This window comes from Christensenella minuta (assembly GCF_003628755.1).
Lineage (GTDB): Bacteria > Bacillota > Clostridia > Christensenellales > Christensenellaceae > Christensenella > Christensenella minuta.
Map to the genome: position 1 here is coordinate 2819735 of NZ_CP029256.1, position 115343 is coordinate 2935077.

General features: G+C 49.8%; 109 protein-coding genes, 2 tRNA genes and 3 pseudogenes (2 of these 114 running past the window's edge). 69 read left to right on the plus strand and 45 right to left on the minus strand.

Annotated features, from left to right (window positions below; all coding sequences use genetic code 11):
* Window positions 1–306: the end of a transcription termination factor Rho gene (rho, locus tag B1H56_RS13615; protein WP_082771206.1), read on the plus strand. It extends 1296 nt beyond the left edge of the window; the window shows 306 of its 1602 coding nt (coding positions 1297–1602); the start codon falls outside the window, past its left edge; the stop codon is at window positions 304–306.
* 63 nt (window positions 307–369) lie between these two features.
* Here rho and B1H56_RS13620 read toward each other — a convergent pair whose 3' ends face one another.
* The gene (locus B1H56_RS13620; protein ID WP_242866609.1) at window positions 370–1014 is read right to left on the minus strand and encodes an SGNH/GDSL hydrolase family protein; all 645 of its coding nucleotides are present in this window, start codon (window positions 1012–1014) and stop codon (window positions 370–372) included.
* Between the two features lie 211 nt (window positions 1015–1225).
* Between B1H56_RS13620 and B1H56_RS13625 the strand changes: the two genes are divergently transcribed.
* Window positions 1226–2722, plus strand: a complete 1497-nt coding sequence (locus B1H56_RS13625; protein ID WP_066522780.1) for a sensor histidine kinase — start codon at window positions 1226–1228, stop codon at window positions 2720–2722.
* On the plus strand, window positions 2719–3393 hold the full coding sequence (locus tag B1H56_RS13630; protein WP_066522782.1) for a response regulator transcription factor: 675 nt from the start codon (window positions 2719–2721) through the stop codon (window positions 3391–3393). The genes B1H56_RS13625 and B1H56_RS13630 overlap by 4 nt, the downstream gene beginning before the upstream one ends.
* Here the strand turns inward: B1H56_RS13630 and B1H56_RS13635 are convergent.
* Window positions 3375–4247, minus strand: a complete 873-nt coding sequence (locus B1H56_RS13635) for a putative RNA methyltransferase (protein ID WP_066522784.1) — start codon at window positions 4245–4247, stop codon at window positions 3375–3377. The genes B1H56_RS13630 and B1H56_RS13635 overlap by 19 nt on opposite strands.
* Before the next feature lie 409 nt (window positions 4248–4656).
* Here B1H56_RS13635 and B1H56_RS13645 point away from each other — a divergent pair, with 409 nt between their 5' ends.
* From B1H56_RS13645 to B1H56_RS13655, 3 genes are all read left to right on the plus strand, one after another.
* The gene (locus B1H56_RS13645; protein WP_066522787.1) at window positions 4657–5280 is read left to right on the plus strand and encodes a DedA family protein; all 624 of its coding nucleotides are present in this window, start codon (window positions 4657–4659) and stop codon (window positions 5278–5280) included.
* A 158-nt stretch (window positions 5281–5438) separates the two neighbouring features.
* Window positions 5439–5984, plus strand: coding sequence for a helix-turn-helix domain-containing protein (locus B1H56_RS13650; protein ID WP_066522789.1), 546 nt, complete (start codon window positions 5439–5441; stop codon window positions 5982–5984).
* Between the two features lie 10 nt (window positions 5985–5994).
* A complete protein-coding gene (locus B1H56_RS13655) occupies window positions 5995–7650 on the plus strand; it encodes an AMP-binding protein (protein ID WP_066522791.1) in 1656 nt (551 codons plus the stop codon).
* Window positions 7651–7850: 200 nt separating this feature from the next.
* Here the strand turns inward: B1H56_RS13655 and B1H56_RS13660 are convergent, their stop codons facing one another.
* Window positions 7851–8393 (minus strand): hypothetical protein, encoded by a 543-nt coding sequence (locus tag B1H56_RS13660; protein ID WP_066522793.1) that lies wholly within the window; start codon window positions 8391–8393, stop codon window positions 7851–7853.
* A 110-nt stretch (window positions 8394–8503) separates the two neighbouring features.
* Between B1H56_RS13660 and thpR the strand changes: the two genes are divergently transcribed.
* The 8 genes from thpR to B1H56_RS13695 all read left to right on the plus strand — a co-directional run bounded on the left by thpR (window position 8504) and on the right by B1H56_RS13695 (window position 14718).
* Window positions 8504–9049 (plus strand): RNA 2',3'-cyclic phosphodiesterase, encoded by a 546-nt coding sequence (gene thpR, locus B1H56_RS13665; RefSeq protein ID WP_066522796.1) that lies wholly within the window; start codon window positions 8504–8506, stop codon window positions 9047–9049.
* Window positions 9050–9126: 77 nt separating this feature from the next.
* Complete coding sequence (locus B1H56_RS13670; protein WP_330383219.1) at window positions 9127–10857, plus strand: ABC transporter ATP-binding protein; 1731 nt, start codon at window positions 9127–9129, stop codon at window positions 10855–10857.
* Complete coding sequence (locus tag B1H56_RS13675; protein ID WP_066522800.1) at window positions 10857–11240, plus strand: (deoxy)nucleoside triphosphate pyrophosphohydrolase; 384 nt, start codon at window positions 10857–10859, stop codon at window positions 11238–11240. Before B1H56_RS13670 ends, B1H56_RS13675 begins: the two co-directional genes overlap by 1 nt.
* The gene (locus B1H56_RS13680) at window positions 11240–12409 is read left to right on the plus strand and encodes a MalY/PatB family protein (RefSeq protein ID WP_066522801.1); all 1170 of its coding nucleotides are present in this window, start codon (window positions 11240–11242) and stop codon (window positions 12407–12409) included. Before B1H56_RS13675 ends, B1H56_RS13680 begins: the two co-directional genes overlap by 1 nt.
* A gap of 203 nt (window positions 12410–12612) precedes the next feature.
* Window positions 12613–12741 carry a hypothetical protein gene (locus B1H56_RS15030; RefSeq protein ID WP_258106973.1) on the plus strand — a complete coding sequence of 43 codons (129 nt, stop codon included), beginning with the start codon at window positions 12613–12615 and terminating at the stop codon, window positions 12739–12741.
* A 314-nt stretch (window positions 12742–13055) separates the two neighbouring features.
* On the plus strand, window positions 13056–13463 hold the full coding sequence (locus B1H56_RS13685; protein ID WP_066522883.1) for an Asp23/Gls24 family envelope stress response protein: 408 nt from the start codon (window positions 13056–13058) through the stop codon (window positions 13461–13463).
* 238 nt (window positions 13464–13701) lie between these two features.
* Window positions 13702–14262, plus strand: coding sequence for a DUF3793 family protein (locus B1H56_RS13690; protein WP_066522802.1), 561 nt, complete (start codon window positions 13702–13704; stop codon window positions 14260–14262).
* 24 nt (window positions 14263–14286) lie between these two features.
* Window positions 14287–14718, plus strand: a complete 432-nt coding sequence (locus B1H56_RS13695; protein ID WP_066522803.1) for a flavodoxin — start codon at window positions 14287–14289, stop codon at window positions 14716–14718.
* A gap of 68 nt (window positions 14719–14786) precedes the next feature.
* On the opposite strand, the gene B1H56_RS13700 is transcribed toward B1H56_RS13695, so the two are convergent.
* From B1H56_RS13700 to B1H56_RS13710, 3 genes are all read right to left on the minus strand, one after another.
* On the minus strand, window positions 14787–16388 hold the full coding sequence (locus B1H56_RS13700; protein ID WP_066522808.1) for a DUF6034 family protein: 1602 nt from the start codon (window positions 16386–16388) through the stop codon (window positions 14787–14789).
* Between the two features lie 69 nt (window positions 16389–16457).
* Complete coding sequence (locus B1H56_RS13705) at window positions 16458–17861, minus strand: HAMP domain-containing sensor histidine kinase (protein ID WP_066522810.1); 1404 nt, start codon at window positions 17859–17861, stop codon at window positions 16458–16460.
* Window positions 17862–17864: 3 nt separating this feature from the next.
* Complete coding sequence (locus B1H56_RS13710) at window positions 17865–18509, minus strand: response regulator transcription factor (RefSeq protein WP_066522884.1); 645 nt, start codon at window positions 18507–18509, stop codon at window positions 17865–17867.
* Between the two features lie 411 nt (window positions 18510–18920).
* Here B1H56_RS13710 and B1H56_RS13715 point away from each other — a divergent pair, with 411 nt between their 5' ends.
* Window positions 18921–20264 (plus strand): MATE family efflux transporter, encoded by a 1344-nt coding sequence (locus B1H56_RS13715; RefSeq protein ID WP_066522811.1) that lies wholly within the window; start codon window positions 18921–18923, stop codon window positions 20262–20264.
* A 304-nt stretch (window positions 20265–20568) separates the two neighbouring features.
* Here the strand turns inward: B1H56_RS13715 and B1H56_RS13720 are convergent, their stop codons facing one another.
* The 10 genes from B1H56_RS13720 to B1H56_RS13765 all read right to left on the minus strand — a co-directional run bounded on the left by B1H56_RS13720 (window position 20569) and on the right by B1H56_RS13765 (window position 29903).
* Window positions 20569–21102 carry a ferredoxin domain-containing protein gene (locus tag B1H56_RS13720; RefSeq protein ID WP_066522812.1) on the minus strand — a complete coding sequence of 178 codons (534 nt, stop codon included), beginning with the start codon at window positions 21100–21102 and terminating at the stop codon, window positions 20569–20571.
* A gap of 13 nt (window positions 21103–21115) precedes the next feature.
* A complete protein-coding gene (locus B1H56_RS13725) occupies window positions 21116–21526 on the minus strand; it encodes a MarR family winged helix-turn-helix transcriptional regulator (protein WP_066522813.1) in 411 nt (136 codons plus the stop codon).
* Entirely contained in the window at window positions 21519–21722 is a 204-nt protein-coding gene (locus B1H56_RS13730; protein ID WP_066522814.1) for a hypothetical protein, read from the minus strand. The genes B1H56_RS13725 and B1H56_RS13730 overlap by 8 nt, the downstream gene beginning before the upstream one ends.
* Window positions 21723–21785: 63 nt before the next feature.
* Entirely contained in the window at window positions 21786–22430 is a 645-nt protein-coding gene (locus B1H56_RS13735) for a pentapeptide repeat-containing protein (protein ID WP_066651301.1), read from the minus strand.
* A 359-nt stretch (window positions 22431–22789) separates the two neighbouring features.
* Window positions 22790–23044, minus strand: coding sequence for a CPF_0552 family protein (locus B1H56_RS13740; protein ID WP_066522818.1), 255 nt, complete (start codon window positions 23042–23044; stop codon window positions 22790–22792).
* A 100-nt stretch (window positions 23045–23144) separates the two neighbouring features.
* A complete protein-coding gene (locus B1H56_RS13745; RefSeq protein ID WP_066522820.1) occupies window positions 23145–23411 on the minus strand; it encodes a hypothetical protein in 267 nt (88 codons plus the stop codon).
* Between the two features lie 262 nt (window positions 23412–23673).
* Window positions 23674–26139: an alpha-ketoacid dehydrogenase subunit alpha/beta gene (locus B1H56_RS13750; protein ID WP_066522822.1), complete on the minus strand. Its 2466-nt coding sequence runs from the start codon at window positions 26137–26139 to the stop codon at window positions 23674–23676.
* 23 nt (window positions 26140–26162) lie between these two features.
* Window positions 26163–27527, minus strand: a complete 1365-nt coding sequence (gene lpdA, locus B1H56_RS13755) for a dihydrolipoyl dehydrogenase (protein ID WP_066522824.1) — start codon at window positions 27525–27527, stop codon at window positions 26163–26165.
* Between the two features lie 13 nt (window positions 27528–27540).
* Window positions 27541–28782, minus strand: a complete 1242-nt coding sequence (locus B1H56_RS13760; RefSeq protein ID WP_066522826.1) for a dihydrolipoamide acetyltransferase family protein — start codon at window positions 28780–28782, stop codon at window positions 27541–27543.
* Between the two features lie 155 nt (window positions 28783–28937).
* Entirely contained in the window at window positions 28938–29903 is a 966-nt protein-coding gene (locus tag B1H56_RS13765; protein WP_066522828.1) for a sugar-binding transcriptional regulator, read from the minus strand.
* Window positions 29904–30334: 431 nt separating this feature from the next.
* On the opposite strand from B1H56_RS13765, the gene B1H56_RS13770 reads away from it, so the two are divergent.
* From B1H56_RS13770 to rpe, 8 genes are all read left to right on the plus strand, one after another.
* Window positions 30335–31387 (plus strand): LacI family DNA-binding transcriptional regulator, encoded by a 1053-nt coding sequence (locus B1H56_RS13770; protein WP_207667492.1) that lies wholly within the window; start codon window positions 30335–30337, stop codon window positions 31385–31387.
* A 245-nt stretch (window positions 31388–31632) separates the two neighbouring features.
* Window positions 31633–32868, plus strand: a complete 1236-nt coding sequence (locus B1H56_RS13775; protein WP_066522830.1) for an anhydro-N-acetylmuramic acid kinase — start codon at window positions 31633–31635, stop codon at window positions 32866–32868.
* A 38-nt stretch (window positions 32869–32906) separates the two neighbouring features.
* Complete coding sequence (locus tag B1H56_RS13780; RefSeq protein WP_066522832.1) at window positions 32907–33965, plus strand: sugar ABC transporter substrate-binding protein; 1059 nt, start codon at window positions 32907–32909, stop codon at window positions 33963–33965.
* A 116-nt stretch (window positions 33966–34081) separates the two neighbouring features.
* Complete coding sequence (locus B1H56_RS13785) at window positions 34082–35575, plus strand: sugar ABC transporter ATP-binding protein (RefSeq protein ID WP_066522833.1); 1494 nt, start codon at window positions 34082–34084, stop codon at window positions 35573–35575.
* 1 nt (window position 35576) lies between these two features.
* The gene (locus tag B1H56_RS13790; RefSeq protein WP_066740108.1) at window positions 35577–36551 is read left to right on the plus strand and encodes an ABC transporter permease; all 975 of its coding nucleotides are present in this window, start codon (window positions 35577–35579) and stop codon (window positions 36549–36551) included.
* Window positions 36552–36594: 43 nt separating this feature from the next.
* On the plus strand, window positions 36595–37575 hold the full coding sequence (locus B1H56_RS13795; RefSeq protein ID WP_066522835.1) for a type I phosphomannose isomerase catalytic subunit: 981 nt from the start codon (window positions 36595–36597) through the stop codon (window positions 37573–37575).
* Complete coding sequence (locus tag B1H56_RS13800; RefSeq protein WP_066522837.1) at window positions 37572–38834, plus strand: MFS transporter; 1263 nt, start codon at window positions 37572–37574, stop codon at window positions 38832–38834. The genes B1H56_RS13795 and B1H56_RS13800 overlap by 4 nt, the downstream gene beginning before the upstream one ends.
* A complete protein-coding gene (gene rpe / locus B1H56_RS13805) occupies window positions 38797–39462 on the plus strand; it encodes a ribulose-phosphate 3-epimerase (RefSeq protein WP_066740105.1) in 666 nt (221 codons plus the stop codon). Before B1H56_RS13800 ends, rpe begins: the two co-directional genes overlap by 38 nt.
* A 146-nt stretch (window positions 39463–39608) precedes the next feature.
* Here rpe and B1H56_RS13810 read toward each other — a convergent pair whose 3' ends face one another.
* The 9 genes from B1H56_RS13810 to B1H56_RS13850 all read right to left on the minus strand — a co-directional run bounded on the left by B1H56_RS13810 (window position 39609) and on the right by B1H56_RS13850 (window position 49942).
* Window positions 39609–40388 carry an enoyl-CoA hydratase/isomerase family protein gene (locus tag B1H56_RS13810; protein ID WP_066522841.1) on the minus strand — a complete coding sequence of 260 codons (780 nt, stop codon included), beginning with the start codon at window positions 40386–40388 and terminating at the stop codon, window positions 39609–39611.
* Window positions 40389–40400: 12 nt separating this feature from the next.
* Complete coding sequence (locus B1H56_RS13815; protein WP_066522842.1) at window positions 40401–41252, minus strand: 3-hydroxyacyl-CoA dehydrogenase family protein; 852 nt, start codon at window positions 41250–41252, stop codon at window positions 40401–40403.
* Between the two features lie 15 nt (window positions 41253–41267).
* Window positions 41268–42455 (minus strand): thiolase family protein, encoded by a 1188-nt coding sequence (locus B1H56_RS13820; RefSeq protein ID WP_308660727.1) that lies wholly within the window; start codon window positions 42453–42455, stop codon window positions 41268–41270.
* A complete protein-coding gene (locus tag B1H56_RS13825) occupies window positions 42445–43914 on the minus strand; it encodes a 4-hydroxyphenylacetate 3-hydroxylase family protein (RefSeq protein ID WP_066522843.1) in 1470 nt (489 codons plus the stop codon). Before B1H56_RS13825 ends, B1H56_RS13820 begins: the two co-directional genes overlap by 11 nt.
* 23 nt (window positions 43915–43937) lie before the next feature.
* Window positions 43938–44273, minus strand: coding sequence for a hypothetical protein (locus tag B1H56_RS13830; protein WP_147554723.1), 336 nt, complete (start codon window positions 44271–44273; stop codon window positions 43938–43940).
* A 169-nt stretch (window positions 44274–44442) separates the two neighbouring features.
* Window positions 44443–46005 (minus strand): acyl CoA:acetate/3-ketoacid CoA transferase, encoded by a 1563-nt coding sequence (locus B1H56_RS13835; protein ID WP_121419019.1) that lies wholly within the window; start codon window positions 46003–46005, stop codon window positions 44443–44445.
* A gap of 292 nt (window positions 46006–46297) precedes the next feature.
* Window positions 46298–48163 carry a cache domain-containing sensor histidine kinase gene (locus B1H56_RS13840; RefSeq protein ID WP_066522847.1) on the minus strand — a complete coding sequence of 622 codons (1866 nt, stop codon included), beginning with the start codon at window positions 48161–48163 and terminating at the stop codon, window positions 46298–46300.
* A complete protein-coding gene (locus B1H56_RS13845; protein WP_066522850.1) occupies window positions 48160–49155 on the minus strand; it encodes a sugar ABC transporter substrate-binding protein in 996 nt (331 codons plus the stop codon). The genes B1H56_RS13840 and B1H56_RS13845 overlap by 4 nt, the downstream gene beginning before the upstream one ends.
* A complete protein-coding gene (locus B1H56_RS13850) occupies window positions 49142–49942 on the minus strand; it encodes a response regulator transcription factor (protein WP_066522852.1) in 801 nt (266 codons plus the stop codon). The genes B1H56_RS13845 and B1H56_RS13850 overlap by 14 nt, the downstream gene beginning before the upstream one ends.
* A gap of 792 nt (window positions 49943–50734) precedes the next feature.
* Between B1H56_RS13850 and B1H56_RS13855 the strand changes: the two genes are divergently transcribed.
* From B1H56_RS13855 to B1H56_RS13930, 17 genes and pseudogenes are all read left to right on the plus strand, one after another.
* Window positions 50735–51730 carry a sugar ABC transporter substrate-binding protein gene (locus B1H56_RS13855; protein ID WP_169797797.1) on the plus strand — a complete coding sequence of 332 codons (996 nt, stop codon included), beginning with the start codon at window positions 50735–50737 and terminating at the stop codon, window positions 51728–51730.
* 158 nt (window positions 51731–51888) lie between these two features.
* Entirely contained in the window at window positions 51889–53334 is a 1446-nt protein-coding gene (locus tag B1H56_RS13860) for a sugar ABC transporter ATP-binding protein (protein WP_242862059.1), read from the plus strand.
* Window positions 53334–54305 (plus strand): ABC transporter permease, encoded by a 972-nt coding sequence (locus tag B1H56_RS13865; protein ID WP_066522856.1) that lies wholly within the window; start codon window positions 53334–53336, stop codon window positions 54303–54305. The genes B1H56_RS13860 and B1H56_RS13865 overlap by 1 nt, the downstream gene beginning before the upstream one ends.
* 13 nt (window positions 54306–54318) lie before the next feature.
* Window positions 54319–55359 carry a DUF4432 family protein gene (locus B1H56_RS13870; protein WP_066522858.1) on the plus strand — a complete coding sequence of 347 codons (1041 nt, stop codon included), beginning with the start codon at window positions 54319–54321 and terminating at the stop codon, window positions 55357–55359.
* A gap of 48 nt (window positions 55360–55407) precedes the next feature.
* A complete protein-coding gene (locus B1H56_RS13875) occupies window positions 55408–56304 on the plus strand; it encodes a D-psicose 3-epimerase (protein WP_066522861.1) in 897 nt (298 codons plus the stop codon).
* Between the two features lie 129 nt (window positions 56305–56433).
* Window positions 56434–57135, plus strand: coding sequence for a transaldolase family protein (locus B1H56_RS13880; protein WP_066522863.1), 702 nt, complete (start codon window positions 56434–56436; stop codon window positions 57133–57135).
* Window positions 57129–57656, plus strand: coding sequence for a VOC family protein (locus B1H56_RS13885; RefSeq protein ID WP_066522864.1), 528 nt, complete (start codon window positions 57129–57131; stop codon window positions 57654–57656). The genes B1H56_RS13880 and B1H56_RS13885 overlap by 7 nt, the downstream gene beginning before the upstream one ends.
* Before the next feature lie 156 nt (window positions 57657–57812).
* Window positions 57813–59249 carry an aldehyde dehydrogenase family protein gene (locus B1H56_RS13890; protein WP_066522865.1) on the plus strand — a complete coding sequence of 479 codons (1437 nt, stop codon included), beginning with the start codon at window positions 57813–57815 and terminating at the stop codon, window positions 59247–59249.
* A 266-nt stretch (window positions 59250–59515) separates the two neighbouring features.
* Entirely contained in the window at window positions 59516–60658 is a 1143-nt protein-coding gene (locus tag B1H56_RS13895; RefSeq protein WP_066522893.1) for an acyl-CoA dehydrogenase, read from the plus strand.
* Between the two features lie 15 nt (window positions 60659–60673).
* Complete coding sequence (locus B1H56_RS13900) at window positions 60674–61465, plus strand: electron transfer flavoprotein subunit beta/FixA family protein (protein WP_066522866.1); 792 nt, start codon at window positions 60674–60676, stop codon at window positions 61463–61465.
* A 10-nt stretch (window positions 61466–61475) separates the two neighbouring features.
* Window positions 61476–62462: pseudogene (locus B1H56_RS15210) on the plus strand (electron transfer flavoprotein subunit alpha/FixB family protein); the annotation flags it as partial.
* An 84-nt stretch (window positions 62463–62546) separates the two neighbouring features.
* A pseudogene (locus B1H56_RS15215) lies at window positions 62547–63302 on the plus strand (enoyl-CoA hydratase-related protein); the annotation flags it as partial.
* A 26-nt stretch (window positions 63303–63328) separates the two neighbouring features.
* Window positions 63329–63874, plus strand: coding sequence for a nitroreductase family protein (locus B1H56_RS13910; RefSeq protein ID WP_066522869.1), 546 nt, complete (start codon window positions 63329–63331; stop codon window positions 63872–63874).
* Between the two features lie 115 nt (window positions 63875–63989).
* Window positions 63990–64832: a transketolase gene (locus B1H56_RS13915; RefSeq protein ID WP_066522870.1), complete on the plus strand. Its 843-nt coding sequence runs from the start codon at window positions 63990–63992 to the stop codon at window positions 64830–64832.
* A gap of 10 nt (window positions 64833–64842) precedes the next feature.
* Entirely contained in the window at window positions 64843–65808 is a 966-nt protein-coding gene (locus tag B1H56_RS13920) for a transketolase family protein (RefSeq protein WP_066522872.1), read from the plus strand.
* Window positions 65809–66190: 382 nt separating this feature from the next.
* Window positions 66191–66277: pseudogene (locus tag B1H56_RS13925) on the plus strand (IS200/IS605 family transposase); the annotation flags it as partial.
* Window positions 66278–66446: 169 nt separating this feature from the next.
* A complete protein-coding gene (locus tag B1H56_RS13930) occupies window positions 66447–67031 on the plus strand; it encodes an HD domain-containing protein (protein WP_066523094.1) in 585 nt (194 codons plus the stop codon).
* Between the two features lie 65 nt (window positions 67032–67096).
* On the opposite strand, the gene B1H56_RS15035 is transcribed toward B1H56_RS13930, so the two are convergent.
* Window positions 67097–67879, minus strand: a complete 783-nt coding sequence (locus B1H56_RS15035) for a prepilin-type N-terminal cleavage/methylation domain-containing protein (RefSeq protein WP_066523092.1) — start codon at window positions 67877–67879, stop codon at window positions 67097–67099.
* Window positions 67880–68248: 369 nt separating this feature from the next.
* Between B1H56_RS15035 and B1H56_RS15220 the strand changes: the two genes are divergently transcribed.
* Window positions 68249–68506 carry a tyrosine-type recombinase/integrase gene (locus B1H56_RS15220; RefSeq protein ID WP_082904729.1) on the plus strand — a complete coding sequence of 86 codons (258 nt, stop codon included), beginning with the start codon at window positions 68249–68251 and terminating at the stop codon, window positions 68504–68506.
* A 228-nt stretch (window positions 68507–68734) separates the two neighbouring features.
* Here B1H56_RS15220 and B1H56_RS13945 read toward each other — a convergent pair whose 3' ends face one another.
* Complete coding sequence (locus tag B1H56_RS13945; RefSeq protein ID WP_066523090.1) at window positions 68735–69073, minus strand: helix-turn-helix domain-containing protein; 339 nt, start codon at window positions 69071–69073, stop codon at window positions 68735–68737.
* 140 nt (window positions 69074–69213) lie between these two features.
* Here B1H56_RS13945 and B1H56_RS13950 point away from each other — a divergent pair, with 140 nt between their 5' ends.
* The 4 genes from B1H56_RS13950 (at window position 69214) to B1H56_RS13965 (ending at window position 72275) form a co-directional block, all read left to right on the plus strand.
* The gene (locus tag B1H56_RS13950; protein WP_147554729.1) at window positions 69214–70548 is read left to right on the plus strand and encodes a hypothetical protein; all 1335 of its coding nucleotides are present in this window, start codon (window positions 69214–69216) and stop codon (window positions 70546–70548) included.
* 369 nt (window positions 70549–70917) lie between these two features.
* Complete coding sequence (locus B1H56_RS13955) at window positions 70918–71433, plus strand: site-specific integrase (protein WP_066523087.1); 516 nt, start codon at window positions 70918–70920, stop codon at window positions 71431–71433.
* 164 nt (window positions 71434–71597) lie between these two features.
* Window positions 71598–71786, plus strand: a complete 189-nt coding sequence (locus B1H56_RS13960; protein ID WP_066523086.1) for a hypothetical protein — start codon at window positions 71598–71600, stop codon at window positions 71784–71786.
* Between the two features lie 294 nt (window positions 71787–72080).
* Window positions 72081–72275, plus strand: a complete 195-nt coding sequence (locus B1H56_RS13965) for a hypothetical protein (protein WP_066523084.1) — start codon at window positions 72081–72083, stop codon at window positions 72273–72275.
* Window positions 72276–72358: 83 nt separating this feature from the next.
* Here B1H56_RS13965 and B1H56_RS13970 read toward each other — a convergent pair whose 3' ends face one another.
* Window positions 72359–72607, minus strand: coding sequence for a helix-turn-helix domain-containing protein (locus B1H56_RS13970; RefSeq protein ID WP_066523082.1), 249 nt, complete (start codon window positions 72605–72607; stop codon window positions 72359–72361).
* 105 nt (window positions 72608–72712) lie between these two features.
* Here B1H56_RS13970 and B1H56_RS14705 point away from each other — a divergent pair, with 105 nt between their 5' ends.
* Window positions 72713–73909, plus strand: a complete 1197-nt coding sequence (locus B1H56_RS14705; protein ID WP_156515120.1) for a hypothetical protein — start codon at window positions 72713–72715, stop codon at window positions 73907–73909.
* 70 nt (window positions 73910–73979) lie between these two features.
* Here the strand turns inward: B1H56_RS14705 and B1H56_RS13975 are convergent, their stop codons facing one another.
* The 4 genes from B1H56_RS13975 to B1H56_RS13990 are packed head-to-tail and all read right to left on the minus strand — an operon-like array spanning window position 73980 to window position 78754.
* On the minus strand, window positions 73980–74969 hold the full coding sequence (locus B1H56_RS13975; RefSeq protein WP_156515119.1) for a hypothetical protein: 990 nt from the start codon (window positions 74967–74969) through the stop codon (window positions 73980–73982).
* Entirely contained in the window at window positions 74947–75543 is a 597-nt protein-coding gene (locus tag B1H56_RS13980; protein WP_066523080.1) for a hypothetical protein, read from the minus strand. Before B1H56_RS13980 ends, B1H56_RS13975 begins: the two co-directional genes overlap by 23 nt.
* A gap of 9 nt (window positions 75544–75552) precedes the next feature.
* On the minus strand, window positions 75553–77466 hold the full coding sequence (locus B1H56_RS13985) for an AAA family ATPase (protein ID WP_066523079.1): 1914 nt from the start codon (window positions 77464–77466) through the stop codon (window positions 75553–75555).
* Window positions 77456–78754, minus strand: a complete 1299-nt coding sequence (locus tag B1H56_RS13990; protein WP_066523078.1) for a hypothetical protein — start codon at window positions 78752–78754, stop codon at window positions 77456–77458. Before B1H56_RS13990 ends, B1H56_RS13985 begins: the two co-directional genes overlap by 11 nt.
* Before the next feature lie 247 nt (window positions 78755–79001).
* Here B1H56_RS13990 and B1H56_RS13995 point away from each other — a divergent pair.
* A tRNA-Met gene (locus B1H56_RS13995) sits at window positions 79002–79078 on the plus strand.
* A 165-nt stretch (window positions 79079–79243) separates the two neighbouring features.
* On the opposite strand, the gene B1H56_RS14710 is transcribed toward B1H56_RS13995, so the two are convergent.
* Entirely contained in the window at window positions 79244–79582 is a 339-nt protein-coding gene (locus B1H56_RS14710; protein ID WP_147554727.1) for a hypothetical protein, read from the minus strand.
* Between the two features lie 123 nt (window positions 79583–79705).
* On the opposite strand from B1H56_RS14710, the gene B1H56_RS14000 reads away from it, so the two are divergent.
* Window positions 79706–80266 carry a hypothetical protein gene (locus tag B1H56_RS14000; RefSeq protein WP_066523077.1) on the plus strand — a complete coding sequence of 187 codons (561 nt, stop codon included), beginning with the start codon at window positions 79706–79708 and terminating at the stop codon, window positions 80264–80266.
* Between the two features lie 105 nt (window positions 80267–80371).
* Here B1H56_RS14000 and B1H56_RS14005 read toward each other — a convergent pair whose 3' ends face one another.
* Window positions 80372–81754, minus strand: coding sequence for a TrkH family potassium uptake protein (locus tag B1H56_RS14005; RefSeq protein WP_066739686.1), 1383 nt, complete (start codon window positions 81752–81754; stop codon window positions 80372–80374).
* 198 nt (window positions 81755–81952) lie between these two features.
* Between B1H56_RS14005 and B1H56_RS15040 the strand changes: the two genes are divergently transcribed.
* The 5 genes from B1H56_RS15040 (at window position 81953) to B1H56_RS14035 (ending at window position 85576) form a co-directional block, all read left to right on the plus strand.
* The gene (locus tag B1H56_RS15040) at window positions 81953–82075 is read left to right on the plus strand and encodes a hypothetical protein (RefSeq protein WP_258107047.1); all 123 of its coding nucleotides are present in this window, start codon (window positions 81953–81955) and stop codon (window positions 82073–82075) included.
* A gap of 9 nt (window positions 82076–82084) precedes the next feature.
* On the plus strand, window positions 82085–82936 hold the full coding sequence (locus B1H56_RS14015) for a sugar phosphate isomerase/epimerase family protein (protein ID WP_066523073.1): 852 nt from the start codon (window positions 82085–82087) through the stop codon (window positions 82934–82936).
* A gap of 355 nt (window positions 82937–83291) precedes the next feature.
* On the plus strand, window positions 83292–84143 hold the full coding sequence (locus B1H56_RS14020) for a tyrosine-type recombinase/integrase (protein WP_066523072.1): 852 nt from the start codon (window positions 83292–83294) through the stop codon (window positions 84141–84143).
* A 225-nt stretch (window positions 84144–84368) separates the two neighbouring features.
* Window positions 84369–84992, plus strand: coding sequence for a TetR/AcrR family transcriptional regulator (locus tag B1H56_RS14030; protein ID WP_082771038.1), 624 nt, complete (start codon window positions 84369–84371; stop codon window positions 84990–84992).
* Window positions 84989–85576 (plus strand): TetR/AcrR family transcriptional regulator, encoded by a 588-nt coding sequence (locus B1H56_RS14035; protein ID WP_066523067.1) that lies wholly within the window; start codon window positions 84989–84991, stop codon window positions 85574–85576. Before B1H56_RS14030 ends, B1H56_RS14035 begins: the two co-directional genes overlap by 4 nt.
* A gap of 230 nt (window positions 85577–85806) precedes the next feature.
* Here the strand turns inward: B1H56_RS14035 and B1H56_RS14040 are convergent, their stop codons facing one another.
* The 3 genes from B1H56_RS14040 to B1H56_RS14050 all read right to left on the minus strand — a co-directional run bounded on the left by B1H56_RS14040 (window position 85807) and on the right by B1H56_RS14050 (window position 87519).
* Window positions 85807–86082 carry a hypothetical protein gene (locus B1H56_RS14040; RefSeq protein ID WP_066523066.1) on the minus strand — a complete coding sequence of 92 codons (276 nt, stop codon included), beginning with the start codon at window positions 86080–86082 and terminating at the stop codon, window positions 85807–85809.
* Window positions 86083–86225: 143 nt separating this feature from the next.
* The gene (locus tag B1H56_RS14045; protein WP_066523065.1) at window positions 86226–87095 is read right to left on the minus strand and encodes a radical SAM protein; all 870 of its coding nucleotides are present in this window, start codon (window positions 87093–87095) and stop codon (window positions 86226–86228) included.
* 52 nt (window positions 87096–87147) lie between these two features.
* Window positions 87148–87519: an FtsB family cell division protein gene (locus B1H56_RS14050; RefSeq protein ID WP_066523064.1), complete on the minus strand. Its 372-nt coding sequence runs from the start codon at window positions 87517–87519 to the stop codon at window positions 87148–87150.
* Between the two features lie 229 nt (window positions 87520–87748).
* Here B1H56_RS14050 and B1H56_RS14055 point away from each other — a divergent pair, with 229 nt between their 5' ends.
* The 4 genes from B1H56_RS14055 (at window position 87749) to B1H56_RS14070 (ending at window position 91432) form a co-directional block, all read left to right on the plus strand.
* Complete coding sequence (locus tag B1H56_RS14055) at window positions 87749–88894, plus strand: DUF3048 domain-containing protein (protein WP_066523062.1); 1146 nt, start codon at window positions 87749–87751, stop codon at window positions 88892–88894.
* Window positions 88895–89001: 107 nt separating this feature from the next.
* Window positions 89002–90333: a type I glutamate--ammonia ligase gene (gene glnA, locus B1H56_RS14060; RefSeq protein WP_066523061.1), complete on the plus strand. Its 1332-nt coding sequence runs from the start codon at window positions 89002–89004 to the stop codon at window positions 90331–90333.
* A 93-nt stretch (window positions 90334–90426) separates the two neighbouring features.
* A tRNA-Glu gene (locus tag B1H56_RS14065) sits at window positions 90427–90501 on the plus strand.
* A gap of 229 nt (window positions 90502–90730) precedes the next feature.
* Window positions 90731–91432, plus strand: a complete 702-nt coding sequence (locus B1H56_RS14070) for a DUF1361 domain-containing protein (protein ID WP_066739688.1) — start codon at window positions 90731–90733, stop codon at window positions 91430–91432.
* A 138-nt stretch (window positions 91433–91570) separates the two neighbouring features.
* On the opposite strand, the gene B1H56_RS14075 is transcribed toward B1H56_RS14070, so the two are convergent.
* The 5 genes from B1H56_RS14075 to B1H56_RS14095 are packed head-to-tail and all read right to left on the minus strand — an operon-like array spanning window position 91571 to window position 94796.
* Window positions 91571–92065: a secondary thiamine-phosphate synthase enzyme YjbQ gene (locus B1H56_RS14075; protein WP_066523060.1), complete on the minus strand. Its 495-nt coding sequence runs from the start codon at window positions 92063–92065 to the stop codon at window positions 91571–91573.
* A gap of 11 nt (window positions 92066–92076) precedes the next feature.
* The gene (locus tag B1H56_RS14080) at window positions 92077–92781 is read right to left on the minus strand and encodes a triose-phosphate isomerase (protein ID WP_066523102.1); all 705 of its coding nucleotides are present in this window, start codon (window positions 92779–92781) and stop codon (window positions 92077–92079) included.
* Window positions 92782–92822: 41 nt separating this feature from the next.
* Entirely contained in the window at window positions 92823–93323 is a 501-nt protein-coding gene (locus B1H56_RS14085) for a YjbQ family protein (protein ID WP_066523058.1), read from the minus strand.
* A gap of 42 nt (window positions 93324–93365) precedes the next feature.
* Window positions 93366–93962, minus strand: a complete 597-nt coding sequence (locus B1H56_RS14090) for a KpsF/GutQ family sugar-phosphate isomerase (RefSeq protein ID WP_066523057.1) — start codon at window positions 93960–93962, stop codon at window positions 93366–93368.
* A 42-nt stretch (window positions 93963–94004) separates the two neighbouring features.
* Window positions 94005–94796, minus strand: coding sequence for a DeoR/GlpR family DNA-binding transcription regulator (locus B1H56_RS14095; RefSeq protein ID WP_066523056.1), 792 nt, complete (start codon window positions 94794–94796; stop codon window positions 94005–94007).
* A 430-nt stretch (window positions 94797–95226) separates the two neighbouring features.
* Between B1H56_RS14095 and B1H56_RS14100 the strand changes: the two genes are divergently transcribed.
* The gene (locus B1H56_RS14100; protein ID WP_066523101.1) at window positions 95227–96426 is read left to right on the plus strand and encodes an ABC transporter ATP-binding protein; all 1200 of its coding nucleotides are present in this window, start codon (window positions 95227–95229) and stop codon (window positions 96424–96426) included.
* A 61-nt stretch (window positions 96427–96487) separates the two neighbouring features.
* Here the strand turns inward: B1H56_RS14100 and B1H56_RS14105 are convergent, their stop codons facing one another.
* Window positions 96488–97525, minus strand: coding sequence for a DUF4432 family protein (locus B1H56_RS14105; protein WP_066523052.1), 1038 nt, complete (start codon window positions 97523–97525; stop codon window positions 96488–96490).
* Between the two features lie 220 nt (window positions 97526–97745).
* Between B1H56_RS14105 and B1H56_RS14110 the strand changes: the two genes are divergently transcribed.
* The 8 genes from B1H56_RS14110 to B1H56_RS14145 all read left to right on the plus strand — a co-directional run bounded on the left by B1H56_RS14110 (window position 97746) and on the right by B1H56_RS14145 (window position 109598).
* Complete coding sequence (locus B1H56_RS14110) at window positions 97746–98765, plus strand: AraC family transcriptional regulator (protein WP_066523050.1); 1020 nt, start codon at window positions 97746–97748, stop codon at window positions 98763–98765.
* Between the two features lie 203 nt (window positions 98766–98968).
* Window positions 98969–100492, plus strand: coding sequence for a xylulokinase (locus B1H56_RS14115; protein WP_121419020.1), 1524 nt, complete (start codon window positions 98969–98971; stop codon window positions 100490–100492).
* Between the two features lie 14 nt (window positions 100493–100506).
* Window positions 100507–101907 carry an L-fucose/L-arabinose isomerase family protein gene (locus tag B1H56_RS14120; RefSeq protein ID WP_066523047.1) on the plus strand — a complete coding sequence of 467 codons (1401 nt, stop codon included), beginning with the start codon at window positions 100507–100509 and terminating at the stop codon, window positions 101905–101907.
* A 260-nt stretch (window positions 101908–102167) separates the two neighbouring features.
* Window positions 102168–103550: an extracellular solute-binding protein gene (locus tag B1H56_RS14125; protein WP_066523046.1), complete on the plus strand. Its 1383-nt coding sequence runs from the start codon at window positions 102168–102170 to the stop codon at window positions 103548–103550.
* Window positions 103551–103642: 92 nt separating this feature from the next.
* A complete protein-coding gene (locus B1H56_RS14130; protein WP_066739701.1) occupies window positions 103643–104542 on the plus strand; it encodes a carbohydrate ABC transporter permease in 900 nt (299 codons plus the stop codon).
* Between the two features lie 4 nt (window positions 104543–104546).
* A complete protein-coding gene (locus B1H56_RS14135) occupies window positions 104547–105380 on the plus strand; it encodes a carbohydrate ABC transporter permease (protein WP_066523044.1) in 834 nt (277 codons plus the stop codon).
* Window positions 105381–105393: 13 nt separating this feature from the next.
* Window positions 105394–106746, plus strand: coding sequence for a family 4 glycosyl hydrolase (locus B1H56_RS14140; protein WP_066523043.1), 1353 nt, complete (start codon window positions 105394–105396; stop codon window positions 106744–106746).
* A 104-nt stretch (window positions 106747–106850) separates the two neighbouring features.
* The gene (locus B1H56_RS14145; RefSeq protein WP_066523042.1) at window positions 106851–109598 is read left to right on the plus strand and encodes an alpha-L-rhamnosidase; all 2748 of its coding nucleotides are present in this window, start codon (window positions 106851–106853) and stop codon (window positions 109596–109598) included.
* Window positions 109599–109670: 72 nt separating this feature from the next.
* Here the strand turns inward: B1H56_RS14145 and B1H56_RS14150 are convergent, their stop codons facing one another.
* Both B1H56_RS14150 and B1H56_RS14155 read right to left on the minus strand, forming a co-directional pair.
* Window positions 109671–110564, minus strand: coding sequence for a glycerophosphodiester phosphodiesterase family protein (locus B1H56_RS14150; protein WP_066739703.1), 894 nt, complete (start codon window positions 110562–110564; stop codon window positions 109671–109673).
* 168 nt (window positions 110565–110732) lie between these two features.
* Window positions 110733–111623, minus strand: coding sequence for a DegV family protein (locus tag B1H56_RS14155; RefSeq protein ID WP_066523041.1), 891 nt, complete (start codon window positions 111621–111623; stop codon window positions 110733–110735).
* A 337-nt stretch (window positions 111624–111960) separates the two neighbouring features.
* Here B1H56_RS14155 and B1H56_RS14160 point away from each other — a divergent pair, with 337 nt between their 5' ends.
* From B1H56_RS14160 to B1H56_RS14170, 3 genes are all read left to right on the plus strand, one after another.
* The gene (locus B1H56_RS14160; protein ID WP_066523040.1) at window positions 111961–113154 is read left to right on the plus strand and encodes a pyridoxal phosphate-dependent aminotransferase; all 1194 of its coding nucleotides are present in this window, start codon (window positions 111961–111963) and stop codon (window positions 113152–113154) included.
* Window positions 113155–113273: 119 nt separating this feature from the next.
* Window positions 113274–114704 (plus strand): hydroxymethylglutaryl-CoA lyase-like TIM-barrel protein, encoded by a 1431-nt coding sequence (locus tag B1H56_RS14165; RefSeq protein ID WP_066523039.1) that lies wholly within the window; start codon window positions 113274–113276, stop codon window positions 114702–114704.
* Window positions 114705–114877: 173 nt separating this feature from the next.
* A protein-coding gene (locus tag B1H56_RS14170; protein ID WP_066523038.1) for a 5'-nucleotidase C-terminal domain-containing protein crosses the window boundary here: on the plus strand, window positions 114878–115343 show its 5' end (the start). The gene runs 1862 nt beyond the window's last position; 466 of the gene's 2328 nt are visible here — the first part of the coding sequence; it begins with the start codon at window positions 114878–114880; its stop codon lies off the right edge, out of view.

Genomic DNA, 115343 nt, shown 5'->3' on the forward strand with positions numbered 1-115343 from the left:
AAGGGCACGGGCAATATGGAGATTCATCTTGACCGCAAGCTGTCCGAAAAGCGTATCTTCCCGGCAGTAGACCTTGCGAAATCGGGAACCCGCCGCGAAGACCTGTTGCTTTCGCAAAAGGAGCTTGAGGGAACGTGGGCGCTGCGCAAGGCGCTTTCCTCGGGGAATACGACGGAGGTCACGGAGCAGCTCATCGGTATGCTCGTACGCACGCAGACCAACGAGGAATTCCTCGCGCGGCTGCATGAATGGTTCCGCATCTGGGAAAAGGAAGGCTATAATTCCGGCAGCGGCGGACGCTATTAATTATTAGACGGAAGAAAAACGGATATCCGCTCCCGGATATCCGTTTTTTCGTGACGCCCTGCTTTATCCCAGTATTTCCTTTACACATTGGTAAAACGCGCGCGCCAGCTTTTCATGGCCCTCTTTATCCAAATGGAGCTGGTCGAGCGGCGACGGCGCAGCCAGCTTCGCGGCATCGATATAGTGGCAGCCATGAAGCTCCGCCATATTCCTGTAGCGCGGCGCCAGCTCCCCGGCCGTTAAAACGGAGCGCTCGTCGAAGCAGTCGCCAAAACAGCTCTCCGCTATCCTTTCCCCGATCCTGATGGGCGATACGACCAAAATTTCAGGAACGCCGTCCCTGCCATAGATAGGGCTCTGCGCTTTGACGATCAGCTGCTCGAGGCATTTGGAAATAGAAAACGCGGTCTGTCCAAGGTGCACCTTGGTGTCGTTGGTACCCAGCATAATAACCAGCAGGTCCACCGGCTTTTTGGTCAGCAGGCACGGCTCCAGGTAAGAAAGACCGTTCCGGCAGGGCTCTGCCGGGTCGTCCAGACCCGTGGTGCGGGCGTTCATCCCCTCCTCATAAACGAGGTATCCGTCCCCAAGAAGCGTTTGGAGTATGCCCGTCCAGCGTTCGTGGTAGGGCGCGCGGCGCCCGTCCGCCGGGCGGTATCCCCATGTATTGGAATCGCCGTAACAAACGATCGTTTTCATTTCATTCATCCCGCCTTTTACTTTTGCAGCCTTTTGAATAAAAATACGGATGCTCCAACAGGCCCTGTGCTGCGCGGCCGGAAGGACCGCGGAAACTCTTTGTCCCGCGCCGTATGTATGCCTTTATGATACAACAAAGCGCGTCCCGGTTCAATGGACTTTACCAAAACGGCTTTTTGTGCTATATTTTGAGCTGTATCGAAGAATTGCGGAGGCGCGTGTGAAACTCAGGGACCTCGATGTGCGAAAAAAAATAATGCTCACAAACTTTATGATGATCGTGATCCCGGTCCTCATCATTTTGCTGATTACGATGGGGATACTCGTCGGGATACTCACGGACGCGGGTTCCAGCGTAACGATTGCGGCGGCAAGCAAGTGGGCGGGGGAAACGACCAATTACCAGCTCCAGCTGATGGTCGATTCGCTGAACGAAGACCTTGTGGAAAATAAAGACGCGTTTAGGGAAGGCTCGTCCTTTTTAGAGATTTGCTCGGAGCTCGAACAGATCGGCGTAAAAATTGCGGTTTCGGATGAAACGGACGTCCGCTATGTGTCGCCCGGCACATCCTATGAAGAGCTTGACGCGCAGGCCGGCGCGCTCCATGCGGCCGGCGCGCCTTCCTTTGTACGCACGCAGGAGGGATTTGCCTGCCGCACTGTGACGGAAAGTGAAAACGGCGTTTTTTCCATCATTGCCGCCGCTCCCGGCCTCGCATATCCTGCGGGGGAATATTATGCTTATGATTCGCTGAAAAGCCACCTGAAGGTGATCCTCGTGGCTGTGGGCGCGGCCGCTATTATCATCATTATTTTTACCGGGATCAATCTTTCCAAACGGCTGTCGCGCAGTATCCTTGCTCCGGTACGGAAACTCGGGGAAGCGACCTTCGCGGTGCGCAGCGGCAACCTTAATCACCCGGTGGGTTATGCGTCCGGGGATGAACTTGGGCAGGTATGCGTTCTCTTCGACGAGATGCGCCTGCGTCTCAAGGAGTCCGAGCAGGCGGAAAAGCGTTACGAACAGCAGCGGAAACAGCTCATAGCGGGCATTTCCCACGATCTTTCCACCCCGCTCACAACGATCAAGGGCTATGTGAGCGGTATCCTCGACGGAGTTGCGGATACACCGGAAAAGAGGGAGCATTATCTGCGCACCATTTACGACCGGGCGTGCGGCATGGATAAAATGGTAGACAGCCTGTTCCTGTTCTCCAAACTCGATCTTAATCAGGAACCCTTCCGCATGGAGCGGGTCGACCTCGTGCCCTATTTCGAAGATTGGTGCGGCGCGGCGCGGGAAAAGGCCGACGGCATGGAGATCGTGCTTCGGCGCGGCACTTGCGAAAGCGCGCCGGTCATAGTCGACCGTTTTCAGTTCGACCGGGTAGTGGCCAACCTGCTCGACAACAGCATCAAATACCGCCGGGGGGATTCCGGGAAAATAGAGCTTTGCCTCAGCTGCGCCGGGAATACGGTTGCGCTGGTTTTTCAGGATAATGGCATCGGCGTTGCCGAGGGAGAAACGGAAAAAATATTTGAAAGCTTTTACCGCACGGACCCGGCCCGCGGCAACGCCGCTAGGGGAAACGGGCTCGGGCTTGCCATTGTACGGCGGATCATAGAGCGCATGGGCGGCAGTATCAGCGCGCACGCGCGGAAAAGCGGCGGCCTGCGGCTGGCCATTATCCTGCCAAAGGCGGAAGGAGACATATGAAAAAAATATTGATTATCGAAGACGACGCGAGCATCGCGGAGCTTGAGCGGGATTACCTGATGGCGAACGGCTTTGAGGTAACGGTCATAGGAGACGGCCGCGAAGGCCTCAGGAAAGCCCTGGAGGAAGAATTCGCCCTCATTGTGCTCGATGTGATGCTGCCCGGCGCGGACGGCTTTGAGATTTGTACGGAGATCCGCGCGCATAAAAACACGCCGGTGCTGATGGTGTCGGCGCGGCGGGACGATGTGGATAAGGTAAAGGGCCTTGGCCTCGGTGCGGACGACTATATGGTCAAGCCCTTCAGTCCGTCCGAGCTGGTCGCCCGCGTGCGGGCACATATCTCCCGTTACGAGAGGCTGACCAATAAGGCGGAGGGAAGCACGCTTTCCGTGCGCGGCCTCACAATCGATATCCCCGCACGCCGGGTCTATGTGCAGGGCGAAGAAGCGGTGCTGAAAAACAAGGAGTTCGAGCTGCTGTTGTTTTTCGCGGAAAATCCGAATATTGTGTTCAGCAAGGAGACCCTGTTCGACCGCATCTGGGGGATGGATTCCCTTGGCGATACGGCGACCGTAACGGTGCATGTGAACCGGATTCGCGATAAGATCGAGCATGCGGATAAATATATTGAAACGGTATGGGGGTCGGGCTACCGCTTCCGCGGATGATCTTTCCGGCCGCCCGGCAGGAACGCGGCGAAAATTTCCATGTGGATGGTGATCTCCCGGACCTGGGAAAGGTCCGCCTGCTCTATGGGTACGCCCGAGGTAAGGGGTGTCATCCGGTAAAAAGCCTCGAGCTGCCTCCCTGAAACGGGCAGCGTATACCGAAGGGACTGGTGATCGGCGATATCGGCGTTTTCCGCCATATGGCCGATTATTTTTTTGTTGGAATAATCCGCGCGGGAAAGATGCGCCGCCACGCACCGCCGCAGCTCGCGCAGGTAATCCTCCCCGGGGACGGCCTTTATGAGCACGCCGCCCGGTGCGAGCACGCGCGCAAATTCTCCATAGTTCGCGGGCGAGAGGATACTCAGGACCGCCCCTGCCGAGCCTCCTGCGGCCGGAATATTCGCGAGGTCGGCAACCATGTAACGCACTGCCGCAGGCTCGCGGCACGCGGAAAGCACAGCCTCGCGGGCATTGTCCATCGCGTATACATCCCAGCCCTCCGCGGAAAGCATGCGCGCGTAATAGCCCTCGCCGCAGCCCGCATCGAGGACCACGCGCGGACCGTCCGGCATATGTTTTTGCAGCAGGGTCCGGACCGTCTGTGCAGCGGGAACGTAAAATCCCTCTTCAAAAACAGCCCTCCTGCTTTCAAACAGGTCCTTTCCATAATACGCGCCCGTTCCGCAGCCGGAAAGGAAATTCACATACCCTTTGCCGGACAGGTCGAAGCAATGCCCGTTTGCGCACAAAAAGCTGCCTGTTTCCCGCAAGGAAAACGGTTGGTTGCAGATAGGGCACCTGAAAAAGGCCTCGCTGCCTTGGAATTTTTGTACGACGGTTTTGATTTTCATTACGGGACCTCAAAAGCGGGAGTTGCGTCCTTGCGCACCCCGCCGTTTTCTCTTTATTTACATTTGCATTGCTGCAGCGGCTGTACCGGTCGCAGGGGCCTGCATACCCGCCGCAGTACGCGAAGCCCTTTTCCTCTGCGCAGCAGGTGTAAAATCGGGCATACATCCTCCGGCCCATACCGGAACCGGAACGCCCTGCCCCGGGCAGCCTTCGCGCTCCTGCGGATGATCTTGGCGCCGTAAGTACCCGGACACGCAGCAGCCGGCCTTCATTGGCGGTTCTCCCTTCCGGGAACGCATTTATCATAACATTTATTTTTTGGAAAGGAAACGTTTATCTCCCGTTTAGGGATTCTTTAGAATTGCGGGGTATCAAGGAAGTAAGGCAACGGAAAGGCAGGTTTCAAGAATGGATTGGATTGTTACCCTGATGGATCAGTTTGGATATGCCGGCGTCGGGCTTCTCATTGCGGTGGAGAATATTTTCCCGCCCATCCCCTCGGAGGTCGTCCTTGCGTTCGGCGGTTTTATGACCACATACTCGAGCCTCGGCGTATGGGGCGTTGTGCTGGCGGCAACGGCCGGATCAGTTGCAGGCGCACTCGTTCTTTACTGGGTAGGGCGTATGCTGAATGCGGAACGGCTCGAAAAATGGCTGGGGGGAAAGCTGGGACGGATTTTGCACCTTCGCCCGGATGATGTGGAAAAAGCGCGCGTCTGGTTTGAAAAGCGCGGCGGAAAAGCGGTATTCCTGTGCCGCTTTATCCCCATCGTGCGCAGCCTGATCTCGGTCCCAGCGGGCATGACGCGGATGAACGTGTCTAAATTCCTTGCGTTTTCTGCGGCAGGCACCTTTCTGTGGAACCTTGTACTGGTGAATCTCGGCGCGTTTATGGGCGCCTCCTGGGAAAAAATAGCGGACGCGGTCGGCGCCTACGCAGGCGCCGTTGCGGCGGTTATTGCCGCGGCGCTCCTGGCCGCGGGCTTCCTCTTCTACAAAAAACGGCTGGCGAAGAAAAAAGGGACGGTGTGAAAGGAAGCCGCATTGACAGCGCCTTCCCAAGCCGATACAATAAAAAGGAGCATTTTTACGGCAAATTTTATTCAACACGGCGGTAAATGATTGCTGTACGGCCATTTTGGAAAAGGCGGGCACGGCATCTTTCAAACACGCAGAATGGGGAAATTTAAATGAACGAACAGGTAAAACAGATTGCGGCGCGGATTCGCGAATTGCGCGAAATCCTTGATATCCCGCAGGAAGAAGTTGCGAAAAAAGTCGAGGTGAGCCTCGGCGAATACCAAAAATACGAGCAGGCCGAGGACGATATCCCGATCGGCGTCCTGTACGGCGTGGCGGCGGAGCTCGGCGTGGACCCGACGGAACTTTTAACGGGCGAAGCCCCGCGGATGGACGAATATACCATCGTGCGCGGCGGGAACGGCGTAAGCGTGGAGAGGTATCCGGGCTACGCGTTCACGGCCCTTGCCTATAACTATAAAAACCGTGATATGGAGCCAATGATCGTCACGATTTCACCGAATGACGAGGCGGAGCTCGTGACGCACAGCGGGCAGGAGTTCAATTATGTCCTCGAAGGGGCGATTAAGGTTGTGATCCGCGGGCGTGAATTTGTCCTCAAAGCGGGCGACAGCATCTATTTCAATCCCGAGCTTCCCCATGGGCAGCGCGCGGTGACGGATGTGGCAAAATTTTTGACGATTATCAACGAGTGAGGGCAGGCGGATGTTAGAAAAGTTTTTGGACAGGACGGAATTTACGGGCTACGATGATTTCAAGCAGAATTATAAGCTGAACATCCCGGATCATTTCAATTTTAGTTACGATATCGTAGACGAATGGGCAAAACAGGACGAAAACAAGCCCGCGCTCGTGTGGTGTGACGACGACGGCAATGAAAAACGCTTTTCGTTCGGCGACATAAAACGGATGAGTGACAAAGCCGCCAACATGTTGAAAAGCATGGGGGTCAGGCGGGGCGAACCGGTGATGCTGATGCTCAAGCAGCGGCCGGAGGTGTGGTTTATGATGGTGGGGCTGCATAAGCTCGGCGCCATCTGTATTCCCGCGACATTCCAGCTGACGCCCAAGGATATTATTTACCGCTGCAACGCGGCGGATGTGAAAATGATCTGCGCGGTGGACGATGATGAGATGCTGCGGCACATCGAGGCGTCGCTTCCCGAATGCAAAACGGTCGAAAACGTCGGCGTGGTGGGGGAGAATGTTCCCGCCTGGGGGTTTGACCTGCGCGCGGCTCTTGGAGAAGCAAGCGAAAACTGGACACGCGAATATTTCAATGAGACAGGCGATCCCATGCTGATCTATTTCTCTTCGGGTACGACGGGAATGCCGAAGATGATTCTGCACGATTTTACCTATCCGCTCGGGCATATCGTGACGGCAAAATACTGGCAGAAGGTGGAAGACGGCGGCCTGCATCTCACGGTGTCCGATTCCGGCTGGGCAAAATTCGGCTGGGGCAAGATCTATGGCCAGTGGATCTGCGGGGCGGTGATCGTCGCCTACGATACGGAAAAATTCAATCCGCAGAAGCTGCTCGAGACGATTGACCGCCTGAAACTGACGACTTTCTGCGCGCCGCCCACCATCTACCGTTTTCTGATAAAGGAAGATATGAGCCACTGCGACTTTTCCACGATCAAGCATGCGGGGATCGCGGGCGAACCGCTCAATCCCGAGGTGTATAACCGCTTCCTGGAGACGACCGGCCTTGCGGTTACGGAAGGCTTTGGCCAGTCGGAAACCAGCGTGCTGATCGCTAACTTCGGCTGGGACCCGATCAAGCCCGGTTCCACGGGCAAACCGTCCCCGCTTTACGACGTCGACATTGTGGACGAAGACGGAAATTCGTGCGAAGACGGCGTGGTCGGCTCCATTGTCGTCAAAAATACGGACAAAAAACACCCGGCTGGGCTGTTCAAGAAATATTACCGGGATGAAGAAGCGACGAACCGTTGCTGGAAAAACGGTGTGTATAATACGGGCGATACGGCATGGCGGGATGCGGAGGGCTATTTCTGGTTTGTGGGCAGGAACGACGACGTGATTAAATGTTCGGGCTACCGTATCGGGCCGTTCGAGGTGGAAAGCGCGCTCCTCACGCATCCCTGCGTGCTGGAATGCGCGGTTACAGCGGTGCCCGATCCGGTCCGCGGCCAGGTGGTAAAGGCGACGGTGGTGCTCGCGCGGGGGTTTGAGGCTTCGGACACGCTCAAAAAAGAGCTTCAGACGCATGTGAAAAATGTCACCGCGCCTTATAAATACCCCCGCGTGGTGGAATTTGTAGACGAGCTTCCCAAGACAGTCAGCGGAAAAATCCGCCGGGTACAGATACGTAACGAGGACGCGGATAAGTAGAATGAAACGGGGAGCGGCGCTTCCGTGACCGGCCAAGGGCTTCAGGAGCAGGAATGTCCGCAAAGCAGGAAGCAGGCACGTTGAGTGTTTTGCTGTCCCGCACCCGCCCGGGTGCCCGTCAAAAAAGCGTTCCCCGTGCGAAAGGGAACGCTTTTTTGAAATAGAAGAGGAGAGAAAATTGCACTGAAGACGGCCGTAGCCTATCTCAGTTTGATAAATTCACAGTTGCCGTCCGGGCAGGCCCTCCGCCACATTTTGGCGGTCATGCACTGCAAGGACACGTCGTAATATTTTCCGCCGAGGAGCACGTGGTCAACGAGCACTCCTTCCTGCACGCATCCGTTTTCTGAACGGCGGCCCACCGCGCAGTGGTTCTCTGTAAAGGCGGTAAAAGTAACTTTGTTAAATCCAAGCTCCATGAACACATGGTGATAGATGCTTCGTTCGAGAAGTGCGGACAGCTCGTCCGTATCGTCCGCCGGATCGTGCACATAATAGCTCCATCCGCAGCGCTTGTTCTCGAGGTTGATGTCCACAATGGCCAGCACGCCGATCGGCGTGTTGTCACGACGCACGATCCAGTGCGTCGTGAACGGGTCACCTCTCCGCTCCCCGATCCAGCGGAACTGCCCCGCGAGAGACATCTGCACATCGCATGCAAGAAATTCCCGGGCGCTTTCCCCCGCCATCCATTCGGAGAGCAATCCGATTTCTTCCTGTCCGATTTTTGTGCAGCTTATCATTGCCGTTACCGTCCTGTCCTGCTTGGGTTATTCTTTGTATAAACGAAAGAGGGGATGGCTAAACGGGATTATTTGCCTTATCATGGAATTATTCCGGAGGAGGACAGCATATGCAAAAAACAGGCCGGCTTTTTATCGCGGCAGAGCTGCCCGCGAATTTGACAGGAGAACTTGCGGCGGCGGCAAAGAGGCTGCGGGAGAAGATCGGCGCGCGCTGGCCGCGCAGGGAAAACTATCATGTAACGCTCGCGTTCCTCGGGGAAACGGAGCTTGCGCGCGCTGCGCAGGTCGGCCACATCATTTCCCGCGCCGCAGACGGCGTGGGGCCGGTCCGCGTTTCCCTTTCGGAGCTTGGCTTTTTCGGAAAGCAAAACGATGCGGTCCTGTGGTGCGGCCTTTCGGGGACGCAGCCGCTCGAGGATTTGGCGGGAAAGATCCGCGCGGGCCTTGCAAAAGCCGGACTCCCTTTCGATGGGAAACCGCTGCGCCCGCATATCACCCTCGCCCGCAGAGCCGGGGTCTCCGCCGCTGCACTCAAGGCGTTTTCTCCCGCGCGGGAAGAAGGAACGGTCGATAAAATTACGCTCTTCCTCAGCACGCGGAAGAACGGGTGCCTTGTATACCGGCCTTTATTTGCATATCATCTCGGCGGATAATTGTTTCCCGCCTATGTGTTTGCGGTATCAATAGGATCGGAGTATAATGCTGTCTTGAGGTGAAAAAATTGTCGGTAATGAAAAGCTTTGTCAGTTATTATAAACCATACCGCGGTCTTTTTTATTTTGATATGTTTTGTGCGCTCGTGGTGTCCGTGGTAGACCTCGCGTTCCCGCAGATCCTCAATTTCCTGACGGACGGCCTGTATACCCAGGATGCGGACGTGATTTTAAGGTCCCTGTGGATCGTTGCCGTTTCGCTGGTCGCGATGTATGTGGTCCGCTACGGCTGCCAATATTTCATCACTACCTGGGGGCATGTGATGGGCGCGCGTATGGAAAGCGATATGAGGCAGGACCTTTTCGACCAGATGCAGCGTCTTTCCTTTTCCTACTATGATAAAAACAATACGGGCGATATGATGTCGCGCCTTGTGTCAGACCTGTTCGACATTTCAGAGCTTGCGCACCACGGCCCGGAAAATATCTTTATTTCCGCACTGAAGATCATAGGATCGTTTGTACTGCTGATGACGATCAACGTGCCCATGACGCTGATCCTGCTTGCGGTCACCATCGTGATGATCCTGTTCAGCCTGAGCAAAAACAAGAAGATGCGCGCCGTCTTTATGGATAACCGCAGGAAAATATCGAATGTCAACAAGCAGGTGCAGGACAGCCTCGCGGGCATCCGCGTGGTCAAATCCTTTGCCAATGAAGATATCGAGCGCAGGAAATTCGAGCACAGCAACCTCGAGTTCCTCGATTCCAAACAAAGCAGCTATAAGATCATGGGAACGTTCCAGGCGGGGAACAACTTTTTTACCGGGCTTTTGTATACGGCGGTGCTCGTCTCGGGCGGTTTTTTCATCGCAGGCGGCGCCCTGCGTGTGACTGATCTTGCGATCTATGCCCTCTATATCGGAATTTTCGTTGCGCCGATCGATGTGCTGATCAATTTCACGGAGCAATTCCAGAAGGGCTTCGCGGGCTTTAAGCGCTTCCTCGAAATCGTGCGCACCGAACCTGAGGTGAGGGATAAGCCCGGTGCGCAGCCCTTAAAGAACGTCGTGGGCAACATCAAATACAGCGGCGTATCCTTTGCGTACGACGAGGGGACCCACGTCTTCAGAAATATCGACGTAGAGATCGGGGCCGGGAGAACCATAGCGCTCGTGGGGCCGTCGGGCGGCGGCAAAACCACCTTTTGTTCCCTGCTTCCCCGGTTTTACGATGTCACGGCAGGCTCCGTTTCCATCGACGGACAGGACGTGCGGGATGTGACCTTAAAATCCTTGCGGAGCGCCATCGGCATCGTGCAGCAGGATGTGTATATGTTCGGCGGCACCATCCGGGACAATATTGCCTATGGCAAGCCGGGCGCAACGGACGATGAGGTTGTGCGTGCGGCAAAAGACGCCAACATCCATGATTTTATCATGAGCCTTGAGGACGGTTACGGCACCAGTGTGGGCGAACGCGGCGTGCGTCTCTCAGGCGGGCAGAAACAGCGTATCGCCATTGCGCGCGTCTTTTTGAAAAACCCGCGGATACTGATTCTCGACGAGGCGACGTCTGCGCTCGATAATGAGAGCGAACGGCATATCCAGCTTTCTCTGGAGAAGCTGTCGCAGGACAGGACTACAATCGTAATCGCGCATCGGCTTTCGACGATCCGGAATGCGGATGAAATTATTGTGATGAGCGCGGACGGCATTCGGGAGCGCGGCACGCACGAAGAGCTGCTGGAGAAGAAAGGACTGTACGCAAGCTATTACAATATGCAGTTCGAGGGGCTGGAGGACTGATGGTAAAGGTAGTCGCGGCGGTGATCGAGCAGGACGGCAGGATCCTTATCTGCCGGCGTAGAAATAAGGACGGCAGCGCGGGAAAATGGGAATTTCCCGGCGGCAAGCAAGAGCTGGGAGAAACGGAGCAGGAATGCCTCGTGCGGGAGCTGAGGGAGGAACTGTGCCTTGTGGTGCGGCCGGGGGAAAAAATAGAGACCGTCCGCCACGATTACGGCGGTTTCTCGGTCGAAGTCGCGTTTTACCGGGCGGAGGCGCTTTGCGGGGAAATGAAGCTGATGGTTCATGCGGACGCCGTGTGGACGCAAAAAAAGGAGCTTTGCAGCTATGATTTTCTGGAAGCGGATATCGGATTTGTAAGATGGTTAGCGGAGAGTAAATGATGAAATATGATTTTGAAACATGTACTGACAAACGAAACAGCGGCTCCGTAAAATGGCGGGACATGCTGGAAAAACAGCCGGACGTACCGGAGGGCGTCGTGCCGCTTTCGGTTGCGGATATGGAATTTAAAACAGCCCCGGAGATCACAGCCGGCCTTAAGGAATACATTGAAACGCAGGCGCTCGGGTATACCGAGGCGACGGATACCTATTACGATGCGGTGGCCGGATGGATGAAGGACCGCCACGGCTGGGACGTAAAGCGGGAATGGATCGTGACGACCCCGGGTATCGTGCTTGCGCTCGGCCTTGCCGTGCGCGCGTTTACACAGCCGGGCGAAGGCGTCATCATCATGACGCCCGTCTATTATCCTTTCTATATGGTGGTGGAAAAGCAGGGCAGGAAACTTGCGGAAAATGAACTTAAAAACCGTGCGGGCCGCTATGAAATCGACTTTGACGGCCTCGAGAAAAAAGCGGAAGACCCGAACAATAGAATGCTCCTGCTGTGCAGCCCGCATAACCCGGTCGGCCGCGTGTGGACCCGGGAAGAGCTTGCCCGCGTAAGCGAGATTTGCGCGCGGAACGGCGTGCTTGTGGTTGCCGACGAGATTCATCACGACCTTATTATGCCCGGTTATTCCCATACCGTGTTCACTCAGGCGGGAGATCCGGAAAATGTCATTGTATGCACCGCGCCCAGCAAAACATTCAATCTAGCGGGTATGCAGGTATCGAATATCATCATCCCAAACGAAGGACTGCGCAGGCGGTTCCGCAACTATAAAGCCGAGAGCGGCCTCAGGGAACTGGGAGCGCTTTCCTACCGCGCGTGCGAACTGGCGTATACGCGCTGCGCGGGGTGGCTTAACGGGCTGCTTGCCGTGCTGGATGAAAACCGCAGGCTTACGGAGCGGTTCGCGGCACAGGAGCTAGGAAGGGCGCACGTCACGCAGCTTGAAGGGACATACCTGCAATGGATCGACCTGCGGGCTTACGGGCTTACGGGAAAGGAACTGGAACGGAAGATGCTCGGCGCGCACCTCTTTCTCGACGAAGGGTATATTTTTGGAAAAACGGGCGCGGGCTTCGAGCGCATCAACATCGCCTGTCCTTCCCGGGTGCTTGAAGAGGCGCTTTCCCGGATGAAAGACGCACTCGAAAAATAAAGTTTAGAGACAGGGAAAACAGGTTATTATAAAATGAAGGGTCAGCTATGGGTGCAAACCTGTAGTTGATTTTTCTGTAGCCAACAGATAAACGGCGGCGTGTACAACGCGCTGCAAAATGTATGCTGCATAGCAGTTTTCTGCAAAGGGTTCACCGTTAACCATTTGAGGAACTGTAGTAATAAATAAGGAGTGTGATGGATATGAAGGACAGGAAAATGTCCAAGGCTGTCACAGATTCCGATTTTCGCAGGCTCGTGGAGAGCAAGAATGTCAGAAAAGCTGTGATGGTAAAAGACGGAAAAGTATTCAAATATGGGTACGACAAATAAACCGCGCGCGGATCACCGCTCGCGGTTTTTTGTTGTCTGGGTCATGAAACCTTTCCTACAGCCTTTTGAATAAAAAATTGGGACAATACTGCGGGCTGCATACTGCGTTTCATTTTTTGCGGCCCGCAATAGGGCGCCTCCAATAATTTACAAATATATTACATAAATATGAAAATATTGTAAATAAAACACCTGCTTTCCGTCATATTGTGTTATGCTGAAAACGCAGGAAAGAGAAATACGGTCGTGAACGGAGCGGTCAAATAACGGATCAAATGAAAGGAGCAGGAAAAATGACGGGAAACGAACTCGCAATGAGAGAGGATATTACGGTGGCAAAACGGGAAAGCTATGGGACGGTTGCGTTTGCAAGCGAGGTGATCGCCACCCTTGCCGGACTCGCGGCGGTGGACGTTCCGGGGGTCGCGGGAATGAGCGGAGGCTTTGTGGACGGGCTTGTGGAACTTTTAGGGCGCAGGAACCTTTCCAAAGGCATTAAGGTAGAGCTTGGGCAGAAGGAGGTTGCCGTCGATGCGGCGATCATTGTGGAATATGGGAAATCGATTCCCGAGATTGCCGGAATGATCCAATCAGGCGTAAAACGGGCGATTGAAAGCATGACGGGACTTAAGGTAACGCAGGTGAACGTCCGCATACAGGGCCTGAAACTTGAGGCGCAGGCGCAGCCGGCCGGAGAACCGGAGCTAGCAAGGGTAAACTAGACCCTTTTTACATAGGATAGGGAAAAGCACAGGAGCCTCCTGTGCTTTTCCCTGTGCGGGGCAAACCAAAAGGAGTGAGGAGTGAGGATCATATTTGCCGGAAAGGATTGACAAGAGATCGAAAGTATGATAAATTACCATTAGTTAGCAATCGCTAACTATAAAATGCGCGTACGGAAGTACGCATACTTTTTTGGGATATAGTTAGCAATCGCTAACTATATGGAAGGATAATTGCATGGACGAAATGGAAATGACGGTCGCCTATCATTGCGCGCCCGCGCTCGCGGGGATCAAGCCCTCTAATTTGGTTTCCTTTTGCAGCAAAAAGCATTCCGATCTCGACGCGCGTATCGCCGCATGGAATACGCAGCTGAATCCGAGCGGTATCTATTTTGAAAAAATATGCAAGTGCAGAAAAAGGGTGCTTGTCCTCGTTTACCGCAGGAAAAATATGGAAGCCCTGCTTGCGGAGAAAGATGTTGCCGCAGAACTTGGAAAAGCGGGATATCCTGCCGGGGAAGGGCTCGAAGCGGTCATTGGTCACCTTAAAACAAGGCTTTCAGCAAACGGCGGTTTCCCGCATGAGGTGGGGCTGTTCCTGGGATATCCGCTTGAAGATGTGCACGGCTTTGTCAGGAGCGGGGGCCGGAACTATAAGCTGAACGGTTATTGGAAAGTATATTCCGACGAGCAGAAGGCAAGGGAGCTGTTCCGGCGGTATACGAAATGCAGGAAAGCGGTGTGCGCCCGAATGGGGATGGGAATGTCGATCGCGCGGCTGTTCGCTGCTGCGTAAAAAATAGTTTGAGGAGGAATCATCATGGGTAAAAAAGCAGTGGTTTATTGGAGCCTTACAGGCAACACGGAGCAAATGGCAAATGCGGTCTTCGAGGGCGCTAAGGAGGCGGGAGCAGATGTGGAGCTGCTGAAATTCTCGGATACCAGCGTAGACGATGTGCTCGGGTTTGACGCCGTTGCGCTCGGTTGCCCGGCTATGGGCAATGAAGTGCTCGAAGAGGGCGAGGTAGAGCCGTTTTTCACCGAAATGGAAGGGAAAATGGCAGGCAAGAAAATCGCGCTGTTTGGCTCGTACGATTGGGGCGGCGGCGAATGGATGCGCGAATGGGAAAAGCGTGTTTCCGCCGGAGGCGCGACGCTCCTTTCCGGTGAAGGGCTGATCGTAAACAATGAACCCGACGAATTCGCCGTCGGCGAATGCAAAAAACTCGGTCAGGCGCTGGCAAACGCCTGACCCTCTCCATAGGATATGAAAAAGAGCCTTAAGGCTCTTTTTCATTTGCGTTTTTATCGAATGCAGTTTTATCCGGCGGTGAGGTCTCCCTCACGGATTACCTCGCCCGTCACCGCGTTCAGCAGGAGATATGGGGAAGCGCCGTCGGGGAATGTGGTCGGATCGAATCCGTCCGTATATCGCCGCTCTCCATAGCCGTAAAAGCCCCATGCCGGAATCAGCGTGCCCCTGGTGATCGAATCCTGCTCCGATACACGGAAATACCCGAGCGCAATGTGGTTCACGTGGAAGTACAGTCTTGTAACCTCCGGCTGGTCGGTAACCCGTTTGTTCGCCTGTACGAGCAGCGTTTCAAATGTATTCATGATTTCCGAAAAGGGAAGGAGCGCCTGCTCCTGCGGCAGCTCCCGCACAATGGAAAGGGGAGAATGCCATTCGATGCCCGTAATGCCCGTATCGTCAACCGTAACATTGCACGTCTCATAGGTCCAGCTGTGCGCATCCTTTTTTCCAAAATCGGGGTCTTCGGGAGATGGATCCGATGCTTCGCCGTAAATATACAGGCTGTTCGCCTCGTTTGTACGGCGTACGAAAACCATGCTGTATGCGGTATAGCCGTCCGCGGCCGCAAACGCTTCCGCGGGCATGTTATCCGGATTCACAGTCACAAGCGACATATTGTACAGCGACATATCCGTTCCCGCGGCCGCAAAGAATTCCTGCGCCTTAAAGAGCGCCTGCCCCGGAGTCAGGGAAATACCGTCCGCGTGGTCCTGCTGAGGCTGGCCTTCTTTGACGGGTATGGGCGTCTTGGTGAAAAACGAGCTGTAATCGCCGTCCGGAAGGAGATCATAGAATTCCTGCAAATGACTGTTGTCTGAAAATGCCAGGTCCGCGCCGGACCTGTAGTTGTCCGTCACGATCGACGCCGCTTCCGAAACGCCGTCTGCGGCCTCAAAGGTGCTGTAGCCTTTGCTTATGCGGATCAGGTCATTCCCGTTGTTTACGGAAAAATAAGCGGAGGCCGGGTCCGCGGGATCGGTTCGTACCGCCAGGCCTTCATAACTTTCCGCCTCATAACCGATGGAACGAGGCTTTATCGTCCGCAGTTTACCGTTTGAAAGCGGCGGTTCCACTGTTTCGGGAGCTGTCTCAAGCTGTCCGCGCATCTTGCTTAAGTATTGCTCCGCTTCTTCGGCGCTCCCGGAAAAGGCAGCTTCCCCCTTGTTGATTTCTTCCAGCTGGCGTTCGGCGCTGCGAATACACCATTCGACCTCTTCCTTCGTAAGCTGTGTCGGTTCGTCGTAGAGGGGCGTATCGCCGAACAGGTAGGCGAGCATACCGTCCACCTGTTCCTGCGTAAATGGGGATGCCTCGATCTCGAGCGCCGGCAGCGCGGCCGTCTTTGGCACCTCTACCCATGCGTCAAACGCGCACTCCAACTTGCCATCCGCCGCCGTAAACCCGCCGCTGTATTCTGTGGGCGCGTCCAACTGTTCCGCAAGGGGCGGCAGTGCGGGGGTGGACGGCGCAATGGCTTGCAGCGCGGCCGGTTCCTGTACTCCAGCTGCTTCCGTAGGGAAGCCTGCCTGCGCCTCTGCAATGCCGCAGCCCGCGCAAAGGCCCGCGCAAAGCAGCAAAGATAGTCCAAGCGTAATTGTTTTTTTCATGACTTCACATCCTTTCTGATGTGCCTATCATAACGCGGACATTGCATTCGAGTATTCAGCAAACTGTAATCAATTTGTAAAAATGATATGTACGGTTGTCCCTGTTCCGGGGCTGCTGTCGATGGCAAGCAGCGCGCCGTGCAGGCGCGCAATCTTCTGGCACAGCGCAAGCCCAAGCCCGAGTCCGCCTTTTTTGCGTGAAGCGGAGGGATCGCCCTTGTAAAAGGGCTGCGCCACATGCGCGAGTTTCTCCTCGGGAATACCGCACCCGTCGTCCCTGACGAAGATATCGTTTTTTTGCGCTACAATGGAAATATGGCTGCTTCCGGCCTTGCGTGAATTGTCTATCAGGTTTAGGAGCAGGTCCGTCATCAGGTCGCGATCCATGGCAAGCAGCCCGCCGTCCGAATAAACGGAAATTTCCGTTTCCTGTAACCCCTGGCCCGAAACAACGGTTTTCCTGACTTCGTCCAGCAGTACGGCCGTGCTTTCCTCCCGCAGGGAAAGGGCCGCGTGATCGGTTGCGATCAGTTTCGCAAGCTTTTGGATCAGCCGTTCCATATAGCGGCATTCTGTATGGATTCTGGAAATAGCGTTTTGTTGCTGTACCTCCGTGAGCCTTGTTCGCTGCAGGGTATCCGCATAGCCGATGACGGAAGTCATCGGCGTTTTGATTTCATGGGCCACGGCGGCAAGCAGCATTTCCTGCTGCTGCGCTTTTAATTCAAGCGAATTGATGTTCCGTTCCACCGCTCCGGCCATGGCGTTAAAACTTTGCGCGAGGGCGGCAATTTCGTCCGAACCTCTCGGGCAGGCCCGTTCGCTGTAAACGCCGCCCGCAATTTGCGCCGCCTGCTGTTTCAACATTTCGAGCGGGAAAAGCGCCCGCTTGAGCAGGAAGACGAGGAGCGGCACACAAACGGCAGCCGTCAGCCCGCCGATCAAAACCGCTCCGGGCACGAATGTTTGAAGACCGCGATAAACCTGCGTTATGTTGGAGACCATATAAACCGTGTAAGGCTCCCGTGCAAAGGAAAAGGCCTGTCTGGTCAGGAAAAGAATTTCATTCCCCGCTTTCACGGTCGTATATTCCACAGCGTCATAGCTGGCGCCGAGGGTTCGGATTTCTCCGTAGGACATTAAAATATCCGGCTGGTACCCGGATGTATTGCAGACTGTTTCACTTCCGTGCATCAGGATGAAATCCGCGTCTCCCGCCGTCCTCCGGGCATATTCGCGGAACAGGTATTGGATCAGGCTGCTGCGCGCATTACCGGCAGCGGAGAAAAAGGCCGATTCGTTTACGGCATTTTTGAAAGAAATGCTCATATAGCGGCTTTGGGAAAGCGCGGACTCCTCTGCCTGCTGTATGCTGTTCTGGGCGGACAGCAAAACCAGCAGGCAGCCGCTTACAAGAATCGCCGCTAAAATAACGGCGAGGGAAATCAGCGTAATCCTCGTACGAAGCTTCATCCATCAGTCCTCCAGACGATAGCCTACTTTTGGAATAGTTGCAATGGAAATGCCGAGCTTCTTGCGCAGCTGCGCGATGTGTACGTCCACCGTGCGCGTTTCGCCCATAAAATCGATACCCCATACGCTCAAGAGTAGCGCATCGCGGGACATAGCGATATTTTTGTTTTTGGCAAGAGTCAGCAGAAGATCAAATTCCAGCGGCTTTAGGGAAACGGACCGGCCGTCCTTTTTTACGCTGTGGCGCTGTTCGTCAATTTCCACATCGCCCGCGCGGAACACATGAGGAAAACGGCCCGTTCGCCGCAGGACCTTTTCCATACGCACCATCAGCTCCAAGATATCGAAGGGCTTGACGATATAATCCTCGGCTTTAAGGAGCCCCTTAACCTTGGATTCCGTGTCGTTTACGGCAGTCAGGTAGATTACGGGAATACCATGCTGCGCAAAGCAGGAAAAAAGGGAAAAGCCGTCTATTCCGGGCAGCATCACATCCAGCAGCGCCAAGTCAAATTGTTCCGTTTGGAGCCGTTCCGGCACCTCGCTTCCATCGCATAGGGGGATTACTTCATAACCCGCTGCGCTCAGGTTCAGGCAAATCAGCGAAGAAATTGCTTCATCGTCTTCGACGACAAGGATCTTATTCATTTCACACCTCACCGCTGTCATATTATTCCATGTGTGTTTCAAAATTGTATCACCTGCGGGATGAAAAAACATCATCAAAATGTAAAACCTTTGAAGGGTCGTGGACGCGCACTTGACAGGAAAGGCGCGCCCCTGTATCATAAAGGCAAATAAAAACAAAGGATAAATCATGTATTACAGCAGGCTTTGTATCCTAGGAAGCTCCGCACAAATGGAATGGATGAGACATTGTACGGAGCCTAAAACGGCGGAAGGCCGGTTCATCAGTCAATCGTACCAGCAGGATGCGGGAACGCCCGCTTTGTTGTAATACGAAAAAACGGATGATTTTCCCGCAAAGGGGGGGCCGCGGACAATGTCGCGCGGTTCTTTTTTTATGCCGCGAAACGCTTTGTTTCAGGGAGGATTATCATGAATACAAAGATACGGGATTTAACGTCGGGACATGTGACCCGGACGCTTCTTCGGTTTGCGGGGCCGATGTTCCTTGCAAATCTCCTGCAGTCTTTTTACAGCCTTGTGGATATGGCTGTGGTCGGCCGGTTTGTGGGCAGCGGAGGCCTTGCCGCCGTCAGCAGCGCGTCTATGCTCGTTTTCCTCATTACGTCGGCCTGCACGGGCCTCGCACAGGGCGGGGCGGTGCTTGTGGCACAATACGAGGGCGCGCGCCAAAAAAAACAGCAGGCGGAAGCCGTCTTAACGCTGTTTGTCTTGGCTGCTGTCTTTGCCGCCGCGGTAACGGCGGCAGGATTTCTTTTGTATCATCCGGCGCTGCTGCTGATGCGTGTGCCGCAGGACGCGATGGCGGATGCGGACGGATATATGAGCGTCGTCTGCGGAGGAACGGCCTTTGTTTTTGGTTATAATGCGGTCTGCGCGATCCTGCGCGGCCTTGGGGATTCAAAGCGTCCCCTGTATTTTGTGCTCGCGGCGGCCATAGTCAATGTTGCGCTCGACCTGCTGCTTGTTGGCGGATTCCATAAGGGTACGTGGGGAGCTGCGGTTGCCACTGTTTCATCACAGGGGGTTTCTTTTTTCATTGCGGCGGTATACCTTTGGCGCAGCCGGCTGGTCGCCATCCGTTGGAAGTGGAAAGTCAGCAAAGAAAAAGCGGCGGCGATCCTGCGGGTGGGCGTCCCTTCCGCCGGGCAGATGGCAGTGCTCAATTTTTCTTACATGGCAGCTACCGGAATGCTGAATGTATATGGCGTGGCGGTTGCCGCGGCGTCAGGGATCGGTCTTAAGGTGAACACATTTGCAGCCATGCCTGTGTGGGCGGTCGGGCAGGCCGTGAGCGCAATGGCGGGGCAAACTATGGGCGCGGGCCGCCTTGCGCGTACTGAGAGCGTGGCCCGGGCGGGCGTGAAGGTCAGCGTGACCGCATCGCTTGTCATGATCGTATTTTTCCAGCTGTTTGCCGCCCGGGTTATCCTGCTGTTCAATGACGACCCACAGGTCGTGAGCGAGGGGATTTTATACCTGCGCATTTGCTGCTCGCTCAATTGCGCCGCGTATGCCGTGATGTATGCCTTGAATTCGTTCGCCACAGGTCTTGGAGACGCGGCCTTTGCGTTCTGGAATTCCATGCTCGACTGTGTGCTCATCCGCATTTTCGGCAGCTGGCTTCTCGGTATGGTCCTCGGGTATGGTTTTGTGGGGATATACCTCGCGGAGATGTTCGCGCCCGTGCTTCCGGCCCTTGCGGGCGTAATCTATTTTAAGCGCGGTAAGTGGAAAACGCGGCGGTTAATCTGAAAAGACGGACCGCTGCGGCGCACGTTTTTCAGTTGAGTCCAGCGCCGCGTTTGGATCATTGCGGGTCAGGATCGCCAGCTATGCTTGGTGGCGCGCCCGAAATCCGTTCCGGTTGCTGTGGGGCCGGCCGCCGTTAAAATGGCCAAGTTATTTTCGCCGCCGCCAGCCTTGCGGCTGGTACCAAGGGAAAAAACGGAAAAGCAAAAGCCCATTTATCCCGCGTGGCCGGGGAATTTATCATAGTTAGGCCAATAAAAATCCTGCCGCGGAGGCTTCCGCGGCAGGATTTTCTGTCTGTCGTTTTTTATTTGCGGTCAAAATAAGGAGATTTGCTCCCGGCGGAAAGCGGAACTGCCAGGATCACCTTTACATCCTCGTCCATGACCTGCATAGATAATGCCGCGCGTCCGGCGGAAAACATCACGCGGTTATCGATGCGGGAATCCGCGGCCGCCGATACGGCCGAACCGACCGCAATTCCAAGGTCCACATTGTCGTACGCGCACACGCCGTTTTGCTGCGCGCACTCCCCGCAGTTGGTATGGTTGCAGTACTGGCAGCCTTCGTTGAGGCCGCGCTGCTGGTAGGACGTACCGATCAAAACAACGGCCTGGCTCGCGCGGATATTTCCCGCGTCCCGCGTAAAAAACGGATAGTCAAGCACCGGGGCAAGACGGTCCATCTCTTGTGCCAGCGCTTCCTTTTCTTCACCGGTCAGGACGCATGTGCGGATAAAATCAATCCCGCGCGTCTTTGGGGCTGTGCGCGCCGCCGCGCACAGCCTTGCCGCCGTATCCAGTACGGCCTTCTCCTCCAGTTTCTTTGAATCGTACCTCATACCGTTTCCTCCTTCAAAGCGTCTCGATCTTCGCAAGCGTTTTCATCAATGTTTTCAGTTTTTTTTCACCGATCAGGTCCTTTACCGCGCACTGCGCTTTTTTCCACAGCTTTTCCGCATACAAAAGAGTCCGGCCGCCCGTTTCGGTCAGCGCGAGACAGCGGTCGCGGGCATCTTTTTTAGCCGTGTCCGTAACGAGACCGGCGCCGAAAAGCGGCTTTAAGTTCCGTACCAGCGTACTGCGGTCGAGTTTCATGCTGGCTGCAAGCGCACTGGTGCTGGCCGTACCCAGCTGATCCAAATGGCAGAGCAGGGAATACTGCGCTGCGGTAATTCCGGAAGGGGCGAGCATACGGTCATAATATGAAGCAAGCGTCCGGCCCGCGCGCCGAAGGTGGATGTATACGCATTTTTCCTTAGTCATCCCGGCCCTCCTTTTTTAAATAGGCGGCTTCAAAATCCGGGCTGTCCTCGAGCGCCCGCAGCTCTTCGCGCGAGAGGACGCTGTTCGTCCCGAGGCATGCCGTGCACCGGGCCTTGCATTCGGGGCAGACGCAGCCGAGCGCAAGGTCCTCCGCGTGCACCATATACGTGCCGCATTGGGCACATTCACATCTCATATCCATACCTCCGATGCGTGTATATACAACATAATAACACCCGCATATTCCCGTGTCAAATAATCAGACTACAACCACGCCGAGGAGCTTTGCCAGCTCCGCCGCCTGTGCGGGAGAAACAACCGCGCCTCGAAGCTCCCACGCGGAAGCAAGGATGTCCGCAATTTCGCTCGCAGTAAAATCAATCCCCGCAAGCGGTGTGTGCGAAAAATTTACCCGCACAAGCTCCACATTGGAAAGCTCCAGGTTTTTGAGGGAACATTCCCCAAAATCCGCATTGGAAAAAGAAGAGTCCGCGATGGATACATTTTTCCATTTGGAGCAGTTGCAGTTCGCATATCCAAAATTACAGCCGGAAAATAAAACGTCCTGCAGGAAAGCCCGGTACAGGCTGCCGCCTACGTTTTTACAGGCGTGGAACTCGCAGCGGGAAAGGTAGCCTCCCTCGAGCAAGCTGCCCGAAAAATCGCAGGTGCGGAAAATTACGTCCATAAATTCTGTCTTTTTCAAATTACACCGTGTAAACCGGCAGCGTTCAAATATACATCCTTTAAAAACGGTTTGCGAAAAGTCCTTCTCTTCAAAGGCAAAGCCGTGGAATGTTTTATTCTCGACCGCTGTCTCCTCTTCCTGCGCCTCCCGCACGAGCGGCTCGAAATCCGTGCGTGCCTCCGGGCTGCCCGCGGTCCTCGGCTTCAGTCGTTTCATAATATCCATCCTTTCCGTATGATTGGATTATACCACACGGAAACGGCAAAAAGGCGCGGATTCAAAAATATGTGCGTTTCAGCCGTGCGGTGCTTGCGGGCTGCTGGCGCTGTGGTCGATGTGGCAGGCTGTTTTCCCGATAATTGCCGCGAACGGCGTGGGCGGCAGCCGTGCCCGCATGGCTCGCGCCGGCCAAAGAAATCCTGTTTATGGTTCGTGCGTCCTGCGCATTTTTCAGATGCTTTGCCAGAGGAGAACGGTTATGCTGCTGATACACAGGTCATAACGGGATCCCATAGGTTTTGGAAAAGCCGCATACAAAAAACACGCACGAAGCGTGCGTGTTTTTAAAGCGAAATTTAGTTGAGATCGATCAGCTTTGCGGTCACACCCTCCACGGCGCTGAAATCGGCGATCATTTTGTCGATAGTCTCCTTATCGCCGCATGCCTGCAGCATGATGACTCCGTCGTCTGCGCAATAATCGTCGCTCGTTTCGTGCATGCCCACGCGCATTCTGATATTGCAGCCATGCGCGGTGAGCGCCTCCTGGAGCTTCGACGCATTGGCGGTGCGGTGGTCCAGCCTGATTCCAATAATATAGTAGCAAGACATAAATAAACTCCCTCCTTTTTTAGTCCCCTTTTCCGCATGGAGCGCGGTTTGTTACGCATAATATAAAAGCTGCGGTATCCGGCCGCAGGAAATGCGGAGACTAGGCAAACAGCCCGATCACCCCGGTTACGCATGTCATCAGCGAAATCATGCGCAGGATACTGACGGCAACGACAATAATACCGATGATAAGAGCGGCATTCGTGACATTCGTCCGCTGTTTTGCGCGGGCGACGATCCCGAGCACCAATCCAACCACACCGATTGCAAGCCCGATGAATGGACCAATGAAATAGCTGAGTGGAAAGCCCAGGATGAAACTCAGGACAAAGCCTACGAGGCTTACGATAATGGAAGCAATTCCCATACCCGTCTCCTTGCGATAAATGATTTAATTTAATAATACCCCGGAACAATGACTTTATGCAAGCAATCTGCAGAATATGTCTGAAATCCCGGCATGCGGCAGTGGCGTGAGGGGAATAAACGGAGCATTCTATAGGCGCATATATGTGCAAACCAAAAAAACGGATAAGCCAAGAGAGCCTGCCCAAGGGCGCAGCAGCCGGCGCCCTTGGGCAGGCTCTCTTGGCTTTTATACCGTGGGGCAGTGAACTTATCGGCTTTGTTTACACACCCGCTTTGTTCCTGCGGTCCATTTCCGCGACGGAGAAGGAATGCCTTGGGGTATAATCCGGCAGGGGCTGTATCTTTTGATGGTATGCGTCGAGAAACCAGTCCGCCTGCGGGAAGAAGGAATCCTCCAATTCATATACGGGAGTGATCCAGTTCCTTGCGCCCAATACAACGGGCGGCGCGTCCAGGTAATTAAACAAGGAGGAACAAAGATTCTGGGCAAAATCATTGATGATGGAGCCCTTCTGGCATGCGTCGCTTGCGATGATGATGCGGCCCGTTTTTTTCACAGACTCCTGAACCGGTGCGAAGTTAAAAGGAACGATGCTGCGTGCATCGATTATCTCTGTACTGATCCCATACTGCTCCTCGAACAGTGTTGCGGCCTCCATAGCCTTATACAGCGTTGCGCCGATGGTCAGGATCGTGAGGTCGGAGCCATTCTTTTTGATATCCGGCTCGCCGATCGGGATTTCATAATAATTCTCCGGTACGCCGCCCTCGTGGAACGTTTCCCCGATGCCGTACAGGGATTGGCTCTCAAGGTAGATGACGGGATCAGTCCCGGAAAGCGCCGTGTTCAGCAGGCCTTTTGCGTCATAGGGAGTGACCGGGAATACGATCTTGAGGCCGGGGACGTGGGCGCAGATACTCGACCAGTCTTGGGAGTGCTGCGCGCCATATTTCGCGCCCACGCCCATGCGCAGGACGACGGGCATTTTCACCTGCCCGGCAGTCATCGCCTGCCATTTCGCGAGCTGATTGAGGACTTCGTCACCCGCGCGGCCAAGAAAATCGCAATACATCAATTCCGGAAGGGCCCGGCCGCCCATCATGGCATAGCCCACGGAAGCGCCGACGATGGCGGATTCCGATATCCCGGAATTAAACAAGCGGTGGTAAGGCACAGATTTGTCGAGGTCCTTATAAGCTCCATAGGCGCTGCCCCAAATCCGCAGATCTTCCCCGAAGGAGACCAGCGTGGGATCTTCGTAAAATTTATCTAAAGCGGATTCAAAGATTGCGTCACGCAGTTGTAGGACCGCTGAGGAAGGAAGTTCCCTGCCGTTTTTCATACCGTCGCGGCTTTTCTTTTGCAGGCGCTGGAGACGCGGGTTTTCTTCCTTGGGCGCACAGACGTCCACGGGAATATCCGCCATTTTAGGAATGTGCTGGTTGGAATACATATACTTTTCGATGCTGTCCGGCTCTTTTTGTAGGTCCATGCGCGGGGAGACGCTGTCGTCGATTGCCAGTCTGAACACGGAGAGGATCAAGCCGCGCACCTCCTCCCGCAGGGAGGCGGTCTGATCCTTTGTCAGGATATTGTTCTCCACAAGTTGTTTTTCGTAATCGGCAATCGCATCCTGCGCTTCCCAGGCGTTGATTTCCTCCTGCGTGCGGTTAGGATTGGCATCCGACGTGGAGTGGCCGGAAAAACGGTAGGTGATAACGTCAAGGAGCGCAGGGCCTTTTCCTTCTTCGAGCAGCCTTTTTTTGCGTTTCATAGCGTCGATCACAGCAAAAACGTTGAAGCCGTCTACCCGTTCCGCGTGCATCTGGTCCGGATTGATGCCGGCGCCTGCGCGCGCGAGGATGCCATAGGCCATCGTTTCGCCGCTGGTCTGGCCGCCCATCCCGTATCCGTTGTTGTTGAAATTGAAGAGGACCGGCAGGCCGCCCTTATATCCTTCCTCCCACAGCGTATGATATTGATCCATGGAAGCGAAGTTCATAGATTCCCATACCGGACCGCAGCCGAGCGAACCGTCTCCCGCATTGGCGACCACGATCCCTTTTTTCTTCATGTTTTTTTTGTAGAGCGCCGCACCCGTCGCGATCGGCGCGCTGCCACCGACGATCGCGTTGTTGGGATAGACGCCGAATGGGATGAAGAATGCGTGCATAGAATTTCCCAGTCCTTCCGCAAAGCCGTTCTTGCGGCCGAATATTTCCGCCATGATACCGTACAGGTAGAAACGTTTCGCGGACTCGTGAATGCCGAGGGAAAAATGTTCTTTCACAACGCGGTACTGCGCGCCGTCATTTGATTGTTCCATGATCTCTTCAAGTTCCTGATCCGTCAGCTTCCGCAAGGCGGAAAAACCTTTGGCGATCAGTTCGCCGTGGCTGCGGTGTGTGCCGAAAACGGCATCGTCCCGGTCAAGCAGGAACGCTTGGCCGACGGCGACGCTTTCCTGGCCGATACCGAGATGTGCCGGGCCGGAATAGTTGTAGGCCACATCGCAGTATTTTCCCGTTAGGCGGAGATCCTGCATCATTGTCTCGAATTCACGGATGGTCAGCATATCGAAAAAAATATTGGTGAGATCTTCCTTGGAAAATTCACCGAGGACATCCTTCATTCTTTTTTGATAATTGTTCAGCGGGATGTCTTTAAATGCGGCAACACCGCGCGCCCTGATTTGGGCTGGATTGATATATAATTCTTTCGTCATAGTTTTGATTACCTCCTGAAAAATTAAATGAAAAGCGTTTCGCGGACGATCTCACAAACTGTTGGATGGGGAAAGATCGTTTTTTTGATGCTTTTTACCGGAATTTTGTTCTGAATGATCAGCGCAAGGGAATAGACGATCTCGGAAGCATATGCGCAGAACAGCGACGCGCCCAGGATTGTTTGCCCTCTTTGGTCCAGAACCAGTTTGCAGAAGCCGTCACTCATACCGTATTCTGCAATGTGCCGGCCGCTTAGGTTGATCGCAGCCTTTTTTATCACCGGATTTATTCCCTGGGCGGCTGCCTGCTGTTCCGTAAGGCCGCAGAAGGCGGCTTCGGGCTGCGCATAGATCACGCCGGGCACTGCGGAATAATCCATCTCGTCGGGCGTCCCTGTCATGTTGTTTACCGCCGTTTCAGCTTCCCGGTAGGCAACGTGTGCGAGCATACACTTTCCGTTGACGTCGCCCGCCGCAAACAGGTTTGGTATATTGGTTTCGCAGTGTAAATCTGTAACGACAGCGCCGTGTTCCATACAAAGGTTCATACCGGACAGCCCCGGGATATGCAGGGATGGTTTTCTTCCCACACACATCAGGAGCTTATCATAAGGGAGTTCCCGGACACCCGAGGGTGTTTCGACATGCGCGGTTTTCCCGGATACGTCAAAGACCTTGCTGCCCAGCACAAACTCGATCCCCGTTTTTTCCAAGTGCCTTTGCAGCGCGCCGGAAAGGTCGGTGTCGATTGGGCCGCCGACCTGTTTCAGCATTTCGACAACGGTGACTTTGCTGCCGGCAATACTGAAATAAGCGGCCATCTCGAGGCCGATGACGCCCGCACCCACAATGACGAGCTTTTCTGGAAGCTCCTGAAGGTCCAAAATATCGCGGCTGGTGAGTACCGAACCGTCTCCGATACCGCCCGCAACGCCGGGAATATTGGGGATAACAGGTTCGGAACCGGTCGCGAGCAGGACTTTTTCCGCAAAGAAGGATTCCCTGCCGCACAGGATGGCGAATCCGCGTTCTTCCCTGCGCAGCCCCGCTTCCGCCTGTACAACGTCGACCTTTTTACGCGCAAGGGCGGAGGATACGCCGCCGACGAGTGTGTTTACCACCGTTTGCTTGCGGGCAAGCACCTTGGCGTGGTCAAGCGCTGCATTTTCACAGCAAAGACCAAGGTCTTTGCCTTTATGGGCTTCGTATTCAAATATTTTTGCGGAGTAAAGGAAAGCTTTGGTGGGAATGCATCCTTCGTTGAGGCACACGCCTCCGACCGTCCGCTTCTCCGCAAGGAGAACTTTTTTCCCGGTTTCGGCCGCGCGCTCCGCCGCGAGATATCCGGCAGGGCCGCCGCCGATCACGGCAATATCATATGATTTCATAATATGGTCCCTCCTATACGAGTTGGTCAAACTGTTCCAGGTTCCTGCACAGCGCCTGTAAAAAGCGTGCGGACGGAGCGCCGTCTACGGCCCGGTGGTCGTAGGTGAGGGACAAATGACCGGCCGGGTAATAAAGGATGCCTTCGCTTGTTTTTTTGACCGCATAATCGATGGCGTCGATGCCGAGGATGCCTACCTGAGGCGGATTTAAAATGGGCGTAAATCCGGTCACACCGAATCCACCGAGGTTGGAGACGGTAAAGGTCGCGCCGGACATCTCTTCCGGACGGATGCTTCCATCGCGGCATTTCGCCGCAAGCTCCTTGAGCTTCCTCGACAGCTCAACGAGCGAAAGCGTTTGGGCTTTGCGGATCGTGGGAACCATTAGCCCGCGCTCCGTATCGACCGCGCAGCCAAGGTTGATATCTTCGAAATATTCGATCTCTTTATCGCTGACCATATGCGCATTCATATAATCGAATTGCTGGAGCGTTTTTGCCGCTGTGAACAGGATCATGTCCGTGACCGTAATGTTTTTTTCATCTCCCGGCGACAGCCTTAGCCATTCGCGGTACCGTTGGATGCACGAAGCATTGTAGGTCATGTGCGAGGTAAGCTGCGCGGTGCTGCTCAAAGAGTGCATCATGTTTTTGGAGATCGTGCGGCGGACCGTGGATATTTTTTCAATCCGCGAACTGCCTGGATGTACCGGAGCAAGGGGTCCAGCTGCCGGAGACGAGGTTTGCGCTGCCGGAGCGGGCGCAGCCTCCATTGCGCGGATCACATCCGCCTCGATGATCCTGCCCTCCGCACCGGACGCGGCAAGCCCGGACGCATCTATGCCGTTTGCTTCGGTAAGCTTGCGCGCCCGGGGAGATAGAAATCCTCCTGCCGGAGGCTGCGCCGTGAGAGCAGGCGCCTTTGCTGCCGGGACCGGGACGGGCGCAGCTTCCGGCTTCTGCTCCGGCGCGGCTTCCGTCCCGGTATCCGCTGGTTGGATACCGCTGATATCCTCTCCCGGCTGCCCGATCACGCAGACCGGCGTCATCACGGGGACGACGTCATAGGATTCATAGAACCGTTTCAGGACTGTTCCGTTTGTTTCGGAATAAACGGTCATAGAGGATTTGTCTGTTTCGATGGAAAAAAGTTCACTGCCGTTTTGAACGGAATCACCTTCGGACACGAACCATTCGCCGAGGACGCTGGTATCTTCGTTGAGGCCGAGCCGGGGCATGTTTACAACTTCTGCCATATTGTTCCTCCTTGGTAAAATGATATTTGGGAAATCGGTTGCAGTATACCATCGTGAAGATCCCTGTCCAGCAAAAAGGCGGAATCTGGTAAAAATTCCACAAAAAAAGCCCTTTTGAAATTAGTTTCAAAAGGGTACGGCTGCGGGGGAAAAGCTTACTTCCTGAGCAGGCGGGCTTTTTTCAGGATGTCTTTGGCCGTGATCTCGTCCGTATAAAGGCGGTTCACGATACCGCCGCGCAGCGCGCCGAGGATGGCCTGGCTTTTATGCTCGCCGATCGCGATGCAGATGCGGTTTCTCTTTTGCTTGAGTTCGGAAAGAGAAATACTGATGATTCGGCCGGTAATGTTGCTCTGTATCTCGTTTCCGTTGATATCGAAATTGCGTCCGGCGATGTCGCCCACCCCTCCGCTGTGCACGATTTTATTGTAAACACTAAGGTTATAGGTCCCTTCGTCTGTCAGGAAAGTATCCTTCAAATCCGTTCCTCCAACGGAAAGGATAACAGTCTGTGCCCTGCGGCAGAGATCCATGACATAGCGGATATTGGAATCGGACAGTAGTACCTGCGCAATGTGCTCCGTATCGACCAGCAGAGGGGCTGGCATAACAAAGCCCTGCGCGGAAAAAATATCGGCAAATTTTTCTATGATATGGGTCGCTTTCATGGAGGCAATGGTTCCCGTCACGAAACCGCTCAGCATACAGACCTTTACCCCATGTTTTTCCTGCGGAGGCGGGACCAGGTTCTTGGCGAGATATTCGGTGGTACGCCCCCATGTGACGCCGACAATCTCATCGTCTTCGATGAGCGTAGGGATATCGTGCGCGGCGTATGCGCACACATCGTCCAGCCGCGGGAGGTAATCGTCCACAAAGGCGGGGAGCACCGTGCAGGGAATGCCGGAGAGGTCGAATAGCTCCTGCTGGAGGTGGGTTACAGCTTCGCCCGAATAATTGATCTTGAATTCGACATACCCGAGATCAACCGCTTTGCGGATCAGGCGAGAGACCGTAGATTTGGAGACATAGGCCTTCCGTGCGATTTCTTCCTGGCTGATCCCAAGCTGGTAGTATTGCTTTGCAGCACTTATCATCAACTGAAATTCTTTTTCGTTCATGAGCACTCATCCCTCCCGGATCGTATTATATCATAAATGGAAAAGAAAGAAAAAAGGGACAAAAAATGCCAGGGGCAGTTATTTTTAAGAATAGACCTATACAAAAAACAGATGGATAAAAAGTGTTTTGATAAAAAAGGTAAAAAATAAAAGAGAACGTTATCAATAAATCTCTTGACAATATTTTTTCCTTTTTGTATAATGAAGCCATCAGCAAGATAAACCGTAAATAACGTCAATATTTGTAGTATTTCAACAGGATTTTCATTTAGAGTACATTTAAGATAACGAAATTTAAAGAAGGTATGTATTTCCATAGAAAATTGGAATACATGGAAAAAAGATTTGATTTTTACTAAAGCACCCTGTATTTGCTCGAAATATTGATAACGTTATCAAAATATAGAAGAGAGTAAGGAAAAATGGAAAGCGTGGCAGGAAAGCAAAATATTACAATTATAGACGTAGCGCAAAAGGCAGGATTATCGTCCGCGACTGCCGGACGTGTGCTCGGAGGATATGGGAACGTTTCGGAAAAGGCACGTTTAAAGGTGATGAAAGCAGCTAAGGAACTTGGCTATATGCCCAATGCGATTGCGCAGAGTATGAAAAGCCAGGTTACCAAAACGATCGGGGTCTTGGTCGGGAATATTGCAAATCCGTTTTTTAGCGAGATCATTCATTCCATTGAGGTGAAAGGCGCGGAAGCAGGATATAGCGTGATTATCGCCAATACGGGCGAAGATATCGACGAGGAAGTAAAAGCCATCAAAACATTATATGCAAAGCGCATTGACGGTCTGATTATTGCAACGGCGCAGCCGAACGATATGATACTGGATGCCTCGAAAAAAAGGCTGTATGCCGGAGATGTTCCGGTAGTATATATTGACCGCGAATTATTGAATGTCAACGAATTGATCATTAAGGCGGACAATTTTTCAGGAAGTTATGAAGCGACCCGCTATTTGATCCAAAAGGGACATGAGAACATTGGCCTGATCGCAAGTATTTTTACGTCGACTATGTACGAGCGGATCGACGGATATAAAAAGGCATTAAGCGATGCGGGGATGCCTTGCCACAAAGAATATATCAAAATCGGGAGCACTGCATCCGTTGAAGAAGGGAATCGATTCACTAAGGAGTTGCTGGCGCAAAGCGCGGAGCTGACGGCTTTATTCGTTCTTAATAATATTACATGTACAGGGGCGTTACTGGCCCTGCGGGAAATGAATAAAAAAATTGGCCGTGATATCAGCTTCATTGCCTGGGACGACTTTGAATTGGCGAAGATACTTGATCCCCCGTTGACGACGGTAACGCAGGATCCCAAAAAAATGGGAGAATTGGCTGCGGAAAAATTATTTGAGAAAATCAACGCAAAACGGGAGAATAAGGAATGGTTTGGAGAATCGACAATCGTGCTCAAAACACAAATGATCGAGCGCCAATCATGCCGCGATATTAACCTTTTAAAATAAAAATTTACTTTAAGCTGTGGAGGTGATGAGATAGGAAGGATGGATTTTTATTTACGGTTTTTAAAAAAGACAGCACGGGAAAGACAAAAAAGTGCTACAAACATGTAGCGATGTTTGTAGCACGGGCGGATATCAGGGAGAAGATGTGTGTTCTTTTTGTACCCTTTTATCCAATGAAATTGTAACACTATATTCATTAAAAAGCAAATTAAACGTAAATCTCAAATTATATTCAGGAGGAAGAAATGGCATTAATTATGGGGATGAACAGTGGTTCATCATTCGATGGAATTGACGTTATTCTTGCGGAAACAGAAATTGCGGAAGACGGTTTTCCGAAGCCGACAAAATTTTTGAAAGGAGGATCGTATCAATGGCCTAAAGAAGTGGAAGATATGATCGTCCCTGCATTCGACAATAAAGTCGATATGGTAGGGCTTACCCGTCTCACCTATATTGCGGGAGCACAGATGGCGGAAGCGGTCCGCCAGTTCATGAAGGAAAACGGAATTGATCCGAGGGATATCGAAGTATTGGGAGTGGACGGCCAGACGATCTATCAGGAGCAGCCCGACCATGTGAAGATCGCAGCGATGACGGATACGCAAAAGGATGACTGGGTGCATCGCTGGCTGGATGGACCGTATCCGTGCGGCTACCAAATCGGCGATACATCTGTGATTGCCGGCCTGACCAATATTACCACTGTGACGAATTTTCGGCAGGCCGACCATGTATGGGGCGGCAGCGCAGCACCGTTGATGCAGTATTTTGATTTCGTTTTATTCCGTGATAAGGAAGAGCCAACACTTACGCTGAATATTGGTGGGATTGCAAATGTGCATCTTGCATATAAAGACCGCCGTAAAATGGTCGCATTTGATACTGGTCCCGGGAATCTGATGTCTGACAATGCGGCAAGAAGGCTTCTTGGGCAGCCGTGCGATTATGACGGTGCTGTTGCGGCCAAGGGAACGGTAAATGAAAAAATGCTGGCGGAATTTATGGAGCATGAATTCTTCAAGCGGCCTGTACCGCGTTCCGGATGGAAATATGATTTTTCAGAGGAATACAGTAATAAGATGCTGGACAAATATTCAAATCTCTCTACGGAAGATATTATGGCGACGGTCTGTGCCTTTACAGCAGAAGCGATCGTACGCAATATGAACGATTATATTCCGCAGGATATGCTTGAGCGGGTGAAAGTAATGTATGCATCCGGCGGTGGCGTAAAAAATCCGACCATTATGAAATATATCCAGGAAAAATTGCCCCGGAACATCCGCCTGACATCTTCCGAGGAGATCGGTATCCCTCCGGAATATAAAGAAGCATGCAAATTTGCGACACTAGCATATTCGACAATGCATAATATTGCGGATAACATTCCGGCCGCATGCCATGCATCCCAGTATACGATCCTGGGGAAAGTATCGTTTGCGCCATGGAAGGCGAAAAATGTTGGGCCTTTGGATTAAAATGTCCTAAAAATAATCAAAAGTGTGAGGTAAAAAACATGAAAAAGTCTATTGTTGTAACTCTGGTATGTTTAATGGTCATTTCGGCAATGCTATTCGTAGCTTGCGGCGCACCTGCGGCGGAAGTCTCCGCACCTGCGGAATCAACAGCAGCAGAAACGCCTGCATCATCTGAAGAACCCGCTTCCGAGGAACCGGCAGAGAGTGCGGGGGCGGCTTCGGCAGAAGGCGTAAAGATCGGCTTTTCTTTCGGACAGAGCGTTCATCCGTTTTTCGTAGCCATGCAGCAAGGGGCGGAAGCAGCGGCGAAAGAAGCGGGAGTACAACTGGTCGTTACCACCGCTGATTATGAAGTCGAGACACAGGTTTCAGACGTGGAAAATCTGATGCAGCAAGGTGTAAAAGCAATTATGGTAAACCCGATCGACTCTGCGGCACTTAGCAATGTATGCAATGAAGCGTTGGGAAAGGGGATCGGAATTTTCCCGGTCGATATCAATGTGGACAACTGTGAGGTAACGGCATTTGTTTCTTCTGACAATAAAGAAATCGGAAAAATGGAAGCGGAATATATTATAGAACAGTTGGGCGGCGAAGGCACGGTTGCATGGCTGGGAAATCCGAGCATTACATCTCTGCGCGACCGGCAGGAAGGCTTTTTTGAAGTGATGGACGCGCAGGAGGGAATCAAAGTTGTCGCGACGAACGAAACGGCGGCAATTGAGCGGACCAAAGCGCTCGAAGCGGCAGAGACTATCCTACAGGCGAATCCTGATTTGGACTGCATAGCGGGTTCAAACGAATCTTCCGCCCTGGGTGCGCTTTCGGCGGCACAGGCTGCCGGCAAAACCGATGTTCTGATTACGGGAGTTGACGCAACAGAAGACAATCTCAATGCGATCAAATCTGGCACGCCATTCTCGATGGCAGTTGCCCAGGATCCCTACCAGATGGGCTACCAGGCAGTACAGAATGCACTCAAATGGATCAATGGAGAAGAAGTGGAAGAGTTCATTTCCGTACCGATCGGCTTGATTACGATTGATAATGTGGATGAATATATCGAACGTGAGGCGCAGTACGCTGCCGCTGAATAAAAATCGGAAGTAGAGTTGACGTGGGGAGCTTTCCGGTTCCCCACGCTTTGCTCAAAAAAGGTTAAGAGTATTATCATTTGGAGAGGTGTGGTAACGTGCCCAGAAAAATTTTGAATATGAAAAGCATCACCAAATCCTTTGCCGGCGTTACAGTGCTTGACAATATACAATTCGACCTAATGGAGGGCGAAGTACACGCGCTGATGGGTGAAAACGGAGCAGGGAAATCTACTCTGATGAAGATATTGACGGGCGTATATACAAAAGACAGCGGAATCGTAGAAAAACTGGACCAGGGTGGAAACATGGTGCAAATGGAACATATTACGCCAAAGGAAGCACAGGAGAAGGGAATCAGTATCGTGTTCCAAGAGTTCAACCTTCTTAACAATATGAGTATTGCCGAGAACGTTTTTATCGGCAGGGAACCCAAAACAAAAGCGGGCACGATGGACTGGAAAAAACTGTATGCAGATACCCGGGATATATTGAAGCGCGTCAAAGTAGACAAAGAACCGCGAGTCCTGGTCTCGGAACTGAGCGTAGCGGAAAAACAACTGGTTGAAATTGCAAAATGCCTGTCCTATCAGGCGGATATTATCGTATTGGATGAACCAACTTCCAGTCTGACAGACCGCGAAGTAGATATCCTATTTGATTTAATTACCGAACTGAAATCAAAGGGAACGAGTATCATTTATATTTCCCATCGAATGGAGGAAATTTTTAAAATAACAGATCGGATCACGGTATTTCGGGACGGAAAATTTGTCGATACATTCAAAACGGCTGACACTACCAATGAAGAATTGGTGCAATGCATGATTGGCAGGAAACTAAATTTAGAAAAGAACACTCAGGCAAAGGATTACAAGGATAAGGACGTTGCACTTGAAGTTAAAAATGTGAATGTAAATGTTACGCTGAAATCAAAGCCTTTTGATTTTAGACTCCATAAAGGAGAAATATTAGGCTTTTTTGGCCTTGTGGGCGCAGGCAGGACTGAGATGGCGCGTATTATCTTTGGGATCGATAAAGCGGATAAGGCGGAAGTGTATAAAAACGGCCGGAAGATTATCCTTAAGTCGCCAATCGATGCGATCAACAATGGAATTGCGCTGATTCCGGAGGACAGGAAAGAATTGGGATTGGTTTTATCCTTGTCCGTGCAAAACAATTTGGTATTATCGTGCCTGAAAAATTTAAGCCCGATCAGGGCGCGAAAGGCGGAAGAGAAGGAAATCGCCCTGAAATATATCAAGGACCTTTCAGTAGCTTTGAGCAGCGAAGAACAGGCAGTGGAGGAACTTTCCGGAGGAAACCAGCAAAAGGTTGTTTTGGGGAAATGGCTGGCGATGAAACCGGATATCCTGATTATGGATGAACCGACACGCGGAATTGACGTAGGAGCAAAGGCAGAGATCTATTCGATCATGCGGCAACTTGCAGAAAATGGAACAAGTATTTTGATGATTTCATCAGAAATGCCGGAAATTTTACATATCAGTGATCGTGTGATCGTACTTTATGAAGGACAGAAAACACTGGATGCACCTGTTACGGGTCTCAACCAGGAAAAGCTGATGCATGCAGCGATTGGAGGAATTTAATATGTCGAATAATGAAGCAATAATCGCTTCTAAAGCGAAGCGTGGAAGAAAGGCTGCAAACTTGCGGCAATATGCGCTTATTTTTATTATGATTGGCCTGTTTGTGGTCTTTACCTGTTTGACAAACGCATTTTTTACGCCGGATAATCTGCTCAACATGTTTCGGCAGGTGTCGATGATATGCATCGTTGGGGTCGGAATGACCATGATTATTATCCTAGGAGATATTGACCTGTCTCCGGGATCAGTAATGGCATTTGTCGGCGTAATGGGTGCAACAGTATATAAAATGACTCAAAGTCCCTTTCTGACATTGGTATTTTCGCTCGCGATCGGCGCGGGAGTTGGTTTTGTAAATGGATTTATCACCGCGAAAGGCCGAATCCCAGCGTTTATTACAACATTGGCGACGATGCAGATTTTCCGCGGAATATCTTTTATTTATACGGGGGGCAACCCGGTGTCGGTATTTGATGAAGGATTTACACAATTTGGAACGGGATATGTGGGAGCGATCCCGCTGCCGGTTGTATTGATGGCTGCGGTTGTTGTCGTTGGCATTTTTATTACACAATACACACGGTTCGGACGGCATATTTATGCAGTCGGCGGAAACTCTAAAGCAAGTCAATGGTCTGGTATCAGCGTAGATAGAATAAAAATTGGCGTGTTTACCCTGAGCGGTCTTTTTACCGGACTGGCAGGTCTTGTGATGGCAGCACGTCTCGGATCGGGGCAGCCTTCGGCAGCGGATGGATTTGAAATGGATGTTATCGCCGCCGTTATCCTGGGCGGAGCCTCTTTGGCTGGCGGCAGGGGGACGATTTTTGGAACGGTAATTGGTGTAATTATTATTGGCGTTCTGGCGAATGGGCTGACGCTTCTGGATGTTTCCTCCTATTGGCAGCAAGTGGTAAAGGGACTGATTATTGTTGTTGCTGTACTTATTGATACGAAAAGCAGGAAGAAGGCATAAGCGGGGGGCATCATGCCCCCGTAGGGCTTTTATGAGGTGACATATGCTATATCCATTTAAGTTTAATCATATTTATATCAATAAAATATGGGGGAGCCGGGATTTTTCATTATTCCGCAATGATCTTCCCGAGGGAAAAATTGGGGAAACATGGGATATTGCCTGCCATGAAGAAGGCACAAGCGTTGTAACGAATGGGCAATACGCAGGGAAAACATTGCAGGAAATGATCTACACGTTCGGTCATGACCTGCTTGGAAGCAGAATAGCTCCGGAGAATTTCCCTTTCATGATCCGTTTGGTCAATCCGCGGGAAAAGCTGTCTATCCAGGTACATCCCAATGATGAATACGCGCGCAGCAAAGGTATGGCGGCAGGGAAAACAGAAGCATGGTATGTTATGGAGACCTTTGAAGAACCCTTTTTATATTTGGGCACGAAGGCTTGTACGGAAGAAGAATTCCGCAAGAGCATCAAAACAGGGAAAACGGAAAGGTATATGAAGCGGTATGAAGCAAAAAAAGGAGATGTATACCTTATTCCTAGCGGCTTGGTGCATGCAATGGGAAGCGACTTGATTATGGTAGAGATCGGGCAAAACTCCAATACGACCTACCGTATATTTGACTATGGGCGCGGAAGACAAGTGGATGTAGAAGACGCATTGAATGTGGCTGATCTCAATATGCGCGGGAGGCGCTCCCCGGGCATCTCCGTTAATTACGGCGGATACAGGAGGACGATCTATTTTCTCCATGAAGCATTTGCCTGGGAATGCTATGAAATCAGCTCCCATATGAAGAGCTGTACGGATAAAGGGCGCTTCCATGCCTATACCTGTGTTGAAGGCTGCGGGATGCTGAAATACGGAAATAAGTGCGAATATATCCAATGCGGAGAAAGCGTGCTTATGCCAGCTTGTCTGGAAGAGTATGAGGTGCTGGGCAATTTGAAGCTGCTCAAATCGTACGTGCCGGATAAGATTACCGCAAAACAGGAATTGTGCAGAATGATAGGAATATGAAAAAACCAGATTACAGATATACGGTACGGGCATGCTATATGGGATATATCGTGCTGGCAATCGTGATAAATTTGACACCGATCCTGTTTGTTCCGCTGCAAAGCCTGTATGGAATTACCTATGCTCAGCTTGGCATATTGATTTCGGTAAATTTTATTGTACAGGTAACGTCTGACCTTGCGTTTGGCAGACCGGCCGATGCGTTGGGTGCGCGCCCGTTCGTAATATTGGCACAAGTGCTGACTGTAGCGGGTCTGGTGGTATTTGTGTTTGCGGCAGACTTGTTTGCAGATGTATTTACGGGTCTGCTGGTTGGCACGATTCTTTTTTCAATAGGGGGCGGGCTACTGGAATTGCTAATCAATCCTATTGTGAACGCAATCCCGACCAAAGAGAAAATTTCAGCAATAAATGTACTGCATTCCTTTTATTCCTGGGGGCAGATCGTGGTCATTATTGTTACTACGGTACTGATTTATACCTGGGGAGCGGCAAGCTGGAGGCAGATTGCATTGTTATGGCTGGCAATTCCGGCAATTAACATATTTTTATTTTCCAAAGCGCCTATTGCTCCTTTTGTAAAGGAAGGGAAACAGAAGATGCCGCTTAAAAAGGTAGCGAAGAACAAATACTTCCTGCTTGTGGTGTCATGTATTATTATGGCCGCAGCTTCTGAGCATGTAATGGGCGAATGGAGCTCGACATTTATGGAAAAGGCTGCGGGATTTCCAAAAATTGTCGGCGATACGGCAGGCGTATGCATGTTTGCGCTTATGATGGGAGTGGGAAGAATCATCTATGCCAAATTGGGCGGGAAAAATTTGCTGAATGCTCTTGCTGCAGGCGCGGGCTTAGCTTTGGCGGCATATTTATTAATTGCATTTACGAACAATGGAGTACTAGCTTTGGCGGCATGCGCATTGTGTGGATTTGCGGTAAGCACCATGTGGCCGGGCTGTATCGTACTTGCTGCGGACCGTTTCCCACGGGCGGGAGCTTCAATGTTTTCTCTGCTTGCGGCAAGCGGCGACGCAGGCGCTGCATTTGCTCCGTGGCTTGCAGGTATGGTTGCGCAGGGGGTATCCGCAGTAAGCGGGGATCAGGCGGGCCTTCGGATGGCAATGCTTATAACGGCTGTGTTTCCGCTGACCATGCTGGCGGTCATATCGGTAATCAAAAAAGAACATAAAAAATCTGGAACACAAGAAAAGGAGTATAAAGGTGAAGACGGGAATCTCAGCATCGATGATGTGCGCTGATCTTATAGATATGAAAAAAGACATACGCGCAATGGAAAACGCGGGAATCGAGTACCTGCATTTTGATATTATGGACGGAAGCTTTGTGCCCAATTATGCACTGGGGGTATGCATGATTGAACAGGTTAGAAGAGAGACAAATTTACCGTTAGATATTCATTTAATGGTAGAACGTCCGGAGCTGAAAACAGGATACTTTCCTTTTCGTGAGGGAGATACAGTATCGGTGCATGCAGAAGGCACAGTTCACCTGCAAAGACTGCTGCAATCTCTTAGAAGGGAAGGGATACATCCGGGTGTTGCAATGAATCCGGCTACTCCTGTTGAAGTGTTGGAATATGTGCTGGATGTGGCGGATTTTGTGTTGGTAATGACGGTGAATCCGGGATTCGCAGGACAGGTAATCGTAGAAGAGACGCTGAGAAAAATTGAGAATGTACGCAGCTATCTGGATGAACGGGGTTACCGAGATACGGTGATTCAGGTTGATGGGAATGTAAGCTTTGAAAATGCAAGAAAAATGAAAGCTGCCGGTGCGGGGAATTTTGTAGCGGGGAGCGCGGGATTGTTCCGGACGGATATGACAATCCCGGAGGCTGCTAAAAAGCTGCGTGAAGCCATCCGGTAGAAACTATATTGAGCAGTTTTTTGATTTTTTAAGAGAATTATAAAAGAAACAGATATTCCTATACGGATATCCAAAAATGATTCAAGGGCAGGCAGTCTGAACCGCGGAATCCCTTGTTCTGATCGTCTGCCCCATACAAAATTTTGTCAACGGTTTTGAAAGTTGGCCTTTGTTTTATTCAAGAAAGCAGTCATACCGGTGATGCGGTCTTCTGTAGCGAAGGTTGTCGCATAGGCTTCGCTATCAAAGACAATGGAAGGACGTAGGCCAAGGTTGGCGCCTTCGTTGATTACGCGTTTGGCCATGCGCACGGCGATGGGGCCCTGTTTTGCAATCTTATCAGCAATTTCCTGTGCGCGCCCGGTCAAATCCCCGGACCCTGTTACTTCCTGCACAATACCGAGCTCGTACGCCCTTTGCGCAGGAATATGTTCCCCTGTATAAATGTAATATTTCGCATAGCCGTTATTTATGAGCCGGGGTAGCCGTTGCGTACCCCCGCCGCCGGGAAAGATGCCCAGAGCTACTTCGGGCAAACCAATTTTTGCGTCTTGTGCAATAATGCGGATATCACAGGCCAGAGCAAGCTCGAGTCCGCCCCCCAACGCATAACCATTGATGGCGCAAATCACGGGCACAGGTAGGTTTTCCAGATTGTTGATCTGCTGTTGTACGTACAAGTTAAACTCGCGCCCTTCTGCAGCTGTGAAATCTCGCATAGCAGCGATATCTGCGCCCGCGATAAACGCTTTGCCCGCCCCCGTTACGATTATGGCGCGGATGCCCTCATCCCGGCGTAAATCGTCAGTGATGCGCGCTAGATCATCAAGCATTTCACGGTTTATTGCGTTGAGCACTTTGGGCCGATTGAATGTGATGTACGCGAAGGCATCTCTTTTTTCATAAATGATAGTATTAAGTTTCATGCGGTATACTCCTCATTCGTAATCGTAAAAGCCTTTGCCTGTTTTGCGGCCCAGCAAACCGGCGTCTATCATCTGTTTTAGCAGTGGGCAGGGGCGGTATTTCTGGTCGCCCGTATCATAATGCAGCACCTCCATAACGGCGTAAATGATATCAATGCCAATCATATCTATCAGTTTTAATGGACCCATCGGATGGTTCAGGCCGTTTTGCATGGCAAGGTCAATGGCCTCCGGCGAAGCGACTCCTTCCTGCACCAAATATGCAGCTTCGTTCAGCATCGGGTCAAACAGACGATTGACAATAAACCCAGGGCTGTCTTTGCAGACCACGGCGATCTTGCCCATCGATTCCCCCAGCGCCTGGGCGGTGGCAACCGTTTTTTCAGACGTGCGCAGGCCCCTGACAATCTCTACTAATTTCATAGCGGGTACGGGGTTAAAGAAGTGCATTCCCACTACGCGTTCGGGTGTATCTGTAAAAGAGCCGATTTTGGTGATAGAGATGGAAGAGGTATTGCTGGCTAGGATTGCGTCCTTGCGCATGACTGCGGCAAGTCCGGCGAATACCTTCTTTTTAATTTCCGTTTCCTCGGAAACGGCCTCAATGGCCACTTCACAATCCGCTGCTTCCTCCAGCTGGGCAACCGGTGTAATGAAGGAGAGCGTGGCCGTGACAGCTTCCGGTGTGATGCGCCCTTTTTGCGCTTGGCGCTGTAATCCTGTTTGTATTTTTTCCTTGGCCTTCGATGCGATATCCAGCGTGATATCATAAAGCTTTACCTGATATCCGCTGGCGGCCGCAACCTGCGCGATCCCGGAGCCCATCTGCCCGGCGCCTGTTACAAAGATTCGTTGAATATGCATAATTTTAAATCTCCTTTATTCGCAGAGTTCATACAGTGTAGAAAGCCCCTGACCGCCACCGATACACAATGTAACGATGCCGTATTTGACACCGCGACGTCGCATTTCGCCAATCAAGGTAAGCGAGAGGCGCGCGCCGGTTGAGCCGACCGGGTGTCCTAAAGCAATAGAGCCTCCGTTGACATTAACAAAATCCATGTTCAATCCGAGATCGCGGCAAACGGCAACGCTCTGCGCGGCAAACGCTTCATTCACTTCCCAAAGGCCGATATCCTCTATCTTCAGGCTTGTTTTTTTGAGCAGCTTCTGAACGGACAGGACAGGCGCATAACCCATATATGCGGGGCTGAGCGCGGCTGCAGCACTGGTGACATAACGGGCCAGCGGCGGTATGCTGCGTTCTCTGGCTGTCGTCTCATCTGCTAATATGAGCACGCAGGCACCGTCGTTGAGCGGGGAGGAGTTGAGCGAGGTAACCGTACCCCCCTCCGGTTTGAAATAAGGCTTTGCCGCCTGAAAGGTTTCCAGGACAGCGTTTTCCATATACGTTTCGTCTTTGCTGAACGTTACATTTTTCTTCTTCACCTTCACTTCGACTGGTACGATATCCGAGTCATATTTGCCGGTGTTCCAGGCCTTTTCCGCAAGCAAGTGGCTGCGCAGGGCGAATTCATCCTGTGCTTCGCGGGAAATGTTGTATTTTTCGGCTACATTTTCCGCTGTAAGGCCCATATGATAATTTTCAAAGGGGTCTACCAAGCCGTCGTAGAGCATACCATCCAGCAGTTCGCCGGTCCCCATGCGATAGCCGAAACGGGCTTTTGCGAGGAGATAGGGGATACGGCTCATGGCTTCGCAGCCGCCTGCCGCTACGATGACGTTATCTCCCAGCATAATAGACTGTGCCGCCAGATTGATGGCTTTTAACGCTGTGGCGCAATTTTTATTCGGGGTAAATGCGGGCGTGCTGTCCGGCAGACCCGCATAAATTGCCGCCTGCCGCGCAGGATTAGAACGAGTGCCAGCCTGAAAATGTGTGCCGATGATTACCTCGTCAATGTCCTCCGGCGCTATCCGGGCTTTTTTGATCGCTGCGTTCAGGGCAGCCGCGCCCAACTCAGGCGCAGGAATACCGGCCAGAGATTGTCCGAATTTTCCAGTGGCGGTTCTGGCACCGCCCAATACAACCGGTTTATTCAACATAATCCTTCTCCTCATCTTTTTTTGTGATTTTATCGATCTTTGCAAGTTTTTTTGCAAGCGCTTTTTTATGGTCTATATTACTTTCGCGATACAGCATAATTTTCATAGCCTCTGGAGAGCCTGCGCCGTGCATTGATTCCGCAAGTGCGGTGCCTCCTGTCATATTTTCCAGCAGCCGTCCCATACGAATGCGTTCCTCTGTGGAAAAATCCGGATTGGCGCTGAAATATTTGTCAATATATCCTTTAGTCTCGGGATTGCGGTAATCTGCCTCGTAAGGCAGAGTAGCGATGAAGCCGCCCGCGATGTCGTGTGCAAGGCGCGAAATTTCATACATATAACGGGTACAGTTCAGCTTAACCGTATTGGCGAGCAGGGTATTGACGTAATAGGAGCCAGCTTCTGTCTTGGTACCCTGACAGGAACATCCCAAAGAGCAGTTATACATCGTTTCCGCCATATTAATCATTTCTGTGATCTTATCCCGTACATGGCTGGCCTTGACGCCGTTGTATTCGGCCATTGCCGCGGCAGAACCGATGATAACGTCGGCGAGGCCCACCTTACAGCCGCCGTAATTCTGTCTATGGTAAGCGGCGAAGGTGGAAACATATTCCTGTGCGAATTTATACTCGCCGCACATGAATACACGGTCCCACGGCACAAATACGTCATTCAGGACTGTCAGCGTTTCACCGCCGACGATGGCGTATTCGCTGTTGCCGGTATCGATATCGCCGTCTAGGCGGCGGTTATCGTTGGTCTGCCGCCCGAACAAGTGTACAACGCCGGGCGCATCTACGCGGATTGCACACGCGACAGCATAGTCCTGATCCTCTTCCCCAAGGTTGGTGGTAGGAAGTATAAGCATTTCATGTGAATTAATCATGCCCGTCTGGTGCGCTTTGGCGCCGCGGATCACAATACCGTCCTCCCTGCGCTCCACGATGTGTACAAATAAATCCGGGTCTGCCTGGGCGCTGGGTTTCTTTGAACGGTCGCCTTTGGGGTCCGTCATAGACCCGGCGATCATCAGGTCGTTCTCCTGCACATATTCCAGGTACTTCTTGAAGCGTTCATGGTAATCGGTGCCGCATTCCCGGTCAATATTGAATGTGGTGATAAACGTGGAATTCATTGCGTCAAACCCCACGCAGCGCTGGAAGCATGTGCCTGTTTTCTGACCAATCATGCGCAGCATTTTCACTTTTTTAACCAGATCGTCCGTGCTCTGGTGCACGGAGGTAAAACGGTTGATCTTTTTGCCGGTCAGATGGGAAGTGGTTGTCATCAATTCTTCGTACATGGGGTCAAATGCGAGCTCGTAAGTAACGGCTGCAGAGTTGACGTGGGGCCTTGTCATGGGGTCGTCCACGACACTTTCTACCAATCGCCCATTTAAGTAGACAATAGGCTTGTATTGGCGCAGGCTTTCAATATACTGTTCTTTGTTCATCATGGCTAAGGACCTCCAATAACATTTTATAGATTGTCCTGCCGGGCGATCAGCCGTTTGAGCTTTTCGGCTGTACGCCGAACTTCCTCCGGTTTTTCGACCAGCAGTGAACACCAATTTGAAAAACGTTCAGGTTCCGGAAAGCAGTCGGATTGACACTGCTTTACCAAAATACAGATATCCGGCAGGTATGCAGCGTTCCAGTGATGAATGGAAACTCCCGCCAATGAAGAAATTTTTCTGACAGCCGCCGCCGCATCATAGTGAGGGTTACAACTGCCGCAATATTTTGCGGCGACGGTCGGGGAACGTCCGGCCGCAGGGATGCGGGCAGACAGACGCGTTGGATCACATGCCGGCATAACGGTTTTTGCGATTGCACATGTAAACATTGATTTTGTTCACCTCCACCATAGATTGGCAGATGAAGCGTCGGTGTGCGTCATATCCTTCCGGGGCAGTGCACTTCGTGCGCCATCCTGCTTCGTTTCTGTACAAGCGGCGGATTATCGAGCTATCTACCGTAAAAAACTATTGGATGCTCAGTCCCATTTTTTCCTGCCGGAACAATCGGGTATCCATTTCTTTCAGGCTGGGCGATATTTCTACGGACGCTTCCATTTTATCCAAAACATCATGTTTCAGGTCGATGCCCGGAGCGACTTCCTGCAGAACAAGTCCGTGGCTGCTTAATCCAAATACAGCCCGTTCGGTAATATACAAAACTTTTTGCCCTGTCTGAATCGCATATTTTGCGCTGAATGTAATCTGCTGGACTGCTTTGCAAATCTTGCGGATGCGTCCCTCCTTCAGGATGCGCAACTTGCCGTCTCCGGTGGAAACCGTCAGACCGCTTGAGGTAAACGTTCCGCAAAACGCTACCATTTTGGCGTTTTGGGTAATGTCGATAAACCCCCCCCAGCCCGCTATTTTAGGGCCAAATTTGCTGACATTGACGTTACCGCGCTCGTCACATTCCGCAAGACCCAAAAACGCTTGGTCCAGCCCGCGCCCCTGGTAAAAGTCAAACTGGCTTGCCTGCCCGATGATCGCCTGCGGGTTTGCCGCCGCACCAAAATCCAGCCCGGAAAGGGGCAGGCCGCCGATTGGTCCGGATTCTATGGTTAATGTAATTTTTTCCCGCTCTCCTTCATCCTGGGCGACTGCCGCAATGCCTTCCGGCATACCAATGCCAAGATTGACGATCGAACCCTTTTGCAGCTCCATTGCCGCCCGGCGGCAGATGATCTTCCGCGCATTGAGCGGCATATGGGTATGGGCTTCGGCAGGCAAGGAAATATGCACTTCTCCGCTGTATGACGGGTTATACAGTGTGGCAAATGTCTGCTGATGGTTCTCTTTTTGGCATACTGGCACAATGATATCCACATAGATACCGGGGATTATTACATTCTTGGCGGGGATATTGGTATCCACGATCTTTTCCACTTGTACTATGACTGTGCCGCCTGAATTCTTACAAGCCTGCGCCACCGCGGTCAGCTCCAGTTTGCATGCTTCATGATCCAAGCTGATATTTCCATATTGGTCCGCGTAGGTTCCGCGAAGCAAGGCGTAGTGAATAGGGCGGGTTTTGTACACCAGATACTCCTCGCCATAAAGCTCCACCAGGTCCACGATATCCTCGGTTGTACGTTTATTCAGCCGGCCGCCTTCCACACGGGGATCCACAAATGTTTTCAATCCGACTTTTGAGAGCAAAAACGGTTTACCCGCCGCCGTTTCACGAAATGTTTGCGATATAACGCCCAGCGGTAGGTTGTATGCGGTCATTTTATTTTCCATAGCGAGCTTTTGCAATTTGGGCGCGTTGTTCCAATGTCCGCCTATCGCCGTTGAGACCAAACCTTCTTCCGCCAAATGATTAAAGCCGCGTTCGCTCATATCTCCCTGACAAGCGGCAAAAATCATCGTCATGTGGTTCGGTTTTCCTGTTTGCAGAAATCGTTCCTGTAAAGCAATATACAGTTCTTCCGGCACTCCGATCCCACAAAAACCATCCACTGCAAACGTTTTACCGGACTCGATACAATCGATTGCTTTTCGTGCGGCCAATATCTTTGCTTTTTTCATCCGGACCTCCTCTATCTTGCCTTACTGTTATTTATTCACAATACCTGAAAATTGGGAATAAGTGAGATTCCGAATGTCCTTTGGATTATTCACATGTTTTTGATTTACTGACCCCGGCTGCAATCGAAAGATGGAAGGATGCGCCATTGGAGAGCGTGGGATGCAGAGATGGTATGGGATGCGGGAATGGCGGGCGCAATCAAAAAGACCCGAAGCCAAACACACATAGACCCGGGCTGCAGGCGAAAACCATACTGCCGTCAAAGCGGGCTGGCGACGGCAGGGATACTTATTAATCTGGTTTCTGTTCCGTTTGATTGGACTGGATGGGTATCCTTATGGTAACGATGGTACCCTTCCCCGGCTCGCTTGTGATCTCCAGGCCGTATTGTTGACCAAAGAGCAGGGCAATACGCTGATGCACGTTCAGAACGCCGTAAGCAGGCAATTTTTCACCTTCATTATCATAAATGGCATTTCTGAGCCGCTGCAACGTCTGTTTATCCATACCTGCGCCGGTATCGCAGATTTCAAATACGATACAACCGCCCTGTTCATAACCTTTTACAAAAATATCTGATTTTTCGCGCGTCCTTTTCGCTCCATGATAGATCGCGTTCTCAATGATAGGTTGCAATATAAGCTTCAGCACTCTAAATGAACCAATGCGGTTGTCTACATCAATATGATAATCAAAGGTATCCCCATAACGAATCTTTTGTATCTCTAAATAACTTTGAGCGTGTTTCACCTCCTCGTCTACGGTGATGGTATCTTTTCCCCTGCTGAGGCCTGTTCGGTATAGCTGGATCAAGGCTTTTGTCAGCCGTATCACCTGGTCGTTATCCTTTTCCAAGGCCAGCCAGATAATGGAATCCAATGTGTTGTATAAAAAATGCGGGTTGATCTGCATCTGCAAGACCTCATATTCCGCCTTCCGCAGCTGCCGTTGCTCGTGATACACCTCTTCCACCAAGTCTCCAAGCTTTGAGACCATGTTATTAAATCCTCTACGCAGCTGGGCAATCTCCTCTACTCCCTCCACTGGAATAGAAAGATCAAACCTGCCTTTTTCCACCTCGGAATAATAGGTAAGCATCTCGTTGAGGGGGGCGGTTATTGCCTCCGCAGTAGATACGGAAATATTGGTATAAATGACGAGGATTGCGAAGATAGTGATGACAATCACAATGCTGATCAGCCAGATGGACTGAAGTAATTCCGATTGCTCCACCAAATTGATTATATGCCAGCCGGTTAAGGGATCCGATATGCTCATAATACTGGTATGTATTCCAAAATCTTGGTGGGTGATGTCCTCCAGATCTATGTTTGCGCGCTCTGTTTTAGTAAAATTTTTGCTGTTCATGTTGGACAGGTCTTCAAACGTCCATCGTTCCGAAAAAGGCAACATATCTGAATATTGCCCGAAGCTCTTTGCATCATCCGTATGCTTATCGCTTACTGCAACAATATCCTTATTCTGATTGACAATCATCAATGTACGGTTATTCTCCAAATTCTCCTCAATCATGCTCTGCAAAACATCCTGATGAAATTCAATGAGTAAAACTCCCTTCTTGCTAACCTTCTCCCTGTCGATGATCGGAGCGCTGAACGTTATGATGTCACTGTCTATACTGTCAACGTTTACAGATTTTCCCGGCCCCCACCAAGTTGTTCGGTTGGACTTCATTACGTCGCTGTACCAAGGGGAAACCTTAAATGCTCCATGAACCCTTGAATCTCTTTGGTCGGAGCCGATTACTACCCCGTTTTCCCCGTAAATATAGATTCCAGAGTACGCCGGGTTGCTTTTGCACATTTGGTACAGTTCAACACCTGCAATCACTTCGGCTTCCAGTTTTTCCTGCTGTGTAGGGAAAGTCTCGCGTAAGACCTCATCCACAAAAGGCATATTATTTATAACTTCGGAAAACAGATAGGTATTATATGTGAAATTTTGAACCTGCAGGGCCGTTTTGCTCAACGCATTGATGTTGTCATTGCGGTCCGAATTTCCCAGGAGATTTGCTGTCATTGTGATCGAAATCACGGGAATCAGGATAATCGGTATGATAGCCATGACCAAGCTGTTCACGGCTAATTTACTGCGCAGCAGGTTTTTACGTGTTTTGATAATATCAATTATTTTCATGTTATTTCCTGCTTTAAAAACTGATCTACATTTTTTTTCGTAACTAGAACCGGCTCGATAACCTGCTCAAATTCAAATGCCTCCTTATCCAGTAGTCGATGTACCGTCTCCACAACCCGTTTGCCAAGTTCCTGTTGATCCATCCACACTGTGCTCAAAAGCCTTCCGGCTTTTACCAGCTTCAAAGCATCCTGCGTTCCTCCGGTTGATACAAATATTAAATCCTCGTCTGTATCACCTTGCAAATTTGCATAGATGGCTCCAATAGAACATCTGTCGTTTATTGACCACAATACCTTTATGGAAGGGTATTCGTCCATATAGGAATACAGGCAGTAAATACCGTCGTCAATGGTTCCTGCGACCACATATTCGGGCGGCAATATTCTTATGTTTTTATAAGAGCTGAGCCCTTCGATAAAGGCGTTGGAATTATGCACATTGTGGGAGCGTGTATTGTTGTTAATCATACCTATTTCGATCTCTGCCTCATCCAGAGATCCGTCTGCGGCCAAACGGGAGGCAACGGCCTTTGCTGTTTCTGCTCCAGCCCTCCAATAATCGAAATAAATCTGTGCGGATACTTGGTCTCTATACTTTGTCGTCGTTTGAAAAACGATAATGGGGATGCTCTTTGAATTGCAATAAGCGAATGCATTTTGCAGACCCGAATACCTGTTGGGAATAACGAGCAGAACGTCGATCTCCTGATCTGCCAGCTCTATAATATCCGCTTCCTGTTTGTCATTACTGCCTTCCGCATCTTTCAGAATAATTTCTTCTTCCGGCTTTAAATTATTTTGTATACTTAATAAAGCATTAGTCACCGGAGCCTCTTCCGACCGTGGAACCGATATGCCTATTATAATGGGCGAAGCTGCCGGACTGTCTGTTGAAGCGCCGTGTTCTGCACAGCCACCGAAAGACAGAAGCACGCCGCAGGCAAACAGAATACATGCTACGGCAAGGGCAGCACGCCTAATTTTTCTCATTACAATCCTCCGTTCTGAAATAGGAAGGCGATTTTCCCGTTGCCGCTTTAAAAGCAGTGCTGAACCATGTCGGATCACTGTACCCTACCTGTTCGGCTATCTCATAAATCCGTTTGTTAGTAGTGCTCAAGAGCTCAATCGATTTAATAATACGCAGATTGTTTAAATATTTCAGGAATGAAATCCCCTGACTTTTTTTAAATACTGTGCAAAAATAATTTTTGCTCATACCTACATAATGAGAAACTTCTTTTAATGAAAGCTTTGAATTCGCTATGTTTTTCTCCATATAGCATTTTGCCTTATTCAATAAATCAGAATTTTCATCTGACAACTGGTCGCATCCCAGCATGATTCTTTTTATACTTTCAATTTTCTTAGAATTCTTTTCCTGCAGGGATTTTTCCTCGCGGATTTTCAGCAAATAGGGAGACAGTGCTTCCTCTGTGATCGGTTTGAGCAGGTAAGCGTTTACACCAAACCGTATTGCCTCCTGCGCGTATTCAAATTCATCATAAGCACTCATAATAATGATGCCGATGTCCATTTCCTTTTCTTTGATGCGTTCGATTAGTTGGATACCGTTCATAAAGGGCATACACACGTCTGTCAGTAACAAATCAATATTCTGGCCGCTTTGTTCAAGATGGTTCAGGGCCAACTGGCCGTCTCTCGCATCGCAGGCTACGTGGAATCCATATTTTTCCCAATCGATACTATTGGTGACTCCACGGAGGCAAAGAGCCTCATCGTCGACTACCATAACGTTTAACAGCTTTTCCTTCATCCGATTTGCTCCTATTCTGTTTTGCCAAAAGCAAGATGCACTAAAACACGTTTTTAACTGATATTTTGATTACTTAAAAGCTTTTCCTGAATAAAATGATGGAGTGTAAATCTTTTGTGAGGCTTATTATAAATCATTATTTGCTTTATTGTCAACTCTGGATCACAGGTAAACCGTGGTTTTAATAATGGCAGATAAAAACGCCCTATGAACCTATGAGGGTGGTTAAATATGATTTTACCACCCTTTTAAAACCGAAAAAAAGCAGTAAACATGTGAATAATCCAAAAGACATTCGGAATATCACTTATTCAAAATTTTCAGAGGTTTGCAAATAATAGTATTAAACGATATAACCCCATTGAGCAATTAAATGAATCGAAACTGGTCAGATCAGCATAATCCGCTGTTTCATAAATATATGAAGAGTGGTAAAACCGATAATTAATAATTCAAGAGTCAAAAGATAATTGAAATAAAATTACGTATATCCATGACTTTAAATAAAATAAAGGGGGATGTTGTGTAGGCATAGGTTAGGTAGGTTAGGGCTCTCGATTATTCGAAATGATGAGGAGGATAGAAATGAAGAAGTACGGTCAAATAATTTGTTTGTTACTTGTAGGAATATTGCTTGTAACATTTGTTGGATGTAGCACGAACAGCAGCGCAGAAACAGCGTCTGAAACTACTGTGCAGCAATCATCGGCGGAAAATGAACCGGCAGAAGAAAAAGAATCGAAAGGAATTCCTTCAATAAAGATTGGCTGGGCACCGCCGGAGATATCCGATGTGTATGAAATTGCTACCAGGAAGCTGGAAGAATCCCTGAACAATGCCCGCGCACTTGGTTTTGAAGTGGAAGTCATCCAAAAGTCAACCGCAAATCACACTCCTGCAGACCAGATTCAGGTGATCGAGAACCTGGTTGAAAGTGGAATTGACGTTTTGATGCTTTGTGTTTCAGACTGGGATTCATTAACAGAGACACTAAAAGAAGTAAATGAAGCGGGGATTCCAATCGTTCTGGTAAACCAGATTGAAGAAGCGCCGGGCGTTGAGATATATGGGTATATCGGGTTTGACAATGCTTCGGCCTCCGCATGCGGCGCATGGAACGTGATCGATGCGCTGGGCGGCCCGGGGTTCCAGGGCGAAGGAGAAACGGTAGACGTACCGGCAGAGACTTACTTGGATGAATCCTTCTGGGAAGACCTTTATAAAGATTTCGACGTCAACCAGATAAGCGGCAAAATAGCGCTCATTGACGGAGTAGCTGGTACTACCTTTTCCAACATCCGCGCGGATGGATTCAAGAGCGTAATCAGCCGTTTCCCGAATGTTGAGATTATTTCGGAACTTCCGGGAGATTGGGACAGACAGACCGGCATGGAAGCAGCTGAAAATATCCTGCAAAACAATGACGATCTGGACGCAATCTATGCCTGCTGTGCTGAAATGGGAATCGGTGCATATATGGCCGTGGAAAACGCGGGCCGTCTGGACGATGTGCAGGTATTCTGCCAGGATGGGCTGGAAGAATCAATGAAGTATGTTTCGGAAGGCAAGATCAAAGGCGATTCGTGGCATGGTATTTGGGAATGGTGCTGGTATGGTGCGGAATATTGTGTGAGAGCCGCGCTGGACTTAGAGCCGGAAAGCCAGGTATTTGATGTTCACGCGCGCTCTATTATCCTGCCCAATGTCGATCAGTTCTATCCGGAACCTCAGCTTGAGGAAATAGACTGGCAGACTGTTTACGACGAAGCCGCAGCAAAATATGAATAGTATTTTGTGAAAGTTCCTTCATAGGGGCGACCTGAATGCACCGCGTCCACTCTGGTGACGCGGTGCATTCAAAAAGGCATATACGTGCAGGGAGTGATAAAATCTTGAATGAATTTTTATTGGAAATGAAGGACATCAAAAAAAGTTTTTTTGGGACTATGGTTCTCCGCGGACTTAGTTTTGCCGTCAAACCCGGCGAAGTTCATGTCCTACTGGGAGAAAATGGTGCAGGGAAGTCTACTTTGATGAAAATACTGTCGGGGGTATATTCCCTGGACAGCGGGGAAATCTATATTGATGGAAAGAAAGTAACGATCAGAGAACCTATGCATTCCATTGAACTGGGAATTGGAATGGTATATCAGGAGCTCTCGCTTGTGCCGGAATTAAATGTGATAGAGAATATATGGCTTGGAAATTTGCCGAAAAATAAAATAGGACTTGTGGATTGGAAAACGGCAAAGAGGAAAACGCGCGAGATTTTTAAAAAATTCGACTTGCCAATCGAAATAGAAAAAAAGGTGTCATCGTTTGATCTTGGGATACGGCAGCTTGTTGAAATAGCACGGGTTACATCACAGAATGCAAAGCTGATTATTCTGGATGAGCCAACTTCGTCTCTGACTAAAAGCGAAACGGAAAAGCTATTCCACACAATCAAAACCTTGAGAAATCAGGGAGTTTCATTCATCTATATTACCCACAGGTTAGAAGAGGTGGCGCAAATTGGAGATTGCGCAACGGTAATCCGAGATGGCCAGACAATTGGAAAAACAATCTATGATTTGTCTTCGGTGAGCAGAAAGGATCTCATAACCGCTATGGTGGGAAGAGATTTAAGCGAGCAATATCCAAAGGAACCCGCAATGAAAAATGAAGTGGTTTACGAAGTAAAAAACCTTTCGGACAAAAGGAATTTTTCAGATGTTTCCTTTGCGCTTCATAGAGGGGAAGTGCTTGGGATAGCGGGGCTGGTAGGGGCTGGACGAAGCGAACTCTTGGAAGCGTTGTTTGGTTCGAGAAAGGTTGAAAACGGAGAGGTCTACCTATATGGGAAACCCTTCGTTGTAAAAAATTCGCGCCACGCTATCGAAAACGGAATCGGATTGGTTACAAAAGACAGGGCCGATGGACTCCTGCTGCATATGCCAATTTATGAAAACGTTGTAGTCAGTACATTCAAAAAGTATGAAAAATGCGGCTTTCGGCTAAAGAAAAAGGAAATAAAGGATGCTGAAGCCTATAAAAAGCTATTAAACATCGTCTCGGAATCCGTAATGCAAAAGGTACGCAACTTAAGCGGCGGAAACCAGCAAAAGGTAGCCGTTGCAAAATGGAACTGCAATGAGACGAAGATTTACCTGATGGACGATCCGACGAGGGGGGTCGATGTTGGTGCAAAGGTCGAAATATATAAGCTGATTAATTCGATTACCGCAAACGGCGGGGCAGTATTGATGGTGTCCTCCGATATGCCCGAGCTGTTAGGAATCTCGGACAACATTATGGTTATGCAAAAAGGGAAGGTTACTGCATATGTAAGTGCGGAAGAAAGCACGCAGGAATTCCTTCTGGAAAAAGCTGTTGGAAGTGAGGAATTATAATGGAAGACTTAGTAAGAGCAAACAAGAAGCGTTTGGTATCCAGCTACCTACAAAGATTCAGCTCAGTACTTATTTTGGTAGTCATTATCGTAGTATTGGCGATCGCCAATGAAAAATTTTTTCAATTTAGCAATTTTACAAATATTTTCAAACAGACGGCAATATTGGGCGTGATGGCCTTGGGACAAACGATTTGCATCATTACAGGCGGCATCGATTTATCCGTTGGAACCGTACAAAGCCTGAGCGGTGTCATCATGGCGGTTGCGGCGACAGAGTGGGGAGTTCCGACGGTCGTAGCCATTATTATGGGGCTTGCGGCCGGTACGCTGTGCGGGTTTGTAAGCGGCGTCATCATTGTAAAAAGCGGTATTCCGCCTTTTATCATGACAATGGGCATGATGACGATTGCGGAAGGCCTGGCACTGATTACAACGGGCGGCCTGATTATCAAGGATCTTCCGGAAGAGATGGTGTTCCTGGGTTCGGAAAGCGTTATGGAAATTCCCACCAGCATTATTGTTTTTGCGATACTTGCAGCCGTGATATGGATCGTATTGAGCAAGACTACGCTGGGACGGAATGTTTACGCGATCGGCGGCAACGAACAGGCTTCTCGGAATTCGGGAATTAGGGCCGGAGGAGTAAGGATTGCCGCGCATACTATCTGCTCCTTGATGGCGAGTATTGCCGGGCTGTTGATGGTCGGACGGCTACATTCGGCAACAGGCCTTATGGGAAGCGGATCTGAGTTGAACACAGTCGCGGCCGCGGCACTTGGGGGGGCCAGCCTGACTGGCGGTGTAGGAAAAATCAGCGGAACCGTCATCGGTGTCTTTACAATTGGCATCCTGAATAATGGACTGGATCTGATGAACGTATCCACGTTTATGCAGAAGGTTGTACTGGGTGCAATGATCGTAATCGTCGTTGTGTTTGACACGCTCCGCAGCAAGAAAATATTGGATTAAAGCAGGTGAAACAATGGCGAAATTATATGGGAAGGAAATGCGGAAGGAAGAAATACTGTCCTACGTGGGAAATTTGTCGCAATTGATCGATGCCCGGGAATGCGTGTTGTCTTCAGGAAAAGCGGAAGGCGTGAGGGCCATTGATGTGAAAACAGGAAGCGGATTGAATTTTTGCGTATTGCCTTCCCGCGGGCTGGACATCGCATGGGCAGACTTCCAGGGAAAAGCGCTGAGTTTTCTGTCTCGTTCCGGAGTGGTAAAACCGGAATGCCTGGGATATGACGGGCATCAGTCCGACAGGAGTTTTATGGGAGGCCTGCTTACTACCTGCGGACTTACCAATGTAGGCCCTGCACCCGAGGGAGTGGGATACCATGGCAGAATCAGCAATATACCCGCTTATGACGTAGGAATAAGCAGATACTGGGAAGGCGACGAGTATATGGTCGTGATCACAGGAAAGATCAGGGAGTCCTGTGCAATGGCAGAAGATCTGGAATTGCACAGGACGATTACAACCAGTTTGGGACGCAAAAGCTTCCAGATTGAAGATATTGTTTCTAATGAAGGTTGCCGTCCACAGGTGTTGATGCTGCTTTTGCATATTAATTTCGGATATCCGATCATATGTGAAAATACGGAATTGTTCTTATCAGCGTCAACCAAGGTTAAGCCATTGGATGAGGTTTCTGGAAAAGAATTGGAGCATTATCGCACCATGCAGAGGCCTGAGTTAAACAAGGAATACAACGTTTTCCTGCATGAGACAGAACCCGGAAGGAAAGCGTATGCGTGCCTTTTTAACCATAAGATACAGTTGGGAGCGTATGTCAAATACCATACAGAAGATTTTGAAAAATTTATGCAATGGAAAATGATGCGGGCGGGCGAATACGTATGCGCGCTGGAACCGTGCAATTCCTATTCCCTCGGTCGGAAAACGCTGCTGGAAAGCAAGAAAGCCAAATATATTGAGCCTGGGGAAAAGATAAGCTTCCGGTATCAAATTGGCGTAGTGGAATCCCTACTGGAAATGAGCGCTCTAGAAAAGTAACGAAGACTTTTGTATCCAAAAACAGGCTGAAAAAAAGGAGCGGTAGATATGAATAAAGTCGGGGCACATTATGGTTTCTGGGAAACAGAATGGTCGGGCGGTGCAGACCACTTTATCAAAAGTGCGAAGCGCGCGGCTGCACTTGGTTTTGACGCGCTTGAGCTTGCCGGGTTTGCGTTCTATGATATGGGCCGGCAGGAAATGGACCAACTGAGGGCAGCAAGCGAGGAGATAGGGATCGAATTGTCTTATTCCGTATCGCTGCCCTTAGAGTATGATATATCGTCATCTGACAATTCGGTAAGGAAAAATGGGATAGCGTATGTAAAAGCCCTGCTGGAAAACGTGGGCTATATGGGAGGGAAGCTATTCAGTGGCATTACCTACGGTGCGTGGCACGGGCAGATAGAAGATACGAAAGAAGCGCACTGGGACCGCGCTGTTCAAAGCGTGAGAGAAATAGTAAAGCTGGCGGAGGATTACGGAATTACCTATGGTTTTGAAATGGTAAACCGATTTGAAAATTTCCTTATCAATGACCACAGGGAAGCGATTCGTTTTGCCCAAGAGGTCGGGAGCCTCAACGGTAAAGTCTTGCTGGATACCTTTCATATGAACATTGAGGAAGACGACATGGCGCGGGCGATATTAGAAACGGGCGCCTGGCTGGGACATTTCCATGTCGGGGAAAATAACCGCCGTCCGCCTGGCATGGGGAATGCCATTAATTGGGATAACGTATTTAAAGCCTTGCATACAATCGGGTATGACGGCTGGATCGTTATGGAGCCTTACGTAATGCCGGGGGGACAGGTCGGTAAAGATATCGGCATTTTTCGCGAGATCCTTCCGGATTTGAACTTGGACTCCGAAGCAAAAGCGGCGCTTGGTTTTGTGCGAAAAGAAATGAATAAGTTTGCCGCAGCGAAACAGGATGGCAAATGACTGCGCGTACTGCTTGCATTTTGAGAAAGGAGATCGGACCAGATTTTAACATCGCATGTTGCCGGTGAACCAAAAACAAATAATAATATATGTTCTGTGATTGCTATACAGAGGAAAAGAGAGGGTATTATGAAAGAATTAATGTTGAACTGCGAAAATTCTGAGCTGCTGAAAAAATATATGGATATTTATCCGATCGACGGGATAACGGTGAATCCTAAAATGGTCTCGCGGCTGAAGAATCTTGATTTTTTTGATGTAGTCAGAACATTACGGAAAACGGCGGGATCCAAAAAACTCTACGTACAGGTGACGTCGCCTATTTATGAGGAAATTCTGGAAGAGGCGGACCTGATTCGGAAAGCGGGCGGTGAAGAAACATATGTTAAAATACCCGCAAATGAGATCGGGATTAAGGCTATCAAAACACTGAGCGCACGCGGCTATAGGACGACGGCGACAGTAGTATATTCGGCCGGACAGGGCATCTTAGCCTTGAAAGCAGGCGCCAGCTATGTAGCGCCGTTTTACGGTCCGATGCTGAAAGCCGGGATAGATGCGGAAACGGAAGTGCGCAGAATGGCCGTCTATAGAGCTGCCAGCGGATGCGAGGGCAAGATTCTTACTGCTGCCTGCAGGACGTTTGAACAATTTGGCAGAGCAATAGCAGCGGGGTCGGATGCGTTGACCGTAGACCCCGGATTTTTGACGCAGGAAATGAACGTGAAGCCCTCTATAGATATTTTGAATGATTTTATCTGTTCCTGGGAAGAAACTTACGGTGCGGGTAAAAAAATTATTGATATGAAAAGTGAGGTGGGATCATGCTGACTAATACGGAACTTACAGAACTGAATAAGCAGAGGAAAATACATCAAATCGCCTTTCTTGTATACGATGCGGAAGAGACTATGCAAAAATGGGTCGATCTGTTGGATATCGGCCCGTGGCTGGTACTTGTTATGAGCGACGAGACCTGTACGGATGTCATAGAAAACGGACAGGCATCGGATAGAAAATTCAAATTTATTTGCGCCGCCACTATGGTAGGGGAAACGCAGATCGAGCTGATTCAGCCCTGCTATGGGGTAGAAGTTTACGAAAATTGGATGAAAAAGCACGGCGAAGGCCTGCATCATATTAAGGAATATATCCCAAATGAAAAGTTGGATGCAGCGGTAAAGAATTATGAAGAGAAGGGAATGCCGCTAATTCGAGGAGGGCATTATCTGGAAGATATCCATTTATATATTGACTCCATGGATAAGCTGGGTTTTCAGCTCGAGATAGGAAACTGTGCAGATATATCCCTGACGGAAGATATGTATTATATCTTTCCGCGGGAGCGATAGGGGTGCATACCGACAAATATGGAAGGTATCAGGCTTATTGCGGTAATCCGAAAAAGCGAGAGATTGCTGCTTTGGTTCCTATAGAACCGTAAAAACGGAAGAAAGCTGCGTAACGTCCGGATAAGCAGAGCAAATGATTGAAAAGGAGAATAAGAAATGAAAATGATTATTGGCGGCCGGAAGGTCGATGCAAGCGACGGCAAAATCCTACCGGTACAAAACCCTGCCAATGGTGAACAACTGGACAGCGTACCCAGTGCAACGGAAAAAGATATCTTAGGGGCAATCAAAAACGCCCGTAACGGAAAAAGAAAATGGGCGGAAACGCCTGTGTATGAACGCGCGGATATCTTTATGCGCTTTGCGGAATCCATGCGGAAAAACAAGAAAGAGCTGGCCGAACTGCTGACAAAAGAAACAGGAAAGACACTGGAGTTTGCACTTTCGGAAATTGATACAGTTCAAAGGATATTTATCGGATATGCGGAAAAGATGAAGCATGAATATGGAAAGGTGCTTCCGGAATCGGCTCAGCCAGGAGTGGAAAATGATATAGCGATTGTCAGACGCGAGCCCCTTGGGGTAGTTATCTGCATTACACCTTACAATTTTCCCCTGGAGCTGATGGCGCAGAAAGTTGCACCTGCGCTGATGGCAGGCAATGTCGTCATAGTCAAACCCGCTTCCGATACGCCGCTTACCACCATAAAAACCATTGAACTATTGCTCGAAGCGGGCGTTTATCCGGAGGCCGCTCAAGTAGTAACCGGACGCGGATCAACCATTGGAAAGCTGTTTTCGGAGAGCATGGACGTGAACGTCATAAGCCTTACTGGCAGCACGGATGTTGGCGTTGAAATAGCGAGAAAAGCGTCGGAAACGCTAAAGCGGGTGTTCCTTGAGCTTGGCGGGAACGATGCCATGGTGGTGCTGGAGGACGCTGATATTGATGCCGCTGTGGAAGCTGCGGCTTACGGCCGGATTTCAATCTCGGGGCAAATATGCTGTGGGACAAAGAGGATGGTCGTTCACAAAAGCGTGGAGCAGCTATTTATAGATAAATTAGTTGCGCGTTTAAAAAAGGTGAAAATGGGGGATCCGCTGAATCCGCAGATCGATATGGGACCGTTGGTCAGCGAAAGCGCGGCAAAAGAAGTAGAACAGCAGGTCAACACTATGGTAGAGCAGGGAGCGCAATGCGTATTGGGCGGCGTACGCAAGGGTGCGTATTATGAACCCACGATCCTGACCAATGTTACCAAGAATATGAGCATAGCAAAGGATATGGAAGTGTTTGGACCGGTTTTTCCGGTTATAGCATTCGATACGGAGGCGGAAGCGGCAGAAATTGTCAACCAGTCTAAGTACGGGCTGATGAGTGCAGTCATGACAAAAGATATCTCCCGGGGATTGAAACTGGCGAAACAGATCGAAGCCGGCGGTGTCGTAATCAATGGGTCTACTCTTTACAGGACTGCGGATCAGCCATTCGGTGGATATAAAATGAGTGGAATCGGAAGAGAAGGCATCTCTTATACGCTGGAAGAAATGTCTCAGGAAAAGACAATCGTTTTAAAAGACGTCCTCAAGTGAGCGTGCCGCCGCAGACTGGAAAAATTCCTATTAATCTTACATGAGATGGACGGAAGGGGTAGGAACGTGTACATTGGCAGTCTTGTCCTGCACACAATCGAAACATGGGGTTGAGAATAGACTCGTGAGCCGTGCTTTGGAAAGCGCAGAGTCCTGTGATCCGGCAAATTTGCAAAGAACAAGCCTTTGCCAACGGCATGGGCAAAGGAATAAATTGGACGCCGGAGCGAAAGATGAAAACAAAAATTTTTAGTGAGGAAAAGCATATGGATTTTACACTCAGTAAGTCACAGCAGCTCATGCGCGAGCTGTTTAAGCGCTTTGCGGAAGAAGAAATAGCGCCGATCGCGCGGGAAATGGATGAGACGGAAGAATATTCACAGGAGCTGCTCGAAAAGATGCAGGGCATCGGGTTGTTCGGGATACCGTTTTCGGAAAAGTACGGCGGCGGAGGAGCGGATACGATGGCATACGTTTTATGTATGGAGGAGGTCAGCAAAGCGGACGCGTCAACCGGAGTAACGATTTCGGTGCACACTTCCTTATGCTGTTCCTGTATCAATGATTACGGGACTGAGGAACAAAAGGAAAAATTTCTGCGCCCATTGATAGACGGCCGAAAAATCGGCTGCTTTTCCCTGACAGAACCCAATGCGGGCAGCGATGCGGGCGGGCAGCAGACAAGCGCCGTGCTGGAGGGCGATGAATATGTTATAAACGGATCCAAGGTTTTCACGACAAACTCGGGCTTTGCGGATACGTTCATCGTATTTGCGGTTACGGACAAAGCTGAGGGAACGGACGGAATCTCTGCATTTATCGTAAACCGGAATACGCCTGGGCTTTTTGTAAGCGCAAATATTCCGCGAATGGGCATACGAGCCGCTTCAAATTGCGTCGTGACCTTTGAGAATATGAGAGTTCCTGCGGCGAATCGGTTAAAGCAGGAGGGAATGGGCTATGAAATAGCAATGCATGCCCTTGATGGCGGAAGAATAGGCATCGGCGCACAAGCAGTTGGAATTGCGCAGGGCGCGCTCAATGAAGCGATGAAGTATGTGAAGGAACGGAAACAATTTGGACGGCCGGTAAGCGCTTTTCAGAATACCCGTTTTCAGCTTGCAGAGATGCAGACGAAAATTGATGCCGCAAGGCTGATGGTATGGCGTGCCGCGTCAATGAAGGACAAAAAAGAGGATTACGCATCCGCTGCGGCGATGTGCAAGCTGTTCGCTTCTGATGTGGCGAACATAGTGACGCGGGAATGCGTGCAGCTTTTCGGCGGGTATGGATATTCGCGTGAATATCCGGTGGAACGCATGATGCGCGACGCTAAGATTACAGAGATATATGAAGGCACCAGTGAAGTCATGAAAATGGTTATCTACGGCACCATGAAGCCAAGATAAGGAGGACGGAATTATATGAAAATAATAGTTTGCATCAAACAAGTGCCAGATACCAATGAAGTTGAGATAGATCCGCAGACCAATACGCTGATTAGGACCGGTATTCCCGTAATTATAAATCCTGACGACAAAAGCGCGGTCGAAGCGGCGCTCGAACTCCGGGAAAAGATTGCCGGAAGCACGGTAACAGTAGTTTGCATGGGACCACCGCAGGCTGAAATGGCCCTGCGGGAAGCGCTCAGCATGGGGTGCGACGAAGCGGTGCTGGTAAGCGGAAGAAAATTTGGAGGATCGGACACGCTTGCAACCTCTACAATCCTTTCGGCAACGCTTAAAAAAATAGGGTATGACCTCATTCTAACAGGAAGACAGGCTATCGACGGTGATACTGCGCAAGTAGGACCGCAGATAGCCGAACATCTTGGCATACCTCAAGTAAGCTATGTTGAAGAGATCACGCCTGAAAAAGATTCCATAATCGTAATGCGCCAATATGAGGACCGATATCATAAGATACGCGTTAAACTGCCCTGCCTGCTTACTGCGATACAAGATTTGGCGAGACCGCGATATATGACGGTAAAAGGCGTGTCCAGTGCAGAAACCAGGGAAATCAGGAGGATGGATTATGATGATCTTTCGGACATTCTCGATGCGGCGGCGGTAGGGCTCAAGGGCTCTCCGACACAGGTGGTGAGAACTTATACAAAAGAACCAAAGGCGCAGGGAGCCATATTAAAAGGGCTTACACCCGATGAGGCCGTGGACGCAATCATGGCGCGGCTGCACGAAGAACACTTGATATAGGGGGCGAAAGATGAGTAAAGACATATTTGTGTTTGCGGAACAACGCGACGGTAAATTACAAAATGTAAGTTATGAATTGATAGGAGAAGCTGCCTCCCTCGCGCAGGACTTGGGTCAAAAGGTCGTTGCGGTCCTGTTGGGAGATAAAGTAAAGCAATATGGCGACGAATTGATTAAGTTTGGCGCCGACGAGGTTATTGTAGTCGAGGCACCTATACTCAAGGAATATATGACGGAACCGTATGCGAAAGCCCTTACGGCGGTGATCAGAGACAGAAATCCTGAGATATTTCTAATCGGCGCAACGTCGATCGGACGTGATCTCGCACCCCGTATATCTGCCCGTATCAAAACGGGGTTGACAGCCGATTGCACAGCGCTTTGTATTGATCCCGACACAAAGCTGTTGATGATGACGCGCCCGGCGTTCGGGGGAAACCTTATGGCGATAATACGCTGCAAAGATCATCGCCCCCAGATGGCGACAGTGCGCCCAGGCGTGATGCAGCCTATGGAAAAGGACCTTTCCCGAACGGGAAAGGTGGAACGGTTTCAGGTCAAATTTGATGACAGGGATATCAACATCGAAATTTTAGAAATTGTAAAAAAGACGAAAACCGCGGCCGACATAACCGCGGCAAAATGCCTGGTAAGCGGCGGACGCGGAATTGGAAATAAGGAATATTTTGGCGAGCTCAGGGAGCTTGCGGAACTTCTGGATGGGGAAATATCTTCCTCTAGGGCGGCGGTGGATGCCGGCTGGATGGATAAAGAGCGGCAGGTTGGACAGACGGGAAAGACTGTCCGCCCGGAGCTTTATCTGGCATGTGGGATTTCGGGAGCAATACAGCATGTCGCCGGAATGGAAAATTCCAATACCGTGATCGCAATTAACAAAAGCGAGACCGCTCCAATATTCGGCGTTTCTGATCTTGGGATTGTGGGAGATCTCCGCGCTATAATCCCCAGGCTGAAGGAAGCTGTGAAAAAAGCGAAAAACGAAGGAATGAGTTATACGGCTCCCGCTGCAGAGCAGCATATAGGCCTCGAAAATATTTTATATAATGTACAAAAAGAAATTGCCTATCTGACAATAAACCGTCCGCGGCAGTTAAATGCACTCAATCAGAAAACGTTGCGAGAGATCGGGTCAGTTGCCGATAAATTGAAGGAAGACAAATTAGTGAAGGTGCTTATTATCCGCGGTGCGGGAGGCAGGGCGTTTGTTGCGGGCGCAGATATTTCAGAAATGCAGGAAATGACAGAAGAGGAAGGGCGGGAAATATCTCGCTTGGCGCAAAGTGTTTTTACAAAAATAAAGGAGCTTCCACAGATTGTTATCGCAGCGATCAACGGCTTCGCGCTTGGCGGTGGAAACGAACTGGCGATGGCTTGCGACATCCGCATCGCAAGCTCGCGCTCAAAATTCGGTCAGCCCGAAGTGGGTCTCGGCTTAATTCCGGGCTTTACAGGCACACAGCGGCTGTCGCGCCTGTGCGGCAGTGGTGCGGCCAAACAGATGATATTTACTGCAGACAAATGGAGCGCAGAAGAAGCTTTAAGGGTTGGGCTTGTTGACGTAGTGGTTCCGCCCGAGGGCTTGATGCGTACCGCGCGCGATCTTGCGCTAAAAATAATGTCTAAAAGCATGAACGCTATAAAGCTTGCAAAGAAAGCGATAAATGAAGGCCTTCGGCTTGAGTTCAGACAGGGATTGTTAGTTGAAAATGAGTGCTGGGCAAAATGTTTCGCGGCGGATGGAGATGGTCATGAGGGGATGACGGCATTTACGGAGAAACGCCCGGCCAATTTCGATCACCCACCGAGGAGGGCATGATGAACATATTGAGAGGAGAATAATCTATGGAATATGTAAAATGCGTTATAGAGCGACGCAGCATTCGCAAATTCAAATCGAAACCCATCAGCGAAAATATACTTGAGAATATTATTAAAGTAGCGTCTTATGCTCCCAGCTGGAAGAATTCCCAGACGACACGTTATATCACCGTTTCAGACCAAAAACTGAAAAAGGAGATTGCGGAGAATTATGTGCTTGGCTTTGAATATAATAGAAAGACTATATTGAATGCTCCGATGCTGGTAATTATTACTACAATTTCACCACGCTCGGGCTTCGAGAGAGACGGCTCACCTTCCACGAGCAAAAAAACCCATTGGGAGAGCTTCGATGCGGGAATTGCAACCCAGACGTTTTGCCTCGCTGCGTATGATGCGGGGCTGGGCACGGTAATTATGGGAATATTTGATGAGGATAAAGTAATCAAGGCTGTAGGAGTGCCCGAAGGACAGAAGGTCTCTGCAATGGTTGCGCTCGGATATGCGGACGAAGAGCCAGCGATGCCCAAACGCAAAAGTGTAGGCGAATTGCTTATCCTCAGGAAATGAAGTAAACGGCCGGAGATATCTCCTTATGGATATCTGTACTTTTTCTTTGTACCTATCCGGCTATAAGTCTGCCATTCGACAGGGAAATGAAGCAGAAGGCGATAGGAGAGTAATTATGGAAAATGAGGTAATAAGGGAAACGGAAAAATTTGCGGTAGAAATCCGCATGCAGATAATCCGCCAACTGTCAAAGCTGGGCTTTGGGCACGCGGGCGGCTGCCTTTCTGTGGCGGATGTGATCGCTTCCCTTTACGGGGGAATCATGGATGTGGACCCTAAGGATCCGCAGAAAAAGGAGCGGGACAGGCTGGTGGTCTCCAAGGGGCATGCGGGCCCGGCGCTTTACGCAGCGCTGGCCCTTAAGGGCTTTTTTCCGATGGAATGGCTGGATACGCTCAACCGGGGCGGGACGCGCCTCCCGAGCCACTGCGATGGGAATAAGACGCCGGGGATCGACTGCACGACAGGGTCGCTCGGCCAGGGCCTATCCCTTGCGGCGGGTATGGCGTACGGGCTTAAGCTCGACAGCCTGTCAAATACGGTCTATGCAATCCTGGGGGACGGGGAATGCCAGGAAGGGCAAATTTGGGAGGCTGCGCTTGCCGCGCCGAAATTCGGGCTCGATAACCTTATCTGCTTTGTGGATTACAATAAGATTCAGCTGGACGGCGCGGTAGAGGAGGTCATGCCGCTCGAAAGCCTGTTCATGAAGTTCCGTTCCTTCGGCTGGCATACGCAGCAGGTGAACGGGAACGATCCGGCGTCGATTTTTGCGGCGGTGGAGCTTGCAAAGAAGGAAGCGGGCCGCCCGAGCGCGATATTGCTCGACACCGTAAAGGGATATGGATGCAGCGAAATCGCGGCGCTCGGCTGCCTGAGCCACCATATGGATATGCCGGAAGACCTTGCGCGGCGCTGCATGGCGGAGCTCGAGGAGCAAATGAAACAATATGAATAGGAGAAGCGGTATGAAAATTGAATTTGCATTTCATAACGAGACGGAAGCCGCGCCGCTGAGCTCGGCCTATACGGATACCGTTGCGGAATTGATGGAGAGCGACGGGGATGTGGTGTCTCTTGACGCGGACCTGATGAAGGCGATCAAGATCGACCGGATACAGGAACGGTTCCCGGGGCGGGTGCTTAACGTGGGCATCCAGGAGGGGAATATGATCGGGATGGCGGCGGGCATGGCGCGCGTGGGGAAAAAGGTATATGCGCATACGTTTGCGCCGTTCATTACACGGCGGGTCTTTGACCAGATTTTCATTTCTTCGGCTTACGGAAGAAATCCGATCCGCCTTTATGGGAGCGATCCGGGAATCTGCGCGAAATTTAACGGCGGAACGCATACTGCGTTTGAAGATATCGCCATGATGCGGACGATCCCGGACATCTGCCTGTTTGAAGTCACGGACAGCGCGATGTTCAAAAACCTGATGCGCGCCACCAGGGACGAAAACAGGATCATCTATTTCCGCGCTGACCGCGCGCCGGCCGTGAAGGTGTATGGTGATTCCAGCGAATTCGAGCCGGGGAAGGGCGTTGTATTGAAGGATGGCGGCGACGTGACGGTCATTGCCTGCGGGATCATGGTAAGCGAGGCGCTCGTTGCGGCGGAAAAGCTGGAGAAGGAAGGGATTTCCGCGGCGGTGATCGATATGTTCACCATCAAACCGATCGACCGGGAGCTGATTGTGGAGTACGCTCAAAAAACAGGAGCGGTCGTAACGGCGGAAAACCATAATATAAACGGCGGCCTTGGGGACGCGGTGGCGTCCGTGCTTGCGGAAGAGGAGCCTGCCGTAATGCGCAAGCTGGCCGTGCGCGACGAATTCAGCGAGGTCGGCCCGATGGATTACCTGCGGGAACGCTTCCGTCTGAACGCGGCGGGCGTCATTGCGGCTGTGAAAGATGTGCTGGAGCACAAATAGAAGGATGAGAAGCGCAATTGGGATCGATATTGGCGGCACCAACTTCCGGATCGGATGGGTGCGCGAAGACGGCGCCGTGCTTTGTTCGGACAAGAAGCCGAGCAAGGCTCTGGGCGAATTGTGATTTTTGCCCTAATGTAAAGAGTCGGTTTGAGCTGCATTAAAAATAGATAATTCAAAAAAGAGTCTCAATGGAAGGAGTATACTAAACTGGGCACAAAGATAATAGAAGGCGGCCCGGGCGGCTGCCTTTTTTTAAGAGAAAACCCCGCGCTATGCGTGGGGTTCCGTAAAGCTTATAGCTATGGTAAGAGAAACCCTCCGTTTGTTAAAATAAACTTGCGGCCTGACAACTGCAAGGAAACAAACAGAGGGTTTCAAAATGAATGATACAAAAAGCTTAGCACATACAAAATAGAACTGCAAATATCATATCGTATTTGCACCAAAGTATAGAAAAAAGTGTTTTCAAGTAACAAATATGCAAATGTCAGGCCCGACATGCGCCTGTTTAGGCACGGCTGGCATGCGAGGGCTTTGCCCGCATATGAGATACCCCCGGCATAGCCGGGGGATTTTTATTGCGTTTTGTATAGGGGATGTCATATAATTAAAGAAAAAACGGGAAGGCGGTCGCTATGGGGGCGCAGGAACAGATCAACGAATTGAAAAATGAATTCAGGGAGCTCTTGTTATCCACCCGGCGGGAGGGGATAGCGGACCTGCTCGCATGGCTGGAGGAGACGGATTTTTATTCCGCGCCTGCCAGCACATCCAAACACGGCGCGTACGAAGGCGGGCTTTTGAACCACAGCATGAACGTATATAAGCTACTTGCGAATTTCAATAAAAATATTAAATGTGACCGTGAGGATTCCCTGGTTATCGCCAGCCTTTTGCACGATGTATGCAAGACAAATATGTATGTAAAAGGGATCAAGAACGTCAAAACGCCGGGGAAACGCGAGTGGACGGAAAAAGAGGTCTATATGATCGAGGACGAGCTTCCCATCGGCCACGGAGAAAAATCTGTCTACCTGCTGATGAAGCATATTGACCTCACCGAGGAAGAGGCGATTGCGATCCGCTGGCATATGAGCGGCTACGATGACGCCGCCCGCAGTTATATTGGCGGCATTACACAATCGAAGGCCTTTGAAAAATATCCGCTTGCGCCTGCCTTGGCGATCGCAGATATGTATGCCACGTACTTTGCAGACTGAACCGGACGAAATTTTAAGACAGGCGCTTCCCGCTGCGGGAAGCGCCTGTCTCTTCTGTATAAGACTTATGATAACGGCTGCCAGCCGTTTTCATCCATCTCCTGCTTGATATCTTCCCAAGACTTGTTCATAACGCGGATCACGCTGCCGTTGTTTCCATGATACCACTTTCCGTTTTCCGGATTGAAAATCAGGTTGGCGCGCCAAAGATCGGAGGTGCTCGAGCCGTCGTTGGTATTGGCGTAAACCGTCACGTTTTTGGATGGGTTCCTGCCGCCGGCGCCGTTTGCGTCGATATACGGCTGAATGTAATAATTGCCGCTGATTCCATTTTGTTCCAGCATGGAAGAAGGGAACGCGGGCCATTTCCCGTCGTAAACGCTGCCTATCAGGTAGGAACGCAAGGTGTCGTTGTTCAGGTATTTGACAGCATTCCCGGTAGCTGCGGCGATCTCGGCATTCGTCATGCCTGTGAACTGGTACATATTCAAATAGGCCTCGCTCGCGACGTCGAGCGAGCTGTTGGGATCCTTATGGTAAGTACACATAATAATTGCATTGTCGGCGATCGAATATCCAATATAAGAGCCTCCGGCGGGGCAGGCCGGCGCCGCGGTGAAATATTTGCCGTCTTTGTTGCCGATCACATCTTTGATCGTGAGGGTCTCGTCAAGCGCACGCTGCGTTTTATAGGCGCGTATGATTTGGTGGATATTATTGTCGCATACTGTCTTTTGCGACGTACTGATATATCCGATTGCATTTGGAATCAGGATTGCCGCGAGAATTGCAAGGATCGCAATCACGATAATCAGTTCAATTAGGGTAAAGCCGCGTTTTTTCCTCATAAAAATAATACCGGTTCATTCCAATATGTAATAAGCTTATTATAGACTTTTTCCTGAAAGCTTTCAACAGGATTCAAAAAAACGCAAACATGTAGTACCTAACCCTATAAGAGATGAATAGAAATAATGAGACAATTTTCCATAGGGAAAGAAGGCTTATATATTCGTGAGCCAAGCGTATAGTTGTGGGGGCCGCTCCGGCAGTCTCCCAATATACAAAAATTGTGGGGAAAAGCAATGGCAAGTGCCAGAAAAAGAGGAAACGGCTACGAGATCAAAGTGTACTGTGGCCTGCGTCCTGACGCATTGGGACGAATTGACAAATAAAGAACGTGCCTATCTGAACGAGGAACAGACTAGACTAGAGAGTTGGTCTGTCTGCTTGAAAGAGTTCCCGTTATATATAAGACGATAACCATATTGTTAATCCATACAGGTATGAGGCGTGGTGAGCTGATGGGATTGGAATGGAAAGACATAGATTTTGAAGCAAATACTATGAGGATTGTCCGCACATCACAGATTGCAAATGGAATCATCACAAAAGAACCAAAAACAAAATCCAGTATTCGGACGCTGACCTTTGGAAATACAGTCCACAAACTTTTAATGGAATACCGGTTATAGCAGAACAACTATATTTTCGATGGTAATGACATCAAACGATTACGAAAATGATTGGAAATCTACGATTGATGGAACAGAAGGCAAAATTTCAAATGGAAACTTTTGAAACAGCGATAATATTATGAAGCTCATATATGTTAAAAAGTCGTTTGCCGAACAGGTGGGCGAAAAAGTCTTGAAAAACTGTCTATGAGGCTGTAGCGTTGCTATGGACTGCAAAAAAGGTGATTACTTTGTAGAGTGTTTGAAAAGCAGGATTTCTTTTATGATTTTATGTACTGATTCCTGTTCGGATTTGTCCAAATCTAATAAAAGCTCAAAAACCTGCGCCGGAATTGTAGTTGTTGAATCTGTAGAAATATGTTCAAATAGTCTGCTAATGGGAATGTTAAGACCATCCGCAATTTTTTGTATGCTTTCTATAGAAGCGTTTTTCTGTCCCCGCTCCACCTGTCCGATATAGGTAGGGTGCAGTTTACAAAGGTCAGCCAGTTTTTCTTGACTGAATCCACATTCTTTACGATATTGTTTAATGCGTTTGCCGACAGCTATTGCTATATTACTCAAAGTATCACCTCAAAAACATACTATCGGCTTTCTTATTGTTCAACAACAGACTATTGACACTTATTCAATATTAAAATATACTATAAATATTAATTTTCAGTAAATAATACTAATAGTAGTCGAAATCACAAGGAGATTGCATGATGAAAAACAGATGCTTTGCGATTGTTGTTTTTATTATTATATGTATATTAATTACAACAGTATTTCCAGCTGTTACCTTCGCAGAGGAAGGAAAGGCAGACAGTTATTGGGGAAATATTCCGGGAGGCAGGACGTTTGCTTTTGCCGAAAGCAGATATTACAACGGCACGAATTATATAGAAGTATTTAATGTCGGTTTTTTTATGGGAGTTTCGGGAGAATATTACGCAAACGGAGACTGGACGGATCTGTCGAATGTGTATAAGAGAGAAGACTATTATAAGAGTGAAACGTTTATTGAATATACGGAAAACGCTTCACCGGGGCAACTACCCAGACCCGAGGGATATCCGACAAACGATGTGGGCGGCGATGCGGACGGAACCCTTCCCTCTTACAATGCAGGAACCTACACCTCGCTTTCTTGGGCGGGGTTCTCGATGTTCGGGCGCAAAGCAAAACTGAATTACAATACGGAGGCGGTAACGAACGCTTCGGGCGTTACCACTTATGTTGAGATATGGAAAGTCGAGCCGGAGCTTGCTCTGACTCTTGATCGGGAACAAATAGAACATGGAGCAGAATTTACCGCTTCCCTCACGATCAACAATCACTTTGATAATATGGAGGGTCTGCCCGCCGCAGAGGAAGTCGTATTCATACCTAAAAATGCCGTCCAGATTTCCGATACAGTAAAAGAAAATAATCAATATACTGCAAGCTTCCGCGCGGTCACGGATCCGAATGCATCGGAATTGGAGATAGAGGCTGGCGTTTCTCAGGATGCGGTAAATTATAAGCCCAAGACGCTTTCTCTGATACAGGCGCTGCCCACTCAAGACATCTGGTCTATCAACATAGAAAAAAGATGGGACGGCGTTCCCGAGAGCGAACGGAAGGAAGTTTCCATAGCAATTTCCTCGGGGAGCTTTTATATCAGCGGCCTCAAGCTGAATTCGGAAAATGATTGGAGTGAAACAATCGCCGATGTCGAGGCCACGGCTTTAGGAGAACATTTCAAGGTAACGGAGCAGGACGGCGAAAGATTTGCGCTTTCGCAGGAGATCACACTAGATGAGGCAAACAGAAAAATCAATATAATATTGACAAATCGGCCTGCGGTATCTCCCACGGAGCCGTCCCCAGAACCAACGGCACCCCCTACGGCTCCCGCGGGTTCCACAGATGATAACGGCAATAGCCCGGTCGATACAACACCCAAGACCGGAGACGATGCGATGAACAGTGCATTTCTCGCAGTTCTTGCAATAGCAGCAGGAGGCGTATGCACAGCAATGATACTCTACAAAAAACGCTGTCGCAAAACATGATCCTCAATCAACATGCCAAGGTCCCGCTTGCATGGAGAGTCGTGCGGCGGATAGCAGCGTGAAGCAGCCACCCCATTTGGCGGGAAACCAAAAATATAAATTTTCATCCAAATAAGGGGGTAAATGCAAGAAAAGCCCTGATTGACTATTGCACTAAAATAAGAGGAGACAACGATAAATAAGTATAAAAAATGGCGGAATGATTAAGGATATCATTCCGTCGTTTTTCATGTTATCTGTCGAGAACAACCCAGTCTCTAAATTATTCAGGCTAACTCCTGTCGAAAATTCTCTGCATGGAAAAGAGGTAACGCAGTCCGGTATGGAAAAAATTAAAAATTTGTTGGAGGACTACCCAACAAATCAACCATGAGGCGTGGTGAGCTGATGGGATTGGAATGGAAAGACATAGATTTTGAAGCAAATACTATGAGGATCGTTCGGACATCACAGATTGCAAATGGTATCATCACGAAAGAACCGAAAACGAAATCCAGTATTCGGACGCTGACCTTTGGAAATACAGTCCATCGGCTTTTGACAGAATACCGACTGTGGCAGAATAAGCGCCGTCTGAAGGCAGGTGCGGAGTGGCTTCAAACAGACAGACTGTTCACAACGAAAAACGGAGAGCCATTAAGTCCTGACAGCATATCCTGTTGGTTCAAACGGTTCATCAGGATTAGCGGATTGCCAATCGTAACATTACATTCCCTACGACACAGTAACGCTACGTTGATGATTGCGGAAGATGTAGACATTGCCACCGTTTCAAAACGATTAGGACATTCCAATACTGCTACAACGCTAAACATCTATACCCATGCCTTGAAATCGCGCGACAAGGTAGCCGCTGAAAAGCTGGACGACATTTTAGCATTATGAGAATAGGGGCAACTGGGGCAAGTATATACCACTTTAATATTGAAAAAGCAGAACGGTGTAATAGAGTGTGTAACATTTGCCCCTTTTGCCCCACATAATACAACAGATGATACATCTGCCTGAATTGTAGGTTGCTATGCTAAACTATATCGGAGGGAGTAAACATGATTGCAGTAAAAGAGAATGCGGAGTATCAGGTTGGGTTTGAAGTATCACAAGCAGTCGGGCAGCTTCAAGGGTTGAAAAACGAGATCGAAAATGGTGGTTCAATCAGTAAAGCGGACATAATTTCGAGACTGGATGATATTTTAAATAAGTTAAGCAAAATCCACAGCATGATGACTGAAAAGTAACTGAACGTGTTACAGGCTGTATAGCAGAAAAACCGTTTTGGGCGAAGCCCTTTCCGCAAAAACATTTCAAAACCGTCTATGAGGCTCATGGAGTCCCGTAGGCGGTTTCTTTTTGCAATTTTTCAAAGCAACAAACCTAACCCCCGTATTTTGCTGAAAATTAAACTAACTTAACTTTCCACTAAATAGGGGGGTTAAATGCTTAAATCTTGCTATTAAGAGGAAAGAGGGTTTTGTGAGGGAAAGCTAAGTTGTGGGAGTTTCCCAAAATCATATTGAAAAGAGGTTATAGAAATGGACGAGAACAAAATCATAGAACAGCTTAAAAGTGCAAAAAGTACGATTGTCAGTTTGCTTGAAAATGTAGACGAGAACTATATTTTTGATGGTAAAGATATTAAGCGATTACGAAAAATACTTGGCGAGATTCGATTGATGGAACAAAAAGCAAGATTTCAAGTAGAGACTTTTGAAACAGCGATTATATAGGAGGCTCATATACGTTAAAAAGCCGTTTGCCGGGCAGGTGGGCGAAAAAGTTTTGAGAAACCGTCTATGAGGCTGTAGAGGTTCTATATAGTGGGTTGAGAGTATATGTTTTCCAACAAATTACGCACATCAATATCGAGGGCACTGGAAATATCCAAAAGGACTTCTAAAGAAAAAGATTTATCGCAGTTTGGTGCTTCTATTTTAGTAAGATAACTCATACTGATAGAAGCTTTTTCTGCTAATGTTTCCTGCGTAAACCCTTTTTCCTTTCTGTACCGTCGTATATTCTGCCCGATTGTTTTATAGATTGTGGCATATTTTTCACTCATAATGAAACCTCTATAAAGATTGTATATGCAAAACAAAGAAAAATAGTTTCACTTATAGTGAAAGTTATGCTATAATCTATTTGTTAAATTATACTGTTTATCCAAATGGAAACCAGAAAAGGAGATCGCATGATGAAAAGGAAAAGTAGTAAAAAGGTGTGGGCAGTAGTGCTTATAGCAATTCTGCTCGTAAGTGTTTTCCCAATCATCGGATTCGCTAAAAGCGAAACCATTCATATTGATAAAACAGAAATTACATTAGGAGAGAATGTGAATATCTCAAGCTCATATCAAACAGAAATTGAATCAAGAATGAAAGCTATCTTACTAATCGGTTCATACAATAGCGGAGATCGTTGCCACCTGTCAGAATTGGATTCTCAAAATCGCAATTCTCAGAAAAGCACTTTAACAACAGTTCCCGATTCGCCTTATTCCGCTGGCAGCAATTTTTTGTTTGATTATACCTTTACCCCTACTAAAGTAGGGACATATAAAATATCATGTAATTTCTGCGGTGGATTGTCAGAACAATATGGAGAAGTGATTACTGATGAATTTGGAAGCGGAATGAGACCAAGTTCCGTAATAACCCTAATTGTAAAGTGTAAAGAACATACCATTGTTACAGACGCTACTGTTTCTCCGACCTGCACAAAAACAGGTCTTACTGAAGGAAGCCACTGTTCTGTATGTGGAGAAGTTATAGTAAAGCAACAAGAAGTTCCACTTGCCGAGCACACATGGGGAGAATGGCAGATAGTAACGCCTGTAACTTGTACGGCAGACGGAGAAGAAAAACGGGTATGCTCTGTATGTTTGGCAGAAGAAACAAGAACAGTAATGACTATGGGGCATCAGTATTCAGATGAATGGACGATTGATACTCCCGCAACCTGCACTACTCCCGGAAATCAATCCCACCATTGTGTAACGTGCGGAGATAAAACGGATATCACCGGGGTTCCTCCAGCCGGGCATAGCTTTGGAGAATGGGCAAAAACATCTGAAACGACAGAAACACGGACTTGTTCGATTTGCGGGTATGCAGAAACAAAAAACATACAGACAGGTGCGGAAATTTCACCAGGTACAAATAATGATAGCGGTAGCGGAGGTAGCAAAGCTGAAACAGAATATATAAACAATACAAATAGTCAGTACAATTCTAACGATACAACAAAACCACCCAAGACTGGTGATAGTAGTATAGATATTATGTTTCTTACAATTCTTGCCATCGTTGCAGGAAGTGCCTGTGTCGCAACTGTGGTTTACAGGAAAAGACGTCACAAAGCCTAATTACAAAAATAATCCTGATATGATAGAAACCTGCTTAGCAAATGTTAGGCGGGTTCTTTGTTATAAATCATCAACAGCATTTCCATTCTCCCAAATCATTAGTAATTGTATTAGTATAAAGGGAGCGAAAATGTGCAGATAAATCATTGGATAGTTCGTTTTCAATTATTTTGGCAATATTTTCTGAATTTAAATCATTTCTTTTATAAAAGATATATAGATATCCATAGTGCATTTGTCGCCCATCTTTGTCCAAATGTTTTGCGTACTTATCTAACTGCTCAAATCCCGCTTTAACTCTTTGCTCAAAAGCGTAATTTGTTTTCCCGTTGTAGTACTCTTTTTGAAAAGAAAATTTAACCTCGATAATGGCCTCCTCGATTCCATCATTTAAATAGATATCGACAGATTCTTCATCATTTTCAAAATCTGTACAAAACTCCGTCTGAACAGACCCCTTCATGTTAATTCTCAAATAATCCAATAACATATTTCTGAGTTCCTGTTCTTTTATATGAGCATATATAATTCCATTTGAATCGAAACACTTATTATAATTTAATCCGTGTTTACAGGAAACACAAAAATGATCGAATACTTCTTCAATTCTATTCAGTTGATAGAGTAATTTTAATTGCTCTATCATATTTTGAGTGCGCTGTAAACAAGCTTCTACTGCTTGGCTGATTCGGCCGTTTTCTAAAAGATAATGAATTCCTGAATCCATAACGAAACAATATCCTTTGTAACTTTTGAAGTTACTATCGACAAGATTATGGAAATCACAATCTGCAATATTACGGCTACACAGTTCCTTTTGAGTATTGATACCCTCTTCAATAATATCGAGATGCCAAATTTTCGAGTTTAAAAGCTTTTCTATTACCGAACGTATACTTGCATAATTTTGGGCAATATAATCCAAATTAGTTGTTGTAATAACAACTGCTTTGCCTAATGTATACAATCTCTCTAATATTTTAGATTCACTTACAAAAGAATTGGTTGATTGATCTTGCGCTTTAGTCAAAAAATCGTCATACATTTTGCTTTTTTCCATATAAATATTTTTCGAAAATATAATCCAACCAGCTTGTGAACACATCATATTTATCAAGATTCTTCTCATAATTATCATTAGAAAGTTTTTCAAATTCTTCAAGCAAGGTTCTAAGTTTATTATTCTTTAAAGAAACCGTTTCCTGATTTCTGTTCATAGCCTCTTTAAAATTAGGTTCATTAAAGAAAATAGACAAAATAACATCTTCGCTATATGAAGAAAGAATGTCTACAAAATACATTATACTATTTAGATCTTTTCGTGCCTTAGTACTTGAATCAGCTAATTCCTCTATAAATTGTGTTAGTATTGGATTAACCGTAAGAATTACATCCGTGCTGGAAATATAACCTTCACTATTTAACTCTTTCAGCGCAGCATACAATTCAGAATATTCGCCAACTCCAATAGTTGAATCAATAACAATTTCTTGTTTGAAATCATTTGTACCATATAAATAGTCAATTGCAACCATATAAATGTAGACGCATCTGAAAAGAGTATTTATTGAAATAGTCTCTTTCCTTTTTAGTGCATATATAAATAACGTTAATAAATATTTTTCTTTCTCCATATTAACTCCCTATTTGAAAAATTTATATATTTCCAGAGAATCAAAAGCTTCTTTATTGGCTACAGCTAAGGAAGACAATTCTATTAAATTAACTATATTATAATTTTGATGACTGACGGAATAAATATTAAGCAATTTATTAATTAAATTACTATTTCTAGCATTAGCTGATAAAAATAACATATTCTGTGTGCGGATATAGTTATCAAAGGTCTTAACTGCATTGTCTTCAAAAAGTATATCAAGAGTACTATCAGGCGTCTCACAAATAAAGTAAGAATTATTGTGAAAAAATTCTAATAATGATAATCTAAAAGAAAGATCAACAAAAATCCTTTGAGATTCAGATAAATCAAAAAATGATTTCCTACTTTTTCCATTCAGCACAAACTTAAAAAGTCTCTCCTCTTTATTTCCCACTAATTCCAACTTAACGACATTGTTTTCGCCAAAAAAAGATGAAGCGTATTTTGTAAAAACCCTCGCGTATTCGTTAAAGATAACAGAAATGTGAATATCCATCTCGCATGCCATTTTTCGTTCATTCTCAATAGCATTTTCTAGTTCTACAGTCAGTTCTTCTTTTTCTAACTCTAATTTTTTCCATTTATCATACTCTGCATTATCTCTTGCGCTAAACTCATCCTTAATTTCTATAAACTTTGATTGGGCCTCATTATTTAGCTTCTTTACATCAGTATAAGCTTGTTTTTTCTTAAGATACTCTGAGTTAAGAGTTCTAAAAGTGGCTTCAATTTTTTGACGACCTATTTCCAAATTTTTTCTTTTAATTTCAAGTTCGTTTAAATTGATATCTTTTTTTACCGCTAATTCGCTATTGCAGAAAAAACACCGATCTACTTTTATATGAAAATCATGCTGATTTCCGCAAAATGGACACTTATTATCTAAGATTATTGGTACATACCTATTAAATGAACTTTGATACTGATCAGGGAAAATACTCTTGTACCAAATTTTTTCTACTTCAGATATTTGACGATTGATATTCTCGTATTGAATACGATTTTCTATTTTTTCTGCTTCAATTCTTGCCAACTCTTTTTCATAAAAACTAATTTCTTTTTCATAATTTTCCACACGTCTTTTTGCTTCGTTTAAATCTTCCAGACTGTATTTTGACTCTCTGGGAACAGAAGTAGCGGTAGGAACCCCACCTAAATATTTTTTAATAAAAGACATTTCATATGTCTTTAACCTTAGATTACTATCACATTTTTTAACCAACTGCTGTGCTTTTTCGTATAGTAAATATTGTTGGGGATCCATAAAATATTTACTAATTATATTTTTGGTGAGATATTCATCCCAAAATATGAATTTACGCTCTTCTGTAAAGAACATCACATTAGTCATCATTATAATTAATGCATTAATGTCTGGAAACCCAGATGATTTTTTCAAACAATCATGATATTTATAAATCAAGTACGCTTTTGTTTGGTCAGCCTTTTGTACAAAATATTTTTTCTCATAGCTTGAATAATTAATGATCTTGCCGCTAATCAGTTGGTCATTTAGTTCAAAGCTAATTAAACTGTTATCATATAGACTATGTTTAACTTTATAATTATCGTTACCTAAAATAAATTCAACATCAACATAAGCATCTTCTCTAATCTCTTCCATTCGCACACGAAAATAATCATTATCGTATATTGGTCTACTGATTTTTTGTTCTTCTTTGTAATTTCGAACCTGTATCCCATCCCTATAAGGGCCGATTACTGAATATTGTAAAATATTTAAAAATGTAGTTTTTCCTAGGCCATTGGTTCCAAACACAATATTTAACTTGGATGAAAAATCAATATGCAAAGGACATCTATACAAATCATAATTATTAATGGATAACGATTTTAGTATCGGTAATGGATATTTTGTTGCAATATTATTTTCCATAATGCACCTGTTTTTCAAGAACGATTACGCCTTCCAACAGATAATCGATCTTCGCTTTTTGCTGTGGGCTAGTTTTTAGCTTTCTTGCTTTTCTAATCTCTAAAACAGTAAATCCAATTGCTTCTGCCAACGAAGCACAAATTTCAAGCGTATTAATTAAAATACCAAAATAAGCGGAATTTGAGACATTAAAATAAATTCTGCCGCCTGATTTTAGCTTTTTAAACAGTACTTTAAATATTTTGTTTATATCCACAAAATATAAATTGACCATATCTATAATCGACTCATTCCAAGCCTTTATATCTTTAGAATTCCTTTCCAATTGTTTAATTGTAGAAGATAATAATTTATTATTCAACCTTGTTTTATCTATCCATTTAATTTGAACATGCGAACGGATTGTTCTTTCCCTTAATATGCGGATATCTTTATCCTCTTTGAAAAAGCCTAATGTTTTTAACTCAAGCATGTAAGTATCCGTATAATCTCGTGAATTCAAATATGGAGGGGAAGTGATAACTAGATCGATACTATCATCTTCAACAATAGTTTCTATTCCCTCGCGGGCATCAATATTATATAAATTCTGTACGTTAACGCCTAGGACATGATCCGTACTTTCTAAGTTTGCAATATCTTCACCAAAGCATTCAGTAACTTTAGTATCAAACCTTTGAAAAACATCATTTTCAGACAACTTAAGTGTTTTCCAATCTTTTTTATAAGACAAACATTTTCCATTTCTATAAAGATTGCTTACATCTAGCAGTATAGAAGCAAGGGCAACTGTCAATAAGTCGCGATATCTTTTATCTGATATTTTAAGAATAGCATTCTTAAGTTTTTCAATAGCAATCCCTACTAATTTATCATAATTCCATTTTTTAATCGTGTTGTTTTCATATAAGGTTCTAAAATTAGATTGAAGTTCTGGAGTATCGATTGTGTTTCTCCATTTTTTTACTTTTTCGACCCAATGACAAAATTCTTTTGTTGTATAATCAGTACGCAATTTGACTTTAGCAATTAGGTACATAAGCGGATTAACCTCAAAAGAGTAACATATTATGTTTAAATTCTGTAATTCTAAAGCGGTAGTTCCGCTTCCAGAGAAAGGTTCCAAACAAACTTTCGGTGTATCCGATAATTCATTAATTATAGACTGGATAAATTCTTTGGAGTATCCTTCTACAAAAGGATACCATCTATGGATTGGCTCAGATTTATTTTTATTAAATTGCATTATACGTCCATAAATTTCGAAATAATCTTTATAAATATACATAATTATTCGTCCGTTTTTCTCTAAGCTATCTATCCATAATCATTATAACTGAAGTTTATTATTAAATCTACAATAATTATTATTCCCTCTTATTTCCCTCAACCTTAATTAATCTAAATGATGCTACATACAATCACATTTCATGATCATGCCAGATTGACTTTTAATCCCAACATACTCTTGACTTATTTACATTCTTATTATATAATAATTAAGCTGTCTTAAATAAGAGACGCATAAAATACGTCGCGGGGTAGAGCAGTTTGGTAGCTCGTCGGGCTCATAACCCGGAGGTCGCAGGTTCAAATCCTGTCCCCGCAACCATGAAGAAGAGGCTTAACCAAGCGGTTTTAGCCTCTTTTATTATTCCCGTTCTTTTGTCATTTGTTCGGCCCTTGGCCTCCTTTTGGCCTCTGATTGCGTAAAAATGAGTGATATTTGATAGTAATATGCTGAATTCGATTATATTATGTATATTATAGTTTGCTATCATATTTCTTCAACATGAATAGCACTTCCATCAACCCTCTTAGCTCTATGCTCGTTATCATCGTGAAAACATTGCTCCTCTGCGCCATAATAAGCATCTCGTATTACGTCAACCCATTCATGTAAAACTTTTGCATTGATAAGATTATCACTATCAGGATATAAATTAAGGAATACAACTGAAACGAGTGATAATGAAATTGCAGAGTGCTCAGCAGGGACTGCAATTCCATAATCTGAATGTCCTGCTGAGATTACATTTTCGCCTTCCGAATAATTTGATAAACGCTTAAATGTTCCCTGCGCCGATGTATGAACAATTTTATTAGCTGTTTGCATTGATTATATTGATTATAATGATATGACTTTAAATATATAATTTTTTACAGCAATAGCTTAAATCAGATGATATAAAAAATTCTGACTATAATCACTTGGATATTTGATATTAGGAGATGCTTTATGAAAACTTATCAGGAAATGGTTGAACTCTTTGAAAGAGCTAATCAAACCTTCATAAACACAAACCAGCAATTATTTTATAATAATTTTTCCGAGCGAAGGTTATGTGGAGCTCTAATGTTATGTTTACATGAGTTGATAGCATACAATGATAATTTTTATGGATACTTTGTCGACGTTGAATATAATAGAAATAAAGGAGCATTGAAAACTATTTGCAAGACGATCAGAGGAAATAACCAAAAAATTATTCGGATTAACTGTGATCTAATTCTCCATAGCCGTGGTGAACATCCAGAGCAGGATAATCTAATTGCACTGGAGATGAAAAAATCTTCTGCTCGTAAACAAGATAAGCAAAATGACTGTGATCGCCTTATTGCCTTAACAAAAGATACTTTTGATGATGTTTGGCCGTATGACGGAAATAGTCTGCCAGAACATGTCTGCCGCTATGTTTTGGGGGTCTATTACGAAATCAACTATAGGAAACGAGATATTTTAATTGAATATTATCGTCGAGGCAATCACGTAGCCACCCATTATGTTCAGCTTTCCTAGGCAAATTTCAATAATGAAGAAACCTAAAAGCATCTATATTTTACAAAATAAAGCTAGTAAATACCGCTTTTCGACTGCCTCAAAAGCCTTTTTGCTTTCTAAAGCTCAGCCGATCATGATGCGGTCCTTGGGGTAACGGACGCGTGAGCTTCTATTCTCGAGACGTGCGGCAAGCGCCATTGTAAAGGTGAAAATACCAACCCTCCCACCATACATCAGGATTATGAAAACGGCGCGGCTTGCGTCGGTGAAATTGGCGGTAACCGCGGAGGTCATGCCAACCGTACCAAAGCTGGAAACGACTTCATAAATCGTATCGGAAAGTGTGATAGGCCGTTCGTATTCGATCAGCGAAACAATGATGATGGCAGTGAACACAAAGAGAATGCCGAGCGCAACGATTGCAACCGAACGCAGAACAACGGCATTGTCGATTCGCCGGCCGAATAATATAACATCGTCCCGCCCGCGAATGATGGAGAAAATGAATAAAAGCATCAGCGCCACCGTGGTGGTCTTGATCCCTCCGCCTGTGCCCGAAGGGGAAGCACCGATAAACATATAGATCACAGTCAATATCTTGGAGGCGGGCGTAAGGTCGCCTTGTGGAACTGCGGCAAATCCGGCGGTACGTGCGGAAACGGAATGGAAGAGCGCCCAGGAAGCTTTGTCCTGTATTGGAACATCATCCCGCCCCAGTGTGCGGGGATTGTTGTGTTCAAAGAGCAGGAAGAGCGCAAAACCGAGGGCAACCAGAAAAAGGCTTACGCACAAAACGGTTTTAGTATGCAGCATAAAACGGTGCCGCTTGTTGCGCAGCTTGCGGTACAGGTCCAGAAGGACATAAAAACCGATGCCTCCGAGCGACATGGCGCTTATGGTCGCGATATAAATGACGGGATCGCCAAGATAAGGCTGCAAGCCGGTACCTGCGCCGAAAACGTCAAAACCAGAATTGCAAAAAGAGGAAACCGCCTGAAAGATACTGCAGTAAAGTCCGCGGGAAACGCCGAACAGTGGGACAAAGCGTGCCGCATAGGCAAGGAATACGCACAGTTCGATCACGGCGGTCATGACAACAATATCGCGCGTCATCCGCACAACGCCTTGGAGGCGGGAATCGCTGACCGAATTTTGGGTCATAGAATTTTGTATGATGAGGCGGTCGCGAAGCGTAAACCGTCTTCCGATCATCATATACAACAGGGAGGTCATTGTCATAAAGCCAATCCCGCCCAACTGTATCAATACCAGAAGGATCACTTGGCCGAACAGGGAGAGCGTCGCGCCCACATTGAACACGCTTAGGCCGGTGACACATACGGCGGAAGTGGCCGTGAAAAGCGCATCAAAAAAGCGCAGAGACTGGCCGTCTGCGACAGCGGCGGGCAGGGACAGTAAAAATGCTCCGATCAGGATCATCCCACCGAAGCCAAATACCAGGATTTGCGCGGGACTGATTCCGCGCTTTTTGAATGCAGGAGCCATAAAAGTTTCTCCCATAGCCGTGTTGTACTATTATTATACCCTTTTCCCACGCAATGAACAGCAAAATAATAATTTTTTGCCGCCCGTCTGCTGCCGCATATATTTATACGCGCCGGGCGGCCTTGCCGCGCATAAAATATCGCTGCGGAAAACAGAAGAAACGATAATAGGGGATTGCGCGGAAGGAGGCGGTTATTTATGATAAAATATAAGAAAATGCTGTGCGGGGCGGAAAGCGGGTGCCTTTTATACTGCGGGAAAAGGTCCGCCGCTGCAGGCGCCGCAACAGCGCTTGTACAGAAACGGGAACAGACAGGATAAGATTGACTTATGGGACAACAGAAGAAAATCAGAAAATGCGGGGTCTATACATGGTTTGGCTTCCTGCTGCCCTTCCGGGAAAAGCTGCGGCTGATAAAGGATGCGGGCTTTGATACAGTGTGCACATGGTGGGACGATATGTTTTTGGAAATGGACGGAAGGAAAGAAGAACAGTTCGATCAGGCGCTTTCAGCGGGACTTCTTATCGAACATACCCATTTGCCATATTTTGGATGTGATGAATTGTGGAGGCCCGGATTAAGCGGGGATGCCTTGTGTGCCCGGTATTGCCGGGCGGTCGCCGGAGCAGCAGCAAGCGGAATACGGACCGTAGTGATGCACCCATTTGAACGGCAGGCGCCTCCCGCTGGTGACTGGGCCGTGTTCATTGCGCGTATGGAGCGTATCGCCGGCGAAAGCGCAAGGAGGGGAATCCACCTTGCGATAGAAAACATTTGTGACCAAAACGGGCTTATGCGTATTCTGGACCACTTTAACGGCAATCCCTATGTCGGGCTTTGTTTTGATACAGGCCATAACCATTTGACGGCAGCCAACGGTTTTGGCCTGCTGGACCGCCATCGGGATAGGATATTCGCCCTCCACGTACATGACAATAACGGAAAGGCAGACGAACATCTCTTGCCCTATGAAGGCACAGTGGATTGGGCCGCTTTCATGGAAAAAATCGGGGAAACAAATTTTGCAGGCTCTCTGATGCTGGAAGCCTGTTACCCCATTGATATGGAAAAGCTTGACAAGGATCCGGCGCGTGGATATCTGGCGCCAGCCGTCCCGCCGGAAGAATATCTGGCGCGGGCAAAGCAAAGCTGCGAAAAAGTGCTGCAAGCCGGGATATGAAGCCCGCGGAAATGGAAAACAAAGGAATAGCCTGCTGCTGTAAATAGAAATAAGCGGGATACCCGTATAAGACGTAATGGATGGACCTTCGTAAAGCCTCTGCTGTAGATAAAATGCAGCAGTTTTTTTGTATATGCGCGGTGCAAAAGTTTATGCTTTGTGTCTTTTTTCTGGCTTCCGCCTGTATTTAGTTTATAATAATTGGCAACTGTTTTCATTTAGTACCCTGCGGTCCATGCGTTGTATTATTTTAATGTGGCGGAAACATCCTATTCAAAAACCATACACGCTTTGTCCATATTTTGAGGTTATGTTAATTATGCGTGGATTAACGCAATAAAACAGGGAGGCAGCGATGGGAAAAATTATAACCTTAAAAACAGTGGAGAAAAAGAAGAAAGAATATTTAGAGCATCTGTTGATGCAGGAAAAAGCAAAAAACACGGTGCGGGCTTATTCACGGCATATCGATACGTTTATCCGCTATATCCGTGACGAGCGCAAGCTGGAAGAACTTGGCAAGATCGAGCTTGTTGAGTTCAAACAATGGTTGCTGCCCAAATATTCTCCGTCAACGATCAATCTGGTAATCAGCTCTCTGAACGGCCTTTTTGCCTTTCTGGGAATGGAACCGATGAAGCTTAAAAAGCTGAAACAGCAGAAATCCAACAGCGTGGAAAATGTATTGACCATGGCCGAGTATAAAAAGCTGCTGATGGCGGCAAAAGTGAGAAATGAAAAGATGTACTACATTATCCGCACCCTTGCCGGAACGGGTATTCGCGTGGGCGAGTTAAAATATATTACGGTGGATGCGGTAAAACATGGAGAAGCCCGTATTATTAACAAGGGAAAAATCCGCAACGTGGTGCTGAAAGAGAATATCCGCAGGATGCTGGAGTATTATTGCGAAAACAACGATATCATGGGAGGCGTGATTTTTGAAGGGCGTAACGGCAGGGAAGTAATCAGCCGGGCCTATATCTGTGCGGCCATGAAGGAGCTTGGAACAAAGGTCGGGATTCCGCGGGAGAAATTATTTGCCCATAACCTGCGCCATTTGTTTGCGAAACGGTTTATCGAGAAGACAAACGATATCGTAACGCTTGCCGACGTGCTGGGTCATACCAGCATAGATACGACGCGGATCTATACAAGAACGTCGAATGCGGAAAAACGCGCGAAGATCGAAACTGTGGATTTATGAGATGCGGGAGGGCCGGGAACGGTCCGGCCTTTCCTGCCGGCAAGGGAAAGCCGCTCCGGCAGGGGAAAATAGCATGTGTAAAATTGAAAAACGCGCTTACAAATAAAATAGGAACTTGCGTGTGCCTTTCGCGGGCGGCAGGGGAGACGCGCGGTAAGGCCGTATCCAAATTAAAACTATAAACGAGAAACGATACGTGAATAGATAAGGATTGTTTTATGTGCTATGATAATAGCAATATATCAGAAGAAAGTAGATGGGACAATGAGGGCGGAAAAAAGCAGGGAAACAAGGAAAAAATTGATTGACAAGGGAATTGAGATTATTCGCAGGGAAGGAATCGGGAATTTTTCGATCCGCAGGATCGCGAAGGAATGTGGAATGTCGCCGAAAGGCCCCTATAATTATTTTGAAGACGCAAACGATTTTATGAACGAAATCAAGCACAGGATTCTCCGCGGTATGATGAGGCGTCTTTATTCCGATGATGTCCTGCGGGAAAAGGAACCGCTGCAAAGGCTGATAAAACTGGAAAAAGAATACTATTCTTATTATGGGCGGTATTTCCACCTTTTGAACCAGATTTTTTCCAAAGCGCCAATGACGCAGTATTATATTGAGGACGATGGGGAGATTTGGCAGTATATTATGGATTATCCGCTTGTGATCGATGAAAACCAGGGCCGGAGCACAAAGCTTTATAAGCAGATGGTTCTGGCGGCGCTGATGGAAGGGATGCCGTATACGGTTGACAAAAACAGTGAAAACGCGGGGGAACACGTCATGGGGATTCTGAAAACAGGACTCTCCTGTATCGATGGAACGATAGACAAGGGGGGGGAAAAATGACAAGGCACGGCGAATTCAATAAAACCAAAGAGACTCTGCTCAAAATGGCGCTCGGCATGATAAAGGAAGAAGGAATCGAAGCCTTCTCTGCGAGGAAAATGGCGGAAAAATGCGGTTTTACACATCAGGCGCCCTATCGTTATTTTAAAAATAAGGAAGACCTCATGGAAAATATCATTACGGAGGTGCTCGTACAACTGGGCGACTATCTGAATGAGATGGTCAGGAAACGGAATGGGGAAGAGCCATTTTTGGTAATTTTTGAAGAATCGATCCGTTTTTTGGTGAAAAATTCCAATTATGGGATATTGCTTTATTCGGGTGAGGGAAGGGGACAGGCCAACGAATACGTAACAGAGAGGCGCGAACGGATCCGGGTTAATTTCAGGGCGGTTGCGGAAGATTACTTTACCCGCTGCGGCGTTCCGAAAAAAAAGTATAATGATATATTCGATGCGGTAAACGCAATACTGAACGGCCTTATCCTGCGTATTATTAACCGGGCGATCGTTGTAGAAGGGAGCCTGAAACCGGCCGTCCGCATTATTGTCGAGGATATTCTGCATCTGAAAACAAGACGATAAGGCACGGAAACAACCTGCATTGCTTCGCAGACCCCATACGGCCCTCGAACCTGCGGCGTTCCCCATGACAAAATAAAGGAGCGCCCTGAGGCGCTCGCGTTATGAGGAAGAATATGAAAAAAATCTTATATTTATAGTATAAAACAGATTTATGAATATTAAATATTAAAATTATTAAGAAATTATGAATAAACGCCATCCGCATAAAATTTTTTACGGATGGCGTTTATTTACTTATCCATTCTGACGCTGTCGCGGTATTCGCCCGCCGCATCCTTTTCCCGCCTTCGCTGTTCCAGCCTGGCCTGATTGCGTTCACGCGTATTTTCCAACGCGGCTTTTTTCGTCTCTACATCCCGTTTTTTTTCCATCTTTGTAATCTTTTTCCGTTCCTTTAACTCCGTGATCTTTCTTTTTGCATCGATCCGGGCCAGTTTTTCCGCCGCCGCGTTTTTTTCTGCGGCGATTTCGTTTTGCAGATTGTTGATTTTTGCGTGCCGTTCCATGTCTTTGCTCCTTTCCCGTCACAGTTTATGGTCTCTATAAATTAACCAATCAAGGACGGAATAAACGGCAAAAGAAAAATTTTAATTCACAGGCGGCGCGCTTCCCGGGCAGATTCCCTGCGGCCCGGACGGTCCGGTAAGGGTCAAAGCATCCGCAAATATTCCTTTTTGTATGCCCTACGCCCCTCAAGGGCGTCCTTCAAAGCGCGGATCATGGCAGGACGGTCCTGGTTGAGCGTTCCGCCCAGCGGCACATAGTTTGACGCATGGTTGCTGCGGAATATACTGCCCTCGCAATCCATATGCTCCAGCATGACCAGCGTTTCGCGGGCGGCCTCCTCCGGGGTCAAAACCTGGAAGCGTCCTTCCCTGACGTCAGCGCAAAGGGGCGTGCCCTCCTCCAGCATCAAGGTCAGCAGGCCGATATAATCGGGCTTCACCGTGGTGAATACCCTGCCGGTGCCGGCCGCGTGCTCCCGCCAAAGTTCTTTTCCGCCGAGACCGTTGACGGCTGTGATGGAAAGGAGGATTCCCGATTCCCTCACGCGCAGGCCGGCGGCGGTGATTTCCTCCGCCGTCACTCCCTTGCGGATGCGCCGGAGGACCTCGTTATTTCCGGATTCCAGGCCAAGGTAGACGATCCCGAGTCCCGCCGCCCGCAATTCTTTTAGCTCTCTGGCAGTCTTTTGCAAAATACTGCGCGGGGAACCGTAGACCGCCACGCGCGTACAAGCCGGGAAGAGCGTACGAATGTGGGAAAGGAGCGCCAATAATTTTTCGGACGGCAGGATGAGGGCGTCGCCGTCCGCGAGGAAAATACGCCGTACGCCGGGATAAAGCCGCGCCATTTCCGCAAGGTCCGCGAGGACGTCCTCCACAGGGCGGATATGGAACCGTTTATCCTTATACATACCGCAAAATGTGCACCGGTTATGGGAACAGCCGATGGTTGCCTGCACGATTAAGCTGCGGGCCTCGCTTGGCGGACGGTAAACGCTTCCTTCATACTGCATAAATTTCCTCCTGTTAAAAAAACCTGCCGGCCATATGGCGGGCAGGCGTTTCCTATTCGCTTGGCTGTGCCGGTTGATCCGGCAAATCTGACGCTCCTGCGGAAGGCTCCGCCTCATCTGACGGAGCTGCGCTGCCGTTTTCCGGGAATACATATTTCTTTTCCCCGGGTTTCAGCCATCCGAGGCGCTCACGCGCTTCGCGCTCCACATATTCGTCACTGCCGATATAATCCCGTTCGTTTTTGTAATAATCGATCTCTTTGTTGAGGGCGTCCTGTTCTGCCAGCAATTGCTGCTGCTTGGTCTGCTGGGCCGCGAGGATCGTCTGCTGGTTAAAGAACGTCAAACTGGCATACACGAGCACGCCCAGCAAAACAAACACCTTTATTCGATTGAAACGAAATGTTCTTTTTTTCTTTGCCATGGGCAAACCTCCGCCGATTATCTATAACATATCATACTCCGGCGTGTTCTTCAAGCAAAATCCCTATAAACGGCTGCCGGGCGGACGAATCTTAAATTTTTACAAAAGTGTTTAAAAAGTATGAAGCAAGTGCTATAATAATATCTGGTTTTGCAGACTAAATTCAGAAACTGCGAATGGGCCGTTCTATGCGGCCGAAGGGAAAACAAAAGGAAAGGTTCTGTATTTTATGAAGAAAATTCTAATTGTAATGCTTGCGGTGCTTATGGCATGCAGCATATTTGCGGCTTGCTCCAAGCCGGCGGAGGAGGAGCCGTCCGTCCAGCCGACGGTGATCGCGGCGGAAACGCCGCAGCCTGCGCAGACGGCAAGCGCCACGCCGGATGCCGTCCCGACGGATATATCCCCCACAACGGGGCTTGAAGGAAATACGGCGTATAAGCCGGTCATGGTGCAGATCGACAATGCGGATGCAGCCCGTCCGCAGACCGGGATCAGCTATGCGGATATCGTCTATGAGACGGACGTCGACGGCAGCGATACGCGGCTTACCGCACTCTATAATGATGCGGTCAACGGCGTGGATGCCCCGGGTGAACTGACCGTCGGTCCAGTGCGTTCATCGAGGTATTATCACCAGTGGATCCAGGAAGAATGGGACGCCCTTTATGTACATATGGGAGGCCCGGACCAGACGTCAAAGGATGAAACCGATATCTGGGGATCCAGCAGCGAGCATATCAAGCAGCGCATCAACGGCGCGGGCAAGCATGCGTCGAACGAAGGACTGTTCTTTCCTTTGAAGGACGGGCATTCTCAGTCGGAATATGCAGCCATCGACCTGATGAAAGCGCTCGACATTTACGATTACGAGCCGCAGGCGCTCCAGTCCTTCACGTTCTATCCGCAGCAGGATTATGCGGATCAGCCGGAAATTTCGGAAATCGGGCTGTATTTCTTCGGCAATAAAACGCCGCTCGCGTCTTATGAATACGACAGCTCCAGCGATAAGCTGCTCCGGTCCACGAGAGGAAAAGAGCATACGGATGCCGCGACGGGCGGCCAGCTCGAGGTGCAGAATGTGATCGTTCAGTTCGTGAACGATTCGGCAGCGGACGACGGACCGGGAAGCGACCGCAGGATCGTGGACGTAAAAGGTAGCGGCGACGCGCTGTTCGTGATCCACGGAAAGCTGATGAAAGGCACATGGGAGCGTCCGACGTACGACAGCGCGACTTCCTACAAGCTGGAAAGCGGGGAAGAGATTACGCTTGCGCCCGGGAACACGTGGATTTCCATGCTGCCTGCAGGCAAGGACGTAGCAGTTACCTATGCCGATGGAACGGATGAAACGATCAGCGGGGAAGCGGAATAATTGCAGATCAAATAAAGGCCTCCGGCGGAGGCCTTTTTATTATTGGTTGCGTAAATAGCCGGATTTCATATATAATAGTACTATCGTGAATTACGGAGGAAAAAAGAATGCCCAAATATACCAAGGCGGAATTACATAAAATCATCGATGAAAATGATATCAAGTTTCTGCGCCTGCAGTTCACCGATATCTTTGGAATCCTGAAAAATATCACGGTCATGACCTCGAAGCTCGACAGTATTATCGAGCAGGGATGCATGTTCGACGGTTCGTCCATCGACGGCTTTGCGCGCATCGAGGAATCGGATATGATGCTGATTCCGGACCTTGATACGTTTGAAATTTTTCCGTGGTCGAACCCCAAGGGACGCACCGCGCGGTTCATCTGCGATGTTTATATGCCCGACGGGACGCCGTATGAGGGGTGCCCGCGGCATATTCTAAAACGCCAGCTTGCCAAAGCAAAGGAAATGGGCTACACGATGGACGTCGGCCCGGAGTGTGAATTCTTTCTGTTCCACAAGGATGAGCATAATAAGGCAACGATCGAAACCAACGACGACGGCGGGTATTTTGACCTTGCGCCCCTCGATATGGGCGGCGCGGCGCGGCGGGATATCTGTCTTGCCCTGGAGGAAATGGGCTTTGAGATCGAAGCGTCCCATCACGAATGCGCGGCAGGGCAGCACGAGATCGATTTTAAATACGGCGACGCGCTCAAAATGGCGGATGACGTTATGACCTTTAAGATCGTCGTCAAGCGTATCGCGCAGAACCATCACCGTCACGCGACGTTTATGCCCAAGCCGATTTACGGCATCGCCGGCAGCGGGATGCATATCAATATGTCCCTGTGCACAGGGGAGGGAAACGCATTCTGCGATAAATCCGACGAACTGGGGCTTTCCAAAGAGGCGTATGGTTTTATGGCGGGCGTCCTAAAGCATGCGCGCGGCCTGTCGCTGCTCACGAACCCGACGATCAATTCTTACAAGCGCCTTGTGCCGGGCTTTGAGGCTCCGTGCTATATTGCGTGGTCGGCAAAGAACCGCAGCCCGCTGATCCGCGTGCCGTTTGCGCGCGGCGCGGCGACCCGGATCGAAATGCGCAACCCGGACCCGACGGCCAATCCCTACCTCGCTTACGCGGGCGCGCTTGCGGCCGGGCTCGAGGGAATACGCGGGGGGCTTACGCCGCCGCCGCCGGTGAATAAGAATATTTATACCTTGTCGGAAGAGGAAAAGAAAAAGCATATGATCCGCCGGGTCCCCCAGAACCTGTTCGACGCGATCAACGATTTTAAGGAAGATCCGCTGATGCGGGAAGTCCTCGGCAACGGGACGTATGAAAAATACCTCAAGGGCAAAAAGCAGGAGTGGGCCGATTACTCCACCTGCGTCCATGAATGGGAACGCCAGCATTACCTGACGAAATATTGAATTGCCGCCGGTCCGTTTTTTTCGGATCGGCGTATTTTTATATTGACAAATTGGCGGTTATCTACTAAAATTATTAGTGCTATCGAAAAAGATGGCCCCATGGTCAAGCGGTCAAGACGTAGCCCTCTCACGGCTGAAACTCGGGTTCGATTCCCGGTGGGGTCACCATTTGTAGCCCAACTTCGGGCAACACGCCGCCAGCTTCATTGCTGGCGGTTTTTATTTTGCGAAAAGATCAGCCGGGAGATAAATATCGCAATCGCTTCCGTTTACTACGGCGCCGGAATAAAAGAAGTTAACAGCCTGTTTCTCTCTGCTTTTCCCTGGTTCCGTCAATATAAGCGTTTAGAGCGGGCATAAGCGTTTATGTTGAAATTATCGTGATGGGAAGGGAAAGATGATGTTCATATTGATTCTGGGAATCGCCGCCATCAATTTGTTCGCGGTATTGCTCACTTTACTGCGTCCCAAGCTTTTTGGGGTGAAACTCTATAAACCGATGCTGAAGAACATGGGCCTGTCCCTGCTGCCGCTTTTGGTGCTGATTGCGACGATATTACTGATGGCTGCTGTTCTGCTTTATGTGAACACATTCTTAGGCTTTGTGACTGGGATCGCCGGGGTGGCCCTATGGCTGCTTCTTCTTCCGAATGCCGGGTACTTGGTTACGGAGCTTAACTTGAACCACCGGACGGTGGATAAAAAGGAAGTGCCCATGTGGTATGATATTATCGCCGTGTTGTCCCTGGCCATGTCCGGCGTGATGAATACTCTGCTCAATGTGATGATGCTCCAGCTGATCTATGGGACAATCGTCCACCCGATCAACGCGTTCGACTTGGGGCTCGTCAACAATAGAAATCTCTGGATCATTATTTCCGTAGTTTTTCTGCTGATTAGCTTCGGCGTCTATATCGGGCGGTATCTGCGCTTCAACAGCTGGGATATCCTCAAACCACGGCGCTTTATCGGCATCCTGAAAAAACATTTCGCGCAGCCTGGAAAGGGAAAGGAACTGCTTGTGTTTATGGCCTGCTACACAGGCTTCTTTCTCATCATGTATCTGATCGTTATATGGCCGGTCCTTACGAAGGCGTAAGCAGGCGGCGGCGCATAGGCCTTCCGCACGAAAAAATCCGAACCTTTTCGAACGGTTCGGATTTTTCTAATATACGCATACCCGGAGGATGCGATCAGTCCGGGGGAGGAGCGAAAACCGCCCCTGCAGACAGGGCGGTTATTCCCCGATCACCTGTACCTGGACCGTCCGTTCGCGCGGACGTGTGGTGTCAAAGTCAATGAAATATACGTAACCAAACTCGCCGAGGTCCATCTGTCCGTCGATTAGCACGATGGTCTCGCTTCGCCCGACGAGAGCGGAACGGAGGTGCGCATCCGTATTATGGCAGCCCCGCGCATCTTCGCCGTGCTCTTCTGCGAATTTCAGCGCCTTGGGGCCGGGATGCAGGTAAATACCCTCTCTGCTGCAGGCGGGGATCATATCTTCCATAACGTCTACAAAATCCTGCTGCAGCGTCTCGAGGCCGGTCATCGACATATCAAACGCCGCCTCCTGCGTGATAACGCAGCAGGTCGTGTGGTGCGAATAAATAACGACAATGCCGTTTTGGATGCCGGAACGCCTGGTTATTTCCCGGACAGGCTCCGTAACATTGGAAAACGTCGTAATATTGGGCCTGCCCTGCACCTTAAGTTCTTCACGGTAAACCATAAGAATTCTCCTTACTGTTTATTGCCAATGAGGTCTTCGCCCGCCTGTTTTACGGAACGGACCATTTCGTCAAGCAGCGCATACGGGTCTTTGGAACGCAGGATACCCGATGCGGATCCGGCCGCCTGCGAACCTGCCATAATAAAATCATAAATTTGCTGCGCGGTCGTGATCCCGGCCGCCTGCTCCACCATGATATCCGGGCCGATCGCCTTCACCGCCCGGACGGCCTCCTTTACATAACTCATGTCGCTGGCGTTTTCCGTGCCGATTAATTCGCTTGGCTCCGGGTTGATAATGTCGGGATGCAGTTCGGCGATGGCGCACGCCTCGGCGATCGTATCCGCGCAGACAAAGGACAGCATATCCAGCTCATTTGCGCGGTCGATGCCCTTTTTGATGTGCGAAAGCGTCATGGGGCGCTCGCAGTGGTTGAGGACGACGCCCCGTGCCCCCGCCGCCTTGAGCGCCTCGGGAAGCACGTCGGCCATGCCGCGGCCGGGGCGAATTACATCCATATAAGGCGCGAGGACGACCAACCGTTCCGTGCCTTCCGCAATGCGGCGGATTTCCGTATAAGGCGCGATAAACAACACGTCCACGTCATATTTTTTTGCGGCGTTGTCCGCAGCCTTTGCAAAGTTGTAAACATCGTCGCCATAGATATAATTTTTCACGCTGGTTTCAAAAAATGGTGTGCGGATTTTTGGCTTCATTCCAGTTTTCTCCTGATTCATATGTCTGCCGGGCGCGTAGATCATTCGCCGATCACCGTAATTTTAACGGTGCGCTTGCGCCCGCGTACCTGGTCCCAATCGATGAAATATACATAACCGAACTCGCCGAGGTCCAGAGCTCCGTCTTCCACCTGGATGCTCTCGGAACGCCCGAAGAAGCAGGAGCGCAAATGGGCGTCGGTGTTCAGGCTGGTCCAGGGTCCGGGCTCGCCTACGCTGTCGCCGAACTCGATGTGCTTGGGACCCGGATGCAGGTACTGGTTCTCCACCCGGCAGGTGGGCACAAGCTGCTCCATAAGGTTACACAGGTCCTGCTGGAGGTATTCCAGGCCGAAGTAGGTCTTGTCGTGCGAGCATTCCTGGATCATGACCGAGCAGGTCGTATGGTGTGAATATACGGTAAGCAGGCCATTTTTGATACCGGATTTCGCAAGGATTTCCTTGATCTCTGCCGTGATGTTGTGAAAGGTGGGGTGCAGCCCTTCGGACTGGACGGCAATGCTGTCTTGATACATTTTCATGATGGTATTCTCCTTTGGATTATGTTAATAGGATTTTGCACTTTATCTTTGGTTCAAACGCTTGCCCACCGCTCCGCCGGGATGAACGACGGCAAATTTTTCATTTTGGTAATCCGTTGCCGATATTACAGCGGCCTGAAGCGCGTCGAAGATCGCCGACAGGCTGATAAAGCTGGTCGTTCCCTGGCAGTTATACGGGTCCACTTCGCGGTTTACGTACATGCGAAGCACGATATCCGCATTCCTTGCGAGCGGGGAATCGAGGTCTTCCGTAACGGAGATCACGGTAACGCCCCGCGTTTTGCAGATATCGAGGATCGGCAGAAGCTCCTCCGTTTTGCCGCCCCTGGAGGCGAGCAGGATAACATCTCCTTCAAGCAGGAAGCCGGTGGCGCCGTGCACTGCCTCGGCGGGGGAAATGAAACGCGCGGGGCGTTCGACGCAGCACATCAGGTGGGCGAAATGCCGGCAGGCGATCCCGGAATGGCCGCATCCTGAGGCCGCGATCCGCTCCGCCCGGCACAAAGCCGCCACGGCTTTTTCAAATTCCGCCCCGTCGAGGAAGGAAAACGCCTGCGCGAGGCACTCCGATTCAATCGCAAAAGAATTTTTGACAATAGCCATTAAATTAGGGTTCATAAGAAAACCTCTCCTTTTATATAGTTCCCGATCGGTCCGGGCTCAGCGGGAAACGTCCGGGACCAATACCTTAAGTCCGTTTGCCGAAAGCATTTCCTGCAGAGAAATATCCGGGGGCGTATTGGTGAAAATCCCGTCGATTTCGGACAAGCCGGCATAAGCGATCAGCGAGCACTGGTTGAACTTGCTGTTGTCGAGCAATACGTATTTGGCGTCCGAGCGCTCGATTACACGGGTGTTCAGGCTTGAAATATCGATCTGGTTGGAAGAAAATCCCGATTGTATGTGCATACCGTCGCATCCGAGGAAGCATTTCGTAAAATGGAAGGGAGAAAGGTACTTCTCTGTCAGCGGTCCGGAAAAATCCCGCCGCCTGTCGTTGTATTCACCGCCGATCAGGTAGACCTTGCAGCTTGGGGAGGGGACGATAGCCTGCGTATTGGCGATGGAGTTTGTGATGATCCGCAGGGACGAAAATTCATTCTTTGCGATGCGGACGCTCAGGGCAAGCGCCATCTGGAATATCGTCGTGCCGCAGTCGAGGTAAATGGTATCCTCATCCATGACCGCCGCTGCCGCTAAACGGCCAATTTCAATTTTTTCCTGCTGAAATATCTTTTCCCTCTGTTCGAAAGAATAAGAGGGCGTGTTTTCCGCCAATTGTATCCCGCCGTAGTTGCGGACGACCTTCCCGGATTTTTCCAGGTCCGAGAATATCCGCCGTACGGTGGCCTCCGAGATTCCCAAGACATTCGCCGCTTCTCCGGTCGTCATACGGTTCGCGGATTGCAGCGCATTGAGAATATATTCTTCGCGAGATGCCTTTTTGTTCATATCGGTGTCCCTCAGATTCGTTTTTTATAGATTTATTATAGCACGGGAATGACAAAGGTCAAGCAAAAAAATGAAAGAAACGATCAAAAAATATAAAAAATGAAAGAAACGATCAAAAAAATATTGACAGGGAGGAAACATCCCGATAAAATAAAAACTATCAAGAGGCTCGAAAACATTCGCCGCATCCGGGATACGGATGTTCTTTTCGGCAAAGAACCGTTAAATTTGTAATGTTGGATTTACCAATTCATATGACTACAGCGCTGCCGTATTACTCCACACATTAATGCGGCGGCGTTAAATAAAGGAGGATATAGATCCGTATGGCTTGCGGTGTAGCAGTGTGGAGACCTGCTATAATGCGTACGGTGGAGTATCTGTACGCGAGGCGTGTTTTGCGGAGGCTGATGCGCCAGAGCCAAAGAATATGGCAAACGTAATTTTGAAGAACATTAAGAAGGTGTACCCGCATGCCGGCGGCGCGGTGAAAAAAAAGAAGCGGACAAAGGAAGAGGGCGCGAAGAAGAGCAACCTGCAAATTACGGAGCAGGGCGTTGTCGCGGTACAGGCCTTCAACCTCGATATTGCGGATAAGGAATTCATCGTCCTGGTCGGTCCTTCCGGTTGTGGGAAATCGACGCTGCTGCGCATGATTGCGGGGCTCGAGGAGATCACGGAGGGCGAGCTGTACATCGGCGACAACATGGTGAACGACGTAGAGCCCAAGAACCGCGATATCGCGATGGTTTTCCAGAACTATGCACTATATCCCCATATGACGGTATTTGAAAACATGGCGTTTGCCCTCAAGCTGCGGAAGATTCCAAAAGATGAAATCAAAAGAAAGGTACAGGAGGCCGCGGAGATACTGGATATTACGGAATATCTTGACCGCAAGCCGAAGGCGCTGTCCGGCGGCCAGCGCCAGCGCGTCGCCATCGGCCGGGCTATCGTGCGCCAGCCGCAGGTGTTCCTGATGGACGAACCGCTTTCAAACCTCGACGCGAAGCTGCGTAACCAAATGAGGGCGGAGATCATCAAGCTCCGCCAGAAAGTGGACACCACCTTTATCTATGTGACCCACGACCAGACGGAAGCGATGACGCTCGGCGACCGGATCGTCGTCATGAACGACGGCTTCATCCAGCAGATCGGAACGCCGCAGGAAGTGTTCGACCATCCGGCGAATATCTTTGTCGCAGGGTTCATCGGTTCGCCGCAGATGAATTTCTTCGACGCAAAGCTGCTGCGCGGCGGGGAAGGATATTCCGTTTCTGTAAACGGCGTGCGGTTTGGCCTGCCGGAAGAAAAACAGGCTTTGCTGCGCACGCGGGACGTTCCGGAGCAGGAAATCGTGCTTGGCATCCGTCCGGAACACATCACAATCGGCCGGGAAGACGACGACGCATGCGTTCCCGCCGTTGTGGACCTGTCGGAAATGATGGGGACGTCGATCCACCTGCATGCCGATGTCAACGGTAAGGATGTGGTCGTCGTCGTACCGACTGCGGATGCGCAGGATGAAGGACGTTCCGCTTTTACTCATGGGATGGGTATCAAGATGGAATTCGGCGGCAATGTCGTCCACCTGTTCGGCAGGGAGGACGGAAAGAACCTCTGCCTCTGAGAAATAAAAAATCCCCGCGGGCGGCCCAAGAAAGGCCTGCCCACGGGGATATCAAATGCTGTTACAGGTCGTAGCAGCGCAAAGCGAGGCGGAAACGGTGCCTGCTGCCCGCCGGGATCGGCATGGAGCGGCCTTCATGGCGTTCGTTTTGCATACCGGAGATCTCGTTGTTTGACGGTTCGATCCCGAGGGCGTATTCGCCGGAACGCGTGCAGCGCCATTGCGTGAGCACCGGCAGGTGCTCCGTTTCATAGGAGACGGCGACCCCGATCTTCAGTCCCGGGTTTTCGAGGCGGACCGTGCAGGTCCCGTCCCTATCCGGCTCCGGGGAATGAAAATACACGCTTTCGGCAGCATTATCCGCAGGAGGCTCGAACCGGTCCCATACATCCAGCGTCCGCCGGGCGTCCTCGTTGCGGGGACGGGGCCTCCTGCCTCCGGTCGGGATGCGCACCTGTAAGTCTTCGCTGAGGAAGGGAAAGCCGAAATTAAAATGGTATAAAATCAGGTAATCGGTATCGTTATAATCGCAGTTTTCTATTTCATCCGTAATTTTCAGTTCATTTTCGGACATTTGCGTAGAGATCTCCCGCGTAAGGGACAAATTATAGCCTTCGAGCGCAGTATCCCGGGTAACGGCGTGGGCGCAGAGCACATAGTCGCCGCCCGAAAAACGGGAATAATGCCACGACTGCTCGCAGGGGAGGGTGTTGATGCGGCCGTGCGTATGGGCAAACCGTCCGTATTCGTCCGTTTCCTCTGGGCCGCAGTTTTTAAGGCCGCAGGTCGTAAGCATCCCGCCGCTGAAGTAGCGGTCAAATTCACCCGGGACTGGCGCCGTTTGCTGGGGAGCGCACAGTCCGTTGCGCGTCAGTAGGCCGATATTGACGCCTCTGAAAGAAAGCTGCGCAATATCCATGCACCGGTCCGGGAGAAGGGTGTAATCGAGCCCGCTGCCGTTGCGGACGCGAAGGGCGCGCATTCCGCGGGCCCGCCCGTCCTGGTAGACAGTTTCCGTAATTCCAGCGACCTGCGAAATATTGACGCAGTAACGCCGGAAATCCTCTTTAGAATAATCCTTGCCGAGTAATTTTACCATGTTCAGAGCCTCCTTATGGCAGGAATTCTAACATGGGGCACGGGGCGAGTCAATGCAGCAAATAAAGCGGTTATGGTAATATTTTCTGCATTTTCGGAAACGGAGCCGCAATTTTAACTTTTCGGTTCTTGAGCGGAAATGCGCAAAATGGTACTATAATATTGACGCCTGCCATTCGAGACGTCCATGCGGCAAGCCCGCTGTGAAGGAGTGAATATCATTGGATCAAGAAAAATACCAGCCGTCGGAGCGCACATTGGAAGATACGCCGGTCATGAGCGAAGAAGGCGTGTTCAACCACCTGCTGTCGCAGCAAAACCGGGAAACGGCAGGGATCGTCGGGGCGAAGGACCTTTCCAAGAACGTACCGAACGAACTGCTCCCTGTCCTTGAAATGAAGTTTGTCAGTATTGCCACGCTGAGCAATAAAGAGGGCCTTTCCGGGGTTACGCATGTGCATGACTGGTGCGACATCAGCTATGTGATGCGCGGACAGCTTGTTTACGAAATAGAGGGAAAAGAGACCCCGGCGCGCGAAGGCGACGTCGTGATTATCCCGGCGGGAGTGCGGCACCGCGAGATTGCTCCGGCAGACAGGGATTTTGAGGTTTTTTTCCTTTGCGTTGATTTTACGAATGTGGGACGCCAGATCGATATAACCGATTATATCGGGCACAGGGGCGTGATCTCGACGTGGTATTCGCGTGAGATTTATAAGATTTGTGAGAATATGCTTTCCGAGGTGACCTTCCGCTCTAAGGGCTATCTGCTGAACCTGCGGGCGCTGGTGCTGAACCTGCTTGTTTTGCTGTGCCGTGCTCAGGACGAGCCGGAGCAGCGGATCAAAAGCATCAAACGGATCAACAGCATCCGCAAAAAGCGGATCGCGGACGAAGTGAAGTCCTATCTGGAAACGAATTATATGCAGAAAATTTCCCTCGACGACCTGTCGCAGGCTTTTTTCTTCACTCCCCAGTATTTATCCACGCTTTTCCGCAAGCAGACCGGGCATACGATCATTGAATTTCTGAACATCACGAGGATCAAAAAGGCAAAAGAGATTTTCCGCCAGGGAGAGCTCAACGTTTCCCAGGCCGCCCTGCAGGTGGGGTTCAGCGATATGCATTATTTCGGAAAGGTGTTCAAGCAATATGAAAAACAGACTCCCATCCAGTATATCGTGGAATTGAAAGGCGGGACGGATGCGGCGGAAGACGGCGGGAAAGCGGAGAAAGCATAAGGCGGCTCTGCGTGCCAAGTGATTAAAATAGTTCCTTGCGCAATTAAAATTGATGTAGTTTGAGCAACTTTTATTTTATATGATGGAATCATAAAATAAAACAAAAGTTGCTCTTTTGTTTACTTCTTTTCATCAATCGAAATGAACAACCTGTAAATCCTAGTTTTATTCGGCGGTCAACGTAAAATCAGCGCGGGGGTATTATGGCACGGCAAGAAGAGTATCTGCTTACATTTGATATCGGCACCACGTCGGTAAAGACGTGCGTGTTCAATAGGAAATTAGAGAATATCGCGTCTGGGGCGGAAGAATATTCGCTGCACGCAAAGGAAGGGAATATCGTGGAGCTTGAGGCCGAACGGTATTTTGAAGCGTTGGTCAGCGGCTTTGACGCAATAGCGACGGATGCGGTCCGGCAGGGCGTGAAAGGAATTGTCATTTCTTCGCAGGGTGAAACGCTGATCCCGGTCGACCGCAGGGGAGTGCCGCTCAGGAATGCGATCGTGTGGCTCGACGGGCGTGCGGAGAAGGAAGCGGAAGAGATCGCCGCGCTGCCCCTGCATCGGGAATTTTATCATCGGACGGGTCTGCCGGCGGCAGACGGATTGTGCCCCGCGGCAAAGGTAAAATGGCTCATGGACAACGAGCCCGGGGTCTACCGGGCGGCCCATAAAATATTGCTGCTTGAAGATTACCTGCTGCTTCGCCTGTGCGGAAGGTTCGTATCGGAAAGGACCATCCAATGCTCCACCGGCTACTACGACACGCGCCACGACAGATGGTGGGATGCTATGTTTGCGGCCCTTCACCTTGATAAGGGCAAGATGCCGGAGCTGGTGGAGTGTGGGGAAGAAGTCGGGACGCTCACGGCCGAAGCCGCGCAGCGGCTGGGCCTGCCGGAAACGGTGCGCATCTTCGCGGGAGCGATGGACCAAATCGCGGCCGCCGTCGGCGGAGGCAATATTGAGGAAGGGATCGTAACGGAAACGACGGGGACGGCGCTGGTCATTATGGCGACCACCGACGGGGACGGCTTCGATCATGCGGACGGCGTGATCGTCTACCGCCACGTGCTGCCCGGAAAATTCTATTATACGCCGTATTGCCCGACCTCGGGAATGGTGCTGAAATGGTTCAAGGATACGTTCTGCACCGAAGAAACGAAAGCGGCGGCGCAGGAAGGCAGGGACGTTTACGACGTTCTTTGTGAAATGGCGCTTGCCATTCCGCCGGGTGCGGACGGACTCGTGGCGCTTCCCTATTTTACGGGAATGCTTCAGCCGGAAAACAATCCTTCGATGCGGGGGATTTTTGCGGGGCTGACCTTGGGCGCCACGAAGGCCCACTTTATCCGGGCGATCCTCGAGGCCGTCGCCTATATGCTGCGCGAGAACCTGGAGATGATAGAGCGCCGGACACATGTGGATATCAGGGAAGTGCGCTCTTTTGGCGGTGCGGCCAAAAGCAGCATCTGGCGGCAGATCAAAGCCGATGTTTGCGGAAAACGGCTGGTCACGATGCGCCAAACGGAATGCGCGAGCCTTGGCGTCGCAATGCTGGCGGCATGCTCGATGGGGTGGTATCCGGGCTTGGAAGAGGCGGCCGGGGCGCAGGAAACAGCGGCCCTGAGTATGCCGGGCGAAAAAAACAGGGAAGTTTATGATGCGGGATACGGCGCGTACAAGGAGCTGTACCAGGCAACCAAAGAAATCTACAAAAGGAATTGACAGGAGGAGTTAGCATGCCAACATTTACAAAGCCTAAAATTGGATTGCTCGGATTGATGGCGGGAAGCTACGAACCGATTTTTCCGGGGATTATCGCCCGGCAGGAGGCGTATGCGCGGGAGATCGCGGCAGACGCGGCGGACGCGGCGGACATTTATTTTCCCGGCGCCGCTACGGACCGGGAAAGTATTGCAAACATCATGCGCGAATTCAACCAGATGCAGCTCGACGGAATATTGATCGTCCTGCTGACCTACAGCCAGGGGGCGTGGCTGGTGCATCCGCTGCAGGACAACCGGCTCCCGGTCGCGCTTGCGGTCGTCCAGCCCGACCACGAGGTGAAGGACGACTGGGAAGAACTGGAACTGACGGTAAACCAGGGGTTGCACGGCGCGCAGGATAACGCCAACGCGATCGCCCGCCTGCGGATACCCTGCCCGATTTTTGCCGGAGACAGGAAAAGCGCCGGGTTCCGCGCGTTTGTGGAAGATTTTGCCAAGGCGGCGCAGACCCGGCAGCATTTGCGGCGGATGAAGGTTGCCGTTATCGGGAAGATGACGGGCATGAACGACATCCTTGCGGATGAAATGGCTGTGCTCCGCAAGATCGGGCCTGAGTATTGCCACGAGACGGTCGGCTCCATTTATTCCTGCATGGAAACGGTCACCAAACGGGAGATCGACGAATCGATCCAGCGGGACAAGAGGATATTCGATATCGATCCGAACCTTACTTATGACAGCCACGCCTATGCAACGCAGATGTATCTGGGAATAAAGAAGTTCCTTGAAGACGGCGGCTTCGATGCCTTCACGCTGCATTTTGATTTTGCCGCCAACGACCTGCGCATAAGGCAGCTTCCGCTGATGGCCGCCTCGCACCTGATGGCGGACGGATACGGATATGCCGCCGAGGGAGATTCCCTTTGCGCTTCCATGGTCAGCGCAGCCCATTGCATTGGAAACGCGGACGGCAATTTTACCGAGATGTATTCCATGGATTTTGAGAAACAGGCGATCATTTTCTGTCATGCGGGAGAGGCCAACTGGGCGACTCACAGGAAGGATATGAAGCCCCGGCTGATCGACCGCTACCTCGGGGAGGGCGGCCTTGAAAATCCGCCGACGCCGATCTTCACGCCCGAGGTGGGGCCGGCGACGCTGACGTCCCTGACGCCCCTTGTGGGAGATGAGTTCAGGCTGCTGGTTTGCGACGGGGAAATGCTCCCGAAGTCAGACCTCGAGCGCTGCGAAATGCCCTACTTCTTCTGGCGGCCGAACAGCGGGATAGAGCGCTGTATCGAGGGCTGGGCGCGCAACGGCGGAACGCATCACGAGGTCATCAACATTGGCTCCGTGGCAAAGCGGTGGAAAATGCTGGCCGGCTACCTTGGCGTCGAATGCGTGGCGATATAAGGCGGAGGGGAAATTTTTAAATCTTCAAGGTCGATATGTAAACACTATCCCCGGAACGGTTGACAGTGAAGCGGGCAAAACCTAAGATTGGAATGTAGCCCGGTATCAAATTGTAAAAACATTTTATTTTGGCAGATGCCATAACAAGCAGTAACGTTTGGAACCCAAAAAAGTTTGTCTGACGAAAATTCAGGCAGTTCATGTGGTTTGTAGGAAAAACTACAAAATTCAATTCATATTAGATAAGGGAGGAATAGGAAATGAAAAAAGTAATTGCTCTGGTATTGGTATTGGTGTTGGTTGCCGCCTGTGCCAGCTGCGCGGGGCCCGGCGGCACAACGGCGCCGTCAGAGGCAAGCCAGTCTGAAAGCGGATCGGCAGAAACGGGCGGCGCCGCGTCGGGCGAAGCCCAGGGCGGGGAAATTGTGCTCAAATATTGGGTCACGCCCGCTATGGCAAACGAAGCCGATATGCAGACGCCGGAGGACGAGTGGTTCATCGTCCAGAAGATTCATGAGTTCGAGGAAGCGAATCCCGGCGTAAAGATCGATTACACGGTAATCACGGACGACGGTTCCCTGCCCCAGATGTTCAAGGCGGCTGCGATGACGAACGATTGCCCGGATATCATCAACGTATGGTCCGGGAACACGCTGTTCCAGCTCGAAGACCTTGTGGTAGACCTTACGGACTTGATTTCCCAGGATACGAAGGATAATATGGTTGGGTGGGATGCCACAACGCTCGCAAAAGACGGCCAGGAAAAGATACTGGCATATCCCACGAGCGGTAACGAGATCAACGGATTTTTCTACAACAAACAGATCCTCGCGGACTGCGGGCTTGACTATGACAAGAATCCCCCGGCCGATCTCGATGCTTTTCTTAACGACCTGCAGGCAATAAAGGATAAGGGCTACACGCCTGTATATGCGGCCGACAGCGGCTGGTCAAAAGGATATCTGTCCGTCTTTGCGGCTTACTGGCAGCAGATTTCGGGCAAAGACCGCGTCGTATCCGACGGAAGCGGAGAAACATCGTTCACGGACGACGAAGGCTTCCTCCAGTCCTTCAAGATACCGGCCGGGATGTATGCGAACGGGCTGATGAACGCGGACTATGCGAGCGTTGCCTCCGCTGACGACAAGGCGAGCTTCCTCATTGGGGATGCGGCAATCCTGGCAGGCGGGAACGGCGAAGCCTCGACGATCGTTGAAGCGCTGGGGCTCGAAAATGTCGGCTTCATTGCTCCTCCGTCCCCGGCGGACGCCCAGACGAAGAACGCGGGCATCGGCGGCGCGGGGCAGGCCCTTGCGATCTCCCAAACGTGCGAGAACCAGGATATGGCGGTTAAGTTCCTGGAATTCCTTGCCAGCAAAGAAGTTCATGCAGAGCTTGCGGACCATATGGGCAAACTGCCGCTGCGTACGGATGTAACGGCAGAAGAGCTGAATATCGAAGCGGGTCCGGTTTACGAACAGATGTATGAAGCGGCGCAGGGCTATGTATTCTGGGTAGATAACCTCCTGAAGCCCGATGTGGCTGCCGAATTAATGGCGATGTCGGCCCAGGTCGTTATCGGCCAGATGACGCCGGAAGATTTGGCAAAGGACCTCGATGGAGTTGCCGCCGCGGCAGAATAAAAGAAACGGATGCAAGATGGTTCATGCATGTGCTGCGGCCCGGCCGCAGCACATGCATATGATTTACGAAATTACGCAAGAGGAGGGGCGCTATGAAGATCAAACAGTCTCGCATGCTACGGAGGGAAAAATACCAGGCATGGCTTTCCATAGCACCTACATTGATCCTGATCGTCATCATGTGCGGATATCCGCTCGTGCAGACGGTTGCCACAAGCTTTACACAATGGAACGGGGTCGGCGCCCCTGATCCTGTAGGCTTCAAAAATTATGTTGATATTTTGTCGGGTTCGCAGTTTTACCTGCTGCTGAAAAACAATTTCGTGTTTTTGCTGTTCATTCCGATCCAGATCGTGATCGGAACGATGATCGCGGTTTTCATCAATGACGAAGTGCCGGGGTGGAGGGTATACCGGGTGGTTTACTACATTCCGCAGGTCATTTCGGCGGTCATCGTGGGCTACCTGTTTATGGTGATGTTTGGTTACGAAGGCCCGGTCAACCTGCTGCTCAAGGGCCTTGGCGTTATAGAAGAATCCATTGGCTGGCTCGAGAACGGAACGACGGCAAGGATCGTCGTCCTGATCTGCCTGGTATGGGTCAATATCGGCTGGCAAAGCCTGCTGTCCCTCGGGGGGCTCGCGTCCATTCCGCCCTCACTGTATGAGGCGGCGAAACTGGACGGCGCAGGCTATTGGAAAAGGCTTTTCAAGATTACCTTCCCGATGCTCGGGCGCACGGTCGAATATTCGTGTATCGTATCGGTCATGTGGGTCTTCACGGGGATATTCCCGTATATCTTCGCCCTTACGGGCGGCGGGCCGGGATACGAAACGACAACGATCGATTATATGATTTATTTGAAATCTTTCTCCGCCAATTCGCAGTACGGGTATGCGTCCGCACTGGCGGTGCTCCTGATTATCATTGTTTTGGTCTTTACCGTGATACAATTGCGGATTTCGGATAAACAAAACAGCTGGGAGGGATAATACAATGCAAAGAACATGGAAAAACAAGCTGGGAAGGGCGCTTCTGGTCGCGATACTGGTCGCCCTGGTAGTCGTGTTCCTCTACCCGCTGATTTTCATGACGCTTAACTCCATGAAGGACAAAATCGAATATTATTCCAACGCCTTTGCGCTGCCCTCGGCGCCCACGCTTGACAATTATATCGCACTGTTCAACAAGTTCGGTATCGGGCGTTACCTTGGGAATACGCTGATTATCAGCGCGGGGAGCTTGGTGCTCACCCTCGTATGCGCGCTCTTTGCCAGCTATGCGTTTGCGCGGATGAAATTCAGGGGAAAAAGCCCGGCCTACCTTTTTATCATTTGTACGATGTTCCTGCCCGCGCAGGTCATCATGATCCCGCTCTATGTCATGTACGCGAAAATGGGGCTTATCAATACCTATACGGGGGTGATCCTCGCGACGACGGCAGCCATGCTTCCCAACACGATCCTGCTGCTGCGGAGTAACTTTATCACGATCGACAAGGAGATATTCGAGGCGGCCAAGCTTGATGGGGCTGGATATTTCCAGATCGTCAAAAACATTCTGATCCCACTTGGAAAACCGGCGATCGCCATTTCGTCGATCTTCAATTTCCTGGTGGTATGCAACGACCTGTTCCGGCCGATGATCCTTTTGCAGGCGGCGGATAAGCGGACGCTCACCGTGGCGCTGGCCGCGCTTTCATCCCAGAAATTCGGAGACCCCACATACCTGTTTGCGGGGCTCACGATCAGCGCTCTCGTACCGCTCATCGTCTACCTGATCTTCAGCAAATCCATTGTAAAAGGCCTCACGGTCGGCTCGATTAAGTAAAGGAGAACTTATTATGGCAGTAAAAATCAGTATACTCGGCGCAGGAAGCGGAATTTTTTCCCTGAACATGATCCGTGACCTGTGCCTTACAGAAAATCTCCAGGACAGTGCAATCTGCTTTATGGATATCGACGAAAAGCGTCTCGACGCATCGTATACGCTGTGTATGCGGCTCGCCAAGCAGATGGGAATACGGCTTAACATTTCCAAAACGACCAGCCGCGAGGAAGCGCTCACGGGTGCGGATTTTGTGGTGAATACCATCCTCATCGGCGGTTACAGGGGCTGGAAAGAAGGGTGGAGCATCGCCAAAAAGTGGGGCTACCGGATGGGCGGCAGTATGCACATTATGCACGACGAGGCATTTTGGATCAATTTTTACCAGCTGCGGATGATCGAGGATGTGCAGCTCGACATCAAGCGGATTTGCCCGAACGCCTGGTATCTGCTGGTATCGAATCCGGTAATGGCGGCGACAACCTACCTGCGCCGCAAGTATCCGGAAATGAAAATGGTCGGCCTGTGCCATGGAACCGGAATGATCCGGACGATGGCGAAGACCATGGGCCTCGACATCGGGAAAGTTTCGTGCGAAATTCCGGGAATCAACCATTTTGTCTGGATGAACGAATTTTATTATGAGGGTAAAAATGCGTTTCCGCTTCTTGACAAATGGCTTGAAGAACACGGCGAAGAATATTTTGCGAATTGCGAATACAGCGACGGTATGGGCCCAAAGCCAATGGACCTCTATCGGCGCTATGGCGTGATGCCGATCGGCGACACCGCGAATCCGGGCGGCGGCGCGTGGGGCTATCCCTATCATTCGGACAGGGAAGTGGAAGAATCCTGGAAAGAGGACCCGGATACATGGTTCAATAAATATTTTGATATGAGCGCGGACCGCGTGAAAGAGATCGAGCAGGCTGCGTACGACGAGGCCAAGGACGTACTGGCTCTCGCCGGGAAGGAACATTCGGGCGAGCCGATGATCCCGCTGATCGAGTCCCTTGCCTGCGGGGTGGAGCGGAACATCGTGGTCAATGTTCTGAACGATCACGGATATGTTCCCGGTTTTCCGCTTGATTTCGAGGTCGAGGTGCCCGCCTTCTGCGGGCGGCACGGGATACAGCCGGTCGTCATGAATCCGTTGCCGCGCGCGATCCTCGCGCACGCGTATCACGACAGGATCGCTCCCGTGGAGATGGAGCTTGCGGCGTTTGACGCTCATGATAAAAACCTGCTCGTCGATTTGGTCATGATGGACCCGCGTTCTAAGTCCCTCGAGCAGGCGGAAGGGCTTGTGAACGAAATACTCGGCCTCCCGTATCATTCCGAGATGAAGGAATGGTACGGCGGAAAGTGACCGAAAGCAAAACCGTCCCGGGCAGACCTTGAACGTCAGCCCGGGACGAATGTTGTTATCGGATTGATCCGGCCGCAGGCGTCGCGGCCGCTGTAAGGAGAAATATGAAAGTCACGGATGTAAAAATCAACGGCATTGTAAATCCGGTGGGGTTTGCGCTTCCCGATGTTTCGGTTTCATGGAGGGTGGCGGACGCGGCGGATCAAAAACAGGAAAGCGCCGAAATATTGGTGGCGGCGGACGCGCATATGGAACGGATACTTGCGCGCAAGCAGGGCAGGCTCGATTGTGCGGGCGAAGAGATCAAGCTCACGCTTGCACCGCGGACGGTTTATTACGTGCAGGTGAAGGTCACCGGCAACGGGGGAGAGACGGGCGAAAGCGGCGTCGCTTTTTTTGAAACGGGAAAAATGAACGAGCCGTGGAGCGCGCAATGGATCGGACAGCAGCCGGGCGACACGTTCCATCCCGTGTTTGAAAAGCGGGTCCGGGTTGCCGGGCCGCTCGGCAAGGCGCGGCTTTATATCTGCGGGCTGGGCCTGTACGAAGCCTATATCGGCGGCCGCAAGGTAGGGGACGAATTGCTCACGCCCTTCGTGAACGAATACCGCTATGCCTTGCAGGCGCAGACCTATGATGTGACAGATATGCTGCGCGGGGATGCGGTCCTGTCCGTCCTGCTGGGAAACGGCTGGTATAAGGGCCGCCTCGGGTACGACGGACGCAGGGAAATCTATGGAGACCGCTTTGCGTTGATTGCGGAGCTGGTGCTGGAATATACGGACGGCACGGTGGAAACGGTCGCGACGGACGAGAGCTGGACCTACCGCGGCTCAGAGATCGAGTATTCGGATATTTACGACGGGGAAGGAATCAACAGGCTGTTATATGAAGGCGGGAAAAATGAGAGCCGTCCGGCGGCTCCGGCCGATATAGATATGCGGCTGCTCCAGGACAGGCGCAGCCTTCCGGTGAAGGCAATGCAGAAGGTCGGGGTGCGGGAGGTCATCCGCACGCCGCGCGGGGAGGCCGTGCTTGATTTTGGACAGAATTTTGCGGGTTATGTAACCTTTCATGCGGCCTTTCCCAAGGGAACGAAGGTTGTGCTGCGGCATGGAGAGATCCTGCAGGAGGGTTGCTTTTACAACGAAAATTACCGGACCGCGAAATCCGAATTTTCCTATACCTCCGACGGCCGCGAAGAGTGGGTCCGTCCGCATTTTACCTTCATGGGCTTCCGTTATGTATGCGTGGAAGGCTGGCCGGGCGAGCTGCGGAAAGAGGATTTTGTGGGCAAGGCCGTTTATTCGCAGATGCAGCGCACCGGGTATCTTGAAACGGATAATCCGGACCTCAACCAGTTGGCGGAAAATGCGCTGTGGGGGATGAAGAGCAATTTTCTCGATATGCCCACGGACTGTCCGCAGCGGGACGAGCGGCTGGGATGGACGGGCGACGCGCAGGTGTTCGCGCCCACCGCGTCCTTCTTCATGGATACGCGCGCGTTTTATGACAAATACCTGTGGGACCTGCACAACGACCAAAGGGCGCATGACGGCGCGGTCGCCTATTACCTTCCGAACATCAATAACACCCCGGGCGGGTCTTCGGTTTGGGGAGACGCCGCGACCTTCATACCGGATGCCCTGTACGATATATTCGGCAGCGAAAGGGTCCTGCGGGAACATTATCCCCTGATGAAGGACTGGGTAGACTGGATCACGAAAAAAGACTGCGAGAGGGAGGGCGGACCGAAGCGCCTGTTCGATTTCGCTTTTACGTTTGGCGACTGGCTGGCGATGGACGGCATGACCCCGCAAAGCGTAAAGGGCGGGACGGACGATGCCTATATCTCGAGCGTTTACTACTACGCCTCCGTGAGGAAGCTTGGAAAAGCGGCGGGACTGCTGGGTAAAGAGGAAGACGCAAAAAGATATGCCGCACTGGCGGAACAGGTCCTGGCGGCGATCCTGCGGGAATACTTCTCACCCTCCGGCCGCCTGTGCGTCGATACTCAGACAGGGTATATCATCGCGCTGCATTTTGGCGTCTACCGGGATAAGGAAAAAATCATCCGTGGGCTGCGCGAGCGGCTGAAAAAGGACGGATATCGCATCAAATGCGGCTTTACGGGCGCTCCGCTGATCTGCGAAACGCTGGCGGAGAACGGCATGGAACGGTGGGCGCAGTATCTGCTGCTGCAGGATGGCTTCCCCGGCTGGATGCATTGCATCCGCCTGGGCGCGACGACAATCTGGGAGCGCTGGAATTCGGTGCTTGACGACGGGTCGATCAGTTCCACATCGATGAATTCTCTGAACCATTATTCCTACGGCTCCGTGATTCACTATGTTGTCAGGGATATCGTGGGTATAAAACCGCTTGCGCCGGGATATTCCCGGGTACGGATCGATCCGCGCCCCTCGCGTGAGATCAGAAAGGCGAAGTGTTCGTACCTTTCGGCGCGGGGCGAATACCGGGTGGAATGGGCGGCAAAAGAGGACGGGAGCGTCGACCTTAAGGTCCTCGTTCCCTTCGATTGCGAGGCCTGGGTTCAGCTTCCGGACAGGGAGCTGGTCCTGGCGGCAGGAGAAACAAAGGTCAATTACCGGCCCGCCTGCGATTTCCGCCGCCTGTACGATTGGGAAACGCTCCTTGAGGCCTGCCGGAAAGACGATCGGGCGATGGCGGTGCTGAAAGAGAAACTGCCGGACGCATACGCGAGGGCGTCCGGCGGCGATCCTGAGGACCTCAGCCTCAGTCTTCAGGACCTGCGCGGGATGTCGTGGGCCGGCTTCCGGGCGGAAGATGTGGAGGCGGCCGCAGAGGCGCTGTTTGCGCTGGAGGCATAAGGCATTTAGCGCGTACGGATAAATAAAAACGAAAAATAAAAAGCCCCGGCTCTGGCCGGGGCTTTGGTTTTGTCAGCTTGCTTTATTCTGTTCCCATAAGACAGGCCGTTTCTTCGGCGTAAAATTTTCAAAAATAATAGAGTCTGTATACTGCCTGGCGCGTTCGTATTCCTCCCGCGTACGCACGGTCCATGCAAAGATCGGCGCCCCGCTCCTGCGCAGCCGGCGGATCAGGCGGGAATCCACCTTCTGGCATTCATAGCTGATAAAATTCGGCCGGCAGATAAAATTGACGCCCAACCGCTGTACTACCAGCAGCAGCTTTGAAAGGATAAAGCGGACGACGCAGTCCATTCCGGCGGGGAAGTTATCCTTGCACAGCGAGAAATTACAGGAGAGCTGGCCGCGATAAACGTTCGGCGCATTTTTTTTGAACCAGCGCACCGAAAACGGCGAAAAAGACTGGATGGCGTATTTGCCGCCGTACGCTTCCATCATGTCGTACAGCTCGCGCTCGAGGTCCCCGGCAAAGCCCTTCCGCTTGATTTCGATCAGGAGGGGAACCTGCCCCTTGATGAGCAGCAGCGTTTCGCGCAGGGTAGGTATCTTGTACTGCGTCCCGCCGAGCCGCAGCTTGCGCAGCTCGGCAAACGTGTAATCCCTGATCTTTCCGTCTGCGCCGGTCATACGCTTCAAATTGGAGTCGTGGAATACCACGATCACCCCGTCCCTGGTGCGGTGGACGTCAAGCTCGATCGCAAAACCATGCTTTACCGCATTTGCGAATGCGGGCAAAGAATTCTCAGGGTAGCGTTCGTTATGCAATCCCCTATGCGCATATTGATAATCTGTCAGCCACGTTTTTTCTGCCGGCGGCGCCGCTTTTGTCATCACACGGTCCAGCACAAGGACAGCGGCTACGATTGCGGCCAATACCATAAAGACCACAGAGACTTCCGAAAACATCTAAAAGAATTCCTCCAAGCGTTGATTTCGATTCCCAGTATAACAGAAGGAAATGAAAATACCAGATAGGAAAAATAAAGAATTTATTAAGTTCTTGTAAAACCCGGCCAAAACTGCCGAAAAAAACCCCCGCCGGACCTACCCGGCAGGGGTTCGGTCTTACTCTTCCTATTTAAATTTAATATCTACGCGCTGTTTGCCCACATAGTGGATATTGACCGTACCCGGCCCGGAATGCGCGCCAATCACCGGCCCGGTGTAATTGATGAGGGTCTCCCTAACCGTGGGGAACCGCTCCCGGATCAGCCCGGCCACGTATTCCGCCTCTTCCGGCGCGTCGCCGTGACCGACATAAACGATCTGGCCGTCCGGATTGTCGATATCCTCTTCCATTTTATCCACCATGGCGATCAGCGACTTTTTCCTGCCGCGGATTTTCTCCACCGGGATAATTTTTCCCTCATTATTGAAAGCGAGCACCGGCTTGATATTGAGCATCGTTCCAAGGAACGCGCTTGCGCGGGATACACGCCCGCCGCGCCGCAAATGTTCGAGACTTTCCACCGCAAACCAGTGGGTGATCTTCCATTTCAGCGCTTCTGCGTAATCGCGCGCTTCCTCGATGGACGCACCCTCGTTTTTCTTGTTGCTGACAAGATGGACGAACAGGCCGTAGCCGCGCGAAGCAGACAGGGAATCCACAATATAGATTTTCCTGCCGGGGTATTTTTGCATCAGCTGTTCGGCAGTCATCAGCGCATTGTTGTACGACCCGGACAGACCGGAAGAAAATTCAAGATGCAGGACATCCTTGCCTTCCTCCAAAATCGGGGTAAAGAACTCGGTGTAACGCTCCGCGTTTACCATAGACGTAGTGGGCATGGAACCCGCGCGCACTTTTTCATAAAATTCGTGGGTCGGAATGGAAACGCCCTGGTCGTCATAATATTCACGCCCATCCATAAAGAACTGGTAGAGCAGGACGGGGATGCCGCGTTCGCGCGCAAAAGACGTCGGAAGATCAGCAGTGGAACTACAGGTAAGCACATAATCAGCCATTACATATTCTCCAATCATTTTATTGTGGCGGATTGGTCTTGGGATGCCGGAAATATATGGCTCAAAACCAACCTGCGCACCGCCCAAATATGCATGATACAGGCGTACACAACTAATTATAGTATATCGTTTAGGGACCTAAAATGCAAGAAGGGAACGAAAAAACGGAGAGTTTCCCAAAACGAAAAATTATTTTTCAAAATTTGCATTTGCGGGGCGCACGAGCTCTTGCGTTTCCCCTTCTTTTGTATTAGAATAGATATGCTAACGATGGGATATACATGTGTGCAGCACATGGTTACATAAATTTTAAAGAGGAACTTGTTGGAGGTAGAAAATGCAACTTTCCGAAAAAGCACTTGCAATTTCGCCCTCGCTGACACTCAAGATCACGGCGATGGCAAAAGAAATGAAGGCGCGTGGGCTCGATGTGGTAGGGTTTGGCGCAGGGGAACCGGACTTTGATACGCCGCAGCATATCAAAGACGCGGCAGTGGAAGCGATCCGTATCGGCATGACGAAATACACGCCGGCTTCGGGCACGCTGGAGCTGAAAAAGGCAGTGTGCGCCAACCTGAAAAGGAATCACGGCCTGTCTTATGAGCCGAACCAGATCGTGATCTCCAACGGCGCCAAGCATTCCCTGTTCAATACGTTCCAGGCGATCGTAAATCCGGGCGACGAAGTGCTGGTTATCGCGCCTTACTGGCTGACCTATCCGGAACTTGTGAAGATGGCGGGGGGCGTGCCCGTGTATGTCGAGGCGAAGGAAAGCAATAATTTTGAACCTCTTGCGGCGGATATCGAGGCGGCTGTGACGGAGAGGACAAAGGCGATCATCGTCAATAACCCCTCCAATCCCTGCGGGTGTATTTATTCGCAGAAAACGCTTGGGGACATTGCGGAAATTGCCCAGAAACACGATTTCTTTATCGTGTCGGATGAAATTTACGGCGAGCTGGTATACGACGGAAACAAGCATCTTTCCATCGCCAACCTTTCGGATGACGCTTATGCGCGCACCATCCTGGTGAACGGCCTCTCTAAGACCTATGCCATGACGGGCTGGCGTATCGGCTATACGGCAAGCACACCGGAGATCGCCAAGATCATGGGAAGCTACCAGAGCCACGCGACCTCGAACCCATGCTCGGTCGCGCAGTTTGCGGGCGTGGAAGCGCTGATGGGACCGCAGGACGAAATCAGGAAAATGCGCGAAGAGTTCAATGAGCGCAGGAAGCTGATGGTAAAGCTTGTAAACGCGATCGACGGCTTGTCGTGCGTGACTCCGATGGGAGCGTTCTATGTGATGATGAACATTTCAAAACTCAAAGGCCGCAGGCTCGAGGGCAAGGAGATCAAAGGGTCGGTGGATTTTGCGGAAAAATTGCTGGAGAAGAAGCTGACGGCGGTCATTCCGGGCGCAGCCTTCGGCGCAGACGATTTTGTGCGCCTCTCTTATGCGGTCTCACGTGAAAATATTGAAAAGGGAATCAAGCGGATCGCCGAATTTGTTGCTATGCTCGATTGATAACGGATCGATCAAGATAACGGCAGTCAGTATCGTTAGGATTCTTGACTGACAGAGTATGCAGCTTACATCAGCGTATTATTTTAACGAAAATGGCCGCAAACGGAATGGAGGAAACTATGCCTTCGGAGAACAACAGGTACAGCAGGTCGAACCTGCTGCAGGAAAACGATTATAACTATACATTGCAGGACGTGGAGGAAGCCAACCTGTTCGAGGATATGTTCGATTACGACCAGGTGCCGAAGATCACGTTCAACCACCGGACGGTTCCAATGCATTTCCCGGACGAGATATGGATTACGGATACCACCTTCCGCGACGGGCAGCAGGCCCGAATCCCGTTTTCGGTAAAGGAGGTTGTGGACCTTTACAAGCTTCTGCATAAGCTTTCCGGTCCCAAGGGCGTCATCCGCCAAAGTGAATTTTTCGTATATACGGAAAAAGACCGCAAGGCGCTTGAGGAATGTATGGCGCTCGGCTACGAGTTTCCGGAGATCACTACGTGGATTCGGGCGAATAAGAAGGATTTTGCGCTTGCAAAGGATATGGGGATACGCGAAACGGGCATCCTCGTTTCCTGCTCGGATTACCATATTTTCAATAAGATGGGAATGACGCGCGGACAGGCGCTCGACAAATACCTCGGGGTGGTAAAGGATGCGCTCGATATGGGGATCGTCCCTCGCTGCCATTTTGAAGACATCACACGCGCCGATTTTTACGGCTTTGTGGTCCCCTTTGCGCGCGAACTGATGAAGCTGCGCGAGGAAAGCGGCATTCCGATTAAAATCCGTATGTGCGATACGCTTGGCTACGGCGTGACCTATCCGGGAGCGTCCCTCCCGAGAAGCGTGCAGGGCATCGTGTACGGCCTGCGGTTCTACGCGAACGTCCCGTCCACGCTGCTTGAGTGGCACGGCCACAACGATTTTTACAAGGTGGTGTGTAACGCGGCTACGGCGTGGCTGTACGGCGCGTCCTCCGTCAACTGCTCCATGCTGGGAATCGGCGAGCGGACGGGTAACTGCCCGGTCGAGGCGATGGCCATCGAATATGTGCAGCTCAAAGGGACGCAGGATGGAATGGACCTTCGCGCCATCACGGAAATCGCGGACTATTTCGAGAAGGAACTGAAATACGACATCAATCCGCGCACGCCGTTTGTGGGAAGGAACTTCAACTCCACCCGCGCGGGCATCCATGCGGACGGGCTTTTGAAGGACGAACAGATTTACAATATCTTTAATACGGACAAAATATTGGGACGGCCCGTAACGGTGGTGATTGGCGAGCATTCCGGCCTTGCGGGAATCGCCCATTGGGTGAACGCGCACTTTAAGCTGGACGGCGTACAGAAGATCGATAAAAAGTCCGGATTGGTGCGGAAAATCAAGGACGAGGTCGACCGGCAATACGCAGAAGGCCGGACTACGTCTTTCGGCGATAACGAGCTGGAAATGATTATCCGTGACGCGGACTATATGAAATATGCGGCGCTGTGCGCGCATATGGCGGATATCGGTGAAGCAGGCAAGGCAGACGGCTGATCGAAAACGAAGGAAACGGCTTTCCGGACGGAGGGCCGTTTTTTTTTGCAGCCGTTTTATTCCGTCTTATTCCCATTGAGGTAAAAAATTTGCCGAAACAGGCAAACGAATAGCATTCCCGCCAGATTGCCGTTATAATAAAGTACAGGATTGATCTGATGGGGGAAACCAAGATGAGGATAAGAAAAAACGGCAGGATACTTGCGGCTGTTCTGGCGGTGCTGCTGGCGTTCCAGCTTGGAGCGGTCTGTTATGCCGCGGATGAGTCGGCAAATACCCAGGCGCCCGGTGTTTCGGCGGCCTTACAGGCAGGGGAGACGGTTCCAGCGGAAGGAACAGGCGGCGGGGAAGGCGCGACGGATGTGCTATCTGGCGCGCCCGGAGGCCGGATGGCCGTGCAGGCTGTAAACAGCGGCACGGATATCGTGATTTACCACACCAACGATATGCACGGCGCGGTCACTTACGATGCGGGCAGCAAGTGCATCGGGCTTGACCGGGTGGCGGCAATCAAAAAAGAAACGCCCGGTTCCATTTTGGTGGACGCGGGCGACGCGACGCAGGGCCTCCCTTTTGCATCCCTTACGCAGGGCGCGGATGTGATCGACGTGATGGACGCCGCGGGATATGATGTGATGG

Coding starts and splice junctions, on each gene's coding strand:
- B1H56_RS13620 (WP_242866609.1), bottom strand. CDS start 1,014: ATGAATGAAATGAAAACGATCGTTTGTTACGGCGATTCCAATACATGG.
- B1H56_RS13630 (WP_066522782.1), top strand. CDS start 2,719: ATGAAAAAAATATTGATTATCGAAGACGACGCGAGCATCGCGGAGCTT.
- B1H56_RS13635 (WP_066522784.1), bottom strand. CDS start 4,247: ATGAAAATCAAAACCGTCGTACAAAAATTCCAAGGCAGCGAGGCCTTT.
- B1H56_RS13645 (WP_066522787.1), top strand. CDS start 4,657: ATGGATTGGATTGTTACCCTGATGGATCAGTTTGGATATGCCGGCGTC.
- B1H56_RS13650 (WP_066522789.1), top strand. CDS start 5,439: ATGAACGAACAGGTAAAACAGATTGCGGCGCGGATTCGCGAATTGCGC.
- B1H56_RS13655 (WP_066522791.1), top strand. CDS start 5,995: ATGTTAGAAAAGTTTTTGGACAGGACGGAATTTACGGGCTACGATGAT.
- B1H56_RS13660 (WP_066522793.1), bottom strand. CDS start 8,393: ATGATAAGCTGCACAAAAATCGGACAGGAAGAAATCGGATTGCTCTCC.
- thpR (WP_066522796.1), top strand. CDS start 8,504: ATGCAAAAAACAGGCCGGCTTTTTATCGCGGCAGAGCTGCCCGCGAAT.
- B1H56_RS13670 (WP_330383219.1), top strand. CDS start 9,127: ATGAAAAGCTTTGTCAGTTATTATAAACCATACCGCGGTCTTTTTTAT.
- B1H56_RS13675 (WP_066522800.1), top strand. CDS start 10,857: ATGGTAAAGGTAGTCGCGGCGGTGATCGAGCAGGACGGCAGGATCCTT.
- B1H56_RS13680 (WP_066522801.1), top strand. CDS start 11,240: ATGAAATATGATTTTGAAACATGTACTGACAAACGAAACAGCGGCTCC.
- B1H56_RS15030 (WP_258106973.1), top strand. CDS start 12,613: ATGAAGGACAGGAAAATGTCCAAGGCTGTCACAGATTCCGATTTTCGC.
- B1H56_RS13685 (WP_066522883.1), top strand. CDS start 13,056: ATGAGAGAGGATATTACGGTGGCAAAACGGGAAAGCTATGGGACGGTT.
- B1H56_RS13690 (WP_066522802.1), top strand. CDS start 13,702: ATGGACGAAATGGAAATGACGGTCGCCTATCATTGCGCGCCCGCGCTC.
- B1H56_RS13695 (WP_066522803.1), top strand. CDS start 14,287: ATGGGTAAAAAAGCAGTGGTTTATTGGAGCCTTACAGGCAACACGGAG.
- B1H56_RS13700 (WP_066522808.1), bottom strand. CDS start 16,388: ATGAAAAAAACAATTACGCTTGGACTATCTTTGCTGCTTTGCGCGGGC.
- B1H56_RS13705 (WP_066522810.1), bottom strand. CDS start 17,861: ATGAAGCTTCGTACGAGGATTACGCTGATTTCCCTCGCCGTTATTTTA.
- B1H56_RS13710 (WP_066522884.1), bottom strand. CDS start 18,509: ATGAATAAGATCCTTGTCGTCGAAGACGATGAAGCAATTTCTTCGCTG.
- B1H56_RS13715 (WP_066522811.1), top strand. CDS start 18,921: ATGAATACAAAGATACGGGATTTAACGTCGGGACATGTGACCCGGACG.
- B1H56_RS13720 (WP_066522812.1), bottom strand. CDS start 21,102: ATGAGGTACGATTCAAAGAAACTGGAGGAGAAGGCCGTACTGGATACG.
- B1H56_RS13725 (WP_066522813.1), bottom strand. CDS start 21,526: ATGACTAAGGAAAAATGCGTATACATCCACCTTCGGCGCGCGGGCCGG.
- B1H56_RS13730 (WP_066522814.1), bottom strand. CDS start 21,722: ATGAGATGTGAATGTGCCCAATGCGGCACGTATATGGTGCACGCGGAG.
- B1H56_RS13735 (WP_066651301.1), bottom strand. CDS start 22,430: ATGAAACGACTGAAGCCGAGGACCGCGGGCAGCCCGGAGGCACGCACG.
- B1H56_RS13740 (WP_066522818.1), bottom strand. CDS start 23,044: ATGTCTTGCTACTATATTATTGGAATCAGGCTGGACCACCGCACCGCC.
- B1H56_RS13745 (WP_066522820.1), bottom strand. CDS start 23,411: ATGGGAATTGCTTCCATTATCGTAAGCCTCGTAGGCTTTGTCCTGAGT.
- B1H56_RS13750 (WP_066522822.1), bottom strand. CDS start 26,139: ATGACGAAAGAATTATATATCAATCCAGCCCAAATCAGGGCGCGCGGT.
- lpdA (WP_066522824.1), bottom strand. CDS start 27,527: ATGAAATCATATGATATTGCCGTGATCGGCGGCGGCCCTGCCGGATAT.
- B1H56_RS13760 (WP_066522826.1), bottom strand. CDS start 28,782: ATGGCAGAAGTTGTAAACATGCCCCGGCTCGGCCTCAACGAAGATACC.
- B1H56_RS13765 (WP_066522828.1), bottom strand. CDS start 29,903: ATGAACGAAAAAGAATTTCAGTTGATGATAAGTGCTGCAAAGCAATAC.
- B1H56_RS13775 (WP_066522830.1), top strand. CDS start 31,633: ATGGCATTAATTATGGGGATGAACAGTGGTTCATCATTCGATGGAATT.
- B1H56_RS13780 (WP_066522832.1), top strand. CDS start 32,907: ATGAAAAAGTCTATTGTTGTAACTCTGGTATGTTTAATGGTCATTTCG.
- B1H56_RS13785 (WP_066522833.1), top strand. CDS start 34,082: ATGAAAAGCATCACCAAATCCTTTGCCGGCGTTACAGTGCTTGACAAT.
- B1H56_RS13790 (WP_066740108.1), top strand. CDS start 35,577: ATGTCGAATAATGAAGCAATAATCGCTTCTAAAGCGAAGCGTGGAAGA.
- B1H56_RS13795 (WP_066522835.1), top strand. CDS start 36,595: ATGCTATATCCATTTAAGTTTAATCATATTTATATCAATAAAATATGG.
- B1H56_RS13800 (WP_066522837.1), top strand. CDS start 37,572: ATGAAAAAACCAGATTACAGATATACGGTACGGGCATGCTATATGGGA.
- B1H56_RS13810 (WP_066522841.1), bottom strand. CDS start 40,388: ATGAAACTTAATACTATCATTTATGAAAAAAGAGATGCCTTCGCGTAC.
- B1H56_RS13815 (WP_066522842.1), bottom strand. CDS start 41,252: ATGCATATTCAACGAATCTTTGTAACAGGCGCCGGGCAGATGGGCTCC.
- B1H56_RS13820 (WP_308660727.1), bottom strand. CDS start 42,455: ATGTTGAATAAACCGGTTGTATTGGGCGGTGCCAGAACCGCCACTGGA.
- B1H56_RS13825 (WP_066522843.1), bottom strand. CDS start 43,914: ATGATGAACAAAGAACAGTATATTGAAAGCCTGCGCCAATACAAGCCT.
- B1H56_RS13830 (WP_147554723.1), bottom strand. CDS start 44,273: ATGCCGGCATGTGATCCAACGCGTCTGTCTGCCCGCATCCCTGCGGCC.
- B1H56_RS13835 (WP_121419019.1), bottom strand. CDS start 46,005: ATGAAAAAAGCAAAGATATTGGCCGCACGAAAAGCAATCGATTGTATC.
- B1H56_RS13840 (WP_066522847.1), bottom strand. CDS start 48,163: ATGAAAATAATTGATATTATCAAAACACGTAAAAACCTGCTGCGCAGT.
- B1H56_RS13845 (WP_066522850.1), bottom strand. CDS start 49,155: ATGAGAAAAATTAGGCGTGCTGCCCTTGCCGTAGCATGTATTCTGTTT.
- B1H56_RS13850 (WP_066522852.1), bottom strand. CDS start 49,942: ATGAAGGAAAAGCTGTTAAACGTTATGGTAGTCGACGATGAGGCTCTT.
- B1H56_RS13860 (WP_242862059.1), top strand. CDS start 51,889: ATGGTTCTCCGCGGACTTAGTTTTGCCGTCAAACCCGGCGAAGTTCAT.
- B1H56_RS13865 (WP_066522856.1), top strand. CDS start 53,334: ATGGAAGACTTAGTAAGAGCAAACAAGAAGCGTTTGGTATCCAGCTAC.
- B1H56_RS13870 (WP_066522858.1), top strand. CDS start 54,319: ATGGCGAAATTATATGGGAAGGAAATGCGGAAGGAAGAAATACTGTCC.
- B1H56_RS13875 (WP_066522861.1), top strand. CDS start 55,408: ATGAATAAAGTCGGGGCACATTATGGTTTCTGGGAAACAGAATGGTCG.
- B1H56_RS13880 (WP_066522863.1), top strand. CDS start 56,434: ATGAAAGAATTAATGTTGAACTGCGAAAATTCTGAGCTGCTGAAAAAA.
- B1H56_RS13885 (WP_066522864.1), top strand. CDS start 57,129: ATGCTGACTAATACGGAACTTACAGAACTGAATAAGCAGAGGAAAATA.
- B1H56_RS13890 (WP_066522865.1), top strand. CDS start 57,813: ATGAAAATGATTATTGGCGGCCGGAAGGTCGATGCAAGCGACGGCAAA.
- B1H56_RS13895 (WP_066522893.1), top strand. CDS start 59,516: ATGGATTTTACACTCAGTAAGTCACAGCAGCTCATGCGCGAGCTGTTT.
- B1H56_RS13900 (WP_066522866.1), top strand. CDS start 60,674: ATGAAAATAATAGTTTGCATCAAACAAGTGCCAGATACCAATGAAGTT.
- B1H56_RS13910 (WP_066522869.1), top strand. CDS start 63,329: ATGGAATATGTAAAATGCGTTATAGAGCGACGCAGCATTCGCAAATTC.
- B1H56_RS13915 (WP_066522870.1), top strand. CDS start 63,990: ATGGAAAATGAGGTAATAAGGGAAACGGAAAAATTTGCGGTAGAAATC.
- B1H56_RS13920 (WP_066522872.1), top strand. CDS start 64,843: ATGAAAATTGAATTTGCATTTCATAACGAGACGGAAGCCGCGCCGCTG.
- B1H56_RS13930 (WP_066523094.1), top strand. CDS start 66,447: ATGGGGGCGCAGGAACAGATCAACGAATTGAAAAATGAATTCAGGGAG.
- B1H56_RS15035 (WP_066523092.1), bottom strand. CDS start 67,879: ATGAGGAAAAAACGCGGCTTTACCCTAATTGAACTGATTATCGTGATT.
- B1H56_RS13950 (WP_147554729.1), top strand. CDS start 69,214: ATGATGAAAAACAGATGCTTTGCGATTGTTGTTTTTATTATTATATGT.
- B1H56_RS13955 (WP_066523087.1), top strand. CDS start 70,918: ATGAGGCGTGGTGAGCTGATGGGATTGGAATGGAAAGACATAGATTTT.
- B1H56_RS13960 (WP_066523086.1), top strand. CDS start 71,598: ATGATTGCAGTAAAAGAGAATGCGGAGTATCAGGTTGGGTTTGAAGTA.
- B1H56_RS13965 (WP_066523084.1), top strand. CDS start 72,081: ATGGACGAGAACAAAATCATAGAACAGCTTAAAAGTGCAAAAAGTACG.
- B1H56_RS13970 (WP_066523082.1), bottom strand. CDS start 72,607: ATGAGTGAAAAATATGCCACAATCTATAAAACAATCGGGCAGAATATA.
- B1H56_RS14705 (WP_156515120.1), top strand. CDS start 72,713: ATGGAAACCAGAAAAGGAGATCGCATGATGAAAAGGAAAAGTAGTAAA.
- B1H56_RS13975 (WP_156515119.1), bottom strand. CDS start 74,969: ATGGAAAAAAGCAAAATGTATGACGATTTTTTGACTAAAGCGCAAGAT.
- B1H56_RS13980 (WP_066523080.1), bottom strand. CDS start 75,543: ATGGAGAAAGAAAAATATTTATTAACGTTATTTATATATGCACTAAAA.
- B1H56_RS13985 (WP_066523079.1), bottom strand. CDS start 77,466: ATGGAAAATAATATTGCAACAAAATATCCATTACCGATACTAAAATCG.
- B1H56_RS13990 (WP_066523078.1), bottom strand. CDS start 78,754: ATGTATATTTATAAAGATTATTTCGAAATTTATGGACGTATAATGCAA.
- B1H56_RS14710 (WP_147554727.1), bottom strand. CDS start 79,582: ATGCAAACAGCTAATAAAATTGTTCATACATCGGCGCAGGGAACATTT.
- B1H56_RS14000 (WP_066523077.1), top strand. CDS start 79,706: ATGAAAACTTATCAGGAAATGGTTGAACTCTTTGAAAGAGCTAATCAA.
- B1H56_RS14005 (WP_066739686.1), bottom strand. CDS start 81,754: ATGGCTCCTGCATTCAAAAAGCGCGGAATCAGTCCCGCGCAAATCCTG.
- B1H56_RS15040 (WP_258107047.1), top strand. CDS start 81,953: ATGATAAAATATAAGAAAATGCTGTGCGGGGCGGAAAGCGGGTGCCTT.
- B1H56_RS14015 (WP_066523073.1), top strand. CDS start 82,085: ATGGGACAACAGAAGAAAATCAGAAAATGCGGGGTCTATACATGGTTT.
- B1H56_RS14020 (WP_066523072.1), top strand. CDS start 83,292: ATGGGAAAAATTATAACCTTAAAAACAGTGGAGAAAAAGAAGAAAGAA.
- B1H56_RS14030 (WP_082771038.1), top strand. CDS start 84,369: ATGATAATAGCAATATATCAGAAGAAAGTAGATGGGACAATGAGGGCG.
- B1H56_RS14035 (WP_066523067.1), top strand. CDS start 84,989: ATGACAAGGCACGGCGAATTCAATAAAACCAAAGAGACTCTGCTCAAA.
- B1H56_RS14040 (WP_066523066.1), bottom strand. CDS start 86,082: ATGGAACGGCACGCAAAAATCAACAATCTGCAAAACGAAATCGCCGCA.
- B1H56_RS14045 (WP_066523065.1), bottom strand. CDS start 87,095: ATGCAGTATGAAGGAAGCGTTTACCGTCCGCCAAGCGAGGCCCGCAGC.
- B1H56_RS14050 (WP_066523064.1), bottom strand. CDS start 87,519: ATGGCAAAGAAAAAAAGAACATTTCGTTTCAATCGAATAAAGGTGTTT.
- B1H56_RS14055 (WP_066523062.1), top strand. CDS start 87,749: ATGAAGAAAATTCTAATTGTAATGCTTGCGGTGCTTATGGCATGCAGC.
- glnA (WP_066523061.1), top strand. CDS start 89,002: ATGCCCAAATATACCAAGGCGGAATTACATAAAATCATCGATGAAAAT.
- B1H56_RS14070 (WP_066739688.1), top strand. CDS start 90,731: ATGATGTTCATATTGATTCTGGGAATCGCCGCCATCAATTTGTTCGCG.
- B1H56_RS14075 (WP_066523060.1), bottom strand. CDS start 92,065: ATGGTTTACCGTGAAGAACTTAAGGTGCAGGGCAGGCCCAATATTACG.
- B1H56_RS14080 (WP_066523102.1), bottom strand. CDS start 92,781: ATGAAGCCAAAAATCCGCACACCATTTTTTGAAACCAGCGTGAAAAAT.
- B1H56_RS14085 (WP_066523058.1), bottom strand. CDS start 93,323: ATGAAAATGTATCAAGACAGCATTGCCGTCCAGTCCGAAGGGCTGCAC.
- B1H56_RS14090 (WP_066523057.1), bottom strand. CDS start 93,962: ATGAACCCTAATTTAATGGCTATTGTCAAAAATTCTTTTGCGATTGAA.
- B1H56_RS14095 (WP_066523056.1), bottom strand. CDS start 94,796: ATGAACAAAAAGGCATCTCGCGAAGAATATATTCTCAATGCGCTGCAA.
- B1H56_RS14100 (WP_066523101.1), top strand. CDS start 95,227: ATGGCAAACGTAATTTTGAAGAACATTAAGAAGGTGTACCCGCATGCC.
- B1H56_RS14105 (WP_066523052.1), bottom strand. CDS start 97,525: ATGGTAAAATTACTCGGCAAGGATTATTCTAAAGAGGATTTCCGGCGT.
- B1H56_RS14115 (WP_121419020.1), top strand. CDS start 98,969: ATGGCACGGCAAGAAGAGTATCTGCTTACATTTGATATCGGCACCACG.
- B1H56_RS14120 (WP_066523047.1), top strand. CDS start 100,507: ATGCCAACATTTACAAAGCCTAAAATTGGATTGCTCGGATTGATGGCG.
- B1H56_RS14125 (WP_066523046.1), top strand. CDS start 102,168: ATGAAAAAAGTAATTGCTCTGGTATTGGTATTGGTGTTGGTTGCCGCC.
- B1H56_RS14130 (WP_066739701.1), top strand. CDS start 103,643: ATGAAGATCAAACAGTCTCGCATGCTACGGAGGGAAAAATACCAGGCA.
- B1H56_RS14135 (WP_066523044.1), top strand. CDS start 104,547: ATGCAAAGAACATGGAAAAACAAGCTGGGAAGGGCGCTTCTGGTCGCG.
- B1H56_RS14140 (WP_066523043.1), top strand. CDS start 105,394: ATGGCAGTAAAAATCAGTATACTCGGCGCAGGAAGCGGAATTTTTTCC.
- B1H56_RS14145 (WP_066523042.1), top strand. CDS start 106,851: ATGAAAGTCACGGATGTAAAAATCAACGGCATTGTAAATCCGGTGGGG.
- B1H56_RS14150 (WP_066739703.1), bottom strand. CDS start 110,564: ATGTTTTCGGAAGTCTCTGTGGTCTTTATGGTATTGGCCGCAATCGTA.
- B1H56_RS14155 (WP_066523041.1), bottom strand. CDS start 111,623: ATGGCTGATTATGTGCTTACCTGTAGTTCCACTGCTGATCTTCCGACG.
- B1H56_RS14160 (WP_066523040.1), top strand. CDS start 111,961: ATGCAACTTTCCGAAAAAGCACTTGCAATTTCGCCCTCGCTGACACTC.
- B1H56_RS14165 (WP_066523039.1), top strand. CDS start 113,274: ATGCCTTCGGAGAACAACAGGTACAGCAGGTCGAACCTGCTGCAGGAA.